105 protein-coding genes and 1 tRNA gene (1 of these 106 only partly in view) are annotated in these 111,850 nt (G+C 62.2%); 48 read left to right on the top strand and 58 right to left on the bottom strand.

Annotated elements, in window-relative coordinates; translation table 11 throughout:
* Window positions 1-632 precede the first annotated feature (632 nt).
* Entirely contained in the window at window positions 633-1,547 is a 915-nt protein-coding gene (locus BR71_RS08010) for a LysR family transcriptional regulator (protein ID WP_043635285.1), read from the bottom strand.
* Window positions 1,548-1,675: 128 nt separating this feature from the next.
* Between BR71_RS08010 and BR71_RS08005 the strand changes: the two genes are divergently transcribed.
* The 3 genes from BR71_RS08005 (at window position 1,676) to BR71_RS07995 (ending at window position 3,906) form a co-directional block, all read left to right on the top strand.
* Complete coding sequence (locus BR71_RS08005) at window positions 1,676-2,557, top strand: MBL fold metallo-hydrolase (RefSeq protein WP_043635428.1); 882 nt, start codon at window positions 1,676-1,678, stop codon at window positions 2,555-2,557.
* Between the two features lie 182 nt (window positions 2,558-2,739).
* Window positions 2,740-3,444 (top strand): DsbA family protein, encoded by a 705-nt coding sequence (locus tag BR71_RS08000; RefSeq protein ID WP_043635281.1) that lies wholly within the window; start codon window positions 2,740-2,742, stop codon window positions 3,442-3,444.
* A 39-nt stretch (window positions 3,445-3,483) separates the two neighbouring features.
* Window positions 3,484-3,906, top strand: a complete 423-nt coding sequence (locus BR71_RS07995; protein ID WP_052370434.1) for a nuclear transport factor 2 family protein — start codon at window positions 3,484-3,486, stop codon at window positions 3,904-3,906.
* A 213-nt stretch (window positions 3,907-4,119) separates the two neighbouring features.
* Here BR71_RS07995 and BR71_RS07990 read toward each other — a convergent pair whose 3' ends face one another.
* Both BR71_RS07990 and BR71_RS07985 read right to left on the bottom strand, forming a co-directional pair.
* Window positions 4,120-5,199 (bottom strand): calcium:cation antiporter, encoded by a 1,080-nt coding sequence (locus tag BR71_RS07990; RefSeq protein ID WP_043635276.1) that lies wholly within the window; start codon window positions 5,197-5,199, stop codon window positions 4,120-4,122.
* A 263-nt stretch (window positions 5,200-5,462) separates the two neighbouring features.
* Window positions 5,463-6,839 (bottom strand): MATE family efflux transporter, encoded by a 1,377-nt coding sequence (locus BR71_RS07985; protein WP_162179204.1) that lies wholly within the window; start codon window positions 6,837-6,839, stop codon window positions 5,463-5,465.
* 151 nt (window positions 6,840-6,990) lie between these two features.
* Here BR71_RS07985 and BR71_RS07980 point away from each other — a divergent pair, with 151 nt between their 5' ends.
* The 3 genes from BR71_RS07980 to BR71_RS07970 all read left to right on the top strand — a co-directional run bounded on the left by BR71_RS07980 (window position 6,991) and on the right by BR71_RS07970 (window position 9,995).
* Window positions 6,991-7,629 (top strand): TetR family transcriptional regulator, encoded by a 639-nt coding sequence (locus tag BR71_RS07980; protein ID WP_052370428.1) that lies wholly within the window; start codon window positions 6,991-6,993, stop codon window positions 7,627-7,629.
* A gap of 88 nt (window positions 7,630-7,717) precedes the next feature.
* Window positions 7,718-9,115, top strand: a complete 1,398-nt coding sequence (locus tag BR71_RS07975) for a purine-cytosine permease family protein (RefSeq protein WP_052370427.1) — start codon at window positions 7,718-7,720, stop codon at window positions 9,113-9,115.
* A 1-nt stretch (window position 9,116) separates the two neighbouring features.
* Window positions 9,117-9,995, top strand: a complete 879-nt coding sequence (locus BR71_RS07970; protein ID WP_052370426.1) for a nitrilase-related carbon-nitrogen hydrolase — start codon at window positions 9,117-9,119, stop codon at window positions 9,993-9,995.
* Here BR71_RS07970 and BR71_RS07965 read toward each other — a convergent pair.
* Both BR71_RS07965 and BR71_RS07960 read right to left on the bottom strand, forming a co-directional pair.
* Window positions 9,886-10,701, bottom strand: a complete 816-nt coding sequence (locus tag BR71_RS07965) for an AraC family transcriptional regulator (RefSeq protein WP_043635273.1) — start codon at window positions 10,699-10,701, stop codon at window positions 9,886-9,888. The two genes, BR71_RS07970 and BR71_RS07965, sit on opposite strands and share 110 nt — an antisense overlap.
* Before the next feature lie 210 nt (window positions 10,702-10,911).
* Window positions 10,912-13,161: a M9 family metallopeptidase gene (locus BR71_RS07960; protein WP_043635270.1), complete on the bottom strand. Its 2,250-nt coding sequence runs from the start codon at window positions 13,159-13,161 to the stop codon at window positions 10,912-10,914.
* 343 nt (window positions 13,162-13,504) lie between these two features.
* Between BR71_RS07960 and BR71_RS07950 the strand changes: the two genes are divergently transcribed.
* Window positions 13,505-13,589 (top strand) — tRNA-Tyr (locus BR71_RS07950).
* A 50-nt stretch (window positions 13,590-13,639) separates the two neighbouring features.
* On the opposite strand, the gene fghA is transcribed toward BR71_RS07950, so the two are convergent.
* Both fghA and BR71_RS07940 read right to left on the bottom strand, forming a co-directional pair.
* Window positions 13,640-14,473, bottom strand: coding sequence for an S-formylglutathione hydrolase (gene fghA / locus BR71_RS07945; protein ID WP_179140705.1), 834 nt, complete (start codon window positions 14,471-14,473; stop codon window positions 13,640-13,642).
* Window positions 14,474-14,492: 19 nt separating this feature from the next.
* Complete coding sequence (locus tag BR71_RS07940; RefSeq protein ID WP_043635262.1) at window positions 14,493-15,617, bottom strand: S-(hydroxymethyl)glutathione dehydrogenase/class III alcohol dehydrogenase; 1,125 nt, start codon at window positions 15,615-15,617, stop codon at window positions 14,493-14,495.
* A 130-nt stretch (window positions 15,618-15,747) separates the two neighbouring features.
* On the opposite strand from BR71_RS07940, the gene BR71_RS07935 reads away from it, so the two are divergent.
* Complete coding sequence (locus tag BR71_RS07935) at window positions 15,748-16,641, top strand: LysR substrate-binding domain-containing protein (RefSeq protein WP_043635260.1); 894 nt, start codon at window positions 15,748-15,750, stop codon at window positions 16,639-16,641.
* Between the two features lie 76 nt (window positions 16,642-16,717).
* Window positions 16,718-17,728, top strand: a complete 1,011-nt coding sequence (locus tag BR71_RS07930; RefSeq protein ID WP_244269600.1) for a nucleoid-associated protein — start codon at window positions 16,718-16,720, stop codon at window positions 17,726-17,728.
* Between the two features lie 245 nt (window positions 17,729-17,973).
* On the opposite strand, the gene BR71_RS07925 is transcribed toward BR71_RS07930, so the two are convergent.
* The 8 genes from BR71_RS07925 to hemF form a co-directional block, all read right to left on the bottom strand.
* Window positions 17,974-18,873: a 4-deoxy-4-formamido-L-arabinose-phosphoundecaprenol deformylase gene (locus tag BR71_RS07925; RefSeq protein ID WP_043635256.1), complete on the bottom strand. Its 900-nt coding sequence runs from the start codon at window positions 18,871-18,873 to the stop codon at window positions 17,974-17,976.
* Between the two features lie 56 nt (window positions 18,874-18,929).
* Window positions 18,930-19,973 carry a bifunctional UDP-4-keto-pentose/UDP-xylose synthase gene (locus tag BR71_RS07920; RefSeq protein WP_052370425.1) on the bottom strand — a complete coding sequence of 348 codons (1,044 nt, stop codon included), beginning with the start codon at window positions 19,971-19,973 and terminating at the stop codon, window positions 18,930-18,932.
* A gap of 68 nt (window positions 19,974-20,041) precedes the next feature.
* Entirely contained in the window at window positions 20,042-20,944 is a 903-nt protein-coding gene (locus tag BR71_RS07915) for a formyltransferase (protein WP_043635253.1), read from the bottom strand.
* Entirely contained in the window at window positions 20,941-21,888 is a 948-nt protein-coding gene (locus BR71_RS07910; RefSeq protein ID WP_019102860.1) for a glycosyltransferase, read from the bottom strand. Before BR71_RS07910 ends, BR71_RS07915 begins: the two co-directional genes overlap by 4 nt.
* A gap of 7 nt (window positions 21,889-21,895) precedes the next feature.
* The gene (locus BR71_RS07905) at window positions 21,896-23,023 is read right to left on the bottom strand and encodes a DegT/DnrJ/EryC1/StrS family aminotransferase (RefSeq protein WP_043635251.1); all 1,128 of its coding nucleotides are present in this window, start codon (window positions 23,021-23,023) and stop codon (window positions 21,896-21,898) included.
* 14 nt (window positions 23,024-23,037) lie between these two features.
* The gene (locus BR71_RS07900; RefSeq protein ID WP_019102862.1) at window positions 23,038-23,409 is read right to left on the bottom strand and encodes an SMR family transporter; all 372 of its coding nucleotides are present in this window, start codon (window positions 23,407-23,409) and stop codon (window positions 23,038-23,040) included.
* A gap of 28 nt (window positions 23,410-23,437) precedes the next feature.
* Window positions 23,438-25,108: a glycosyltransferase family 39 protein gene (locus BR71_RS07895; RefSeq protein WP_081862598.1), complete on the bottom strand. Its 1,671-nt coding sequence runs from the start codon at window positions 25,106-25,108 to the stop codon at window positions 23,438-23,440.
* A 127-nt stretch (window positions 25,109-25,235) separates the two neighbouring features.
* Entirely contained in the window at window positions 25,236-26,147 is a 912-nt protein-coding gene (hemF, locus tag BR71_RS07890; RefSeq protein WP_043635248.1) for an oxygen-dependent coproporphyrinogen oxidase, read from the bottom strand.
* A 99-nt stretch (window positions 26,148-26,246) separates the two neighbouring features.
* Between hemF and BR71_RS07885 the strand changes: the two genes are divergently transcribed.
* Window positions 26,247-26,867 carry a glutathione S-transferase family protein gene (locus BR71_RS07885; protein WP_043635245.1) on the top strand — a complete coding sequence of 207 codons (621 nt, stop codon included), beginning with the start codon at window positions 26,247-26,249 and terminating at the stop codon, window positions 26,865-26,867.
* Window positions 26,868-26,927: 60 nt separating this feature from the next.
* Here BR71_RS07885 and BR71_RS07880 read toward each other — a convergent pair whose 3' ends face one another.
* The 4 genes from BR71_RS07880 to BR71_RS07865 all read right to left on the bottom strand — a co-directional run bounded on the left by BR71_RS07880 (window position 26,928) and on the right by BR71_RS07865 (window position 31,214).
* Window positions 26,928-27,539, bottom strand: a complete 612-nt coding sequence (locus BR71_RS07880; protein WP_043635242.1) for an outer membrane beta-barrel protein — start codon at window positions 27,537-27,539, stop codon at window positions 26,928-26,930.
* Between the two features lie 459 nt (window positions 27,540-27,998).
* Complete coding sequence (locus BR71_RS07875) at window positions 27,999-28,820, bottom strand: alpha/beta hydrolase (RefSeq protein ID WP_019100922.1); 822 nt, start codon at window positions 28,818-28,820, stop codon at window positions 27,999-28,001.
* A gap of 324 nt (window positions 28,821-29,144) precedes the next feature.
* The gene (locus tag BR71_RS07870; protein ID WP_043635239.1) at window positions 29,145-30,491 is read right to left on the bottom strand and encodes an ATP-binding protein; all 1,347 of its coding nucleotides are present in this window, start codon (window positions 30,489-30,491) and stop codon (window positions 29,145-29,147) included.
* Between the two features lie 3 nt (window positions 30,492-30,494).
* On the bottom strand, window positions 30,495-31,214 hold the full coding sequence (locus tag BR71_RS07865; protein WP_043635236.1) for a response regulator: 720 nt from the start codon (window positions 31,212-31,214) through the stop codon (window positions 30,495-30,497).
* A gap of 244 nt (window positions 31,215-31,458) precedes the next feature.
* On the opposite strand from BR71_RS07865, the gene BR71_RS07860 reads away from it, so the two are divergent.
* From BR71_RS07860 to BR71_RS07850, 3 genes are all read left to right on the top strand, one after another.
* Window positions 31,459-33,519 (top strand): carbon starvation CstA family protein, encoded by a 2,061-nt coding sequence (locus BR71_RS07860; protein WP_043635231.1) that lies wholly within the window; start codon window positions 31,459-31,461, stop codon window positions 33,517-33,519.
* Window positions 33,519-33,707 carry a YbdD/YjiX family protein gene (locus BR71_RS07855; protein ID WP_043589723.1) on the top strand — a complete coding sequence of 63 codons (189 nt, stop codon included), beginning with the start codon at window positions 33,519-33,521 and terminating at the stop codon, window positions 33,705-33,707. The genes BR71_RS07860 and BR71_RS07855 overlap by 1 nt, the downstream gene beginning before the upstream one ends.
* A 237-nt stretch (window positions 33,708-33,944) precedes the next feature.
* Entirely contained in the window at window positions 33,945-35,075 is a 1,131-nt protein-coding gene (locus BR71_RS07850; RefSeq protein WP_162179203.1) for a hypothetical protein, read from the top strand.
* Between the two features lie 106 nt (window positions 35,076-35,181).
* On the opposite strand, the gene BR71_RS07845 is transcribed toward BR71_RS07850, so the two are convergent.
* Window positions 35,182-36,207 (bottom strand): YeiH family putative sulfate export transporter, encoded by a 1,026-nt coding sequence (locus BR71_RS07845; RefSeq protein ID WP_043635223.1) that lies wholly within the window; start codon window positions 36,205-36,207, stop codon window positions 35,182-35,184.
* 117 nt (window positions 36,208-36,324) lie between these two features.
* On the opposite strand from BR71_RS07845, the gene BR71_RS07840 reads away from it, so the two are divergent.
* On the top strand, window positions 36,325-37,209 hold the full coding sequence (locus tag BR71_RS07840; protein WP_081554539.1) for a LysR family transcriptional regulator: 885 nt from the start codon (window positions 36,325-36,327) through the stop codon (window positions 37,207-37,209).
* Between the two features lie 51 nt (window positions 37,210-37,260).
* On the opposite strand, the gene BR71_RS07835 is transcribed toward BR71_RS07840, so the two are convergent.
* The 5 genes from BR71_RS07835 to arsC all read right to left on the bottom strand — a co-directional run bounded on the left by BR71_RS07835 (window position 37,261) and on the right by arsC (window position 42,619).
* Window positions 37,261-38,793, bottom strand: coding sequence for a DHA2 family efflux MFS transporter permease subunit (locus BR71_RS07835; RefSeq protein ID WP_043635220.1), 1,533 nt, complete (start codon window positions 38,791-38,793; stop codon window positions 37,261-37,263).
* A 12-nt stretch (window positions 38,794-38,805) separates the two neighbouring features.
* Window positions 38,806-39,966, bottom strand: coding sequence for an EmrA/EmrK family multidrug efflux transporter periplasmic adaptor subunit (locus BR71_RS07830; RefSeq protein WP_043635217.1), 1,161 nt, complete (start codon window positions 39,964-39,966; stop codon window positions 38,806-38,808).
* A 10-nt stretch (window positions 39,967-39,976) separates the two neighbouring features.
* Window positions 39,977-41,383 carry an efflux transporter outer membrane subunit gene (locus tag BR71_RS07825; RefSeq protein ID WP_052370424.1) on the bottom strand — a complete coding sequence of 469 codons (1,407 nt, stop codon included), beginning with the start codon at window positions 41,381-41,383 and terminating at the stop codon, window positions 39,977-39,979.
* A gap of 109 nt (window positions 41,384-41,492) precedes the next feature.
* Window positions 41,493-41,993 carry a MarR family transcriptional regulator gene (locus BR71_RS07820; protein ID WP_043635397.1) on the bottom strand — a complete coding sequence of 167 codons (501 nt, stop codon included), beginning with the start codon at window positions 41,991-41,993 and terminating at the stop codon, window positions 41,493-41,495.
* Window positions 41,994-42,271: 278 nt separating this feature from the next.
* Complete coding sequence (gene arsC, locus BR71_RS07815) at window positions 42,272-42,619, bottom strand: arsenate reductase (glutaredoxin) (protein ID WP_043635213.1); 348 nt, start codon at window positions 42,617-42,619, stop codon at window positions 42,272-42,274.
* Window positions 42,620-42,805: 186 nt separating this feature from the next.
* On the opposite strand from arsC, the gene BR71_RS07810 reads away from it, so the two are divergent.
* Window positions 42,806-44,008 carry a multidrug effflux MFS transporter gene (locus BR71_RS07810; RefSeq protein WP_043635210.1) on the top strand — a complete coding sequence of 401 codons (1,203 nt, stop codon included), beginning with the start codon at window positions 42,806-42,808 and terminating at the stop codon, window positions 44,006-44,008.
* Between the two features lie 76 nt (window positions 44,009-44,084).
* On the opposite strand, the gene BR71_RS07805 is transcribed toward BR71_RS07810, so the two are convergent.
* The 7 genes from BR71_RS07805 to BR71_RS07775 all read right to left on the bottom strand — a co-directional run bounded on the left by BR71_RS07805 (window position 44,085) and on the right by BR71_RS07775 (window position 52,740).
* Window positions 44,085-45,272 (bottom strand): GumC family protein, encoded by a 1,188-nt coding sequence (locus tag BR71_RS07805; protein ID WP_081862597.1) that lies wholly within the window; start codon window positions 45,270-45,272, stop codon window positions 44,085-44,087.
* A 32-nt stretch (window positions 45,273-45,304) separates the two neighbouring features.
* Window positions 45,305-47,224, bottom strand: a complete 1,920-nt coding sequence (locus BR71_RS07800; RefSeq protein ID WP_052370423.1) for an SLBB domain-containing protein — start codon at window positions 47,222-47,224, stop codon at window positions 45,305-45,307.
* A 28-nt stretch (window positions 47,225-47,252) separates the two neighbouring features.
* The gene (locus BR71_RS07795; RefSeq protein WP_244269599.1) at window positions 47,253-50,108 is read right to left on the bottom strand and encodes a YjbH domain-containing protein; all 2,856 of its coding nucleotides are present in this window, start codon (window positions 50,106-50,108) and stop codon (window positions 47,253-47,255) included.
* A 195-nt stretch (window positions 50,109-50,303) separates the two neighbouring features.
* A complete protein-coding gene (locus BR71_RS07790; protein ID WP_052370432.1) occupies window positions 50,304-50,573 on the bottom strand; it encodes a hypothetical protein in 270 nt (89 codons plus the stop codon).
* Window positions 50,574-50,709: 136 nt separating this feature from the next.
* Window positions 50,710-51,648, bottom strand: coding sequence for a homoserine kinase (thrB, locus tag BR71_RS07785; RefSeq protein ID WP_043635204.1), 939 nt, complete (start codon window positions 51,646-51,648; stop codon window positions 50,710-50,712).
* A 10-nt stretch (window positions 51,649-51,658) separates the two neighbouring features.
* Window positions 51,659-51,985, bottom strand: coding sequence for a DUF2782 domain-containing protein (locus tag BR71_RS07780; RefSeq protein WP_039755176.1), 327 nt, complete (start codon window positions 51,983-51,985; stop codon window positions 51,659-51,661).
* 26 nt (window positions 51,986-52,011) lie between these two features.
* Window positions 52,012-52,740, bottom strand: coding sequence for an LOG family protein (locus BR71_RS07775; protein ID WP_019101898.1), 729 nt, complete (start codon window positions 52,738-52,740; stop codon window positions 52,012-52,014).
* 15 nt (window positions 52,741-52,755) lie between these two features.
* Between BR71_RS07775 and polA the strand changes: the two genes are divergently transcribed.
* The 6 genes from polA to BR71_RS22835 all read left to right on the top strand — a co-directional run bounded on the left by polA (window position 52,756) and on the right by BR71_RS22835 (window position 58,628).
* The gene (gene polA, locus BR71_RS07770; RefSeq protein WP_043635201.1) at window positions 52,756-55,524 is read left to right on the top strand and encodes a DNA polymerase I; all 2,769 of its coding nucleotides are present in this window, start codon (window positions 52,756-52,758) and stop codon (window positions 55,522-55,524) included.
* 181 nt (window positions 55,525-55,705) lie between these two features.
* Entirely contained in the window at window positions 55,706-56,242 is a 537-nt protein-coding gene (locus BR71_RS07765; protein ID WP_052370422.1) for a GspH/FimT family pseudopilin, read from the top strand.
* On the top strand, window positions 56,226-56,672 hold the full coding sequence (locus BR71_RS24465; protein WP_043635197.1) for a hypothetical protein: 447 nt from the start codon (window positions 56,226-56,228) through the stop codon (window positions 56,670-56,672). The genes BR71_RS07765 and BR71_RS24465 overlap by 17 nt, the downstream gene beginning before the upstream one ends.
* 2 nt (window positions 56,673-56,674) lie before the next feature.
* Complete coding sequence (locus tag BR71_RS07755; RefSeq protein ID WP_043635193.1) at window positions 56,675-57,526, top strand: PilW family protein; 852 nt, start codon at window positions 56,675-56,677, stop codon at window positions 57,524-57,526.
* A complete protein-coding gene (locus tag BR71_RS07750; protein WP_043635190.1) occupies window positions 57,523-58,206 on the top strand; it encodes a hypothetical protein in 684 nt (227 codons plus the stop codon). Before BR71_RS07755 ends, BR71_RS07750 begins: the two co-directional genes overlap by 4 nt.
* Window positions 58,203-58,628 carry a type IV pilin protein gene (locus tag BR71_RS22835; RefSeq protein WP_081862596.1) on the top strand — a complete coding sequence of 142 codons (426 nt, stop codon included), beginning with the start codon at window positions 58,203-58,205 and terminating at the stop codon, window positions 58,626-58,628. Before BR71_RS07750 ends, BR71_RS22835 begins: the two co-directional genes overlap by 4 nt.
* A gap of 17 nt (window positions 58,629-58,645) precedes the next feature.
* Here BR71_RS22835 and BR71_RS07740 read toward each other — a convergent pair whose 3' ends face one another.
* Genes BR71_RS07740 through metX form a run of 4 tightly spaced genes read right to left on the bottom strand, consistent with a single transcriptional unit; the run spans window position 58,646 to window position 62,043 of the window.
* Window positions 58,646-58,981 carry an MliC family protein gene (locus BR71_RS07740; protein ID WP_162179202.1) on the bottom strand — a complete coding sequence of 112 codons (336 nt, stop codon included), beginning with the start codon at window positions 58,979-58,981 and terminating at the stop codon, window positions 58,646-58,648.
* A complete protein-coding gene (locus BR71_RS07735; protein WP_043635182.1) occupies window positions 58,978-60,246 on the bottom strand; it encodes an AmpG family muropeptide MFS transporter in 1,269 nt (422 codons plus the stop codon). Before BR71_RS07735 ends, BR71_RS07740 begins: the two co-directional genes overlap by 4 nt.
* A 52-nt stretch (window positions 60,247-60,298) precedes the next feature.
* The gene (gene metW, locus BR71_RS07730) at window positions 60,299-60,904 is read right to left on the bottom strand and encodes a methionine biosynthesis protein MetW (protein WP_043635179.1); all 606 of its coding nucleotides are present in this window, start codon (window positions 60,902-60,904) and stop codon (window positions 60,299-60,301) included.
* Window positions 60,901-62,043: a homoserine O-succinyltransferase MetX gene (metX, locus tag BR71_RS07725; RefSeq protein WP_043635372.1), complete on the bottom strand. Its 1,143-nt coding sequence runs from the start codon at window positions 62,041-62,043 to the stop codon at window positions 60,901-60,903. Before metX ends, metW begins: the two co-directional genes overlap by 4 nt.
* Before the next feature lie 220 nt (window positions 62,044-62,263).
* Here metX and BR71_RS07720 point away from each other — a divergent pair, with 220 nt between their 5' ends.
* The 5 genes from BR71_RS07720 (at window position 62,264) to ybaK (ending at window position 65,836) form a co-directional block, all read left to right on the top strand.
* Window positions 62,264-62,446 (top strand): protein MIGRI, encoded by a 183-nt coding sequence (locus BR71_RS07720; protein WP_043635174.1) that lies wholly within the window; start codon window positions 62,264-62,266, stop codon window positions 62,444-62,446.
* A gap of 232 nt (window positions 62,447-62,678) precedes the next feature.
* On the top strand, window positions 62,679-63,614 hold the full coding sequence (gene mnmL / locus BR71_RS07715) for a tRNA modification radical SAM protein MnmL/YtqA (protein ID WP_043635171.1): 936 nt from the start codon (window positions 62,679-62,681) through the stop codon (window positions 63,612-63,614).
* A 73-nt stretch (window positions 63,615-63,687) separates the two neighbouring features.
* Entirely contained in the window at window positions 63,688-64,605 is a 918-nt protein-coding gene (msrP, locus tag BR71_RS07710; RefSeq protein WP_043635167.1) for a protein-methionine-sulfoxide reductase catalytic subunit MsrP, read from the top strand.
* 10 nt (window positions 64,606-64,615) lie between these two features.
* Window positions 64,616-65,245 carry a protein-methionine-sulfoxide reductase heme-binding subunit MsrQ gene (locus BR71_RS07705; protein WP_019100463.1) on the top strand — a complete coding sequence of 210 codons (630 nt, stop codon included), beginning with the start codon at window positions 64,616-64,618 and terminating at the stop codon, window positions 65,243-65,245.
* 108 nt (window positions 65,246-65,353) lie between these two features.
* Window positions 65,354-65,836, top strand: coding sequence for a Cys-tRNA(Pro) deacylase (gene ybaK / locus BR71_RS07700; RefSeq protein WP_043635369.1), 483 nt, complete (start codon window positions 65,354-65,356; stop codon window positions 65,834-65,836).
* On the opposite strand, the gene BR71_RS07695 is transcribed toward ybaK, so the two are convergent.
* The 8 genes from BR71_RS07695 to BR71_RS07665 all read right to left on the bottom strand — a co-directional run bounded on the left by BR71_RS07695 (window position 65,820) and on the right by BR71_RS07665 (window position 73,639).
* Window positions 65,820-66,581 carry a substrate-binding periplasmic protein gene (locus tag BR71_RS07695; protein ID WP_043635163.1) on the bottom strand — a complete coding sequence of 254 codons (762 nt, stop codon included), beginning with the start codon at window positions 66,579-66,581 and terminating at the stop codon, window positions 65,820-65,822. The two genes, ybaK and BR71_RS07695, sit on opposite strands and share 17 nt — an antisense overlap.
* 73 nt (window positions 66,582-66,654) lie before the next feature.
* Window positions 66,655-68,103 carry a 4Fe-4S binding protein gene (locus BR71_RS07690; protein ID WP_081862594.1) on the bottom strand — a complete coding sequence of 483 codons (1,449 nt, stop codon included), beginning with the start codon at window positions 68,101-68,103 and terminating at the stop codon, window positions 66,655-66,657.
* A complete protein-coding gene (locus BR71_RS07685; protein ID WP_043635160.1) occupies window positions 68,100-68,924 on the bottom strand; it encodes an FTR1 family iron permease in 825 nt (274 codons plus the stop codon). The genes BR71_RS07690 and BR71_RS07685 overlap by 4 nt, the downstream gene beginning before the upstream one ends.
* 44 nt (window positions 68,925-68,968) lie before the next feature.
* Complete coding sequence (locus BR71_RS07680; RefSeq protein WP_019100458.1) at window positions 68,969-69,304, bottom strand: cupredoxin domain-containing protein; 336 nt, start codon at window positions 69,302-69,304, stop codon at window positions 68,969-68,971.
* 125 nt (window positions 69,305-69,429) lie between these two features.
* On the bottom strand, window positions 69,430-69,972 hold the full coding sequence (locus tag BR71_RS07675) for an iron transporter (RefSeq protein ID WP_043635157.1): 543 nt from the start codon (window positions 69,970-69,972) through the stop codon (window positions 69,430-69,432).
* 147 nt (window positions 69,973-70,119) lie between these two features.
* Window positions 70,120-70,260 (bottom strand): hypothetical protein, encoded by a 141-nt coding sequence (locus BR71_RS24125; protein ID WP_156038908.1) that lies wholly within the window; start codon window positions 70,258-70,260, stop codon window positions 70,120-70,122.
* Window positions 70,261-70,318: 58 nt separating this feature from the next.
* On the bottom strand, window positions 70,319-72,178 hold the full coding sequence (asnB, locus tag BR71_RS07670) for an asparagine synthase (glutamine-hydrolyzing) (RefSeq protein ID WP_043635154.1): 1,860 nt from the start codon (window positions 72,176-72,178) through the stop codon (window positions 70,319-70,321).
* 264 nt (window positions 72,179-72,442) lie between these two features.
* On the bottom strand, window positions 72,443-73,639 hold the full coding sequence (locus BR71_RS07665) for an MFS transporter (protein ID WP_043635364.1): 1,197 nt from the start codon (window positions 73,637-73,639) through the stop codon (window positions 72,443-72,445).
* Window positions 73,640-73,740: 101 nt separating this feature from the next.
* Between BR71_RS07665 and BR71_RS07660 the strand changes: the two genes are divergently transcribed.
* Entirely contained in the window at window positions 73,741-74,520 is a 780-nt protein-coding gene (locus tag BR71_RS07660) for an AraC family transcriptional regulator (RefSeq protein WP_043635151.1), read from the top strand.
* On the opposite strand, the gene wrbA is transcribed toward BR71_RS07660, so the two are convergent.
* A complete protein-coding gene (gene wrbA / locus BR71_RS07655; RefSeq protein ID WP_043635149.1) occupies window positions 74,517-75,116 on the bottom strand; it encodes an NAD(P)H:quinone oxidoreductase in 600 nt (199 codons plus the stop codon). The genes BR71_RS07660 and wrbA overlap by 4 nt on opposite strands.
* 128 nt (window positions 75,117-75,244) lie before the next feature.
* Between wrbA and BR71_RS07650 the strand changes: the two genes are divergently transcribed.
* A complete protein-coding gene (locus tag BR71_RS07650) occupies window positions 75,245-76,447 on the top strand; it encodes a YihY family inner membrane protein (RefSeq protein ID WP_081862593.1) in 1,203 nt (400 codons plus the stop codon).
* On the opposite strand, the gene BR71_RS07645 is transcribed toward BR71_RS07650, so the two are convergent.
* Together BR71_RS07645 and BR71_RS07640 are read right to left on the bottom strand one after the other, a co-directional pair.
* Window positions 76,399-77,220, bottom strand: coding sequence for a DUF3025 domain-containing protein (locus tag BR71_RS07645; RefSeq protein ID WP_425265928.1), 822 nt, complete (start codon window positions 77,218-77,220; stop codon window positions 76,399-76,401). The two genes, BR71_RS07650 and BR71_RS07645, sit on opposite strands and share 49 nt — an antisense overlap.
* Window positions 77,221-77,246: 26 nt before the next feature.
* On the bottom strand, window positions 77,247-79,511 hold the full coding sequence (locus BR71_RS07640; protein ID WP_162179201.1) for a sensor domain-containing diguanylate cyclase: 2,265 nt from the start codon (window positions 79,509-79,511) through the stop codon (window positions 77,247-77,249).
* Between the two features lie 149 nt (window positions 79,512-79,660).
* Between BR71_RS07640 and cysG the strand changes: the two genes are divergently transcribed.
* From cysG to msbA, 10 genes are all read left to right on the top strand, one after another.
* On the top strand, window positions 79,661-81,052 hold the full coding sequence (cysG, locus tag BR71_RS07635; RefSeq protein WP_043635354.1) for a siroheme synthase CysG: 1,392 nt from the start codon (window positions 79,661-79,663) through the stop codon (window positions 81,050-81,052).
* Between the two features lie 188 nt (window positions 81,053-81,240).
* Window positions 81,241-81,648, top strand: a complete 408-nt coding sequence (locus BR71_RS07630) for a PTS sugar transporter subunit IIA (RefSeq protein ID WP_043635143.1) — start codon at window positions 81,241-81,243, stop codon at window positions 81,646-81,648.
* Entirely contained in the window at window positions 81,635-81,904 is a 270-nt protein-coding gene (locus BR71_RS07625) for an HPr family phosphocarrier protein (RefSeq protein WP_019100446.1), read from the top strand. The genes BR71_RS07630 and BR71_RS07625 overlap by 14 nt, the downstream gene beginning before the upstream one ends.
* A 22-nt stretch (window positions 81,905-81,926) precedes the next feature.
* Window positions 81,927-83,666, top strand: coding sequence for a phosphoenolpyruvate--protein phosphotransferase (ptsP, locus tag BR71_RS07620; protein ID WP_043635140.1), 1,740 nt, complete (start codon window positions 81,927-81,929; stop codon window positions 83,664-83,666).
* Between the two features lie 19 nt (window positions 83,667-83,685).
* On the top strand, window positions 83,686-84,768 hold the full coding sequence (gene rfaQ / locus BR71_RS07615) for a putative lipopolysaccharide heptosyltransferase III (protein WP_043635351.1): 1,083 nt from the start codon (window positions 83,686-83,688) through the stop codon (window positions 84,766-84,768).
* The gene (locus BR71_RS07610; protein ID WP_043635136.1) at window positions 84,765-85,919 is read left to right on the top strand and encodes a glycosyltransferase family 4 protein; all 1,155 of its coding nucleotides are present in this window, start codon (window positions 84,765-84,767) and stop codon (window positions 85,917-85,919) included. Before rfaQ ends, BR71_RS07610 begins: the two co-directional genes overlap by 4 nt.
* A gap of 157 nt (window positions 85,920-86,076) precedes the next feature.
* Window positions 86,077-87,051, top strand: a complete 975-nt coding sequence (locus tag BR71_RS07605; protein ID WP_162179200.1) for a glycosyltransferase family 9 protein — start codon at window positions 86,077-86,079, stop codon at window positions 87,049-87,051.
* On the top strand, window positions 87,044-88,369 hold the full coding sequence (locus BR71_RS07600) for an O-antigen ligase family protein (protein ID WP_043635126.1): 1,326 nt from the start codon (window positions 87,044-87,046) through the stop codon (window positions 88,367-88,369). The genes BR71_RS07605 and BR71_RS07600 overlap by 8 nt, the downstream gene beginning before the upstream one ends.
* On the top strand, window positions 88,362-89,465 hold the full coding sequence (locus BR71_RS07595) for a glycosyltransferase family 4 protein (protein WP_043635123.1): 1,104 nt from the start codon (window positions 88,362-88,364) through the stop codon (window positions 89,463-89,465). The genes BR71_RS07600 and BR71_RS07595 overlap by 8 nt, the downstream gene beginning before the upstream one ends.
* Before the next feature lie 52 nt (window positions 89,466-89,517).
* Complete coding sequence (msbA, locus tag BR71_RS07590; protein ID WP_043635121.1) at window positions 89,518-91,278, top strand: lipid A export permease/ATP-binding protein MsbA; 1,761 nt, start codon at window positions 89,518-89,520, stop codon at window positions 91,276-91,278.
* Between the two features lie 69 nt (window positions 91,279-91,347).
* Here the strand turns inward: msbA and BR71_RS07585 are convergent, their stop codons facing one another.
* The 8 genes from BR71_RS07585 to BR71_RS07550 form a co-directional block, all read right to left on the bottom strand.
* Complete coding sequence (locus tag BR71_RS07585) at window positions 91,348-91,731, bottom strand: type IV pilus assembly protein FimV (protein ID WP_231138282.1); 384 nt, start codon at window positions 91,729-91,731, stop codon at window positions 91,348-91,350.
* Between the two features lie 197 nt (window positions 91,732-91,928).
* Window positions 91,929-93,008 (bottom strand): 3-dehydroquinate synthase, encoded by a 1,080-nt coding sequence (gene aroB, locus BR71_RS07580; protein WP_043635120.1) that lies wholly within the window; start codon window positions 93,006-93,008, stop codon window positions 91,929-91,931.
* A gap of 2 nt (window positions 93,009-93,010) precedes the next feature.
* On the bottom strand, window positions 93,011-93,571 hold the full coding sequence (aroK, locus tag BR71_RS07575) for a shikimate kinase AroK (RefSeq protein ID WP_043635119.1): 561 nt from the start codon (window positions 93,569-93,571) through the stop codon (window positions 93,011-93,013).
* Between the two features lie 70 nt (window positions 93,572-93,641).
* Complete coding sequence (locus BR71_RS07570; protein WP_043635118.1) at window positions 93,642-95,765, bottom strand: type IV pilus secretin PilQ; 2,124 nt, start codon at window positions 95,763-95,765, stop codon at window positions 93,642-93,644.
* Window positions 95,762-96,280 carry a pilus assembly protein PilP gene (locus BR71_RS07565; RefSeq protein WP_043635115.1) on the bottom strand — a complete coding sequence of 173 codons (519 nt, stop codon included), beginning with the start codon at window positions 96,278-96,280 and terminating at the stop codon, window positions 95,762-95,764. The genes BR71_RS07570 and BR71_RS07565 overlap by 4 nt, the downstream gene beginning before the upstream one ends.
* A gap of 12 nt (window positions 96,281-96,292) precedes the next feature.
* The gene (locus BR71_RS07560) at window positions 96,293-96,907 is read right to left on the bottom strand and encodes a type IV pilus inner membrane component PilO (protein ID WP_043635113.1); all 615 of its coding nucleotides are present in this window, start codon (window positions 96,905-96,907) and stop codon (window positions 96,293-96,295) included.
* Window positions 96,904-97,494 (bottom strand): PilN domain-containing protein, encoded by a 591-nt coding sequence (locus BR71_RS07555; protein ID WP_043635110.1) that lies wholly within the window; start codon window positions 97,492-97,494, stop codon window positions 96,904-96,906. The genes BR71_RS07560 and BR71_RS07555 overlap by 4 nt, the downstream gene beginning before the upstream one ends.
* Window positions 97,494-98,531, bottom strand: coding sequence for a pilus assembly protein PilM (locus BR71_RS07550; protein WP_244269598.1), 1,038 nt, complete (start codon window positions 98,529-98,531; stop codon window positions 97,494-97,496). Before BR71_RS07550 ends, BR71_RS07555 begins: the two co-directional genes overlap by 1 nt.
* Window positions 98,532-98,823: 292 nt before the next feature.
* Between BR71_RS07550 and BR71_RS07545 the strand changes: the two genes are divergently transcribed.
* On the top strand, window positions 98,824-101,085 hold the full coding sequence (locus tag BR71_RS07545) for a penicillin-binding protein 1A (RefSeq protein ID WP_240314999.1): 2,262 nt from the start codon (window positions 98,824-98,826) through the stop codon (window positions 101,083-101,085).
* Window positions 101,086-101,149: 64 nt separating this feature from the next.
* Here the strand turns inward: BR71_RS07545 and gdhA are convergent, their stop codons facing one another.
* Window positions 101,150-102,490 carry an NADP-specific glutamate dehydrogenase gene (gdhA, locus tag BR71_RS07540; RefSeq protein WP_043635094.1) on the bottom strand — a complete coding sequence of 447 codons (1,341 nt, stop codon included), beginning with the start codon at window positions 102,488-102,490 and terminating at the stop codon, window positions 101,150-101,152.
* 397 nt (window positions 102,491-102,887) lie between these two features.
* Between gdhA and BR71_RS07535 the strand changes: the two genes are divergently transcribed.
* The 9 genes from BR71_RS07535 to BR71_RS07495 all read left to right on the top strand — a co-directional run bounded on the left by BR71_RS07535 (window position 102,888) and on the right by BR71_RS07495 (window position 110,536).
* The gene (locus BR71_RS07535; RefSeq protein ID WP_019103334.1) at window positions 102,888-103,244 is read left to right on the top strand and encodes an NADH-quinone oxidoreductase subunit A; all 357 of its coding nucleotides are present in this window, start codon (window positions 102,888-102,890) and stop codon (window positions 103,242-103,244) included.
* A 570-nt stretch (window positions 103,245-103,814) separates the two neighbouring features.
* Entirely contained in the window at window positions 103,815-104,306 is a 492-nt protein-coding gene (locus tag BR71_RS07530; RefSeq protein ID WP_269473792.1) for a c-type cytochrome, read from the top strand.
* A 32-nt stretch (window positions 104,307-104,338) separates the two neighbouring features.
* Complete coding sequence (locus BR71_RS07525; RefSeq protein ID WP_043635091.1) at window positions 104,339-105,766, top strand: cbb3-type cytochrome c oxidase subunit I; 1,428 nt, start codon at window positions 104,339-104,341, stop codon at window positions 105,764-105,766.
* A gap of 40 nt (window positions 105,767-105,806) precedes the next feature.
* Window positions 105,807-106,382: a cytochrome c oxidase subunit 3 gene (locus BR71_RS07520; protein WP_043635087.1), complete on the top strand. Its 576-nt coding sequence runs from the start codon at window positions 105,807-105,809 to the stop codon at window positions 106,380-106,382.
* A 65-nt stretch (window positions 106,383-106,447) separates the two neighbouring features.
* Window positions 106,448-106,702, top strand: coding sequence for a cytochrome C oxidase subunit IV family protein (locus tag BR71_RS07515; protein WP_043635080.1), 255 nt, complete (start codon window positions 106,448-106,450; stop codon window positions 106,700-106,702).
* 10 nt (window positions 106,703-106,712) lie between these two features.
* The gene (locus BR71_RS07510) at window positions 106,713-107,516 is read left to right on the top strand and encodes a CbbQ/NirQ/NorQ/GpvN family protein (protein ID WP_043635073.1); all 804 of its coding nucleotides are present in this window, start codon (window positions 106,713-106,715) and stop codon (window positions 107,514-107,516) included.
* Window positions 107,517-107,521: 5 nt separating this feature from the next.
* Window positions 107,522-109,351 carry a nitric oxide reductase activation protein NorD gene (locus tag BR71_RS07505; RefSeq protein ID WP_043635065.1) on the top strand — a complete coding sequence of 610 codons (1,830 nt, stop codon included), beginning with the start codon at window positions 107,522-107,524 and terminating at the stop codon, window positions 109,349-109,351.
* Window positions 109,352-109,507: 156 nt separating this feature from the next.
* A complete protein-coding gene (locus BR71_RS07500; protein ID WP_043635063.1) occupies window positions 109,508-109,708 on the top strand; it encodes a DUF3079 domain-containing protein in 201 nt (66 codons plus the stop codon).
* A gap of 138 nt (window positions 109,709-109,846) precedes the next feature.
* Entirely contained in the window at window positions 109,847-110,536 is a 690-nt protein-coding gene (locus BR71_RS07495; RefSeq protein ID WP_043635054.1) for a Crp/Fnr family transcriptional regulator, read from the top strand.
* A gap of 110 nt (window positions 110,537-110,646) precedes the next feature.
* Here BR71_RS07495 and BR71_RS07490 read toward each other — a convergent pair whose 3' ends face one another.
* Together BR71_RS07490 and BR71_RS07485 are read right to left on the bottom strand one after the other, a co-directional pair.
* Window positions 110,647-111,027: a hypothetical protein gene (locus tag BR71_RS07490; RefSeq protein WP_043635050.1), complete on the bottom strand. Its 381-nt coding sequence runs from the start codon at window positions 111,025-111,027 to the stop codon at window positions 110,647-110,649.
* A 359-nt stretch (window positions 111,028-111,386) separates the two neighbouring features.
* Window positions 111,387-111,850: the end of a hypothetical protein gene (locus tag BR71_RS07485; protein WP_043635045.1), read on the bottom strand. It continues 1,066 nt past the right edge of the window; 464 of the gene's 1,530 nt are visible here — the last part of the coding sequence; its start codon lies beyond the right edge, outside the window — the gene reads right to left on this strand; the stop codon is at window positions 111,387-111,389.

The raw sequence follows: 111,850 nt of genomic DNA, 5'->3' as shown, positions 1-111,850 counted from the left end.
GCCAATCCCGTGTGCCGCTTGTTTTGGCGACAACGGGGGGATTGTTGCCGAGGGGGCGGTTGGGGTCAAGGTGGGGTGGTTGCTTTGATTGAGCGCGGCTTACTTGTTGAGTGATCTGGTTTTGAATCCGCTTCGCGGATATTGATTTAGGTGCCGCTTTCCGCGCTGACCGAGCGAGGCAAGCGCAGCGTCGCGAGGGAATAAGACGGGGAGGGGGCGGGCTGCCGCCCCCTTCCAGCCCCCCTCGTCCCCCAGGACGCGAAACCCGGAGCGCGCCCCGAGGGGACACTTGGGCGCTACACGAGGTGGTATTTTTTGAAAAGAATTGAAAAGAAAGAGTGATATTAGCTTTGTTGTTTATTTTTGTGGATAACTGTCCAGTTTGACCCCGCCTGTGGATATCTAAGGCAAATCAAGAAGAAAGAACGTCTCCGACGCGCCCCAGGTCCCTTCAAGCCTGCCGTCGGGTGGCAGGCCCGAGGTTTTAAGCGGCTGCTTGTTCGAGCAGCGCGACGTTAGCGCGGTGCGAGTTCAGCCGCGCCTCGGGCCTGACGGGCCCCGGCAATCAAATCCATCATCCGCGAAGCGGATTCAAACCCCTTACCTAGCCGAAGCAAGCACCCCACCCGACCTCAGCCCCCGGCGGTACGCGCCTGCCAAGCCGGATCGCTGGCGAACCGCTCCACCAGAAAATCCAGCATCGCCCGCAAAGTGGCCGGCATCTGCCGGCGCGAAGCGTAAATACCGTAAATGCCCAATTCCTGCGGCTGATACTCCGGCAACAAAGCCACCAACTGACCGCTGGCGATTAGTGGGGCGGCGGAATACAAGGGCTGCAAGGCGATGCCCGCGCCGGCCGCGGTGGCGGACAACAACACCATGGACTCATTGGCGCTCAGATTGCCGCTGACCGGCACCGCCAACTGCTCTCCGTGACGCTGAAAACGCCACAGGCTCTTGCCAAAGTAGGAGTAAGTCAGACAGTTGTGCAGCGACAAATCCTCCAACCGCTTGGGCGCGCCGTGGGCGGCCAGGTAGGCGGGAGAGGCGCAGATCACCGACGCGCAACTGGCCAGCGGCCGGGCGATCAGACTGGGGTCCAGCGCGTTGGTGATGCGGATGGCCAGGTCGATTCTTTCTTCCACCAGATTGACCGCGCGGTTGCTGATCTGCAAATCAATGGCGGTTTGCGGAAAGCGGCGCAGAAACTCGGTCACCGCCGCCGCCAGCGCGTCCTGCGCCAGCGACTGCGCGCAACTGATGCGCAGCAGCCCCTGCGGCTGGCCTGGGTCCGCGCTGTTGGCCGCCGGCATCTGACCGGCGATTTCCAGCATCTGCCGGCAACGCGCCAGCGTCTCCTCGCCGGCCGGGGTCAGGCTTAGCCGCCGCGTGGTGCGGTGCAGGAGGCGGGTGCCGGCCCATTCCTCCATCTCCGCCAGATAGCGGGTGATCATCGCCCGCGACATGTCCAGAGTCTCCGCCGCGGCCACCAGGCTGCCGCGTTCGGTAATGGCCACAAACACTTGCGCGGCGGTGATCCTATCCATGATTCGCTCGATTTATGCAACTAACCATTGCTTATTATCCGGTTTTTGATTCGAAAATAGCAATCTATGATTCACATCAGGCTTGCTACCAAGCCGACCGATCTCAAATTCACCAAATGGAAACCATCATGATCCAACACCGCATTTCCGGCAGCTTTGTAGCAGGCGCCCTGTTGATGTCCGCCGCCTTCGCCCAAGCCGACGCTTTGAAAGTCGATGTCTACAACCCCGGCGCCAAGAGCCTGTTCCCGGTGTCCTCGGAACTGGTCACCGGCAAGAGCGAGGCTGTGCTGATCGACGCTCAGTTCCAGCGCAACGATGCCGAGGCCCTGGTAGCCAAGGTCAAGGCCAGCGGCAAGAAGCTGACCACGGTGTTCATCTCCCATCCGGACCCGGACTTCTACTTTGGTCTGGACGTGATCAAAGCCGCCTTCCCGGACGCCAAGGTGCTGGCCACCGCGTCCACCATCGAGGCGATCAAGGCTTCCAAGGACGGCAAGATGGCTTACTGGGGCCCGATCCTGAAGGATAACGCGCCCAAGACCGTGATCGTGCCGGAGCCCATCCAGGGCGACACCCTGAAAGTGGACGGCCAGAAGTTGCAAGTGATGGGTCTGAAAGGCCCGACTCCGGACCGCACCTATATCTGGGCGCCGTCGATCAAGACCGCAATGGGCGGCGTGCTGACCTACGGCAATATGCATGTCTGGACCGCGGACACCCAAACTCCGAAAGACCGCGCGGACTGGCAGAAGTCGCTGAAGAACCTGCAGGCGTTGAAGCCCAAGGTCGTGGTGCCGGGCCATTTCCTGAACAATGCGCCGCACACCCTGGCTTCGGTGAAGTTCACCAGCGACTACCTGAAAACGCTGGAAGCGGAACTGCCCAAGGCCAAGAACTCGGCCGAACTGGTGACGGCGATGAAGCAGCGCTATCCGAAGCTGGAAGGCGTGGCGGATTTGGAGCTGAGCGCCAAGGTGCTCAAGGGCGAGATGAAGTGGCCGCAATAAGGCTCTGAGGGCCGCCAGCGAAAGTCCTGATACTGCACGGCGCCGACTTGCCGTACTTCATGTACGGTCGGCGTCGGCGCGCCTTGCCTCAGGATTGGTTTGCCGCCCTTCATGCTTTCTACGCCTGAAGATTTGAATGTATGGCCGCCCGCGTTGCGGGCGGCGCAAGAAAGGAAACCGCCATGTCCGGCATTGTTTTGCACACTATTTTTGATCCGCTCTGCGGCTGGTGCTACGGCGCCGCGCCCTTGCTGGAAGCCGCGCGCGGCGTGCCGGGCTTGACGGTGGCGCTGCACGGCGGCGGCATGATGGTGGGCGCCAATCGTCGCCGGGTCAGCCCGGAGTGGCGCCAATTCGTATTGCCGCACGACCGCCGTATAGCCGAAGTCTCGGGCCAGCCTTTCGGCGAAGCTTATTTCGACGGCTTGCTCAAGGATCATGGCGCGGTGATGGATTCCGCGCCGCCCACCACCGCTGTTCTGGCGGCGGAGGAAACGGCCGGCAGCGGCTTGGAACTATTGCATCGCATTCAGCGCGCCCACTTCGTGGAAGGCCGTCGCATCGCGGAATTTCCGGTGCTGGCCGAGCTGGCCGCCGACATCGGTCTGGACGCGGACGCTTTCGCCGCGGCTTACCATCGTTTGGAGGGCGCGGCCACCGACGCTCACTTCCAGGAAAGCCGCCGGCTGTTGGCCCAGGCGGGCGGCCAGGGCTTCCCCACGCTGGCGTTGGAGGAAAACGGCCGTTTGACGGTGCTGGACCTGGGCGCCTACCTGGGCCGGCCGGACGCCTGGCGCGCTCGTCTGAGCCAAGCCGCGTCCAGCGCGGCCCCGGCTGCGACGCAGGCGTTGGCCTGCGGCCCGGACAGCTGTGTGTTGCCGCAATGAGGGAAGGGCATGAGCAAACCGATTTTTGGATGGAACAACATGAACGCTAATCAAACCCCGGGCCAGGGCCACCTGAGCAATGTGGACATCGTCCGCGCCACTTACGAAGGCGATTCCGAGGCCAACGGCCGCAATCTCTTGGCCGCGTTGGCGCCGGACGCGGAGTGGACAGAAGCCGCCGGCTTCCCCTACGCCGGCACCTATGTGGGCGCGGAGTCCATCGTCAAGAACGTGCACGAGCGGTTGGGCCGCGAGTGGGAAGGCTACCGCGCGGCGGTGGACAGCTTCTACGACGCAGGCGAACACGTGATCGCCCAAGGCTTCTACCATGGCGTCTACCGCGCCACCGGCAAAGGCTTTGTCGCCTCTTTCGCCCACATCTACACGCTGCGGGACGGCAAGATCGTCAAGTTCGTGCAGATTGTGGACAGCGCCAAAGTGCTGGAAGCGATGCGGGCCTGAGAACCTGTTTACGATCTGCTGCGCGTCGGCGATACGGCGTTGAAACCCGCTTCGAAATGCTCATGTACCACTTGTACATTCCGCTTTCTCAGCGGTTTTCGCCTTGTCTCGCCTTAGCTCGCTAGATCATGAACCGGTTCTGAAAACCGGGTCCGCCAATAAAAAACCGCCAGCCGGCAACGGTTGGCGGTTTTTTTTGCGTAGAGCAGGCGCTCAGGGGCTGATGGCGAAGAACACGAAGGACGCGAAGATCACCAGATGGACGATGCCCTGCAAAATGGTGGTGCGGCCCACGGCCAGCGACATCGAGCTGACCAGCAGGGTCAGCACCAGGAAGATGGTTTCCTTGTTTTCCAGGCCCAGGATCAGCGGTTCGCCCATCACCACGAAGATCAGCGCCACGGTGGGGATGGTCAGGCCGATGGAGGCCAGCGCCGAACCCAGGGCCAGGTTGAGGCTGGTCTGCACCCGGTCCGCGCGCGCGGCGTTGGCGGCGGCCAGGCCTTCCGGCAGCAGCACCAGCGCGGCGATGATGATGCCCACCACGGCGGCAGGCGCGCCGGCCGCTTCCACAAAGCCTTCGATCGACGGCGACAGCAGCTTGGCCAGGCTGACCACGCCCACCAGGCAAACCAGCAGCAGCGCCAGGCTGATCAAGGTCACTTTGACGGACGGCGGCGGCGCGTGTTCGTCCTCGCTATGGCTGCCTTCCAGCAAGAAATAGTCGCGGTGGCGTATGGTTTGCACAAAGACGAAGGCGCCGTACAGCACCAGGGACACCACGCCGGTGAAAGCCAGTTGCGAGGAGGATAGCAGCGGACCGGGCTCGCTGGTGCCGTAGTTGGGCAAGACCAGCGCCAGCACCGAAATGGCGGCCAGCACCGTCAGCGCCACCTTGGCGCCGCTGAGCTGGAAGTTCTGTTCGCGATGGCGCAGGCCGCCCAGCAGCAGGCAGATGCCGACGATGCCGTTGCAGGTGATCATGATGGCGGAAAAGATGGTGTCGCGCGCCAGCGCCAGCTTGCTTTCTCCGCCGGCCAGCATGAAGGAGACAATCAGGGCGACTTCGATCACGGTGACCGCCAGCGCCAGGATCAGCGTGCCGTAAGGCTCGCCCACCTTGTGCGCCACCACTTCGGCGTGGTGGACGGCGGCGAAGACGGTGCCGGCCAACAGCACCGCCAGCAGGGCGATGAACAGCGAGGAGGCGGCAAAGGTGGGTGCGGCCACGATTGCGGCCCAGGCGACAAGCGGGGCGGCGACGGTCCAGTGGGGAATGGTTTTCAGAGACATTGTTTTCCTTGTTATTGACGGGTTGGAGTCAAGCCGCGGCGCGGGCGCCAACAGACGGGTGCTATCACTATACGAATCGGCCTGCGTTCTCGCGACCCCAACGTAACACGGGGCGCGAGGGCGGCCGGGAACCGGCCGGGGCTCGGGAGCAAAGGGGCGCGGCGCTTGCGCGCGAAGGATATAGACAATGGCAATTGGAAGCGGTTCGCCAATGCCTAAAAAAAATGGCCGGATTTCCGGCCATTGGTTGAGAACGGCGGCGATCAGGCGGCGGTTGCCAGGTTCTCTTGACGTTTCAGGCGCTGGAAGGCGCCCCACAAGGCCAGCGCGGCCGCCGTGCCCAGCAGCAGGTTGACCAGCGGCATCGCCAGCCAGACGCCGTCCAGCTTCAGCCACAGCGGCAACAGCCACAAGGCGGGCAGCAGCAGTATGGTTTTGCCTATGGTCAGCAGCAAGGCCGCCCGCGTCAGCGCCATCGCTTGCAGGGCGATGATGCCGATGATCACCAGGCCGTCGAAAGGCATGGCCAGCAAGTGCAGGCGCAACGCGTGGCTGCCGGCGGCGATCAGCGCCAGGTCTTCGCTGTTGTACATCCGCACGATCAGCGTGGGGAAGAGCTGTACCGCCGCAAACGCCGTCAGACCCAGCAGCATGGTGACGCGCAATCCGTAGCGCAGCGCTTCGCGGGTGCGTTCCGGGCGGCCGGCGCCGGTGGAGTGGCTGAGCAAGGGCTGCAGGCCCACCGCCAGCCCGTGCACCACCAGGGTGAACAGCGCTTCGCTGTAGCCGGCGGTGGCGTAGGCCGCCACGCTGAGGTCCGTGCCCCAGCGCAGCAGCTGGAAGTTGTGGGCGAACATCAGCAAGGCCAGGTTGAACTCCATCAACAGGCTGGACAGGCCCAGCGCCAGGACGGGGCCGCAACAGCGCCAATCCAGCCGCCAGTTCGCCAGCCGCAGGCGCAGCCGCGCGTGGCGGGTGAAAAAATAGCCTAGGCCGGCCAGCATTACGACGGATTCGGACAGCAAGGTGGCCTGGGCCGAGCCGGCCAGGCCCAGCTTGAGCACGCCGACGAACAGGTAGTTGAAGACCACGTTGAGCAGTGAGCCTATCACCATCAACAGCGTGGCCAGCCGCGGGCGGCCGTCGTTGCGCAGCAGATAGGTGGCCACCATTTGGCCCATGGTGAACAGCGCGCCGCCCAGCATCCATTGCAGATAGTTGCGCGCCTCCGCCATCACGATAGGCTGCTTGTCGGCTTGCAGCCATTGCAGCAGGGTGTCCAGATACGTGAGGCCCAACAACGGGATGGCCAGGCTGATCAGGGCCAGCAGCGCCAGCGCCGCCACCAGGGTGGCGCGCGCGCGCTCGTAGTCGCCGCCGCCTTGCAGGATGGCGATGCGGGTGGCCGCGCCCATGCTCAGCATGGCGCCCAGGCCCACTTGCATCATCACCAGCGGATAGGCCAGCGCGATGGCCGCCAAGCCGTGGCTGCCGACGAAGTGGCCGACGAAGATGCCGTCGATGACCACGTAAAGGCCGGTGGCCAGCATGCCGGCGAGGGAGGGAATGGTGTATTGCCAGAACAGTTTGGACACCGGCAACGTGTCCAGGTCGCGGTGGTTTGTTGTTGTGTGTGACATGGTGGTGCCTAAGGAGAGTTTCAAAAGATCGAGGGACGACAGGGCGGCGCGCCTTGCCTGGGCGGGTCGGATGTTGTCCATTCAATTAATCAATCACGGTTGATTAATTAATTCTTTGAGGTAGCATCTGGGGAAAAGTTCAGAGGCGGATATGGCCAGGAAAACCAAGGAAGAATCGCAAAAGACCCGGGATGCCATCCTGGACGGAGCGGAGCGGGTGTTTCTGCTGCAAGGCGTCGCCAATGCCACCATGGCGCAGATCGCCGACGCGGCCGGCGTGTCGCGCGGCGCGGTCTACGGTCATTACGACAACAAGATGGAAGTGTGCCGGGCAATGGTGGACCGGGTGTTCGAACTGGATGCGCTGCGTTTCCCGGCGGAGCAGGCTTCGGCGGGCGAAACCTTGGTGGCGGTGGGTATGTATTATTTGCGCCAGTTCCACGAGCCTGGCCCGGCGCAACGGGTGACCGAGTTCCTGTATCACAAGTGCGAGCGCAATGAGGAAAACCGAGGCATCCTGCGCCGCCGAGAGCTGATGGACCGCGCCACCATGCATTATGTGCGCCGCCAGTTGAGACGCGCCATCGCCCTGGAAGAGCTGCCGCAGGACATCGAGGTGGGCATCGCGGCCGAGTTCCTGGTGCGTTTGTTCGAAGGCATGTACGGAATGATGGACGGCGGCAAGGCGCCCTTCGCGGCTTGCGAGCGCATTTTGCGCGGGGCTTGGCTGAGTCTGGCAACGGTGCCGGCCTGGAGGGGCCGGGGCTCGCATTCATCCGCATCAATATGAACATTGGGCATTAGGTATGGGTTGCCGCCGCGCGGCCATCTAGACTGGCTCCTCACTCCGGCCGGACCGGGGAACACAGGAGGAGACCATGCAACAAGATCACAAGCGGGAAAGGCGCGCGCAGCGCTGGTTGGAAACGCGCTCCATCGATTATGTCCCGGCGGAGGAGCGGCGCGGCAAAGCCTGGCACCAGGCGCCGTTCTGGTTTGCCGGCAATTTCGTGCTGACCACCATGATGGTTGGCTTCGCCGGGCCACTGCTGGGCCTGGGCGTCGGTTGGTCCATTCTTGCCATTGCGCTGGGCGTGGGTTTGGGCACCTTTTTGATGGCCTGCCACGCCAACCAGGGGCCACGCCTGGGTTTGCCGCAGATGATTCAGTCGCGCGCCCAGTTTGGCCGCCGCGGCGCCGTTCTGCCGTTCATGGCGGCGGTCTTTGTTTATATCGGTTTTAATGTGTTCGACGTGATCCTGGCGGCCGATGCCATCGCCGTGGTGTTTGAAGCGCCGCGGCCGGCAAGCTATGCGGTCTTGATCGCTGCGGCGGGTATTGTGTCCATCGTAGGCCACGATCTGCTGCATGTGGTGCAGCGCTGGCTGACCTGCGTGCTGATTCTGATATTCGGTGCGCTGAGCATTGCCCTATGTGTCAGGCTGGCCGCCGCCGGTGGCGTGGAGATGGGCGTTTTCGCCTGGTCGGCCTGGTTGGCGCAGATGTCGGCGGCGGCCGGCTATCAGCTTAGCTACTCGGTGTATGTGTCGGATTATTCTCGTTATTTGCCCGAGGAGACGCCGGCCGCGCGGCTGATCGCTTGGACTTGGCTGGGCGCAGCCGGTTCGGCCTTGTGGCTGATGTCGTTGGGTGCGGTGCTGGCGGGAGAGCTGGCGCCGTCGAATGTCATAGAGGGCCTGAGACAATTGGGCGAGGCGCTGGCTCCGGGGTTTGGCGTTTTAGCCGTGCTGATTGCCGCGCCAGCCTTGGTGGGCATCATGGCGGTGAACTTCTACGGCGCCATGCTGACCGGGCTTAGCGCATTGGACGCGATGCGGCCTGTGCCGCGTGGGCTGATTTTCCGCGTGGGCGGAATAACGGTTTCCGCCGTGGTGGTGTGGTTGTCGGCGCTGGGCTTGTCGGCGGATTACCTGGCCAGCTTCAATGTCTTTGTGTCGTTGATGCTTTATCTGCTGGTACCCTGGAGCGCGGTCAATCTGGTGGATTTCTATTGGGTGCGACGCGGGTGCTATGCGATCCGCGACATCTGTCTAGCCGACGGCGTTTATGGGCAATGGTCGCGCCCTGGTCTGTTGTCCTATCTTGGCGGTCTGCTGGCCATGTTGCCCTTTGTGGTGCTGGGGGCCTATGCCGGGCCGGGGGCGAGGGCTTTGGGCGGTGTGGATTTGTCATGGGTGGTGGGGCTGCTGGTGTCCGGCGGCGCTTATTGGATGTTGAGCCGCCAAGAGGCGGCCCAAGCGGCATGGGAGCGGTGAGATGAACAAGATCAAAGTAGCCTGTTGCCAGGTGGCACCGGTATTTGGCGATGTCGATGGCAATCTGGCGCGCGCCGAGCGGGCGCTGGAGTCGGCGGCGGCGCTAGGCGCGCAAGTGGCGGTCTTGCCGGAACTGGCCAATACCGGCTATGTATTCGCCAGCCGCGAGGAGGCGCAGGGCTTGGCCGAGGCGGCCGATGGCCGCAGCGTGTCAGCCTGGGCGGCGTTAGCGCGGCGGTTGGGCATGGTGGTGGCGGCGGGTTTTTGCGAAGCCGGCGCCGATGGCGGTTTGTACAACAGTGCGGTCTTGTTGGGGCCGGATGGCGAACAGGCCTGGTATCGCAAGGCTCATCTGTGGGATGCCGAAAAGCTGATCTTCGATTTGGGCGACCAGCCTCCGCCGGTGTTGGATACGCGGTTTGGTCGGCTGGCTCTGATGATCTGCTATGACTTGGAGGTGCCGGAGTGGGTGCGTTTGCCGGCCTTGGCCGGCGCTGAATTATTGTGCGCGCCGGTGAATTGGCCCGTGTTGCCGCATCCGCCGGCGGAGCGGCAGGCCGAGCGTTTCAAGGCTCAGGCCAACGCGGCGTTCAACCGCTTGCCGATCGCGGTGTGCGACCGCCATGGCCGCGAGCGCGGCGTGGACTGGAGCGGCGCTTCGCTGATCGTTGACGCTAACGGCTATCCGCAGGCGCTGGCCGAAACGGGATTGAAGTCGGACCAGTTATTGCTGGCGGAGCTGGACCTGGCGGCCAGCCGGGACAAGTTCATCAGTCAGCGCAATCATGTGCTTGATGACCGGCGGCCCGGATTGTACCGGGCGCCGCAAGATGAGGACCGCCGGGGGGCGGTGTCCGCAGGCGCAATTGGCGCGGGCTGAGGCCGAACATCTGCCGGCACAGCCGGGTTAGCGCGCTTTGATCGGAAAAGCCGCAGCTTGCGGCGATGTCGGCCAGCGGCCGGCCGCTGTGCTGGATGGCGTGACAGGCGGCTTCCATTCGTGTGAGGCGGATGAACTCGCCTACGCTGGCCTGAAACACCCGCTTCATGCGCCGGTCCATCTGGCCGACGCTGAGACCTGACAGATCGCACAATTCCTCCAGATGCAAGGGGCGGTCGTAATGGGTCTGGATATGGTCTACGCAGGCGGCGAAGCGTTCGTCCAGCAGCTTCTCGCGGGTAAGTTCGGTCAGGTCCTTGGAAATGCAGACCAGTCCGATCAAGCGTCCGTCAGGATCGTGCAGCGATTGTTTGTTGGTCAGACACCAGCCGGGCGCACGATCATGGTAGACGGTGAGATCCAGCCGGTTGCGCACCGGCCGCTGCTCCGAGAAGACCTGCAGATCCTGGCTGCGGTAGCGGTTGGCCATGGCGTTGGGAAACAACTCGTGCGCGGTCAATCCTTCCGCCTGCCATTTGTTGCGCAGCGCGCAACGTCCCACGCAACCCTCGCTCAAGGCCAGGTAGCGGCTGTCCAGGTCTTTGACCGCGAACACCACATCGGGCAACTGATCGAACAAGACGGCCATCGCCTGCATGGCGTTCAGGTCGCTGACGATGTAGGGGCGTTGCGGCGGCATGGGCATGGCGGGCGGCCTTATAAGCGGTTTACGGTGTGTTGCGCTCCAAAGAAACAGCCAGCCGCCGACGGCGGACCGGGCTATCTAATCTTAATGTCATTCATTAATCATTTTTTGAAAACAAAGTGCATTAATTCAACCCATTTTGCAAGTCCGCCGCGGACGGGCCGCGGCGGCTTGGGTTGACGTTGCTAGCGCGAGGCTTTTAACCGCTCGCTAATCGTAGCTGGCGCTGACCGTGACGTTGGCGAAAGGTTGACGCGCCTGCAGCGTCAGGTAGTACCAGCGGCCGGCCTGCGGCGCGGCGATGGCCACGTTCTCCTCGTTGCCTGACCCGGCGGATGCGTAGTCGTAATTGCCGGGGGTGGGGTAGCGGTCCAGCGCTACGTAGAGATCGACGTCCCCGCTGCCGCCGCTGGTCCACAGTTTGAGGTTGCGCGCGCCGGCCGGCAGCATGATGGTGGCGTAGGCCGCGCCGGAAGCGGAGGCTGAGAGGCCGCTGATGGAGCAGTTCTTGCCCAGGTAGCTGGGAGAGGCTTCCTTGCACGGCGGCAGCCCCGTGTCGGGCGGCAGCGGCGGCTGGCCGGAGGTGGTGGCGCTTTGCGCCCAACTGGCGAACTCTGCGTCGTAGCGGGCGCCTATCTGCTGGATCTGGTTGCGATAGCCGTTGTAATCGCCGCTGCGGAAGCGGGCGAGGAAGCCGTCCACATCGCCGCGGTGGCGCTCCATCATGAAGCGGGTGGCCATATAGCCCCAGCGGTAGGCGCGGGTGACGTAGTCCGTCATGTCGTAGGTGTTGCCGAAGATCTGGCTCAGCGTGTAAGTGCCGCTGCGGGCGGCGTCAATGGCCGGCTGGTTGCCGTTGCCCAGCGACAGGTATTCGGCCAGCCCTTCTATCCACCATACCGTGGGCAGGCGGGTGCTGGCGCTGAAATCGCCGTACATGTCGAAGCGGCCGTCCAGGTAGTGGATGTATTCGTGTTCCAGGTTCCAGACCTTGAAGGTTGGGCGCAGCCAAGAGGCTTCGTGAGCGATGAAGCGCGCTTGGTTGCCGGCCGCGGCCGGGTCGCCTTCCAGATACATGCCGCCGTTGTCGGTGCTGATGCCGTAGATGATGGAGGCGTACTTGGCGTAGTTGTTGTAATCGTCGAACACCACTACTTCCAGCGAGGTGTTGTTGTCGTTGGCCACCGGCTGTTTGCGGGTTTGCAGCATCTGGTGGAAGTAAGACTCCTCTTTTTGCAGCAGCGCGCAGGAGGACTGCAGCTGGTCCAGGGTCATTTCCTGGGAGCGGATGCGGATACTGGCGCTGCAGGTGTAGCGATTGACCAGGATGGCGTCGGCGAGCCGGGTTTCGAAGTCGCAGGTGCCGTAATCGGCGCAGCTGGCGGCGTCGTAATACTTCACCGCCTCGGCGGCGGCCAGCCACAGCTCGTTGTCGTTGCCGGTCATGCTGCTGCCGGAGAGAATGGCCTGGACCTGGGGTTTGATCGCGGGCTTCAGCGCCGGGTATTGCATGAAGCGTAGCCCTTCGCGGGTGGCGTCGCCCAGCTGGAAGGCGCTTTCGGTGCCGAGCAGGGCGCTCTTGTTGGCCAGGGCGAAGCGGGTCAGCGCCGCCGAGTAGCTGCCGTCGTTCTGCAACAGCGGCGCGGCGTTGGCGCGGCCGTGGGCGTAGAAGAACACCGTCAGCGCGCCGGTGAAGCCTTGGCTGGCGGTGGTTTCGCGCAGGGCCTGGGCGGCGTTGGGCTGGCTGGCGCTATTGGTGTAGCGCTGCACGATGGCGCGCATGCTGGGCAGATAGTAAGCCTCGTCCGCCATATTGGTGATCAGCTTCATCACCTCGCCGGCGGTCGTGGAGGCCTGGGCGTTGGCGGAGAACAGCGTGTTGCCGTCGGCCAGTTGCTTGATGCCGGGGCGCAGCACGGAGAGCAGATTGGGGTCCAGCGCCGGCAGGGCGCCGCCGCTGGCCAGGTAATAGCCGGCGCGCAGATAGAGGGTGAGGTTGACCAGAGTCATCGAGCCGGCGTTGTACGCCGCGGCTTCTTGGGCGAAGCGTCCGGCGACGGCGTTGAGGTTGGCCGCGCTGTAGAGCGTGGCGGCCAGTTTGCTGTCCACCGAGAACAGGCCGTAGGCGCAGGTGTAGTCGGGCAGGCCGGCCAGGTAGTTGGCCAGCGCCGCGCCGTTGTAGCCGGCCATCGCTTTCACGTCCGGGCATTGCACAACTGCGGCGCGGCGGATCAGCTTGCTTTTGGGCTTGCCGATCACGGTGCGGTCGTCCGGCAAGCGGTAGCGGGATTGCGCGTCGCTTGGCGGACGCTGTTGCCATTGCCGCGGCGGCGGCGCTTGTTTCGGCCGGGCCTGAGCCTGATGAGGGGCTTTTTGCAGCTTGGGCGCGGCCAACGCCGGCTGCGCCAGCAAGGCGGCGGCCAGGCTTAGGCTCAGCGCGGCGAGAGGAATGATCTGCATGGCTTGTCTCCGTGTGTCAGGGCGTGTCCCTGATGGCGAGATCATGCCAATGGCACAGCGGGCTTTCTTGGCGCGCTTGAGCGTCCGCGCGCGCAGATTTGCCAAATCCGCTGCCGGCACGGGGCAGCAGGCTAAGAGCCTGTTCAAAGTCTGGCGAGCCAGGGCGAGACAAGGCGAAAACGAGCTAAAAAGCGGAATGGCCGAGTGGTACATGAGCATTTTGGGCTTGTGCTCACCGTGCAATGCTTCATGAAGCGCGGCAGATCGTAAACACGCTCTAAAGGGTTTTCGCTAGGCGGTGATTGACGTGGGCGGCGCGAGGCTATATCATGCGCCTCTCTCTGGAGGGGTTCCCGAGCGGTCAAAGGGATCAGACTGTAAATCTGACGGCTCTGCCTTCGAAGGTTCGAATCCTTCTCCCTCCACCAGATTCAACAAAAAAGCCAGGCGTTGCCTGGCTTTTTTGCGTTCCATCGTCTCACAGACCAAGGTGGCGCGCGTGGAAACGCAGCTGTTCCTCAATCAGGCTGGCGACGAAGTAATAGCTGTGGTCGTACTCGGCGTGGCGGTGCAGCTCCAGCGGGTAGCCGCAGTCCCGCGCCGCCCGTTCCAGCGCCTCCGGTTGCAACTGCACGTCCAGAAAGCTGTCGGCTAGGCCAATGTCCACGCGCAGCGGCAGTTGTCGCTGCGCGTGTTTGAGCAACAGGCTGGCGTCCCAAGCCTCCCAGGTGGCGCGGTCTTCGCCCAAGTAGGCGGCGAAGGCCTTCTGGCCCCAAGGCGCGTTGACCGGATGGCAGATCGGGCTGAACGCCGATGCCGAGACATAGTCCTGCGGCCGCTTCAGCGCGCAGATCAGCGCGCCGTGACCGCCCATCGAGTGACCGGCCACCGCGCGCTGCTCGGTGACGGGGAAGTTGGCTTCGATCAGCGCCGGCAGTTCCCGGCTGACGTAGTCGTACATCCGGTAGTGACGGTCCCACGGCGCCTGGGTGGCGTTCAGGTAGAAGCCGGCGCCCTGGCCCAGGTCGAAAGCCTCGTCGTCGGGCGCTTCCGCGCCGCGCGGGCTGGTGTCCGGCGCGACGATGGCCAGTCCCAGTTCCGCGGCGACGCGTTGAGCGCCGGCTTTTTGCATGAAGTTCTCATCGGTGCAGGTCAGGCCGGACAGCCAGTACAGCACCGGCACGCGCCGGTTGGCCCCGGCTTGCGGCGGCAGATAGACGGCGAAGCGCATCCGACAGCCCAGCGTCTCCGAATCGTGCAGATACTGCCGGTGCCAGCCGCCAAACGATTTGTTGGCGCTGATGTTTTCCAGGTTCACGCGTGTCTCCGGCTCAGTAGTGGATCACGGAACGAATGCTCTTGCCCTCGTGCATCAAGTCGAAGGCTTCGTTGACGCGCTCCAGCGGCATGGTGTGGGTGATGAAGTCGTCCAGACGGAATTCGCCCTTCAGATAACGCTCCACATAGTCCGGCAGTTCGCTGCGGCCACGCACGCCGCCAAAGGCGGAACCGCGCCATACTCGGCCAGTGACCAGCTGGAACGGGCGAGTGGAGATTTCCTGCCCGGCCCCGGCCACGCCTATGATCACCGATTCGCCCCAGCCCTTGTGGCAGCATTCCAGCGCCGCGCGCATCACCTTGACGTTGCCTATGCACTCGAAGGAGAAATCAACGCCGCCGTCGGTTATCTCCACGATCACGTCTTGGATGGGCTTGTCGAAATCATTGGGGTTGACGCAATCGCTGGCGCCCAGCTTCTTCGCCAGTTCGAACTTGCTCTCATTGATGTCGATGCCGATGATGCGGCCGGCGCCGGCCATGCGCGCGCCGATGATGGCGGACAGGCCGATGCCGCCCAAACCGAAGATGGCCACGCTGTCGCCTGCCTTGACCTTGGCTGTGTTGATCACGGCGCCCATGCCGGTGGTGACGCCGCAGCCCAGCAGGCACACTTCTTCCAGCGGCGCGGCCGGATTGACCTTGGCCAGAGAGATTTCCGGCAGCACTGTGTATTCGGCGAAGGTGGAGGTGCCCATATAGTGGTAGATAGGCTTGCCGTCTTTGGAGAAACGGGTGCTACCGTCCGGCATCAGGCCCTTGCCCTGGGTGGCGCGGATTTTCTGGCACAGGTTGGTTTTGCCGGACAGACAGAATTTGCACTCGCGGCATTCCGGGGTGTAGAGGGGAATCACGTGGTCGCCCACCGCCACGCTGCTGACGCCGGGGCCGACGGATTCTACGATGCCGCCGCCTTCATGGCCCAGGATGCAGGGAAACACGCCTTCCGGGTCTTCGCCGGACAGGGTGAAGGCGTCAGTGTGGCACACGCCGGTAGCCACCATTTTCACCCGCACCTCGCCAGCGCGAGGCGGCTGCACTTCCACTTCTTCAATGCTCAGCGGCTGACCAGCGGCCCAGGCCACGGCGGCCTTGCACTTGATGATGTCCTGGCTCATGAGCCCTCCTTGGTGTTGGATCGACGCCGTCGGCGGTTTTTGGCCGTCGGCGGCAAAACTTCAATTGTATTTCTCGTGTTTGAATAGATAATCGTGGCAATTGGTAAATGATTTTTTCCGAGGTGGAATAATGTTGGGTTGGGAAGGCATTTGCGAATTCGTCAGCGTGGCGGAACAGGGCAGTTTCACCAAGGCGGCGCAGGCGTTGGGGATTTCCGTCGCTCAGGTCAGCCGTCAGGTCACGCAGCTGGAGCAGCGGCTGGGCGCCAAATTGCTGTATCGAACCACCCGCCATCAGGCGCTGACCGAGATCGGCGCGTTGTATCTGCGCCACTGTCGGCAGTTATTGGATTCGCTGGCGGAGGCGGAGCAGGCGATTTCGCGTCATCAGGCGCAGCCGCAGGGCAAGCTCAAACTCACCGCGCCGCTGGCTTATGGCGAAAGCCATATCGCGCCGTTGTTGACTCGATTTCTACAACGCCACCCGCAGCTGGAGGCCAGCCTGAACTTGTCCAACCAAGTGCTGGATCTGGTGCAGGACGGTTACGATCTGGCGATCCGCATCGGCCATTTGAGCGATTCCACGTTGATAGCGCGAAGGCTGGCCTCGCGTCGCCATCATGTCTGCGCCGCGCCGGCCTATCTGGAGCGCTGTGGCACGCCCCTGGAGCCGGCGGACCTGGAGCGTCACAACTGCCTGTCTTTGGGGGGCGAGCACTGGCATCTGCTGGAAGGCGGCCGCAGGCGGCAGGTGAGGATCAAGGGCAGCTTGCGTTGCAACAGCGGCCACGCCTTGGCGCACGCGGCGCGCTTGGGCCTGGGGCTGGCGCAATTGCCGGATTACTACGTCGCCCGCTTTTTGAGCAGCGGAGAGCTGATCGAGGTGCTGGCCGATTACCGCGAGCCGGAAGAGGGCATCTGGGCCTTGACGCCGCACAACCGCCAGCTGTCGCCCAAGGTCCGGCTGCTGATGGACTTCCTGGCGGACTCCCTGACCGATGATCCGCTGGCCTTGCCGGAATAGCAGGCCGCTTTCGCGGTTGCCAAGCCCGGACGTAGTGGCAATAATCGCGCATTCGATTTTAGGTGGGAGCGTGGAAATGTTGGCGATTGGCGAATGCAGGGTGGAGCGCTTGGTGGTGCACCGGGTGGGCAACGCCGCGCGCGGCGAGGGCGCGCGCTTGTCCGAAAGGACCAGCTCCGTGGACGAGGAAGTGTCCTCCTTGTTGTTGGGCGGCTATTTGAAGAACATCGTGTCGGATAAGCGCCAGCATCAGTTTTTCCACGAGTCCGATCTTAATCTGAACGAGATTTACCACTATACCCGCCAGTTTTTCCACGGAGAGCTGGACTTCCTGGCGGTGTCCCAGCGCATCGCCAAGCATCTGTACGCGCGTTCGCAGCACCCCAACATCAATGCCGGCGACCTGTTGGTGATTTTGTTTTCCGGCCTCAACGACGGAGACCGCGAGCTGCGTGCGCTAGGGGTGTTCAAATCCGAGATCCGCGATGATTTCCTCACCGTGGTGGAGTCCGGCGACGTATTCGACATCAGCCACGCGTCCGGCATCAACCCGCGTTTGATCGACAAGGGCGCGTTGATTTTGGAGCATGGCCCCACGGTGTACGCGGTGGACCGGCTCAGCCGCGAGGCCAAGTTCTGGCTGGACGATTTTCTGAAAGCCATGCGGGTGCCGGACAAGGCATCCAGCAGCAAAATGATGGCCAGCGTGGTGGAGCAGTTGTCGGAGGAGATAGAGGACCCGCTGCAACAGGCGCGTTTCAAGGACGAGTTCCTCAACCTAGTGAGCAGCGAGGAAGACGTGTCGGCCAAGCAACTGGCCAGCGCCGCTGAAAAGTTCGTCCCGCGCGAACAGGTGGATCAAGCAATGGGCTCCGCCGCGGAGTCTTATGGTTTCGCGCTGGACGAGGAGGCTAAATTGCCGGCCAAGGGGATGGCGCGGCAGTTGGAAAAAACCTTGTCCAAGTACGGCGTCGGCCACGGCATCAGCGTGCTGCTGCCCAGCGGCATAACCTTGAAGAACATCCAGTCGCAAAATGACGGCGAAGGCGAATTGACCCTGACCCTGCGCCTCAACAAACGCGGCTGATCGCCTGCCGAGCTTGTGTCTTGCCGCGCCGGTAGCGTGACCGGCGCGAAATCTTTTGTCGTGTTTCCGCATCAAGCAGGAGGCGGGCTTATCGCCTTGCCCTGCTTAGAACCGGTTCACGATCTGCTGCGCTGCGGCGATACGGCGTTAAAAACAAGCTCAAAATGCTCATGTACCACTCGACCATTCCGCTTTTTCGCTCGTTTTCGCCTTGTTTCGCTCGTGCTCGCGAGATCGTGAACAGCTTAGGCTTGCAGCGCCAGCGTGCCGCTGCGGCCGGGAATCTCTCCCATCACCACGCGGCCGGCGGGCAGCGCGGCCGTGTCCAGGCTGCTGAACAGCTCGATGCAGCTGCACAACTGATAACCCTGGGCTTTCCAGCCCACCAGCAGGTGCTCAAAGGTATAGCCCAGGCGCAAGCCTTCCAGTTCGGCGTGCAGCGTGTAGACATGGCCGGTGGCCGGGGCTTCTTCCGTCAGCGCCAGGATGTGGTGATGAACATTGTCGGCGGTAAGTCCGTCCAGGCCAATCAGCTCGTCCAGCGTAGGCAGCGTGGTGGGCAATTGCGGCACGCCCAGCGGCTGGCCGGCGGCGTCCACCGGCTGGAACGGGTGAGTGCCGCGGCCGTCGGACGCATACAGCATGCCTAGCTCGCGCTCATAGGCCAGCGCCGCGTCGTTGATCTGCCAGCCGGCAGCGCCGTGGGTGCGCGCCGGTTCGCCGAAGATCTGTTCGAAGCGTTCGGCCGCCTTGCGCATTTCGGCGCGGGTCCAGGCGGCGTCCTTGCCGGCGACATAGTCCTGCCACTTGATGTGGTCCCAAGTGTGGATGCCGACTTCGAAGCCCTGCGAGCGCACTTCGCGCATCAGCTCGGCTTCGCGCTTGCCGATGTCAGGGCCGGGCAGCACGGTGCCGTACAGCAGGGTGCGGATGCCGTAGTGTTCCACCACCGAGGTGCGCGACACCTTGGACAGGAAGCCGGGGCGGAACACCCGTTTGATCGCGCGGCCGGTATGGTCCGGGCCCAGGCTGAACAAGAAGGTGGCCTTGGCGTGGTGCTGCTGCAGCATGTGCATCAGCCGCGGCACGCCGTCGCGGGTGCCGCGCCAGGTGTCGACGTCGATTTTAAGAGCGAGTTTTCTCATGAAGGATCTCTGGAGCCGGCGCCAGGCCGTGGATCTTGGGCCGGCGCCGGGGCCGCTTACTGGGACAGGTCGCGGCTGGCGGCCACTTGGTCGCGGTAGTAGTCGTAGATGCCGCGCAGCGCGTCGGCCATGGTCACGCTCGGTTTCCAGTCCAGGTCCGTCATGGTGTTGTCGATCTTGGGCACGCGGTTCTGCACGTCCTGATAGCCCTTGCCGTAGTAAGCGCCGGACGTGGTTTCCTCGATCTTCACCTTGTCGGCGTTCAGTTGGTATTCCGGGTAGACGCGGGCCAGGTCCAGCATCATCGAGGACAGTTCGCGGATGGAATAGTTGTTGGCCGGGTTGCCGATGTTGTAGATCTGGCCGGAGGCCTTGCCGTCTTTGTTCTCGATGATCTTCATCAGCGCGCTGATGCCGTCGTCCACATAGGTGAAGGCGCGTTTTTGATGGCCGCCGTCCACCAGTTTGATGGTCTCGCCGCGCACGATGTGGCCCAGGAACTGGGTGATCACGCGGCTGGAGCCTTCCTTCGGGGTATTGATGTTGTCCAGCCCGCCGCCGATCCAGTTGAACGGACGGAACAGCGTGTAGTTCAGGCCTTCTTGCATGCCGTAGGCGTGGATCACGCGGTCCATCAGCTGCTTGGAGCAGGAGTAGATCCAGCGCGGCTTGTTGATCGGGCCGCAGATCAACTCAGAGTTCTCCGGATCGAACTCTTCGTCATGGCACATGCCGTAGACTTCCGAGGTGGACGGGAACACCAGGTGTTTCTTGTACTGCACGCACTGGCGCACGATGGGCAGGTTGGCTTCGAAGTCCAGCTCGAACACGCGCAGCGGGTTGTTCACATAGGTGGACGGAGTGGCGATGGCCACCAGCGGCAGCACCACGTCGCATTTCTTCACGTGGTACTCGATCCACTCCTTGTTGATGGTGATATCGCCTTCGAAGAAGTGGAAGCGCGGGTGGTCTTTCCATTCGGCCACGCGGTCATCGTGCATGTCCATGCCGTAGATGTGCCAGTCGGTGGTTTCGATGATGCGCTTGGTCAGGTGGTGGCCAATAAAGCCGTTGACGCCGAGGATCAGTACTTTTTTCATTGAGATTTCCTTCATCGTCCCCTGGAGGGGGACTGTGATTTGCATGTGTATTCCGTGAGCGCGCCGCTTCAGGCCAGCGTCAGCGTCTGTGTTGTCGTCGGATCCAGCGCCGCGCCGTCCAGCGTGGCGGATAGTACCTTCAAGCGGCCGCCGTCCACGGCGTCCAGCCACAGCGCGCCGTTTTCTGAGTGTAGCCGGGCGGTTTGCAATTGCTGACCGTGGCCGCCTGCGCGCAGGGTTTTCCAGATCACCAGCCGGCCGCCGTCGATGTCGGCGAAGGCGCCCGGGAACGGATGGGTCAGCGCGCGCACGAGGTTGTGCAGATCGGCGGCGCCGGCTTGCGGGTCAATGCGGCCGTCCTTCGGTTTGCGGCCGCCGAAATAGCCGCCTTGGCTCAAATCCTGTTGGCGGAATTCGGCCTTGCCGGCAAGCAGAGCCGGCAGACTGCGGGCCAGCACCATTTCCGCGGCCACGGTGACCTTGGCGAACACTTCGTCGGCATTATCATCCGGCAAGATGGGCACCGCCATCTGATCGACGAGGGGGCCGTTGTCCGGCTTGACGTTCATCACGTGCAGGGTGGCGCCGGTTTCGGTTTCGCCGTGGATGATGGCCCAGTTGATCGGCACCCGGCCGCGGTATTTGGGCAGCAGCGAGCCATGCATATTGAAGGCGCCGCGCGCCGGGCATTCCAGCAGCGGGGCTTTGAGCATGTGACGGTAATAGAAAGAGAACAGGAAGTCCGGCCGCGCCGCTTGCACTTGGGCCAGCACTTCCGGCGTATTCGGGTCGTCCGGGGTGATCACCGGTATGCCGTAGTCGCGGGCCACCTGCTCCACGCTGGCGAACCAGATGTTTTCATTGGGGTTGTCACGGTGGGTGACCACCAGCGCCACATCCACGCCGCCGCCGATCAGCGCTCTCAGGCAGCGCACACCGACATTGTGATAAGCGAAGACCACGGCTTTCATGGTTTGTCCTTTTGCTCCAGCACCGCGCCGATCACATAGCGCGGTCTATCCCGCACTTCTTGGTAGATGCGGCCGATGTATTCGCCGAGCAGGCCGATGCCGAACAGCGCGATGCCGATCAGCAGGAAGGCGATGGCGAACAGAGTGAACAATCCGCCCACTTCCGGGCCGACGATGAAGCGCCGCAGCACCAGGTAGACCACCAGCACGCCGGAGCCGGCGGAGACCAGCATGCCCAGCAGCGAGAACAGCTGCAGCGGCACGATGGAGAAACCGGTCATCAGGTCGAAGTTCAGGCGGATCAGGCTGTACAGCGAGTACTTGGATTCGCCGGCAAAGCGCTCTTCATGGCCGACGGTGACTTCGGTCGGGTTCTGCGCAAACTGATAGGCCAGCGCCGGGATGAAGGTGTGCAGCTCGTTGCACTGATTGATGGTGTCGATGATGCGGCGGCTGTAGGCGCGCATCATGCAACCCTGATCGGTCATCTTGATGCGGGTCAGTTTCTCGCGCAGGCGGTTCATCGCGCGGCTGGCCAGGTGGCGCCACAGGCTGTCGTTGCGCTGGCGGCGGATGGAGCCGACGTAGTCGTGGCCCTTGTCCATTTCAGCCAGCAGCAGCTTGATGTCTTCCGGCGGGTTTTGCAGGTCGGCGTCCAGCGTCACCACCCGATCGCCGCGGCTGTATTCGAAGCCGGCCAGAATGGCGCGGTGCTGGCCGAAGTTGCCGTTGAACAGCACCACTCGGGTCACGTCCGGCCGCAGGTCGAACTGCGCGGCGAGCATGGCCGGGCTTTTATCGCGGCTGCCGTCGTTGACGAAGACGATTTCATAACGCACGCCCAGCGCGTCCAGCGCGGGGTAGAGGCGGTCGAACAGCGCCGGCAGCACGTCCTGCTCGTTGTATACCGGGATGACGACGGAAAGATCGATTACGCTTTTCATAGATGTTTTATACGCTCAGCACGGGCTTCAGCACGCCGCTCACGGCGGCGCACACGCGTTCCACGTCCTCGTCGGCCATGGCCGGGAACAGCGGCAGGGTGACGGTGCGGCGGCCGATGTCTTCCGCCACCGGGAAATCTCCCGGCTGGAAGCCCATCTCGCGGAACAAGGTGAACAAATGCATGGCGGGGTAGTGCACGCCCACGCCTATGCCCAGGTCTTTCATCCGGGCGATGAATTCGCCGCGGTCCATGCTCATTCGGTCCAGCGGCAACAGCGGCTGGAACATATGCCAATTGCTCTGGGCCATGTCCTCTAGCGGCAGTTCGCAGCCCAGCTGGCGGTCGAAATGGCGGAAATACAGCGCCGCCAGCTCGCGGCGGCGGGCGTTGAACCCCTCCAGCCGCGGCAACTGGCCCAGGCCGATGGCGGCGGCGATATCGGTCATATTGGCCTTGCCGCCCAGCACGTCCACGTCCATGCCGCCGTCGGCGTGGCGGGTCACGCCCTGTAGCCGAAGCTTCTCGAACAGACGGGCTTCGTCCTCGTCGTTCAGCACCAGGCAGCCGCCTTCGCCGCTGGTCATGTTCTTGTTGGCGTGGAAGCTGAAGGACACCAAATCGCCAAAGCTGCCGATGCGGCGGCCGCGCCAGTTGGCGCCCATGGACTGGGCGGCGTCCTCGATCACGCGCAGCCGATGGCGCTTGGCGATGTCGTAGAGGCGGTCGCGGTCCACCGGCAGGCCGGCCAGGTCCACCGGGATGATGGCGCGGGTGCGCGGGGTGATTGCCGCTTCCGCCTGGTTCAGGTCGATGTTGCGGCTGGCACGGTCGGCGTCGACGAATACCGGTTTGGCGCCCACTTTCAGAATCACGTTGGCGGTGGCCACCCAGCTCAGCGGGCAGGTAATCACCTCGTCGCCGGGGCCGACGCCGGCCACTTGCAAGGCCATTTCCAGCGCGGCGGTGGCGGATGCCACCACCCGTACCGGACGGCCGCCGACATGGGCGGACAGCTCGGCTTCCAGTTGACGGGATTTGGGACCGGTGGTGATCCAGCCGGAACGCAGCACCTCGCCGACGGCGGCGATGGTGGCTTCGTCGATGTCCGGGCGGGTGAAGGGCAGGAAATCCATTTGAGCCTTTCTGCTTAGCTGCGGGCGACCAGCACCACGCCGATGATGATGACGCCGATGCCGATTAGTTTCTGAGCGCTCAGCGCTTCGCCGAACAGCCAATAGGCCAGCAGCGCGTTGACCACGTAGCCGATGGACAGCATAGGGTAAGCGATGCTGACCTCCACTCGCGACAGCGCCATGATCCATACCACCACGCTGACGACATAGCAGGACAGGCCTCCGACGATGGGCAGATTGGTGGCCAGCGACCAGCCTATCGGCAGTACGTTGGAGGCGGAAAAGTCAAAGTGGCCGATCTGGCGCACGCCGGCCTTCAAGCATAGCTGGGCGGCGGCGTTGAGCAGCACGCCGAGCAGAATCAGGCCGAATTCGATCAACTTCATAGTAGAGCGGGTCCAAAGGTTGGCTGTTTCACGGCTTGGCCACCACCAGGCGGCGCGGATCTTGGTAGACCACCCGCATCGGCAGGCCCTGGGCTTGCAGTTCCTGATAGGTGGCGGGGTCGGTCATCGCCAGCGCGCGCGGGGCGGCGCTCCAGGCGGCGACGAATTGTTCCAGCCGCGGCATCCAGCGCTGCGGCTCCTGGCTCTCGCCGAATTCAAACTCATCGACAAACTGCACCAGGGTGACCGGGCGGCCCAGATAGAACGGGAAAGTCTGGTCGTAATAACGGACCGAGAACACCGGCGTGTCCGCATTGAAATAAGGCTGGATCTGGCGGACGATTTCCTTGCTGCCCTTCAGCCGGCCATAGCTATCGTGGCCGGCGGCGGCGACGCTGACGGCCAGCAAGCTGCCGAAGGCCAGCCAGCACAGCGCGGCCAGCTTGCGTTCGCGGCCCAGCAAGCGCCAGGCGACGGCGGCGCAGACCAGGAACAGCAAGGCGGCGGCGGCGACGAAATGGGCGAAGCCGTGCAGCACATCAAACGGGATGTCCTCGGACGCGAAACGATCAACAAAGGGGTAGAGCGCAAGCGCGGCCAGCCACAGCAGCAGGGTCGGCAGCAGGTGCTTCTTCAGCGCGGCGGAGGGCATGCGCTGCAGCGTGGGCGCCAGCAGCAGGGCCAACGCCGGGAACATCGGGAGGATGTAGGACGGCAGCTTGGAACTGGATTTGCTGAAGAAGGCGAAGATGAAGACCGACCAGATCAGCAGCAGGCGGCCGACGCGCAGCCGCGTGCCCGGTTCGCGCCAGCCGTCGCGGCACAGCGCCGGCAGCAGGCTGGTCCAGGGCAGCAGGCCCAGCAGCAGATAGGGAACGAAATACCACGGCGCGCCGGTGCGTTTGTGTTCGGTGGTGAGGAAGCGCTCCAGGTGCTCGCGGATGAAGAAGAAGTGAGCGAAGTCCGGGTTGCGCTGGGACACCAGGATGAACCAGGGCGCGGTCAGCAGCAGGAACAAGGCCAGGCCGCTCAGCCAGTGCATGCGTTTCCAGAAGCCCCATTGCCAATTGAGCAGGCTGTACAGCACCAGCGTGGCGCCGGGGATCAACAGGCCGATCAAGCCCTTGCTCAGCGTGGCGGCGGCCATCGCCGCCCAGGTGACCCACATCCAGTGACGGGTCGCGCGCGCGTCGGCGCTGTCGTGTTGCGCCAGCAGGAAGCCGCACAGCGCCACGGTGAGAAAGAAGCTCACCCCCATGTCCAGCGAAAGGAAATGGCTATTGGCGACAATCCAGGCGCAGCTGCCGGCGGTCAGCGCCGCGTAGCGCCCGGCGTCTACGCCCCAGAGCCGGCGCGCGGTGAAACCGCACATCGCTACGGACAGAAAGCCGGTCAGGCCCGGCCAGAAGCGGGCGGCGAACTCGTTGACGCCGAAGGCGGCGAAGCTCAGCGCGCCCATCCAGTATTGCAGCGCCGGTTTTTCGAAGTAGAGCAGGCCGTTCAGCCGCGGCGTGATCCAGTCGCCGCTGTGCAGCATGAACAGCGACAGCGTCGCGTAGCGGCCTTCGTCGGCGTGAATCAGCCCGCGGTAGCCGAGGGAGCCGAACCAGACGACGGCGAACAGCAGCCACAGCGCCGGCTCCTGCCAGGGGCGGGCGGCGCGGCTGGAGAGCCCAGCCGAAAAATGGGGTTGATTCATGCGGAACGGATGGTCATGGGATTGTTATGGGCAGCTGCGCAAGGATACCCGATTTCGTCGTTCTTGTGATTGGCTAAACTCATGTGAGGGCTGAAGAAAGCGGCGGTATCCGGTTCGGTCGCGGCTCTCAGGCCAGCCAGTCTCGCGGGGCCAGAAAGCGCTCGGTCAGCGCCGCTTCCGGGCTGCCCGGCTCCGGCTGGTAATCGTATTCCCAGCGCGCCAGCGGCGGCATCGACATCAGGATGGATTCGGTGCGGCCTCCGGACTGCAGGCCAAACAGGGTGCCGCGGTCCCAGACCAGGTTGAATTCGACATAGCGGCCGCGGCGATAAAGCTGGAACTGGCGCTCGCGGTGGCCCCAGCTATCGCCCTTGCGGCGTTCGACGATGGGCAAGTAAGCGTTGATGAAGCCGTTGCCCACCGCCTGCATGAAGCGGAAACAGGAATCGAAGCCCCAGGCGTTCAGGTCGTCGAAGAACAGGCCGCCGACGCCGCGCGCCTCTTGGCGATGTTTCAGGTAGAAGTACTCGTCGCACCAGCGCTTGTAGTCCGGGTACACCTGCTCGCCGAAGGGCTGGCATAAATCGCGGGCCACGCGGTGCCAGTGCACCACGTCGGCTTCCACCGCATAGAACGGAGTCAGATCGAAACCGCCGCCGAACCACCATACCGGCGCCTCGCCGTCCTTTTCCGCAATAAAGAAGCGGACATTGGCGTGGCTGGTGGGAATGTGCGGGTTTTCCGGGTGGATCACCAGCGACACGCCCATGGCCTGAAAGCCGCGGCCGGCCAGCTCCGGCCGGTGGGCGGTGGCGGAGGCGGGCAGCGCGTCGCCGTAGACGTGGGAGAAATTGACCCCGGCCTGCTCGAACAAGGCCCCCTTGGCCAAGACCCGGCTGCGTCCGCCGCCGCCGCCCGGCCGTTGCCAAGCGTCCTCGACGAATTGAGCGCCGCCGTCCGCCTGCTCCAGCGCCGCGCAGATGCGGTCTTGCAGGTCCAAGAGAAAGGCTTTGACATCATTGACGCGCGGCTGGCTCATCGCAGTATCCTGAAGGCTTGAAATGGGCTGCATTGTAGCAGACGGGGCGGCGCGCGCAGGCGCGAGCCGCCGGAGCCTTGAATACGGGAGACGCGTATCGTGATTGATCTGTATACCTGGGGCACGCCCAATGGGCGCAAGATTTCCATCATGCTGGAAGAGCTGGAGTTGCCGTACGCCGTGCACACGGTGGACATTGGCAAGGGCGAGCAGTTTGCCGAATCCTTTCTGGCCATCAGCCCCAACAACAAGATCCCGGCCATCGTGGACAGCGACGGGCCGGACGGGCGGCCGCTGGCGATGTTCGAGTCCGGCGCCATTCTGCAATATCTGGCGGAAAAGCATGGCCGTTTGTTGCCGGCGGCGGGCGCGGCGCGCTACGAGGCGCTGCAATGGCTGATGTTCCAGATGGGCGGCTTTGGGCCGATGCTGGGGCAGGCTCACCATTTCCTGCGCTACGCGCCGGAAAGTCTGCCTTACGCGCAGAAGCGCTACCACGACGAGGCTTTGCGTCTGTACGGGGTGCTGGACCGGCAGTTGGAAGGGCGAGCTTACGTCGCCGGCGAGTATAGCGTCGCCGACATCGCGCTTTATCCATGGGCGGCGCGTCACGAATGGCATCAGGTGGATCTGACGGCGTTTCCCCGGGTATGGGATTGGTTCCAGCGGCTGAGCGCCCGCCCGGCGGTGCGGCGCGGCATGGCGGTGCCGGCGGCCTGAAACGCAAAACCAGCCGCGAACGCAGGGGCCGCGACTGGCGAGTGTAGGCAAGACGCGCGATCAGAAGTGGTAGCTGATGCCGGCCTTCAGCACGCTGGTGCCGGAGGTCTTGATCAAGCTCTGGCCCGCCATTTGGAAGTCATTGCCGGCGATGTATTCGTATTCGCCACGCAGAGACAGGTTTTTGTGCAGCTGATACTGCGCGCCGAAACCAAGACCTAAGCGGGTGTCGTTGAAAGTCTTGTTGCCAACTTGGTCGATCTTGAGCTTGGTATGGACATTGTTCAGGCTGGCCTTGCCGAAGACTTCCAAATCCTGGGTCACCGGCAGAATGCCCAACACGGCAATGCGTTCGGCCTTGGTGGCGACCGACACATCGCCGCGGCTGCCTCCGAACACGGGCACCGACGGTGCGATGGAGCCGTTGGCCTTGGATTTGCCGAAATCGGCGTAGGACAGTTCGGTTGCCAGGTATTGGTTGAAACGGTAGCCCGCGCCCAGTTCCCATACCGTGCCGGCGGCCTTGGCGTCTTTCAGAATGATGTTGCGGTTGCCGGACTCCAGCTTGGAGAAGTTATAACCGGTGTTGCCGAAGACGTAGAAGCCGGGATCGGCTGCATGCGCGGACAGAGCTGCCAGGCTCAACACGGAAGCGGTGATTAGTTTTTTCATTTTTGAGACTATTTGCTTTGTTGATAACGGCAATATTGTGCGAATAAGAAGCAATTCAGTCTGTTGAGCTTGTAAGCGCTCTTTGTGTGCAGGGTGAAGAGCTTGTGTAACGATCTGTAACAAAACAGGGCGGGCGCCTGAAAGAAAAGATGCCCGCCGAAGCCGGCGGGCACGCAAAGTCACACAAAGGGAAGAGAACGGAACCGTTGCAAGACCGGCTGGGGGCCGATCCGGCTCGTGCAAACAGTTTGCTTCAGCTGATCCTGGCCTTCCATTGTTGCTGTGTTCTGGCTTGATGACGGTTGGTGACGAGCCGGCTTAGAAGTTTGCTCAGCTGTTAAATTCAACTTTCAGTTGTGATCGCTTGCAACTTTAATTCAGGCTGATAAAGCCGATGCGACTGCGCGGGCAAGAAAAAAGGCAAGCAGGAAGCTTGCCTTGATTGCGAGTGCGCGGCGTTCAGGCGGCGGCGAACAGGGCCCAGCCGTTTTGCTCGGCGGCGGTGGCCGGCGCTTGAGCGCGCTGGTTGAAAAACTTCAGGCTGCGTTTGAGCACTTCGCCGCGCTCATTGTCTACCATCACCATATGGTAGCTGTTGGACAAAGGCATGAAATCGACCTTGCCGCCCAGGTGGCGTTGCAGGTGATGGGCGGAGCGCGGGCTGGTGATGTCGTCCTCGTCGGCATGTACGATCAGCGTCGGGCAAGTGATCTGCTCCAGCCGCGACATCAACTGGCGACGCAGTCCATCCACTTGGCGGATGCAGGCCAACGGGATGTAGGCGTAGTGGAAGCGCTCGCCGCGTTCGAAGCGCTGCTGGATCGCTTTGCGGATGCGGGCGTTCTTGATGCCGAAAGGTTCAACCTCCGGCACGCGCATCTTCTTGGCCAGGCCGGGAATGCGGTAGACAATGTGGCGGGCCCAAGTCAGCTTGGGCAGGCTCCAGCCGTCGAGGAACAGCGGCGGCGCGTACAGCGCGAGGCCGTCCTTGTGGTTTTCCAGCCGCGCCACTTCCAGCGCCACCAGGCCGCCCAGGCAAACGCCGGCCAGGTGCACTACTTTGTGGCGCGTTTTCAGCTCCAGGTATTCCTTGCGTATGGTTTCCACCCAGTCCTGCCAGCGGACGGACAGCAGATCTTCCGGCTCGCCGCCATGTCCCGGCAGCAGCGGGGTGTGCGTGACGATGTCAGCCTCCTCCAGCGTGCGTCCAAGCGCGCCAAGGTCGTATGCGCTGCCGCCCAGACCGTGTACCAGCAGGGCGGCCGGTCGTGAAGAAACCATGGAAAATACCCGAATCCAAGTTGAGATGCTGGCATTATCCAGGGATGGTGGTCCTGGGTCTGTTGGCTTCCTGTCCCCGCTTTGTGACGGACCGTGACCCAATTCAGATTATTTAACAAACTGCGGCTTTACTTTTTGCTGGCTCTGGAGACGGCGTTCCGGCATCTTTATCGGGAGTGTTTAGGGGCTGTTCAAAGTCTCGCGAGCTAGGGCGAGACAAGGCGAAAACAGCTGAGAATCCGGAGTGTGCCAGCGGTACACGCGCATTTCGAATGCGCTACCACCGTGTCATGCCTCATGGCGCGCCGCAGATCGTAAACCGTGCTATTGCTGTGGCTGCATGATGCACAGCGTAAAGCGCGCGCCGCCTAGTTCGCTGGCGGCCACGCTGGCTTGGCCGCCGTGGTGTTCGGTGATCAGTTTGACGAAGGACAGGCCCAAACCGTAGCCGCCGGTGGCCCGGTCGCGGCTGCGGTCCAGGCGCAGGAAGGGTTCGAACACCTTGTCGCGTTCAGCCTCGGGGATGCCGCAGCCGTCGTCATCTACATGGATCAGCAACTGGCCGGCGGCGTTGTGACACACCGTCAGTCGTACTTGGGCGTTGGCGTATTTGAAGGCGTTGAGCAAGAGGTTGCGGCTGGCCACGTACATCAGTTTGCGGTCGAAGGCGCCATTGCCCAGCGCGCAGTCCAGCTCCAGCTTGATGCCGGGCGGTTTCAGCGGCGTGACCAGATCGACCAGATCGTCGAACCAGTCGTAAAGGTCAACCGTTTCCCAGTGCAAGGGCACTTCGTTGCGGTTGAGCTTGGCGAACTCCATGCTGGTATTGAACAGTTCTTCCAATTCCTGCATATCGCGCTCCATGCCTTCGCGGTAGCGCTTCCACTCCTTTTCGTCCTCTTCCTCCTCCAGCATGGTCAGGCCGAAGCGCAGCCGCGCGATCGGCGTGCGGATTTCGTGGGCGATGGCGTGCGACAGCGCCTGGCGCGTTTCCATCTGCCGCTCCAGCCGTGCCGCCATGCTGTTGAAGGCGCGCGACAAGGGCGCCAGCAGCCGGCTCTTGGAGGGTTGTGCACGGGCGCTGAAATCCCCGTCGGCGAAAATCTCCGCCTTGAGGCGCACTTCCAGCAAGTCCTTCCATAGCGGGCGCAGGCTGAAATAGATCAGTGTGCCCAGCGTAGAGCCGGTCAGCAAAATCCACAGCAGCAGGATTTCCATGTCCTCGCTGATCCAGCTGCTATTGCTGGGCGGCGCCTCCAAGGGGCCCAGCAGCAGCAGGCGCGGATCATGGGGCAGCGGTACGTAGAGCAATTGGTTGTCGAAGTCTAGATAGGGGCGGCCGCTCAGCAGCGCGGCGTGGCCTTCCGGTTCGAAATCGTCGGGAGGATGGGCGATCAGCTTGACAGGGTAGCTGAAGGCGCGGGCGATATCGGCGAGTTTGCGGTCCCAATCCTGGTGCGGCGTTTGTTCCAGCTGCTGGCGGATCAGGGTCACGGTGCCGTTCATGAATTGAAGCTTGCTGTCGCGGTCGCTGTTTTCGTACAGCTTGGTGACCATGAAGCCAAAGCCGATGATGATGATCAGCTCAGCCAGCATGGTTGCGAAGAAGTAGCGGGCAAACAGGGTGCCCAGCGACGGCTTGAGCCAGCCGCGAAGACGACGCGCGCTCATGCTTTATTCCCAGTCGCTGCGAGAGAACAGATAGCCTTTGCCGCGAACGGTCTTGATCCGGGCCGGTGCGTCCGGATTGTCGCCCAGCTTGCGACGCAGTCGCGAAATGCGTGCGTCTATCGAGCGGTCCAGCCCGTCGAAGCCTATCCCGCGCAACTCGCTCATGATGTCGTCGCGCGACAGCACCTGGCCGGCGTGGGAGGACAGCAGCCACAGCAGGTCGAATTCGGCGGTGGTCAGGTCGATCAAGTCCCCGCTCAGCGTCGCCTCGCGCGTGGCTTGGCTGATGCAGAACTGGCCGAAGGTGAAGCTGTCGTCGCCGCCGTTATCGCCATCGGCCTGAGCGCCGGGGCCGCCGCGGCGCAGCAGCGCGCGCACCCGCGCCAGCAGGCGGCGCGGTTCCACCGGCTTGGCCAGATAATCGTCGGCGCCCAGTTCCAGGCCCAGGATTTCGTCCACGTCCTCGTCGCGCGCGGTCATCATCAAAACCCTGCCGTTATAGCGCGGACGGATTTCACGGCAGACGTCGAAGCCTTCCTTGCCTGGCAGCATGATGTCCAGGATCACCAGGTCCGGCTTTTCTTCCAGGATGATGGCCGGCGCGGTGTCGCCGCGGCCGTGCTGGGAGATGCGATAGCCGTGCTTGCTCAGATAGGCGCCTATCAATTCGGCTAGTCTCACGTCGTCTTCGACAATGAGAATATAGGGGGTATCGCTGTTCATGTCCGTCGACGGGATTCTGTGGTTCAAATCAAAATATTAGCACGCGGGGTTCGCTGGCGACTTTAGCATTATCGTGACTGCTATTCGTCATAAATTATCGATAGTTTCTACAAATGACATGGCGTGCTTGATTTTCCGGAACTATCAATCCAGAATCGGTCAGGCAAAAAAAGCCGGCCGTGGCCGCTGTCGTCGCCAGGGACCGGGGAATTAAAACGGGATAAAGAGAATAGGAACTTGCCATATGCAACAGATAAGAGAATGGGCCGTGTGGCTGGCCGTCGCCCTGGCCGGCGCAGCGGCCTTCGCCGTAGTGGCCCTCAATCGCGGCGAACCGGTCAACGCTGTTTGGCTGATTGTGGCGGCGGTGTCGGTCTACTCCATCGCCTATCGCTTTTACGGCCGCTTCATCGCCCACAAAGTGCTGGAACTGGACGCCCGCCGACTGACCCCGGCGGAAAAATACAATGACGGCCTGGATTACGTGCCCACCAATAAATGGGTGCTGTTCGGCCACCACTTCGCCGCCATCGCCGGCGCGGGGCCGCTGGTGGGGCCGGTGCTGGCCGCGCAGATGGGCTATCTGCCGGGCACGCTGTGGATTTTGGTGGGGGTGATGCTGGCCGGCGCGGTGCAGGACTTCCTGATTCTGTTCTTGTCGGTGCGCCGCGACGGCAAATCGCTGGGTGAGATCATCCGCACCGAATTGGGGGCGATTCCCGGCGTTATCGCCTCCATCGGCATTCTGATGATCATGGTGATCCTGCTGGCGGTGCTGGCTTTGGTGGTGGTCAAGGCGCTGACCGGCAGCCCCTGGGGCACCTTCACCATTGCGGCCACGATACCGATCGCCCTGTTCATGGGCGTCTACACCCGCTATATCCGGCCGGGCAAAATCGGCGAGATTTCCGTCATCGGCTTTATCCTGCTGATGCTGGCCATCGTTTACGGCGGCGACATCGCCAAGAACGAAACCCTGGCGCCGCTGTTTACCCTGAGCGGCACCACGTTGGCCTGGACTCTGATCGGCTACGGCTTCATCGCCTCTGTGCTGCCGGTGTGGCTGCTGCTGGCGCCGCGAGATTATCTGTCCACCTTCCTGAAAATCGGCACCATCGTCGGCCTGGCCATCGGCATCATGATCGTGGCGCCCAATATGCACATGCCTGCGGTGACCAAGTTCATCGACGGCAGCGGTCCGGTGTTCTCCGGCAATCTGTTCCCCTTCCTGTTCATTACCATCGCCTGCGGCGCGGTGTCCGGCTTCCATGCGTTGGTGGCCTCCGGCACCACGCCCAAGATGCTGGAGAACGAAACCCACGCGCGCATGATCGGCTACGGTTCCATGTTGATGGAAAGCTTCGTCGCCATCATGGCCTTGATTGCTGCCTGCGTGTTGGACCCGGGCGTCTACTTCGCGATGAACAGCCCGGCGGCGGTGATAGGCAAGACCGCGGAGGAAGCCGCCCAGGTGATTTCCAGCTGGGGCTTCGTCATCACGCCGGATATGCTGACCCAGATGGCCAAGGACGTGGGCGAGAGCACCATTCTGTCCCGCGCCGGCGGCGCGCCGACCTTGGCGGTGGGCATGGCGCACATTCTGTCCAATGTGATTGGCGGGCCGGCGATGATGGCCTTCTGGTATCACTTCGCCATCCTGTTTGAAGCCTTGTTCATTCTGACCACCATCGACGCGGGCACTCGCGTGCTGCGCTTCATGATCCAGGACCTGTTGGGCCTGGTCGTCAAGCCCATGGCCAACACCGAATCCTGGACCGCCAACTTGATCGCCACGGGCCTCGCGGTGACCGGCTGGGGCTATTTCCTGTATCAGGGCGTGGTGGATCCGTTGGGCGGCATCAACACCTTGTGGCCGCTGTTCGGCATCGCCAACCAGATGCTGGCCGGCATCGCGCTGATCCTGGCCACCGCGGTGCTGATCAAAATGCAGAAAACCCGCTACATCTGGGTCACCGCCCTGCCTACGTTGTGGCTGCTGGTGGTGACGCTGACCGCTGGCTGGCAGAAGCTGTTCCACGCCAGCCCCAAAATCAGCTTCCTGGCGCACGCCGACAAGTTCTCCGCCGCCGCGGCCAAGGGCGAGCTTCTGGCGCCGGCCAAGAATATGGCGCAAATGCATCAGATCATCTTCAATGACTATGTGGACGCCACTTTGACGGCGCTGTTCATGGCGGTGGTGATCGCCATGCTGGTGTTCGCGTTGAACGTGATGCGCAAGTCGCTGGCGGTGAAGTGGTCCACCGCCAAAGAGGTGCCGGCGGTGTTCCGTGAGGAGGGCGCATAATGAACAAGCTATGGCAGCAATGGGCGAAAACCGCCCGGTTGATGGTGGGCGTCAAGGATTACGACGCTTACGTCGCCAGCCGCCGCCGTTTCAATCCCAACGCGGAGGTGATGAGCCGGGAGGCCTTTTTTCGCCGCTGTCAGGACGAACGCTATGGCGGCAAGAGCATGAAGAAGTGTCCGTGCTGAGTCCTGATGGTTCGGCATAGTTGAACGCCCGGCTTGGCCGGGCGTTTTTCATTGCGTGAGAGGCTGCGCGGTTTGCACGCCGTGCGTTTTATATTTGTAAATGACCATGGGATTGTTTTTCGATTTTCACATCCAAAATGGTTTGGATTTTAGGTGTTTTTCTGTCCTTGGGTTATTCTGGACGGCCTTTCCACTAGCCCGGATGCGTATGCGAAATGCGCGCCGTTGATGGACGATATGAGCGATTCCACGTTTGCAACCCCGATCCTTGACCGCCTGCTGGAGGGCGGAGTAATTGACCAGGCGCTTTACCAGACGGCGCGCGAAAAGCTGCGCGAGCAGGGCGTGGAGCCTTTCTCCACCTTGGGGGGCGGCTTGGACTGGTTGGAAGAGGAAGAGGTGCTGAGTCTGGAGCAAATGATTGAAATCGAAACCAAGGCGGATGCGGATGAAGGTTTTGCTTCCAATGCGGTGCGCAGGCAAGCGGTGGATGAGTACAACCAGGATTGGGAACTGGAGTTGGCCCTGCTCCAGCAGCAACGGACCACTTCATGGCGCGGAAAGTTGGCTTGGGGGCTGGGTGGCGCGGCGTTGCTTGGCGCGGCAGGCTGGTATTTCCTGACGCCGCCGTTGGTGCCGAGATGCGAAGCATCGGTGGTGAAGAAAAGCATACATAAGTCTTTGTGGTCGGCGCAGGCGCACCTGATGTCGCGAAAACCCAGCGCGAGCGCGCCGATAGCGGGCAATTTAGGGAGCCTCAAGCTGGAACAGGTCAAGGAGCTGGGCTACATCAAGACGGAGCGCGCACGCGGTTGCGTGGCCATGTTGGTTGTAAATGAGCAACGCGCGCCCATTGCGTACGAGGTGAAGGGGAAGGGCGAGGATATCTTCGTGATGGGGGGCGACGAGCGTTTGCTGCGCACACGCTACGCTCAGTTGAATTCGGATGGGGCGCTGGCGGAATTGGGCAAGCCTTTGGGGCGGGAGGGCGTGAGGCAGGCGCTGCAACAAGGGGTGCTGGACTTTAGCAAGCTGGGTGGTTCGGCGGCCGAGGCATTGGCCCGTATGCAAGGAGCGGCTGGCCAGCCGGAAGTAGCCCTAGGCGAAGTATTGCCTTTGAACGATTGCGTACAAGGTGCGGGCGGCGTTTGGCGCTGCAAGCTGATGGTGCAATATCGCGACCCGTTCATGGTTGCGATCGGCAAGGAGGACCGCTTGCTGCTGGAAGGGGAGTTTGGTTTTGTTCGGGACGGGAAAGACTGGCGCCCGGCTGATAACTTCAAGAAGCAGTTTGCCGCAGCCTTGGTGCAAAGCCGGCTGATGGTTATGAAGGGTTTGTCACGCGAGCAGGTATCGGGCAATGAGTGAATCTCAAGGCGGCTGAAGAGAGACGACGCCTAGGCATGTCCGCAATGCAACCCCACTGTCACCGCCCGGCGTAAACCGGGCGGTTTTGTTTTGGCTTACACAGTGTTTAGTGCAGCAGATGGCTGACGCCGAAGTTGATCAGGCCGCCGCCGACGATCAGCCAGCCAAACAGGATGGAAGCCAGCAGCATCGGTTTGGCGCCAGCCTGGCGGATGGCGGAGAAGTGGGTGGTGATGCCCAGCGCGCCCATCGCGGCGGCCAGCAGCAAGTTGTCCAGCGAGACGATGGCGCCGACCCATGCAGCAGGCAGCAGGTTGAAGGAATTGAAGGCGGCCACGGCCAGGAAGGCAACGGCGAACCAGGGGATGGCAATACCGCTCTTTTGTTGACGGCTGCCGTGCGGCTTGGCGGCCAGCCAGCTGGACAAGGCGATCAAAAACGGCGCCAACATCATTACGCGTATCATCTTGGTGATCACCGCAGTGGTCATCGCCGCCTCGCTGACCGATTTGCCGGCGGCAACGGCTTGCGCCACCTCATGGATGGTTGAGCCCGCGAACACGCCGTAGTTGAACTCGGAAATGCCCAGATGGCTAGTCCATTGATACAGCATCGGCCACAGGAACATCGCCACGGTGCCGAACACCACCACGGTAGCGACGGCTACAGCCACTTTTTCCGCATGAGCCTTGATCACCGGTTCCGTGGCCAGAATCGCGGCCGCGCCGCAGATGGAACTGCCGGCGCCGATCAGGATCACGCTTTGCTCGTCCATGCCCAAGTATTTGCGGCCGATGCGGAAAGCCAGCAGAAAGGTGGTGCATAGCACCAAGGTATCGATCAATACGCCGGCAAAGCCTACTGCGGCGATGTCCTGAAATGTGAGTTTGAAGCCGAACAAGATGATGCCTAGTCGCAGCAGCTTTTGCTTGGAGAACTGGATGCCGTGGTGGCTGGCGCCGGCAAAGTAGCGGTAGACGGTGTTGCCTATCAGCATGCCGCCCAGAATGGCGATGGTGAGCGCGGAGAAGCCCAGGTGTTTCATCGCAGGCAAATCCGCTGCGTACAGCGAAGCCACGGCGACGGCGATGGCCAACGCCAGGCCCGGCATGATTTGGCGAAGGTTTGTCATAAGTAAATGCCTGTTTGGTCTATGGCGGATGGAGCTAACGATACGCCCCTCGTTTTCAGTAGAGAAACGGATAAAATAGATATATATCAGTAGTAAAATCGATATTAAGGAGGGGGTATGGGCTTGAAGCTGACCCTGCGCGAACTGGAGGTCTTTGTCGCGGTGGCCGAATACGGCACCGTCACCCAGGCGGCTAGCCATGTCGCCCTGACGCAGTCCGCGGCCAGCCAGGCGTTGGACAAGCTGGAAACCGGCCTCGATGTGCGTTTGTTCGACCGGATCGGCAAGCGGCTGAGCCTGAACGAGCACGGCCGGCTACTGTGGCCCAAGGCGCGGGCGATGCTGGATGCGGCCCAAGACATGCAAAGCCTGTTCAACGCCGGGGCGATGTCTTTGAAGATAGGCGCCAGCAGCACGGTGGCCAACTATTTATTGCCGCAGCAACTGGCGGCCTTCCGCGCCGCCTGGCCGCTGGCGCGGTTGGAGCTGGACGTGGCCAATACCCGCGACATCGTCGATGCGGTAGCGGCGCTGCGTGTGGATTTCGGTTTCATCGAAGGGCCTTGCCACCACCCGGACTTGATTGCTCAGCCCTGGCGTCAGGACGAACTGGTGGTGTTCTCCGCCGCCGATCATCCCTTGGCGCGAGGCGAAGCGGCGCGCCAGGACCTGGCTAAGGCCGAATGGATTCTGCGCGAAACCGGCTCCGGCACGCGCGAGGAAGTGGACCGTTTGCTGTTGCCGCACCTGGCCATGCTCAACGTGAGCATGGAGTTGGGCCATTCCGAGGCGATCAAGCACGCTGTGGCGGCCGGCCTCGGCGTCAGCTGCCTGTCGCGGAGGGTGGTGGCCGATCTGTTGCAGACCGGCGCGGTGGTGGAAGTGAGAGCCGGTTTGCCGGCGCTGACGCGTACGCTGTACCAAGTGCAGCACCGCGACAAGACGCTGACCCGCGGCATGGCCGCGTTCCAGAACATGACGATGGCGGCGCTGCTGGCCTGAATGAAAACACGCCGGACAGCTTGGCTGTCCGGCGAGGATGGATGACGGGACTTAATGCGCGCCGCTGTCGCCGCCGGAGGCGGTGAACGGCGGCTTGGCGAACCACACCAGGCCGATCAGCAGTACGAACAGCACGCCGGACAGCCAGAAAATCTCGTTGGCCGCCATGATGTAACCCTGCTTGGTGATCTGCAGCGAGGTCAGCGCCGCCTGCTGCCCGGAGGACAGGCCGGCCATGTCCAGCAGCCGGAACCAGGCGTTGGAGGCCTGATCGTAGAGGCTGACATGCTCGGTCAGGCGCGCGTGGTGCATCGCCTCGCGGCGGTCCCACATCGTGGTGGTGATCGAGGTGCCGATGCTGCCGGCCAGAATCCGCAGGAAGTTGGACAGGCTGGACGCGCTGGCGATCTGGCTCGGGTGCAGGCCGGATAGCGTGATGGTGGTCAGCGGCATGAAGAAGCAGGCCACGCCTATGCCCTGCACCACCTGTGGCCACACCACGTAGGCGAAGTCCATCTGGGGGTTGAAGGTACTGCGCCAGAAGAAGCAGACGGCGTACACGCTGAAGCTCACCGTCACCACCCAGCGCATGTCCAGCCGCTGCGCGTACTTGCCGATGATGGGAGACAGCACCACCGGGATCAGCCCGATGGGCGCCGCGGCCAGGCCGGCCCAGGTGGCGGTGTAGCCCATCTGGGTCTGCAGCATCAAGGGCAGCAGCACCACGGTGCCGAAGTAGAGCATGAAGCCCAGACTGATGGCGACGGTGCCGACGGTGAAGTTGCGTTGTTTGAACAGGCCGAGGTCGACGATGGGATGCTTCTCTCCAAGCTCCCAGATCACCAGATAAACCAGCGCCAGCACCGCGATCACCGCAAGTGTGATCACCTCGGTGGAGTTGAACCAATCCAGCTCCTTGCCGCGGTCCAGCACCATTTGCAGCGCGCCCACGCCGACGACCAGCAGGGCTAGACCGATGCGGTCGATCGGCAGATCGACGGTTTCGGTTTCGCGCGGCTTGAGGATGCGCCAGGAAATGAAGGCCGCCGCCAGTCCCACCGGCACGTTGATGAAGAAGATCCAGCCCCAGTGCCAGTTGTCGCTGATCACCCCGCCCAGAATCGGGCCGAACACCGGCGCGACGATCACCGTCATCGCCCATAGCGCCAGCGCCATGCCTTTCTTCTCCGGCGGATAGCAGGACAACAGCAGGCTCTGCGACAGCGGAATCATCGGGCCGGCCACCGCGCCTTGCAGCACGCGGAAGAAAATCAGCATTTCCAGGCTGCTGGACATGCCGCACAGCCAGGAGGTGAGCACGAACAGCAGGGTGGAGGCGGTGAACAGCTTCACCTCGCCCAGGCGTTTGGCCAGCCAGCCGGTCAGCGGCACCGCGATGGCGTTGGCCACCCCGAAGGAGGTGATCACCCAGGTGCCCTGGCTGGTGGCCGCGCCCAGGTTGCCCGAGATGGTGGGCAGCGCCACGTTGGCGATGGTGGTGTCCAGCACTTGCATGAACACCGACATCGACAGCGCCAGCGTGATCCAGACCAGCTTGGAGCCGGTCAATGGTGGATGATTCATGGTCCGGCCCCCTTATTCGGCCTTGCCTTCACCCGCGTTGGCCGCCAGCAGCGTCCGCACCAGTTCGTCGGCCTGTTTCAGGTCCGGTAACTGGCCGGAGACGTCCTGGTGGGCGACGAAGGGCTGGGCTTCGGCCACGGCCTTGCCGTCGGTGCTGGAGGTGTCCACCACCACGTCCATCGACAAGCCGACGCGCAGCGGGTGCGATTGCAGGTCTTTCGGGTCCAGCTGGATGCGCACCGGTACGCGTTGCACCACCTTGATCCAGTTGCCGGTGGCGTTCTGCGCCGGCAGCAGCGAGAAAGCGCTGCCGGTGCCGGCGGATAGGCCCACCACTTTGCCGTGGTACACGATCTTGCCGCCGTAGAGGTCGGATTTCAGCTCCACCGGCTGGCCGATACGGATCTTGGCCAGTTGGCCTTCCTTAAAGTTGGCGTCCACCCACAGGTTTTGCAGCGGGATCACCGACATCAGCGGGGTGCCGGCGGCCAGGCGCTGGCCCACCTGCACATTGCGGCGGGCAACGGCGCCGTCCAATGGCGCTTTGATTTCGGTGCGCTGCAGCGCGAGCCAGGCTTCTTTCAGCCGGCTGGCGGCGGCCTTGACCGCGGGCTGCTGCGCCAGCGCGTCCTTGCCCAGCAGCGCGGCGCTGGCTTTTTGCTGTTCGCGCGCGGCGTCCAGCGCGGCCTTGGCGCCGGCGACGGCGTCGTTGGCGTGGCTCAACTCTTCCGCCGACAGCGCGTCGGTGCCGGCCAGCTGTTTGCGGCGCTTCAGATCGGCGTCGGCGCGGGCCAGTTCGGTTTCGCGCAGCGTGACTTGAGCGGCCAGTTGCTGGGTGTTGCTCATCAACTGCCGAGTCTGGCGCACGACTTGAGCGAATTCATTGCGGGCGCGGTCGAAGTTGAGCTGCGCGTCGTTCTTGTCCAGGCTGACCAGCAATTGGCCGGCCTTGACGTGCTGGGTGTCGTCCACCAGGACTTTGGCGACGGTGCCGCCCACTTCCGGGGTGACTTGCACCAGATGGCCGCTGACATAAGCGTCGTCGGTGCTTTCCTGGTGGCTGAGCACCAGCGTCCAGTACGCCCCATAGCCGATGGCGATGGCGGCGAATAGGGTGGTGGCGACGATCAGATTGCGTTTGCGGCCTTGCGCGGTTTTGGTTTTCTTGTCCATGGATGCGTTCTCAGTGGGTGGCGGGCGCAGCGTTGAAGCCGCCGCCCAATGCGGTGTTCAGGGAAACCCAGGCCAGTTTGCGGCCGGCTTCGGCGTCGATGCGCGCCGATTGTTGCGCCAGCGCGCTGTCTTGGGCGTCCAGCAGGTTCAGCTTGTTGATGATGCCGGCCTTGAAGCGGGCGGCGGCGGAGTCGGCGGCGCGACGGCTGCTGTCTTGCGCTTGGCGGGCCTGTTCCAGCTGCTTGCCGCTTTGCTGCCAGCCGCTAACTGAGTCGGCGGCGTCGCGGAGCGCGTCCAGTACGGTCTGGTTGTAGCTGTGCACGGCGATGTCGTAGCCAGCCCGCTGTTTGCCCAAATTGGCCTGGATCGCGCCGGAGTGGAAGAGGGGCAGGCTGATCGCCGGCATGAAGCCCCAGAAGGTGGAGTCGCCGTTCATCAACTTGTTGAATTCCAGCGACGTCTGGCCGGCGAAGGCGGTCAGCTTGATATTGGGATAGAACTCGGCGCGCGCGGCTTTGACCGCGCCGGCGGTGGCTTCCACTCGCGCGCGTTGGGCGGCGATGTCCGGGCGCTTGCCCAGTAGGTCGGCGTTCAGGCCGTCGGCGTCCATGGCCGGCACCGTCAGCGTCTTGCCGGGCTGCAAGTCACGCAAGGCTTCCGGGCCTTGGCCGGTCAGCGCCGCCAGCGCGTGACGGGCGCGGTCGCTGTCCTGAGTCAGCGCGCTTTGCTGCTGGCGCAGGCGATGCAGCGAGACTTCGTTGCCGCGCTGGTTATCGCCCGGCAGCAGGCCGGCGTTGATGCGGGCCTGGGTTAGCGTCTGGCGGCTTTCCGCCAGTTGGATGCGCTTGGCCAGCACCGCGCTTTGCGCCTGCAGCCGTTGCAACTGGGTGTATTGGGCGATGACGGCTTGAGCCAGCGTTAGCCGGGTTTGCGCGCCTTCGAAGGCGATGGCTTGCTGCTGGCCGACGGCTTCGTCGATCTGGCCGCGGTGCTTGCCCCAGAAGTCGAACTCCCAGCTGCCCATCAGCATCGCGGTGTAGGCGTTGACGTAGTCGCGCGAGATCGGCGCCGGGAACTCGTAATGCAGCTGCGTCATATTGGCGCTGAAATCGAGTTTGGGGCCGCTATTGCCTTCGACGATGCCGACTGCGGCGCGCGCTTGGCGCAGCCGGGCCTCGGCCAGTTTCAGCGAGGGCGCGTCCTGCAGGGCCTTGGCCACCAGCTGGCTCAGCGCGGCGTCGTTCAGTTGCGTCCACCAATCATTGGCGATCTGTTCGCCCTGGCCATCGGTCAGCCGTAATTGTTCGGCTTTGAGCTCAGATGCGGGGACGTTGTCAGGGCCGAAGCTCGCGCAGCCGCCCAACAGGGCGCTGAGCAGCAGGGCGCTGACGCCGTGCTGCCATTGAGTCTTTTTCACCTAGTGGGACTCCCGTGTTGACTTGCTGTATTAGCAATTGGTAAAGTGATTGATGATGTGATAGTCACGCAGGTTATTATAAGGACGAAAAAAAGCCGGTTTCCCAGCTTCAACCGCCCAGGCTGCAGAGCAGCTTGCGCAATAAGCGTTCGAACTCCTGTTTTTCCGCGGCGTCGAAATCCGACCACAACTCGCGGTGGCATTCGCGGGAAACGGGCAGCAGGGATTCCACGAGTTGAACGCCGCCCGGCGTCAACTCCAGCAGGATCTTGCGCCGGTCTTCCGCGCTGGGCGAACGAGCCGCCCAACCGTTTTTGACTAGTTCGTCGGCAATGCGCGTGGCGTTGGTGCGCGATGAATCCAGCGTGTCGCTGATTTCAGACGGATAGAGCGCTTGTTGCGGACAGGCGTATAGCGCCAGCAGGGCCATCCACACCGTCTCGTTGAGGCCGTGATGCTTCAGCTTGTCGCACAGGTGAGCGGACAGCCGAGGCAGGATGTGGTATAGCAAGCGCGCCAGAATGACTTCCTGGCGGGGTACGCCGGGAAAACGCGCTTCGATTCGGTTTACAGCCTGCTCAAGCGTTTGAAATGACTTGGTTGGATTCATGAGCGCCATTTTAGTAACGGATGTTACTATTCCGCAAGTGATAATTTTGAAGGGGATGGGACGAGTGCAGGTTGGCGGGACGTTGAATGCAAAAACGCCCAAGAGCGATTGCCTTGGGCGCTGGAGGGAGGAGCCAGCTAGGCTTAGGAAACTGTTCACGATCAGCTGCGCGTCACGGTGGACACACCTTCGAAATGCTCATGTACCGTATGTACATCCCGCTTTCTCAGCGGTTTTCGCCATGTCTCGCCCTAGCTCGCAAGATCGTGCACAGGCTCTTAGTCCAGAAGCTGCAGCACCCGTTCCGGTGGCCGTCCCACCACGGCGCGTTCGCCGCAGACGGCGATAGGGCGCTCGATCAGCTTGGGATTGTCTATCATGGCGGTAATTAGATGTCTGGGTTCCAGCGTGATGTCGTCCAGGTAGAGTTCGGTGTATTCCTCCTCCTTCTGGCGAATCAAGTCGCGCGGCTCCATGTTCAGCAGCGTCAGCAGGCGCTCCAGTTCTTCGTAACTGGGCGGGTGCTTCAGATACTCTACGATTTCGATTTCCGCGCCGGCGTTTTCCAGCAGGCTCAGCGCCTCCCTGGATTTGGAACAGCGCGGGTTGTGATACAGGCGAATCATGCTGGTCTCTCCTTGTTATGGCTGGCGTGGAGTGGATTGATCGTGGCACGAAATCGAAGCCGGCGCCAGCGGCGCGCGCTTGAAAAGCGCGATATGAGGCTATGACGTTTTATTTACATCAGTCCGGTTTGGCAAGTGCAGGCCTAACCGTTAACATGCATTGACTCTCATTGTTATTTATCCGCCATGCATCCCTCCACACGCAGCCACTTCGGGCTGGCAATCCTGCTGGCGGCCCTGTCCACGCTGGGGCCGTTTTCGATCGACACTTTCCTGCCGGCGATGAGCGCGATCGGGCAAAGCTTGGCTGTCTCGCCACTGCAGATGCAGCAGGCGCTGACAGTATATTTATTGTCTTACGCGGTGATGATGCTGTGGCACGGCTCGATCTCGGACGCGGTGGGACGCCGCCCGGTGGTGCTGGTCACCACCTTGTTGTTCAGCCTGGCGTCGATAGGATGCGCCTTCGCCGACAGCCTGGGCCAACTGCTGTTGTTCCGGGCGCTGCAAGGCTTCTGCGGCGGCGCTGGCTTGGTGGTGGGGCGCGCCATCATCCGCGACAAGCTGGACGGCGCCGATGCCCAGCGGCTGATGTCGCAGGTCACCATGTTGTTTTCGCTGTCGCCTGCCATCGCGCCGGTGGTGGGCGGCTGGTTGTTCGGCGCCTTTGGCTGGCACTCCATCTTCGTGTTCATGGCGTTGATTGGCCTGGCGCTCTTCCTGATGAGCTGGTTCGCCTTGCCGGAAACCCATCATGAGTCCGCGCGCCAGCCCTTGAAAATCAAATACCTGTTGGCCAATTACTGGCAGGTGGGGCGTAAGCGCGAGTTCCAGCTACTGACTGCGGCGGTATCATTCAATTTCGCTGGGTTCTTCCTGTACATCCCATCGGCGCCGGTCTTTTTGATGCAGCATTTGCATCTGGGTCCGGGGCAGTTCCTGTGGATGTTTGGCCCAGCGGTGTCCGGCATCATGTTCGGCGCTTACCTGTCCGGCAAGATGGCGGGGCGGGTATCGCAGAAGGATATTGTGTCTCGCGGCTATGTGGTGATGTTCATCGCCGCCGGCTGGAACTTGCTGTACAACCTGCTTGCGCCGGAGGCCGCGATGCCGTGGGCGGTGTTGCCTCTGGCGCTGTACACAACCGGCATGTCAATCGCCGCGCCATCCATCACCCTGAATCTGATGGATCAGTTCCCATCGCTTCGCGGCACTGCTTCGTCGTTGCAAGGTTTTTTCCAGACCATGATGTCCAGCGTGGTGGCGGGCTTGATCGCGCCATTGGTCTGGGGTAGCCCATTGAGCCTGGCGGCCTGCATGATGGTCATGCTGGTGTTGGGCTTCGTGTTCCGGATGGGCTATAGGCGGAAGGTAACAATGGCATCCTGAGAGCGTCGTGGTGTCTTCACGATTTAAAACCCTATAAAAAAACACCACAGCAGCGCTGTGGTGTTTTTTTTAGTGCTCAGCTTTCTTTGAAGGCTAAGGCAAACTCGCGTAAGCGCCCGGACTGCTTGGCGGCAATCATGCGGTCACGCAGGAAGGCTAGCAGAATGCCTATTACCAGCCCCCCAAGGACGCCCATCATGATGATCTGCGCACGTTTGGGCTTGCTCTTCAGTTCCGGGATATCGGCCTTGTCCAGCACCTGGATTTGAGACGAGTCCTTGGCTTCCTCAATACGAGCCAGTTCGTATTGTTTGGAGAGCAGCTCAAAGATGGTTTCCTGGTATTTGACATCCCGTAGCCGGCGGAAATATTCAAGGCCAGACTGAGGCACTTTGCCGGTTGGCACCATCACGTCACCAGCGGTTTCTTTGCCGGTTTCCATTTTTGCCAGTTGGGTTTTTAAGCCGGCAAGTTCTTGGCTTGTACGCTGGTACAACGGGTTCTGCTCGGTTGCATAGCTGCGCATAGCTTCCAACTGTACTTCTTTAGCCGCGATACTCGCTTTGAGTTGGGTAACCGTACTCATGATTGCGGAGACCTGTCCTTCCGGTTGAATCATGCCGGTACGTTCCTGGGTTTGGCGCAGCGCGGTTTCCGCTTCGGCAAGTTGTGCTTTGGTTTGCTTGAGTTGGTTTTCAAAGAACAGGCGCCGTTTGGCCGCGTCGGTCACCGCCAGGCTTTGATTCAGCTTGATAAGCTGCTCGATATAGGCATTAGCCAGCTTGGCTGCAAACTGAGGCCCTGAGTCATCCACGCTGACAGTGATTATGCCGTCTTTACCACTAGTAATTGAGCTGGCGTTTTGCAACTCTTTGCGGGTGGCATCCAGAGAGTCTGTTTGATAGCGCTGCTTTAGTTTGAATTGCCGAATCAAATTGTCGGCAACGGTTCTGCTTTGCAGCATACCGATATAAAGATCGTTTGGATTTTTTAGTCCAGAGACGCTGCCGGCAACTCCGGCCAAGCCGCCTAACTGTCCCAGCAGGGCACTCATACCGGCGCTCTGCTGCTGTGGGGGCAAGATTTTTGCGGTTGAGGTAAACGTGGGAGGCAGGAGTAGACTGAAAAGCAGTGCAGCTCCCCCCAGGCAGGCTGTGCTGCCGATAATCCAGTATTTTTGCTGTACTAAGACTCGAATGATTTCCAGAAGATTGATCTCTTCGGAGTCGTCGTGTGGTCTGATGGAGTTCTCATTCATGGACATAATCAATTCCAGGTGTTAAGGCGGCGGATTGCTTATTTCAGGACTTTAAGACCGGCAGCACCCAAGCCGAACTGATAGAGAATCGAGGTCCATTCTTTCAAGGACTGAGTCCAACTGCTGACGACGACTTCGTCTGGTACGACGATGGTATCGCCTGGATTGATGCGTTTCCCTCCCAAGCTGGAGAACCAGCCGGCATTATTGTTGCTGGCCACGGTGCCATCCGCCCGGAGTACATAGGTGGCGGACTTATCGCCGGTCTGGGTGATGCCGCCAGCGAGATCAAGGTAGTCTTTAACCGCGCGTTGCGGGCGATAGATGAAAGCATTGCTTTGATAGACCGCGCCTAAAACATTGACGGTACCTGGTCGGCGTGGAATGGTGATGGTATCTCCATTTTGCAAGGGCAGGTCTGGTAGGTCTTTGACTTGGGCATCGGCTCCGTTGAGTTCCAGTACCACTCTGCCCTCCGCCTTGACCGTGCGCATTTTCTCGGCTAACTTGCGCTGACGCTCCACTTCCGCGGTGATGGCTGCAACATTGTCTTTGTCGGTTTGTTTGGAGAGTCTGGCTGCTGCAGTTTGTTCCAGTTCTTTCTCGAAACGGGAGGCAACCTGATCCAGCTTGATTTGCTGCTCTTTACGTATACTTTCACGCTGCAGGGCAGTGGCAAAGATATAACCATATTCGGTTACCCCACCCAAACGCATGACTAGCTCGCGCAGTGTTTCGCCTTTTTGCAGTTGAAAAGTCCCGGTTTGTTTGACTTCGCCGCTGATCCGGACAAACTCGGTTTCTTGGCGAAGGTCCACCGGCAAAGCTCCAGGAGCGAATACTCGGAAAATATCACCCGCGGCCAGCTTGAGTTGTTTCAAAGATGGCGCGTTGATGTTGCTGGTATCCGGGGTCGCCTGCCATTGCAAGGCAAATTGGTTATCCGTATTTTTCTCCAGCCGCCATGCCTTGTTTTCCGCGGCGGACTCCAGGCCGCCAGCCCAACGCAACAAGTCCGCGGCGCTTTCTCCGGTGGAAAACTCATAAATCGCGGGGTGTTTGACGTCGCCTAGCAGAGCCGTTCTCTTACCGGCAGGGGAGATGCGAACGACATCTCCATCACGTAGGGTCAGGTCGGTGGATTTGTCGCCATCAACCAGAATCTTGTACAAGTCGAGAGTGCCGACTAGTTTGCCATCGCGCATCAATTGGATGTTGCGCATCGAGCCATTGTCGTTGGGGCCGCCGGAGGCGAACAGCGCATTCAGTAATGTGCTCATTCCGCTCAGGGTATAACTCCCTGGCGCCTGAGCATTGCCGACCACATAAACTTGTACTGCTCGCGCTTGCAGCAGACTGGCGCTGAGCTCGAAGTTGTTGAAAACGCGAGAAACGCTTTTCTTGAGAGTGTCTTGCAAGTCCTTGAACTTGATGCCGGCAACGGCTACCGAGCCGACACGGGGCAGGTAGACTGTGCCGTTGCGTTCCACGGTCAAGGTCAGGTCAATGTCGACCATTCCCCAGCCCTTGACCTGAATTTGATCTCCCGCCCCGATGATGTAATCTGGATTGACCTGAGCCGCATCGGTGGGTGCAAACGTCGATGGCGGGTTGTTGAACAGATCGCTGCCAAAAATGGGCAAGGTTTTACCTGTTGCCACCCGGACAAACTCAACAAATGGGCTTAGTTGCTGCTCTTCTTGTTTGCGCGCCTGAACGGGCCGCATTTGGTTTGCTTGTCCAAAACGCGTAGATTGATTCGGGAAGGGGGGCTGGTTGGCAATATTGGGCATGCCGAATGAGGGGTCACTGTCATAGCCCTGCATCATCGTTTCCGAAAAGCCGGCGGCGGCAGATTTGCTATTTGGAGCTGCGTGGGCTGAGGCAGCACCGAAGGCGAAGATGCCAGCAATCAGGCTGATGGAAATGCCGCTTGAAATATTTTTGAAGTTTTTCATTGCTTATAAGGCCATATTCAATAGTTATTCAGTTTAATGATTTCGAAACTTGGATACCGGCTTGATTGGGCCCAATCATCATCGTGGTGCGGTACCGGGACTCATCTCGCTGAGCCTGCCATAGCCAGGCGCCGGAGGCATAACCGATCAGGCTGCCTGCGGCGACATCCGATAACCAATGTTCTTTGCCGGCAACCCGGCCGAGCGCGCCAATTGCAGCCAAACCGTAGAGCCAAGGCTGGTCATATTCTTTGGCAAAGGGGGTGACGGCTCCAAATAGCGCGGCAGCATGGTTGGATGTGAAGCTGCTCTGGAAGCGGGCGGCATCGGCGCTTTGCTTTCGCCATGGATTATCACTGCTATCGGGGCGGGCTCTATTGACCAAGCCTTTGAATGCCATGCTGCCAGCACTTGCCAGAGCGGCGGACTCAAGGGAAATCAGGCCGGTATTGCTCAAACGCTCATCGCCGAAGGCGAAGGCGCTGCCAGCCAGGCCGATTGCCATGAGAGGAGCGGCATCACCGATATGTTTCCAGCCGCGTAGCAGGCGATGATCTTGGCGTTGGTTGATGGCCTTATTGATGGGTTTATCCAGCACCATGGCTGCCAGGGTTAGCCCCGCGGCGGTTGTCAGTGCGCTGGTCTTGTCGTCGAGGCGGGAAAATTGCCGGCCGCTATCCTCGAGACGCAGGCGTATCGCAGGCCAGGGCTGGAAGGTCGGCAATGGTGGATTGACCGCAGGAAGGTTCTGCTCATCGGAGCGCTCCGCAAAATTGCCAAGGCCGTCATACATTTCCACATCACGACGAGGATCGCTGAGAATGTCGTAAAGATCGCCAGGGGACATGACCATTTGGCCAACGTCCCGAGTCCATGGCGACAAGGAAAAATTACCAACAGCTTGAGTGTCCAAGGTCAGCATGCTGTTCAGCGGGATGGATATGAACAGGCCCTTATCTTTATAAGGTGAACTTGGCGTGCCCGGGGAGGTGATGTCGTTGCCATTGGTGCTGGTATACCAAGCGCCAATTTCTATGCCAGAGTGGAAGCGGCGTTTTACCTCGAGACGTGCCCCCATGTCTTTGGCCAGAAAACGCCCGGCGCGGACGGTGGCGGTCACATTCATCGGCAACCGGTAATGCAGGGCGGCGAGAGCGGTTACGGTTTGATAATCGCGCTTGCCGAACCAGCCTTTGACGTCGCGCTGCTGTAGCGCATCGACAGTGAGGTCTACCGCCCAGTGCCGGGTCTCCGGGAAATACAAGACTTGACCGCCTGCGCCACGGAACATTTCCTCATAAATACCAGCAGAGGCCCGCGCATAGGTATTGGCGCCAAATGTCAGGTATTGGTTGAGCATCAGGCGATCAAGCTTGGGGGTATTGGTTTTTTTGTAATCGGCTACGTCGGAGCGCACATGAGGCAATAAGCTATTCGATGCTTGTTTAACGCCAGAAACCGTATTGTATAGGTTGGTGCTCAAGGCGCTGTTCAGATATAGGCCGCTGCCCAGTCTTTTGGTATAGGTCGCCGCCGCTGCGATCTCATAACGAAACGCCCCACTGGGATCGTTAAAATAGACGCCTGTTTTTGGCACAAGACGGAAGCGGTTGGCCTCATTGTCTTCCGCATTGATCTGGACAATATCGCCGTCTTTGCCTGCCATGACTTCCAGGCTGACGCCATCTCGAATGGTAGAGGCCAATTGCTCGGCCGAACGCTCCACCAGTTCAGCATCCCTGCCCGGCTTGATCGAGACGCTTTCCAAGAAAGTCTGCCGATCGACTTTGCCCAGCAAGTAATTGTTCAGCACCGTCAAATTAAAGAAACTATAGGTGACGATAGGCTGCTCCAGCTTGGTGTATACGACGCGGATATTGCGCGTTTCTATTGGAGCAAAATAAAGGGCGGTACGCACCGCGCGACCAACAGCGCGGCCTACATTGGAAATACGGCTATTAGTGAGCTCCAGCAACAGCTCATCACCTTGAACACTGATGCGGATATTCTTGAAATCCTGACGGCTGAGCGCAGATACTAAGCGATGGCCATAGCTGGTATCGTTTTGCCACTGGCTAAGCGTAGGCCGGATCGGCACTTCCAGGCTGCCTGAGAAGTAGGCGGGTTCAGAAATCTTGGGAACAAATTCCCGCTCATTGAGAGGAATTTCAATGGAGGCATTCAGGCTGGTATGGGTATTTTGCTTGGCAAGCTGTAGTCCCAGCCAACCCCAACGGTATTCTATGCCAACTGCCGAGCCCTTTTTTCTTTGGCTGGCAAAGGTATCTTCTGCACGAAAATCTTTTGGGTAATTATTGGCGTCGTATTCGGCTACTAGTGACCAATTCGGATAGCTTTGAGGGGTCCACCGAGCCCCGCCAAAGGGGCCTTCAATACGTCCTGAAGCAAATCCAATCGAGGCCTCTAAATTAGGTAGAATATGTTTACTGGCGACAATGTAGTTGCCCCGCCATAAAGCTGTGCCAAATATGTCTGTGCGCCCATAGGATAGGGCTGGCCATGTCGAGGTTTCAGAGAATATCTTCCACTTTGTATCTATGGCCTTGTCTTTGTAGCTGCCATAACCTCCGCCATACTGCTGATTGTCGAAACCAGCAATACCAGATATAGAGACGTAGCGACCAGAAACTTCCAGGAATGGTAAAATGGTGGCGGAGGTCCAGAGAGTGTCATAGGGCTTGTCCGTGCTAAAACCAAAGCTCAGAGAACCATCGCGGCCAACATCGGCGGATGGCATATTGATGTAGCCAAGCTGACCATTGAGGCTTGGTTGAGCTAAAGCGAGTGGCACGCAATAATAATATGCGCCGCCAATTAAAACCCCTTTGATTATCCCGCTGCGCAAAGAAAGTGAAATTGACACAATATTTTTGAATTATTTGAATTTTCTATGGTGCTATGAGGGTGTGATGTTTCGGGGCGCCACATAGCTCAAAATTATAATGGAATATAGAATAAAGCATCAGGCAGTTATCTTTATTTGTTGAAGATAAGCTGCCTGATTAATACAGCTAAGTCCACCTGGCCTAAGCAATCATCAGGCCAAATGGTTGAGCTGTTAGTGATGAGTGGTCGCGGAGTGGCTGGTCGACGAGTCGCTATTGCTCGAGACAGCTACGGCAGCTGCTACAGCGGCGCCGATAGCAGCAATAGTGCCAACGCTCAAGCCAGCAATGCCAGCAGTGGTGCCGGCGGCGCCAGCGGCGGCTGCGGAGGTGGTACCGGCAGCGCTAGAGCCCGCGGCGGAGGTGGCAGCGGCTTCTTCCGCTGCGAATACCGGAGCGGAAAGTGCGCCAGCCAAAGCGATCAGCATGATTTTTTTCAACATGATGAAGTCCTTATATGTTCGAAAGTTGGACACAAGAATATTTGCAAGATACTACAGCCTGCATCATAAGACAGTATATTGTCTTTAGCAAAGTGAATGCTGTATGACGAGCGCTATTTGACGGATTAACTATGGTTTATGTCCAAAAGTGCAGACGAGTTCTATGGGTGCTGAGAACGGCCTGAAAAACCTGCGGCTCTTTAGTGTAGGTCATCTCGCCCGCTGTCGGGAAATGCAGATCTTGCAGACGTGACACCCAGAAGCGCAGCGCGGCGGCGCGCAGCATCAGCGGCCAGGCCTTTTTCTCTTCCGGTGTGAGCTTGCGCTCAGACTGGTAGCCGGAAAGCAGTGCGGCGGCGCGATCATCGTCTATGTTGTGATCATCGTTGCGTGCCCAGTCGTTGACCGCGATGGCCAGGTCGTAGAGTAGCACGTCGTTGCAAGCGTAGTAGAAGTCGATGAAGCCGGCTATGCGGTCGCCGTCCAATAGCACATTGTCGCGGAACAAGTCGGCGTGGATCACGCCCGAGGGCAGGTGATCGAAGCGGTGGCTGTCCTGGAACTGCACCTCCTCGCGAAGCAAGGCGGCGGCGTCTTCGTCCATGCGGGGGTAAACCATGCGGGCGGTTTCGCTCCACCAGCGCGGGCCGCGGGGATTGGCCATCTTGCCGGGGAAGGTGGCGCCGGCGATATGCATTTGCGCCAGCATCTCGCCGACGGCGCGACATTGCGCCGGGGTGGGCTGCGCGACGTCGGCGCCGTCCAGGCAACTGACCAGGCAGGCCGGTTTGCCGGCCAGCATCGAGGCGAACTGGTCTGTATTGTCGGCTACCGGCGCCGGGCAGGCTACGCCGTGGCGCGCCAAGTGGCTCATCAGCGTCAGGTAATAGGGCAGTTCCTGCAGTTTCAGCGCTTCGAACAGCGTCAGCACGTAGCGGCCATGCGTGGTGGTGACGAAGTAGTTGGTATTGGTGATGCCGGAGGCGATGCCCTGCAAGTCCAGCAGCTGGCCCAAGGTGTAACGCTTGAGCCATTCCTGCATCTGGTCATGGCTGACCGTGGTGTAAACAGACATGGTTGCCCTCTCAGAACCGGATCAGCACCCAGCGCGGGATGATGATGCGGTTGGCGGGATCGATCTGTTTCATGGAGCCGGAGCCGTTATCGTCCATCAGGTAGTAGGGCACGCCGTGCGACGGTGTCACCTTGACCATGTACAAATGGCCGTTGAGCCGGTATTCCTCGATCTTGTCTTCGCCCTTCTGAATGATGCGCACCTCAGGTTCCGCGGTGGCGGCGTTTTGTTCGCTGATCGCCGGCGGCGGCGGCACCGGAGTCTTGGCGGGAGGGGGCGTATCGGCCCAGGCGGCTGTCAATGGCAGCAGGGCGAGGGCGGCGAGCAGGCGGCGCATGGCGTGGTCCTTGATTGTCATCAGTTTTAAAGATGCAGCAGTTGTTCGCGCTCTTCGGGCAGCGCTTCAAAACCGCGGGTTTCGTAATGTTTGAAGATAGTTTCGACGATTTGCCGCGGATCGTCGATCAGTTGGATCAGATTCATGTCGTCGGGGTTGATCATGCCCTCGCTGATCAAGCGGTCCTTGACCCAGTCCAGCAGGCCTTCCCAGAACTCCCTGCAGCACAGAATGATCGGAATCTTGCGGCTCTTGCCGGTCTGGATCAGCGTCAGCGCCTCGAACATTTCGTCCAGCGTGCCGAAGCCGCCCGGCATCACCACGTAGGCGATGGCGTGTTTGACGAACATGACCTTGCGGCTGAAGAAGTGGTTGAACTTGATGCTCAGGTCTTGGTATTCATTGGGTTTCTGTTCATGCGGCAGCACGATATTCAGCGCCACGGACGGGCTTCTGCCGTAGAATGCTCCCTTATTGGCGGCTTCCATGATGCCGGGGCCGCCCCCGGAAACGACAGAGAAGCCCGAGTCCGACAGCAGGCGCGCGACTTCTTCGGTCAATTTGTAATACTTGTGGTCGCGCGGCGTGCGCGCGCTGCCAAAAATGCTCACCGCCGGCATGATGCCTTGCAAGGCTTCCGCCGAATCGACAAACTCCGACATTATCTTCATCACATGCCAGGCTTCGCGGGAACGGAAACGCTGCATCATTGCGTGACGATCGCTGGTTTGCGGTAATTTATCGGACAAGCTCATATTCTGCCTCTTTTTATGAAAACACTGTTATTGATCGACGGCTCTTCTTATTTGTACCGCGCCTTTCACGCGATGCCCGATTTGCGCTCTCCGGATGGCCGCCCGGTGGGGGCTGTCTACGGCATGGTGAACATGCTCAGGCGGCTGGAGAAGGAAGTGCAGTTCGATTATAGCGCCTGCGTTTTCGACGCCAAAGGCAAGACGTTTCGCGACGACCTTTACCCCGAATACAAGGCCAATCGCCCGTCGATGCCGGAGGAACTCGCCTCCCAGATTACGGCGGTCCATGAGGTGGTGCAAGCCTCGGGCTGGCCGATGCTGGTAGTGCCGGGGGTGGAAGCCGACGACGTGATCGGCACGCTGGCGAGAGCCGGCGCGGCCGCCGGCATGAGGGTAATCATCTCCACCGGCGACAAGGACATGGCGCAATTGGTGGACGGCCTGGTGTCCATCGTCAATACCATGACCAATGAAACCTTCGACCGCGACGGGGTCAAGGACAAGTTCGGCGTGCCGCCGGAATTGATCGTCGACTACCTGACCCTGATCGGCGACAAGGTGGACAATGTGCCGGGCGTCGACAAGTGTGGCCCCAAGACGGCGGTCAAGTGGCTGGAGCAGTACGGCAGTCTGGACGCCATCATCGCACAGGCGGAAGAGGTGGGCGGCAAGGTGGGCGAGAACCTGCGCGCGGCGCTGGACTGGCTGCCCAAGGGCCGCGAGCTGATCACCATCAAGTGCGATGTCGATCTGAACGCGGACATGCCTTACGGCCTGGACAGCTTGCAGCATGGGGTCAAGGACAAGCCGCGGCTGGCCGAGTTATATCAGGGATTGGGATTCCGTACTTTCTACCGCGAGGTGATCGAGGGTGAAGACATGCCCGCGGTGGCGCAAACCACCGCCGGGGCCCAGGGGGACGACCTGTTCGCCATTGAAGTCGCGCAAGACAGCCCGGCTCTGCCGGAGGCGGTGGCGGAGCGACGTTATGAAACCATTCTGGTCGCTGAGCAACTGGATGCCTGGCTGGCCAAGCTGGCGGTGGCGGACGTGGTATCGCTGGACACCGAGACCACGAGTCTGGACCAGATGCAGGCGCGTATTATCGGCATCAGTTTCTCGGTGCGTTCCGGCGAGGCCGCCTATTTGCCGTTGGGGCATCACTATGCCGGGGCGCCTGAGCAATTGGATCTGGAGCAAAGCCTGGCCAAGCTCAAACCTTGGCTGGAAGACGCCAACAGGAAAAAATGCGGCCAGAACCTGAAGTACGACCGTCATGTGTTCGCCAATCACGGTATTCGCCTGGCGGGCGTGATCGACGATTCCCTGCTGGCCTCCTATGTGGTGGAAAGCCATGAGCGCCACAATATGGACGATCTGGCGCGCCGTCACCTGGGCGAATCCACGGTCAGCTACGAGGAGATTTGCGGCAAAGGCGCCAAGCAGATCGGCTTCGGCGAGGTGGACGTGGACACTGCGTCCAACTACGCGGCCGAGGACGCCGACATCACGCTGCGCTTGAATCAATACTTCTCCGGCCTGCTGACAGGACGCTTGCGCGAGGTCTACCGCGACATCGAGCTGCCGGTGGCCGAGGTGTTGTTTACGATGGAACGAAATGGGGTGTTGATAGACCGCGACCGGCTAGCGGCGCAAAGCCACCAATTGGGTACGGAAATGCTGCGGCTTGAGAGCCAGGCTTATGAATTGGCCGGCCAGCCGTTTAATCTGAACTCGCCCAAACAGTTGCAAGAAATCCTGTTCGGCAAGTTGGCCATTCCCACCAAGGGCGTGAAGAAGACTCCGTCCGGCGGTTATTCCACTGATGAGTCGGTGTTGGAGGCCTTGGCGCTGGACCACCCCCTGCCCAAGTGCATTCTGGAATATCGCGGCCTGGCCAAGCTCAAGTCCACCTACACTGACAAATTGCCGCTGCTGATCAATGCTGCCACCGGCCGTGTGCATACTAATTACGCCCAAGCGGTAGCGATCACCGGACGCTTGGCCAGCTCGGATCCCAATCTTCAGAACATTCCAGTGCGCACACCGGAAGGGCGTCGCGTGCGGGAGGCTTTCATCGCGCCGCCGGGGCATGTGATTGTCAGCGCCGACTATTCGCAGATTGAGCTACGCATCATGGCGCATTTGTCCGACGACGCCGGCATGTTGCAAGCCTTCGCCAGCGGAGAGGACATCCACCGCGCCACTGCCGCCGAGGTGTTCGGCGTGGAATTGTCCCAAGTCAGCCCTGATCAGCGGCGTGCCGCCAAGGCGATCAATTTCGGCCTGATCTACGGCATGAGCGCGTTTGGCCTGGCCGCGCAGCTGGACATAGAGCGCAGCGCCGCCCAGCAATACATCGATCGTTACTTCATGCGCTATCCGGGCGTGGCGGAGTATATGCAGACCACGCGCGAAACCGCGCGCGAGCAAGGTTATGTTGAAACCGTGTTTGGCCGTCGCTTGTATCTGCCGGAAATCAAGCTCTCGAATCAGGCGCGCCGCGCTGGCGCCGAGCGCGCGGCGATCAATGCGCCGATGCAGGGTACGGCGGCGGATCTGATCAAACTGGCGATGATAGCGGTGCAAAACTGGCTGCAGGACGACGCCATGGGCAGCAAACTGATCATGCAGGTGCACGACGAGCTGGTGCTGGAAGTGCCGGAAGCCGAGTTGGAGCGGGTTAAGCGGCGTTTGCCTGAGATCATGGCCGGCGTGGCCAAGCTCAAGGTGCCGCTGTTGGCGGAGGTGGGCGCGGGGGAAAGTTGGGAAAGCGCGCACTGAGCGGGATTTGCATCGTAATCTGAAAGCCAGCCGGGTAGGCTGGCTTTTTTCATGCCCATGTCGTTTTGTTGGCCCTGGCCTAAATGCCTGGCTGGTCTGGCGTTTTCGGGAACAAGATCGGTTCCGTTAGCCTCGCTTTGCTCAATATATTGTCCAGACTCCCAATGAGACGGGGTCTGACATGCGAACTCAGATCGGTTTCACCCTGATTGAGGCCATGACGGTTCTGGCGATCATGTTGCTGTGTTTGGCGATCGCCGCGCCGGGACTGAGCCGTTTGTTGTTGACGCAGCAATTGCGCAGCCACGCCCAAGCCATGGCCAATCTCTTGCACTTTGCCCGCAGCGAGGCGCTGCGTAGCAACCGTCCGGTATACGTGTGCGCGGCCAACCTGAAGCGGAACCTGCAATTGCAAGGCTGTGCCAAGCAGCGGCAGGTGTGGGACCGTGGCGCCCTGGTTTACGCGGATAAGGAGGGCGGCGTCCAGGCGGGTTACGACAGTCAGGAGCGCTTGCATCTGCTGGTGTTCGCCGTGGGCAAGGTGCGAATGCGCGCGGAGCGGGACCAGTTGCAATTCATGCCGGACGGACGGCTGGCGCGCGGGCAGGGTGCTCGCCTGGTGCTGGAAAGCCCGCGCGCGGGTCTGTGTTTGATTCTGACGGTCAGCGGCTATGGACGTGCGGAAGTCGGCAAGGCGGATCATGCTTGCCCGGCCTGAGTCCGCCTTGCGCGGCGGCGCTTTGCTGGAAACCATGCTGGCCTTGTTCGTTGTCATGGTTTCAATGTTGGCGCTGTCCTCTGTGCAGCTACGTGCCCTGCTGCATGGCCGCGACGCCTTGTTGAGAGCGGAGGTGATTGCGGCAGCGCTGGAGCTGGGCGAAGCGGCGCTGTTGTGGCCGGAGACGGAAGAGGCGCAGGCGGCTGCGCAACAGCAGGCGGATTGGTCGCGCTTGCGGCAGCGGCTGGAAGGTTTGGGGGGAAACGCCATTGAGGCGCGGCAGTGCCGCGGCGCGTTGAATGCGATGACGGAGCTGTGCGAGCAGCAGGGCGATGTCGTCTATGTGCGGTTGACTTGGGACGAGAGGGCGGGCGGAGATGGCCCCGGTCGTTTTGCTCGTCGTTACGTGCTGGCATTGGAAGAGCCTTAGCCGTGGCCGCCGGTGTGCGTGACCAGGGTTTTTCCCTGGTGGAGATGATGGTGGCGATGAGCCTGGGCCTGCTGGTGTTGGCGCTGGCCTTGCAAGGCGCGTTGACGATGCAGGGTAGCCTGCGAGCGCTCGAGAGCCGTTTGCGGCGACACCAGGACGGGCAGTTTGCGCTGGCGCAACTGGCGGAGAGCTGGCGCAGGCATGGACGCTTCGCGTGCGCGCAAGCTGCGGAGTCGCCAGGGCGCGGGTTCGAGGCGCCGGAAGGCATGCGCTTTCGCTACGGCGTTAGCGCTGCGGCGGTATCGGTGACGGAGGAGGCGACGCAGACCATGTTGCGTTGGCACAGCGAGGCGGATTGGAAAGAAGCGGCATTGGCCAGTTGCTCTAGTCTGAGGCTGTTGACGCAGGGTGAACCGGGCTTGCAATGGCGGCGGGAGTCCGGCGCGCATGTGCTGGCCTGGCAGGGGGACGCTGCGGCGGGGCCGTTGCGCGGCGCGGATAGCGCCTCCTTGGAGGTATTGGCCATCGCTTCGCAGCGTTACGTCCTGCGCAGGGAGGGCGACGGCGATGCCTTATGGCTGGAGGAAAACCGGCCCGGCCGCGCGGCGGAGCCGCCGCAATTGCTGGCAACGGGCGTTACGGCGTTGCGGCAGCGCTTTGGCGTTCGCCATGCCTGTCGGCCGCTGGAGCTGACCTGGCGGGAACAAGCGGATCAACTCAGCGTTGAGGATTGGATGCGTTTGTCGCGGGTGGAGCTGTCGCTTGAGATTCAGTCGGATGGCCGCCGGCAGGGATGGACCACCGTGGTGGCGTTGACGCCGGCCCTGCCGTGCGCATTGGAGCCGAGCGGATGAGAGGCTCCCGGCCGCACGGCGCCGTGTTGTGGCTGATCCTGCCGCTGCTCAGCCTGTTGACGGTGCTGGCCATGGGAACCGCTCGCTCAGTGGCGGTGGAACAGCGCGCCACGCGCAATCTGGCGGAACAGCGGGCGCTGCGGCTGGCGGCGCTGCAGGCCTTGCGGGCGGCGGAGCGGCGAGTTTTGGACTTGAATCTCCGCTTTGAGGATGGCTTGACGGGCGAAAGCGGCATTCCCTGGCACGGCGACGCCCGCGGCTTGGGCTGGTTCATGCCGGACTGTCTGTCCACCGTTGACGGCGTCGGTTATGGTTTGTGTTCGACCGAGCCAGATTTGTGGCGGCGCAGCGTGCAGATCAACGGCGCGCGGTGGCCGCTATTGCATCCTTGCGGACCCAGTCGTCCGCTTGAGCAGACGCCGGGCCGTCCGCCGACATCGTGCTTGCCGGCGCGGGTACGAGTTGGACAGCGTTGGAGCCCGCCGCGCTATGTGCTGGAGTTGCTCAATCCTACATTTCGGTTCGTCGGCGTCGATGGTCGTCTGTTCCGGATCAGTGTGCGGGTTTGGGGTGAAAGCGAGCGTAGCGCGCTGACTGTGCAAAGTTGGTTCTGGGCCGGAGCGGGCGAGCAGGCCGGCCGCGGCGGGCGCTTGAACTGGCGGCAATTGGAGGAGGAATGAGGGCGCAAGCCGGGATGACCTTGCTGGAGTTGCTGGCGGCGATGGCGGTGACGGCCATCCTGGTCGCGATGGCCTGGCCGGCTTATCAGCAGCAGATATTGCGCGGGCAGTTGGCTGAGGCGCCCGCGGCCTTGTTGGAGAATCTCCATTTCGTCCAGCGCTGGCATTTGGAAAACCCTTCACAGTCCGGGTCGTGGCCGCCGTTGCCGCGGCCGAACACGAGCGAGTTTGAAATCAGGCTGGGCAGTGCCAGTCTGGCGGCGGACCGCGCCGGACAAGCCAGTTTCCGTTTGTTGGCCAAGCCCAGGGTGGGGCACCGTTTAGCCGGCCGTTTGCAGTTGAGCCTGGATCAGGACGGCAATCTATCGCAGTGCGGACCGGATGAGTCCGGCCCGCAGTCATGCGTGGCCTGGGGAGATTGAGCGTCGTCGGCCGCGGCTTATCGCTCTATATCGCGGCAGCCCTGAGCCAGTACACGGCCGCCACGGGTAGTCAAACGCGCTTGCTCGTCCAGCCGCGACCAGATCAATTGTTGGCTTACGTAACGCTCGCCTTGAGCGACCTTGGCCGAGGTCAGCCGATAGCGGTGGTTATTCCAGCTGAGGCGGATAGCGGCGTCGATCTGCTGGAGTGGATACTCCACCACCACCATTTTGCTGCCGTTGCAGCGGTATTTGACGGTTTGCATGGTCGTGTCGGCGGAGGCCGACGCGGCGGCGGCGCAGGATGCGCTCAGCAGCGTTGCGCCGAGCAACGCTGATTTCCATGCCTTCATGCTCCCTCCTTTTCCCTCCATGGGGCGACTTTCAGCAACAACACCATGCCGGGCAGCGCCAGCGCGGTGCACAACAGGAAAAAATGGGTCCAGCCTATGGCGTCGATGATGTAGCCGGTCGAGGCGTTGGCCAGGGTACGGGGCACCGCGGCCAGGCTGGTGAACAAGGCGAATTGGGTGGCGGTGTAGGCCGGGTGGGTGCTCTTGGCGATGAAGGCGACGAAGGCGGCGGTGCCGAGGCCGACGCCCAGCGCTTCGAAGCCGATGACCACGGCCAGCATGCTCAGTTCATGCGCGCCGATGGCGGCGAAACGTCCATAGCTGGCCAGCCAGGCGAAGCCCAGAATGGAGAGTACCTGAACCACGCCGAAGGCCCATAGCGCCCGGTTGATGCCCAGTTTGATCATCCACAGACCGCCGAGCAGGCCGCCTATCACCGCCGGCCATAGCGCGGCGTGCTTGGCCACCAGCCCGATCTGGGACTTGGCGTAACCCATGTCCAAGTAGAACGGGGTGGCCAGCGAGGTGGCCATGCTGTCCCCTAGCTTGTACAGGAAGATGAAGCCCAGAATCCAGGCGGCGCCTTGCCAGCCCTGGCGGGTGATGAACTCATGGAAGGGCTCCACCACGGCTTCTCGCAGCGTTTTGGGCGCTTGGCCCGCAAGTTTGGGCTCGCTGACTTTTAGCGTCATCAGTACGCCCGGAATCATGAACAAGGCGGTGATCAAGAAGACGCGGTCCCAGGGGATGTAATCCGCCAGGATCAAGGACAGCGAGCCGGGCACCAGGCCGGCCAGCCGGTAGGCGTTGATGTGCACGGTGTTGCCGAGCCCCAGCTCGTTGTCGCTGAGAATTTCGCGGCGATAGGCGTCCAGCACGATGTCCTGGCTGGCGGAGAAGAAGGCCACGCCCACCGCCAGCGCGGCGATGCTCCAGATGTGCTGGCCCGGGTTGAACAGGCCGAAGCCAGCCATGGTGACGATGAGCGCCAGTTGGGTCAGCAGCATCCAGCCGCGGCGGCGGCCCAGTAGCGGCGGCACGTAGCGGTCCATCAACGGGGACCACAGGAATTTCCAGGTATAGGGCAAGCCGATCAGCGCGAACAAGCCGATGGCCTTGAGGTCGACGCCTTCGCTGCGCAGCCAGGCGGGCAGCAGGTTGATCAGGGTGTACAGCGGAAGACCGGATGCGAAGCCGGTGAAGACGCAGATCAGCATCGTGCGCGAGAAGACGTCGCGCCGCCAGTCGATGGTTGTGTTGCTCATGGGCAGGCCAGTTTCTACGGATCGCGCGGCGGGACCGGCCCGCCGCTTGTTGTTATTGGCGCGCCACCCGGTAGAACGCCAGGCTGCCGCGCAAGTTGGGCATGAAAGTCACCCGTTTGACCCCATTCATCACCACGCGTTCCACCACGCGCAGCCGATTCTTGGCGCACAGCGCTTCAAAGTCGCCGAGCATGCACCAGTGAATGTTGGGCGTATCGTACCACTGGTAGGGGATGGTGTCGGAAACCGGCATGTGGCCCTGCAGGATTTGCCAGCGGTTTTCCCAGAAGCCAAAGTTGGGAAAAGTGACGATGGCTTCGCGGCCTACTCGCAGCATTTCGTTGAGAATCTGCTCGGTTTCGCGCATCGCCTGTATGGTTTGCGACAGCACTACGTGGTCGAAGGCGTCGCTGTCGAATTCGGCCAAGCCGGTTTCCAGGTTGCCTTGCAGCGCGTTGACGCCGGAGGCTACGCATTTGACGACATTGCTCACATCCAGGTCCACGCCGTAACCCACCACTTGTTTGTTGCGGCCCAGCCAGGACAGCAGCGCGCCGTCGCCGCAGCCTAGATCCAGAACCCGGCTGCCGGGCGTGATCCAGTCGGCGATCAGGCCCAGGTCGGCGCGCAGCGGCACCGTGGTTTGCGGGGCGTTCATGCTTGCACCTCCCGCGCCACGCGGTCGAGGTAGGCGCGCATCAATTGGACATAGGGTTCGTCGGTCATCAAAAAGGCGTCGTGGCCGTGTACGGACTCGATTTCGGCATAAGACACCGGCCGGTTGGCGGCCACCAGCGCCTTGACGGTTTCGCGCGATCGCTCCGGCGAAAAGCGCCAGTCGCTAGTGAAGCTGGCTACCAGGAATTGGGCGCTGGCCTTTTTCAGCGCAGCGACCAGGTCTCCGCCAAAGCTCTTGGCCGGGTCGAAGTAATCCAGCGCCTTGGTCATCAGCAGGTAGGTATTGGCGTCGAAGGCGTCGGAGAATTTGTCGCCCTGATAACGCAGATAGGATTCGATCTCGAACTCCACGTCGTAGCCGAAGCGATAGTCTCCGGAACGCAGCATGCGGCCGAATTTCGCGCCCATGCCGTCGTCGGATAGATAGGTGATGTGACCGAGCATGCGCGCCAGCCGCAGGCCGCGCCGCGGCAGCGCATTATGGGCGTAGAAGTCGCCGCCGTGGAATTCGGGGTCGGTGATGATGGCTTGGCGCGCCACGTCGTTGAAGGCGATGTTCTGAGCCGATAGCTTGGGGGCGGATGCGATCACCAGCGCGTGGGCAATGCGCTCCGGGTAGTCGATGCTCCATTGCAAGGCCTGCATGCCGCCCAGGCTGCCGCCTATCACCGCCGCCCAGCGTTCTATGCCCAATCGGTCCGCCAAGCGCGACTGGCTGTAGACCCAGTCGGACACGGTGACGACGGGAAAGGCGGAGCCCCAGGGCTGGCCGGTGGCGGGATTGACGCTGGAGGGACCGGTGCTGCCATGACACCCTCCCAGATTGTTGACGCCGACCACGAAGAAGCGGCGGGTGTCGATGGGCTTGCCGGGACCAACCATATTGTCCCACCAGCCGGCGGCCTTGTCGTCCGCCTGGTAGCAGCCGGCTACATGATGATGGCCGGACAGGGCGTGACAGATCAGGATGGCGTTGCTCTTGGCGGCATTGAGTTCGCCATAGGTCTCGAAGCGCAGCTGGTAGCCTTGCAGTATGGCGCCGCTATTGAGCGGCAAGGGGGTATCGAACACGGCGGTTTGAGCCGTAACGATGCCGACGGAGTCGTGGGAGTCGGACATGATGACTTGAGTGCCTCTTTTGCTATTTTCGGCATGCGCGGCGTTGGCCATGCTCATGCTGTCGCTCCACCGGCGGCCGGTCTGTGCCGGCCATTCTCGTCGCGGAGCCTCCTGTAGGCTACAGTCAGGACTTTAGCATGTCTTGAGCCGCCGGCGACAGCGTCTTGCCAGCCGCGGCGGCGCGCCGGATAATCGGGCGACTTTCCTTCTCTGGCCCGCCATGTTCGGTCGTCTCTTCAAGTTCTTCGTGCTGTGCGGCGTGCTGCTGATGTTGGCCCGCTGGCTGCTCAACCGTCGCCAGCGGCAGAGCCTGCACGAGCTGTTCAGCACGCTGGCCCTGGCGTTGCTAGTCAGTGCGGGGCTGTTTTCGGTGCTGTATCTATTGGGCTGGCATCGTCTTTAAGACCTGTTTACGATCTGCCTCGCGTCGTGAAACCTGGCTCGGTAAGCGCACTTTCAAAATGCTCATGTAGCGTGTGTACACTCCGCTTTTTCAGCCGTTTTCGCCTTGTTTCGTTCTTGCTCGCCAGACATTGAACTGCTTTACAGAGAGCCATTGCGCCCATCCTTGATCCCGCTCAGCGCCTCCTGCCCGCTCGCTGGCTAGACTGCCCGGCTTTGAGCGTTGTTTGGCAATGGACCTGACCCGGCATCTGCATACCTTTGGTTATTATCTGAAGCGCCGTTTTGGCGAGCCGGTGCATAAATTATCGCTGGCGGGCGACTTCACCTGTCCCAACCGCGACGGCACCTTGGGGCGCGGCGGCTGTACCTTTTGCAATGTGCGCAGCTTCGGCCGCGATCCGGCGGCCTTGTCGATCAGCGAGCAATTGGCGCGGGAGAAAATCAAGACTGACCGCGCGCGCCGTTATCTGGCTTATTTCCAGGCTTATACCAGTACCTACGCCGAAACCGAGCAACTGCGCCGCTTGTACGACGAGGCGCTGGCCGGTGCCGATGTGGTGGGTTTGTGCGTGGGTACCCGGCCGGACTGTGTGCCGGACGCCGCGCTGGCCTTGCTGGCGGAATACCAGCAGCAAGGCGGCGAGGTATGGCTGGAACTAGGACTGCAGACCGCTCACGACCGGACCCAGGCCCTGATCCGGCGTGGCCACGGCTTGGCTGAGTATCGCGATGCGGTGCGGCGAGCGCATGGCCACGGGCTCAAGGTGTGCACTCATTTGATCGCCGGCCTGCCCGGAGAGGACGAGGCCGCTGTCCATGCCTCGCTGAACGCGGTGTTGGACATCGGCGTGGAAGGGTTGAAGTTGCATCCGCTGATGGTGGTGCGCGGTTCGCGGATGGCGGCGCAATACCGGCGGGGCGAAGTGGCGCCGTGGAGCTTGGACGATTACGCGGAAGCGGCGGCCAGCCTGATCCGCCATACCCCGCCGCAAGTGGTGTACCACCGAGTGTCGGCCACCGCGCAGGCACCAACCCTGATCGCGCCGGACTGGTGCGGCCCGCGCTGGGCCGCCTTGCAGGCGATAGGCCGGCTTCTGGCGCGTGACGGCGGCCAGGGCAGCGCTTTGGGGCGGGCCTGGCGGGCGGATGAGGAGCCCCTTGCGTAAATTATCTGCGTGAACGATTGTCAGATTCAGGAGCCGCTCCCGACTCATGGGGGTAGAGACCGGAGACACCGCCATGCTGATCAAGAAACCCGCCGATATTTCCTCGTCGGACATCACGCCGGAAGGCGTATATCTGAACCGCCGCCATTTCATGCTGGGCAGCGCGGGCCTGCTGCTGTCCGCTGAGACTTTGGCGGCGCTGGCCGCCAAGAAAAGCCCGCTGTCGACCTTGGCCGGCAACGACAAGGCCAATAGCCTGAAAGAGATTACCGGCTACAACAATTTCTATGAATTCGGCACCGACAAAGCCGATCCGGCGGCAAACGCCAGCAGTCTGAAAACCCGACCCTGGAATGTGTTGGTGGACGGGGAGGTGGCCAAGCCGCGCAGCTTCGGCATCGAGCAGCTGTTGAAATTTCCGCTGGAGGAGCGGATTTACCGGCTACGTTGCGTTGAAGGCTGGAGCATGGTGATTCCCTGGGTGGGTTTTCCGCTGGCCAGCCTGCTTAAACAGATGAATCCGACCTCGCGCGCCAAATACGTGGCCTTCGAAACCCTGCAGCGACCGGCGGAAATGCCAGGCCAGCGCGGCCGGGTGCTGGACTGGCCCTATCGCGAGGGTCTGCGTATCGACGAAGCGATGCATCCGCTGACCATTCTGGCCGTCGGCCTCTATAACGATGTGTTGCCCAATCAGAACGGCGCCCCCATCCGCTTGGTGGTGCCGTGGAAATACGGCTTCAAGAGCATCAAATCCATCGTACGCATCCATTTGCAGGAAACCGTGCCGGTCACCAGCTGGAATCTGGCGAATGCGCGCGAGTATGGTTTCTATTCCAATGTGAATCCGGAAGTGGATCACCCGCGCTGGAGCCAGGCCAGCGAGCGCCGCATCGGCGAATTCTTCAAGCGCAAGACGTTGATGTTCAACGGCTACGGAGAGCAGGTGGCGGGTTTGTACCGCGGCCTGGATCTGCGCAAGAACTATTGATGGAGCGGGGATGACGACTTTGCGCCTTAAATCCGCTGCCGCCCGTCCTGCCGACCGCGTGTTGGCCGGGTTCAAATGTCTGTTGTTTGTGGCCTGTCTGTTGCCGCTGGCGCGCGCCGCCTGGATCGTGTTGTCCGGAGAAGCGGTGAACCCGGTGGAGTTCATCACTCGTTCCACTGGCACCTGGACCCTGGTTTGGTTGCTGGCGACGCTGGCGATGACGCCGTTGCGGCGCTTTGGCGTCGGCGGCTGGCCGCTTAAGTGCCGGCGCATGCTGGGCCTGTTCGCCTTTTTCTATCTGAGCCTGCATTTCCTGACCTATCTATGGCTGGATCAGTTTTTTGATTGGGCCGGCATCGTCAGGGATATCTACAAACGCCCCTTCATCACCGTCGGCTTTGCCGCGCTGTTGTTGATGACGCCGCTGGCGCTGACCTCGACCCAAGGTTGGATGCGCAGGCTCAAGCGCAATTGGGGCCGGCTGCATCGGCTGGTGTACCCGACGGCGCTGCTGGCGGTGGTGCATTACTGGTGGCTGGTGAAGAAGGACTTGAGCCAGCCCTTGATCTACGCCGCGGTGCTGGCCCTGCTGCTTGGGCTGAGACTGTGGTGGCGTTGGCGTCGGCCGAGCGGCGTTTGATCTCGGGCAAGCTCGCTGCCGACATCGGCGACGTGGCGCGGATTGGGGTTTGCCTCGCGGCGCGCAAACTTCTACAGTGGCGTTTTGTTTTTTCAGGCTGTGAAGATCATGTCCAAGGGAAAGGCCCCGGTCACTCAGGCGATCCGGGTATTGCGCGAGCATCATGTCAGCTTTAGCGAGCATGTGTACAAGTACGAGGAAAAGGGCGGCACCACGGTGTCGGCGCGAGAGTTGGGCGTGGACGAGCACTGCGTGATCAAGACCTTGATCATGGAGGACGAGAACAAGCGACCGTTGATCGTGCTGATGCACGGGGACCGCGAAGTGGGCACTGGCATGCTGGCCAAGCAGATCGGCGTCAAGAAGGTGCATCCCTGCGATCCCAAGACTGCGGACAAGCACAGCGGCTACCAAGTGGGCGGCACCAGCCCGTTCGGCACCCGCCATGAGATGCCGGTGTATATGGAAGCCAGCATCTTGGAGTTGGAGCGCATCTATATCAACGGCGGCAAGCGCGGTTTCCTGATCGGCGTCGATCCCAAGGACGCCGAGCGGGTGCTGAAACCGACTCTGGTCAACGCAGCGGCTTGAGTTCGGGGAAGTTGCGCTGGTAGATGGCGTGAAGGCTGCCGTCAGCCTGCATTGCTTGCAAGGCTTGATCGATTGCCGGTCGCAGCTTGGCGATGTTTGGGTAGCTGCGTGAATACATCAGGGACAGCGCGGTGGCTTTGTCCAGCGGCGTGGGAATGTAGGCGAAGTCGCGCTCATGGCCAGTGGCCTGGGTGCGGATCAGGAATAGGCCGCGCTCCAGCGTCAGCGGCGCCAGGTCCAGGTGGCCGGCGCGCAACAGCCTGATCGCGTTTTCCTCGTCGTTGGTGTTCAGCGTATTCAAGCGGTATTGCTTGAACAGCGGCTGGTACCAATAACCCAGCTGCACGCCGATGCGGTAGGCGCGCAAATCTGCCAGGCTGCGGAAGTCGGCGGGAGGATGGGCGAGCCGGGGCTTGTAATAGAAGAAGTAGCTGCTGCTGTGGATTAGCGGCGGGGAAAAGTCGAAACTGAGCGCGCGTTCCGGCGTCGGCCGATAGGGAAAGGCCGCCGCGGCGCGGCCGGCCTTGATTTCGGCTTCCGCGCGAGGCCAGCTCATATAGTGAAAACGTGCGATATAGCCGGCGCGCCGGCAAGCTTGGCGCACCATGTCGGCGAAGACGCCGTCGGCGGTGAAGCTGCGCGACACATAGGGCGGCCACTCGCCCGTAGCGAAGTCTATCGCCGGTGTTTCGGCGCGGGCGGGCGCGGCCAGGCAATAGAGAGCAAGCAGCAGCGGACGCCACATGGCGCGACTCCAGGATCAGGGTGGGAGCATGCTTTGTTATCGCACAGCGCCCACCCCGTCGCCAGCGGGACGGCTACCACCACCAGAACATGAAGCCCCAGGCGGCGTCCACCAGGGCCAGCGCCGCCAACAATGGCATCAAGGCGAGCGCCTGGCGCGGGCCGGAGCTCCAGCGCGCGAGAATGGCGCGCCCCAGCCATAGCGACCACAGATTGGCTCCGGCCAGCAAGGCCAGCCGCGCGTCGTTGGCCCAGAACATCGGCACCCCTTCCGCCTTCAGCAGCGTCACCGTCAGCGCGGACAGGCCAAGGAATACGCCGCAACCGGCCAGCGGGATCAGACTTTGGGCCAGGTGGTGCAGCCGTTGAGTCCGCCAAGGGCCAGCGATGCGCACGCCGGCGGCCAGGCAGAGCAACAGGCCGCTGCCCAGCGCCAGGGCGGTGGCCAGCACGTAGCTGATTAACGCCGCGCCATCCAGCCAGGAGAACACGTCGTTGTGCTGCGGATAATGAGTCAGCAGCCACCACGGCGCCTCGGTATCCAGCGGCCACAGGATGTCATGATCCACCAGCCATTCCGCTGCCGCCTGTTTCATGGCCACGAACCAAGGGCTCATGGTCCAGTGGAAGGCGCCCATCGCCACCCCCAGCAAGCCATAGACAATCAAGGCGGTTTGCCAGCCATCGGCCTCTTTGGCTGCGACCTTGACCACTTCTTCTGTGGGCGAGCGCAGGCTCAGCTCGATGGCGTCGCGATGGCCGCTGCAGCGGCCGCACATATGGCAGCCGCTGCCGCCTTGCATATGGCGCAGCGGTTGCAGCGGCGCGCAATCCACCGCCTGTATCGGGATGGTTTTGCCTTGCTGCGAGGCTTTCCAGGCGGCTTCGTCCACTCGGTAATACATTGGCGCCAGCTTGGACAGCAGGCCGAACACGCCGTTGACCGGGCACAGGTGGCGACACCAAGCGCGTTTGCCGCGGGTATAGATGAAGCCGACGATCACCGCGGCCACGGTGGAGCCGCCTAGCACCAGCAAGGCGGCCTTAGGGTATTGGTAGACGCTGACCAGTTGGCCGTAGATGGTGGTCAGAGCGAAGGCGACGAAGGGCCAGCCGCCCCAGCGCATCCAGCGCGGGATAGGGCGGCCCAGGCCTTTTTTGGCAGCCCACTCGGACAAAGCGCCTTCCGGGCAGAGAACGCCGCACCACAGCCGGCCGAACAACACCATGGACAACAGCACGAACGGCCACCAAATGCCCCAGAACACGAATTGGGCGAAGATGGTCAGATTGTTCCAGATCCGGGCGCTGTCTTCCGGCAAGTCCAGGCAGGCCGGCACGATCAGCAGCGCGGCGTAGACCAGCACCACGCCCCATTGCAGCGCGCGCAGCAGGCCGGCGTGATCCCGCAGCCACAAGCCGACGGCGGCCATGAAACCCTGGGTCGTCGGCTGGCGACAGGAACCGCCGGCGCGCGCGGCGACGTCGGCGGAATGGGGAAGCGGCGGGCGGGCGGATTTCATACGGCCAGCGTCTGCTTGCGGTTGCGCCACTGGAACAGCGCCCAGATCGTCGCCCAGAACAGCGCGTAGGCGATCAGGCTCATCAGGGCGGGGTGGGCGCGGTAGCCCGTGAGCGAGGCGATGACGCCGCCGGCCGGGCTCATGTCGTCAAGTAGCGAGGAACTGTCCCACAGCGGGTCGACCAGCGCCGGCAGAATGTCCATCGAGATCAACTTTTCCACGCCGCTGAGGAAGAGCGAAGCGCCCAACAGCAGCAGCATGATTTCGGTGATGCGGAAGAACAAGCGCCATGACAGATATTTGCCGCCCAGCTGCAATAGATAGAAGGTCAGAAAGGCCAGGCCCAGGCCTATTATGGCGGCAAAGCTCATGCTGGCCAGCGTGGAGCCGTCGGCCTCGGCCAACATGCCGTAGAGGAAGACCACGGTTTCGCTGCCTTCGCGGGCGATGGCGATGGCGGCCAGCAGGGTGACGCCCCACCAGTTGGCATTGCTGGCGTTTTCGCGCAGGCCGGCCTCCAGTTCTTTCTTCAGCGTGCGGCCATGCTCGCGCATCCACAGCACCATGTGCACGATCAGCGCCGCGGCGGTGAACACCATCACGGTCTGGAAGATGTCCTGAGCGCCGGCCATCAGGCTGCTGGCGGCGAACAGGGCCACGGCCAGGCCGACGGCGGCGAGCAGGCCCAGCGCCACGCCGGCCCACAAATAGCGTTTGCCGGCGGCGCCGGCCGGGTTCTGGTTCATCCAGGCATTGAGGATGCCCACGACCAGCAAGGCTTCGACGCTTTCGCGCCAGACGATGAATAGGACTTGTCCCATGAGGTCTACTCCTGAATACGGCTTACACAGCGGATGGGCCGCGTTTACTTGGCGACGATGACGCCTTGGCCGGTCTTCATGTGAAATTCGTCAAAAAACTTGTATTCGCCGGGGGACAGCGGCTGGAAAACCAGGAAGGACTCCGCGCCGGGGCCGAGCACCTTTTCCTTGCGCAGCGGCGTGCTTTCGAATTCGGCCGGGGTCTTGCCGGCATTGATCACTTCAACCTTGAACTTCTTGCCGGCGGGGACCACCAGGCGGGCGGGTGTGAACACGCCGTCCTTCATCACCAGTTTGAACACCGGCATGTCGTCGGCTATGGCCGACATGGACAACAGGCAGGCCGCGGCGGCGGCCAGGGTCAAGGGCGCGAACTTCATCGGAATGGGTCTCCGGATTGAAAACAGCGCAGGCGAAGGCATGCGCTGTCTTATTTTAACGCATGAGAATGGCTTGCGTTTACATTCTCATTCGCATTAATCCTGTTTTTGCAAGAACAACGGGATTAATAGCCGCCTTTTTTGCCGATGCCGGCATAAGTGAATTCGTAGTTCAGTTCAAAGGGCTTGAACCACGGACCCACGCCGGTTTCCTTGTCGATGTGGCGGCCAAAGTGAGCGTGCTGGTTGGCCGACGGCGGCAGGATGGTGTATTTCAGCTTGTATTTGCCCGGGCCTTGCAGCTTGATGTTGTCGCCATAGTGCGGACCGTCGTTGGCCACCATCGGCATCAGATCGCCCTTGAGCACTTCCTTGCCGCCCACCTTGCTCAGTTCATACTTCACCACCAGATAGGGCATCCATGCGCCTTCTTCGAAGCCGTTGGGATTGTTCTTGGTAGCGTGGATGTCGGCCTCCAGGTGGATGTCGGATGCCTCCGCCTTGCGCATCATGCCTTCCGGTTCCATCTTTGTCGGCTGCAGGTAGACCGCGCCGATCTCCATGCCGTTCTTCAGGGCCGGCTTGCCGATCGGGTATTCCTTGGCCATGGCGGCGGCGGAAGCGGTGAGTGCTGCGGTGGCGATAGCCAGTTGGACAAAGCGACGCATATTGTTTCCTTTTGGTTTCAATTGAATAGGGCACTGCTTGGCCCAAGCGGGCCGCTTGGCGGCGAAGGACGCCGGCCGGGCGGATAGGCGCTTTATTCTTGGTTTGCTTGGCCTGCCTAAAAATACTAATGCTAATCATTATCGTTTTCAAACGAAAATGTGTTGTCGAATGTAGCAGATGCGACGCCGGGCGGCGCTGGCCATAGGAATGGCATGCGCCGCGTTGGCGCGCTCGATTGAAAAGACCTTGGAAGCCAGCTTCGCAATGCTTATGCGTCGTTTGCGCATATTGCTTTCCCTGCTGGCTGCTTCTTGCCTAGCGCTTGTTCGCCCGTCTTTGGACGGATTAGTCGTTTTGGGCCGCCAGCAAGCTTAGCTGCCTCAGGCTTTCGTCCAAAATCAGCAACTGCAGCATCTGCTCGGCCAGATGCTCGGCCCCGTTTCGGTAGGCGGCGGCGAAGGCGTCCACCGCCGCGGCGTCGAGCTGGCCGCGGCTGAGCCGCGCCAGACGTTCGCCCAGACCATCCATGCGCGGAGCCAGGCTGGTTTTCAGCCAGCCGGACAGCGGCGGGTTGAAGCCGCGTTTCTTGCGCTGGAAGAAGTCCGCAGGCAGCGCTGGGTGAACGGCGCGGCGGAAGATCAGCTTGGCAGGCTGGGTGAAACGCTGTTTGCCGTCCACCGCCAGCAAAGTCTGATAGAAGCGGTGGTCCACCAGCGGGGCGCGGCCCTCCAGGCCGTGGGCCATGGTGCACAGGTCGGACTTTTGCAGGATGTAGTCCGGTAGATAATTGGCGAAGTCTATGGCCAGCAAATGATGCAGACCGGCCGGCGCATTGGCCGGCGGCGGACCAATATCGTCCGGCGCGCGCCAGTGGCAGAGTCGCGAGAGCGGCCGGTTGCCTTGCAGGAACAGGCGTTGGCCGGGGGTGAAGCCGGAAAAGCGCAGCGAATAGGCGTCTTGCCAACTCATCGCCAACTCGGTGGCGAGTTTGCCGGCGCCCTTGCCGTCCAGCGAGGGCTGGATCGTCAGCGGCAGCTTGATCAGGCTGCGCCAGCGAGTGCGCAGATGCTTGTTGACGCGCTTGTAGCCAGCCAGCAGCTCATCGCCGCCGTCGCCCAAGAGCACCACTTTGACGTGGCGGCTGACTTCGCGCGCCAGGTACCACGTGGGGAAGCTGGACGGATCGGCGAAAGGCTGGTCGAGGTCGGCGACGATGCGTTCGAAATCGGCTGCCAGATTCTCCGGCATCTGCACCGCCAGATTGGCCAGCCCCATTCTTTGCGCGGAATCGGCGGCGTCGGCGGCCTCGTCCAGCTTGGATCCAGGGAAGGCGGCGGTGAAGCTGCTGAATTGCGTCAACTGTTGCAAGGCCAGCCGGCTGGCGATTACGGTGGAGTCTATGCCGCCTGACAGCAGCACGCCCAGCGGGCGGTCGGCGACGGTGCGCATCGCCACGGCGCGGTCCAGCTCTTGAAGCCAGTCGCCGCCGTCCTTGGCTGGCTGCCAGTAGCGCAGTTTGCGCAGGGAGCGGGTGTCCAGGTCAAATTCCAGCCGGTGGCCGTTTTCCAGGCGCTGTATGTGGCTGAACAAGGTGGCGGGCGCCGGGATGTAGCGGTGCGCCAGATAGGCGTCGATGGCGTCGGCGGAAAAGTCGCGCCGTTGGGGCGGCAGGAAGGGCAGCACCGAGCGCACCAGCGAGCCGAAGGCGAAGTTTCCGTCCAGCAGCGAATAGACCAGCGGTTTCTCGCCCATCCGGTCGCGCGCCAGATGCACTTTGCGCTGTTTCAAATCCAGGATGGCGAAGGCGAACATGCCGCGCAGCCGCTGCAGCAGGGTTTCAATGCCCCAGGCCTGGTAGCCGCGCAGGATGAACTCGGTGTCGGAGTGCGTGGTGAAGCGCGCGCCGGCGGCTTCCAGTTCGGCCTTGTCGGCGGCCCAGTCATAGACTTCGCCGTTGTAGCAGATCCAGACCTGAGCATCCTCGCTGGCCATCGGCTGGTTGGCGATGGGGCGCGGGTCGATGATGGACAAGCGCGCGTGCAGCAGCGCGTTGTGGATGTCCCCGTCTGTCGCCGTTTGCCAGTCGGCGTTCAGCCATAATTGATTGGCCGCGTCCGGTCCGCGTCGGCCCAGCTCCGTCAACATGGCCTGGGCGGTGGCCGCGGCGGCGGGGCGTTGAGAGAAGAAACCGGCGATTCCACACATGATTTTCTGTCCGAATGGGCAACGCGCCGGGTAAGCCGCCGAGCGCAGAGCGCTCAGAACCTGCTTACGATCTACTGCGCGTCGGCGATACGGCGTTGAAAACACCTTCGAAATGCTCATGTACCGTGTGTACACTCCGCTTTCTCAGCCGTTTTCGCCTTGTCTCGCCTTAGCTCGCGAGATCGTAAACACGTTCTCAGACGGCACCGCAGGCGCGTTGGAAAAATTGAATGGCCGAAGTATCCGGGCAGGGCGGCGCCAGTGTCAAACCTTGTCGCCGCGCAGATCCGGCAGCAGTGCGGCCACCAAGCCCAACAGCGGCAGGAAGGCGCATAGCTGATAGACGAATTCGATGCCGTGGCTGTCGGCCAGTTGGCCCAGCACCGCGGCGCCGATGCCGCCGATGCTGAAGGCGAAGCCGTAGAACATGCCTGACACCATGCCCACCCGGCCCGGCAACAGTTCCTGCGCGTAAATGATGATGGCGGGGAAGGCCGAGGCCAGCACGAAGCCGATGCCCAGCGACAGCACGCTGGTCCAGAACAGATTGACGTAGGGCAGTAGCAAGGTCAGCGGCGCGATGCCGAGGATGGAGAACCAGATCACCCGCTTGCGGCCGATGGCGTCGCCGATCGGTCCGCCGAAGATGGTGCCCAGCGCGACCGCTAACAGAAACAAGAACAGATGGAGCTGCGCGGCCTGCACGCCCAAGCCGAAGTGCTTGATTAAATAGAAGGTAAAGTAGCTGGTGATGCTGGCGGTGTAGAAGTATTTGGAGAACAGCAGCACCAGCAGGGCGAACAGCGTCAGCTTCACTCGCGCCGGCGACAACTGGGGCGGCGTTGCGATGGCGGCGGTTTTAGCCTTGCGCTGCTGGTGGCTGTACCACTGGCCGATCTTGAACAATACCGCCATCGCCAACAAGGCGGCCAGGCCGAACCAGGCGATGCTGCCCTGCCCCAAGGGGATGACGATCAGCGCCGCCAGAAGCGGCCCGCTGGCGCTGCCGGCGTTGCCTCCCACCTGAAAAATGGATTGGGCCAGACCAGGACGGCCGCCGGAGGCCATGCGGGCCACCCGCGACGATTCCGGATGAAATACCGAGGAGCCTGTGCCCACCAGCGCCGCGGCCAACAACAGCAGGGGGAAGCTGCCGGCGCTGGACAGTAATAACAGGCCGCACAGGGTGGCTCCCATGCCCAGCACCAGCGAGTACGGCATCGGTTTCTTGTCGGTGTAGAGCCCCACCAGCGGCTGCAACAGCGAGGCGGTGCATTGGTAGGTCAAGGTCATCAGGCCGATTTCGGCGAAGCTGAGCTGGTAGTTGCCTTTAAGTAGCGGATAGATCGCCAGCAGCAGCGATTGCAGCATGTCGTTGAGAAAATGGGAGAAACTGATGGCGCCCAGCACACGGAAGCGAGTGCTGTCTTGATCTGGCGTGGCGGCGGTGGCGGTGGTCATGGGCTTGAGAATCATTCAGCTAGTGGGTGAATGTCATACTAGCGAGCAAAATGGCGTCCGTCCTGCCAAAATAAGGCAGTTATCTTTGCAAAAGAGGCATTGTGGCGGACTTCGACCATTTGCATGACTATGACGGCGGCGCGGCCCCGGTGGTGGGCAAGGCGCGTGACTACGCTGCCGGCGGAGTCTCGCCGCGCCACGCCCACCCCACGGCACAACTGCTGTACGCAGTGGAAGGCGTGATGATGGTGACCACCGATCAGGGCCGATGGATCGTGCCGCCGACGCGCGGTATCTGGCTGCCCATCGCCACTTGGCATCAGGTGAATATGCTGAGCAGGGTGCGGATGCGCACGGTGTATGTGCGCGGCGACGCCTTGACCGGCTTGCCCGAAGAGTGCTGCGTGCTGGCGGTGTCGCCCTTGTTGCGCGAGCTGATTCAGGCCGCAACCGGCATTGCGGTGCCTTACCCGCCGGATAGCCGGGCGGAACGAGTGATGCGTTTGATTCTGGACGAGATCCGCAGCCTGCCGAGCTTGGCTTTGTCCTTGCCGCAGCCGGCGTCGGCGGCGCTGGACCAATTGTGTAGGCAGTTGCTCAGCCACCCCGGCGACGCGCGCGGCGTAGCCGAGTGGGCGGCGCAGGCGGCGATGGACCCGCGCACATTGCAGCGCCGCTTCCAGCGCGAGACCGGGCTGAGTTTCGGGCAGTGGCGGCGACAAGCGCGGTTGATTGCGGCTTTGGAGCGTCTGGCGCGTGGCGCCAGCGTGTTGGAGGTGGCGCTGGATCTGGGTTATGCCAGCCCCAGCGCTTTTTCGACGATGTTCAAGCGCGAATTGGGCGCGTCGCCGAGCGCTTTCTTCGATGCGCAGCAGCTTTAGAACGGGGCGGCCAGCCTCAGCGCAATCTCAGCCAGCCGGCGCCCCTGCGCCAGCGCCAGCTGTTTCTCGTCGTCGCTGATGGCTTGTTCGTTGCGCACGCCTGAGACATGGCTGGCGCCATAAGGCGTGCCGCCGGTGCTGGTGCGGGTCAGCGCGGTTTCCGTGTAGGGCAGGCCCACCATCAGCATGCCGTGGTGCAGCAAGGGCACCATCATGGTCAACAGGGTGGATTCCTGCCCACCGTGCAGCGAGGCGCTGCTAGTGAACACGCAGGCGGGTTTACCGGCCAGCGCGCCTTGCATCCATTCCGGGCTGGTGCCGTCCAGAAAATATTTCACCGCCGCGGCCATATTGCCGAAGCGGGTGGGGCTGCCCAGCGCCAGGCCGATGCATTCGACGAGATCCGCGGCCTCGACATAGGGCGCGCCGGCCTCGGGGACGGCGGCCTCGGTGGCTTCGCAGACCGCGGACACCTTGGGCACGGTGCGCAGCCGGGCCTGGCAGCCGGGCACGCTTTCAATGCCGCGGGCGATCAGCCGGGCCAGTTCGCGGGTGGCGCCGTGCTGGCTGTAGTAGAGCACCAAGAGGTCTTGCATGGGTTTGGGGCCTTCTTTATCAGATCAAAAACGATAGGTCGCGCGCCGCTGCGCAAGCGGATGCATGATAAAGCAACTCTGTGCGGCTTGCCTGATCCGCGCTTTGCCATTATTTTGCCGAGATGCAAATGAGTCGAATCGAACCGTATCTGGGCTTTGCGCGCTTTCTTGCCCGGCGCATGGGCAGTCATCGCGTCGCGCAAGTGTCCGGCAGCCTGACCTTCACCACGCTGTTGGCGCTGGTGCCCTTGTTCACCATCGCCTTGACGGTGATTTCCGCGTTTCCGGTGTTCGCGGATCTGAGCACCCGTTTCAAGATCATGCTGTTGTCCACGCTGGTTCCGGAGTTCGCCGGCAAGGTGATTACCGTCTATATGCGCCAGTTCGCCGACAACGCGGAGAAGTTGACCGCCGCCGGCATTGTGATGCTGGGCGTGACCGCGCTGATGCTGATGTCCACCATAGACCGTACTTTCAACGCCATCTGGGGCGTGCGCCGCGGTCGGCCGTTATTGCAGCAAAGCATGGTGTACTGGACGGTGCTGACGCTGGGGCCGCTGGTGCTGGGCGGCAGCCTGCTGGCTTGGCGCAGCCTGTTCAAGGTCAGCAAGTTCGATCACGCGCTGCCGGTATTGGCCAATATGGTGGAAGCCGGCGGGTCCATCTTGCTGACTGCTTTGGTGCTGTCGCTGTTGTACCGCATCGTGCCCAATCGTTTTGTGCCGATCAAGCACGCCAGCGTGGGCGCCTTGCTGACCGCGATCTTGCTGGAGGCCACGCGCGCCTTGTTCGGCTTCTACATCGGTCAGGTCGCTAATTACCAATTGGTGTACGGGGCCTTCGCCAGCATCCCGATTTTCCTGTTGTGGGTGTATTGCTTGTGGATGGTGGTGCTCAGCGGCGCGGTGTTCACGGCATCGTTGTCTTATTGGGAGGGCGACGCATGGCGGCGTCGCTTCGAGCCTAGGCGACGTTTTCTCGATGCGGTGGAGGTGTTGCTGCTGCTGGACGAGGCGCAGAACCGCGGCGAACTGCTGAGCCCGGTGCAGTTGCGCAGCCAGGTGAAGGTGGGTTACGACGAGTTGGGCTGGGTGCTGGACATGTTGAGCTCCCGCGGTTTTGTTCAGAAAAGCCAGCGCGACGGTTGGGTGCTGGGCAAGAAGTTGTCGGCCATCTGCATGGTGGAGCTGTTCGAATTGTTCGTCTATCGCAGCGACAACTACCGCGACGACGATGTCGGCGCCGGCGTGGAAACCCTGTTGGGGCCGATGACGGCCGAGCTTCAGTCCGTGACGCTGGAAGATTTCGCCCGCCGCGTTGGCCGGAAATAATCGCGGTTGGCGTAGAAGGCCGGATCTTCATTGTCCGGCCACCAGCCGGGAATGCCTAGCAGCGGCAGCGGCCACAGCGAGCGCGGGGCCGGCATGAAGTCGTCGTCGTCCAGCCGTCGCGCCAACTCCGTGTCCAGATGGTCCCGCCGGCGAGCTTCGTCCCAGTGGAAGAAGGCTTCCGGCACCGCCAGCGGCAGCGCCTTGCCGCACCAGCCGATATGCGGCCGCAGGCCGACTTCGAACAGCGCGTGGCCGATGGCGTGAACGCCGATGCGACGGTCCCAGTCTTGGCGATGTTCCAGAAACAGACGCTGCCATTCCATATCGTCCAGCATCCGGCTGAAAGCCGGGTCGGCGACGGCGACGATGACGCCGCATTCGTCCAACAGCGTGGCCGCGTCGCGCAGCGGGCCGCGCTTGGTCTCTCCGCGGGCGATGGCGCGCAGGTGGCGGCGGTTCAGCGCTTGCTTGCTCCGCGGCCAAGCCAGCCAGGCCAAGGCGTTGAACCAATCGTGCCAGTTGCCGCTGCGGGTGGGGATCTCTCCGGTGTGGCCGATGTGCATCTCGTAATAGGCTTCCGGCTCCAGATCGCAGGCAAAGCGCAGTGCCGGGGGCAGCGCGTTCGGGCGTTGTTGCCGGTAGCGCCGCAGCAGCAGGTCGTAGTCCTCTTGCTCCGGCCAGGAGGCGGGAGCGATCAGCTCGGCGGCGTCGCGTACGGGCCGATATAGAGGGTGGGAGAGATAGTCGGTTTGCCAGGCGCTCACGGTGGACATCTTGGAAAAAGATTCAGGCCGGCATTTTAGCGCAATAGCAGCAATTCCTCGCCGCTGATGCAGTTGCGGCCATTGTGTTTGGCCTGGTACAGCTGTTTGTCCGCCCGGCCCAATACTTCGTCGATTTCAGTCTCGTCGGCGCGCAGCATGGCGACGCCTATGCTGACCGTGTATTGCAGAGTGCCGGTCTCGCCGTCCGGCAAACGGGCTTCCGCGACGACGCGGCGCAGGCGCTCCGCCGCCAGCAGCGCGTCTTCCATCCGCGTGTCCGGCAGCACCGCGGCGAACTCCTCGCCGCCCAGGCGGCCGCAAATGTCGGTGCTGCGCAGCACGTTGCGGCAGCTTTGCGCGAAGTGGACGATGACTTCGTCGCCCTTGGCGTGCCCATGACGGTCGTTGATGTTCTTGAAGTGATCCAAATCCATCATCAGCACGGTCAAGGACAATTGATAACGCCGGTTGCGTTCGATTTCGCGGCTGGACAGCGCGATGAACTGGCGGCGGTTGCACAGGCCGGTCAGTTCATCCAGTGTGGCGAGCTGATAGAGTTTCTTTTCGTGAGCGTCGCGTTGCAGCGCGATGGCGATCAGGTGGGTGCTGCGTTGCGCCAACTGCAACTCTTCCGGCTCGGGTTGGCGCGGATCCGGGTGATAGATGGCGAAAGCGCCGAGCAGTCGGCGGTCGCTGGAGAATATGGGCGTGGACCAGCAGGCGCTCAGGCCAAAGGGCGCCACTAGTTCGCGGTAGCTGGCCCAAAGCGGGCTATTGGCAATGTCGTCGACGATGACCAGGCTTTTGCGGTGGACGGCGGTGCCGCAGGAGCCGGCCTCCGGGCCCACCGGCACTTGTGCCAGCAGTTTGCGGTAGCTCGGAGGCAGGCTTTGGCCGGCCGCCAGCCCTAAGGTTTCTCCGCTGGCGTCCAGCAGCATGATGGAACAGACGCCACGGTTCAGTTGCGACTCCATCATTCGACAGATCTGGTTAAGCGTGTCTTGCAACGGCGCATTGCCGGCAATCATCTCCATCACCGCGTTTTCTTCTGCCAGCAGACGTTCGCTCTGGCGACTGTGGGTGATTTCGCGCTCCACCGCCAGAATGCTGCGCAGCTCGCCGCCCAGCCCGAATTCGGGGAACAGCCTCACCTCGAAAATAAAGCGCCGGGTGCCCATGCTCAGCTCCAGTTCGAAGCGGCGGGCCTCGCCGCCGGCGATCAGTCGCTCGCACTCCTCTGCAAAACGGGCGCGCGCGGCTTCGGGCCAGGCTTTGTCATGGACGCTGCGGCCAAGGTGCTCTTCGCGCGCCAGCGTTGAGTAGCGGCTGACGCTGCGGTTGATGAATTGGCAGCGCAGGTTCAGATCGTATCGGGCAATGACGTCTTCCGAGTTCTCCACCAGCGTGCGGAACTCCTGTTCGCGCCGCAGCATCGCGGACTCGGCCAGCTTGCGCGCGGTGACGATCTGGCACAGCGCGTGGATATGGCTGATGCGGCCCACTTCGTCTTTGTGAAACTGGGTGCGTTGCTCCAGCCATTCCCAATGACCGTGGGCGTGACGCACGCGGAACTCCATGCCGCAGGCGCTTTCTTGTCTTTGCTCCGGGTGGCTGAGCAAGGCGGTGAACAGCGAGCGGTCCTCGGGATGAAGCAGCTCCAGCCAGCGGGAAAAAGCCATTCGTTCAGCGTCCGCCGGCAGGCCTAACAGGGCGTGCAGCGTTTGAGGCGCGCCGCGCACTGCTTGGCCGGCCAGGTCGAACTCGAGCAAACCCAGCCGCGCGTCCTGGAGGGCCTGGCGCCAGCCGCTCAGATCGCCGCCGGGGCCGTGGACGAGGGATGGTGTTTGCAAGCGCAACAAAAGATGGTCGGGGAGCGGGCAGGGCAGGGGAAAGGCCAGTAAATCGGCATGGGCCGCTAGCAGGCCGTCGCGATGGCCGGGGTGGGCCGGGTCCAGCAGCAGCGCGAGGTCGTGCCGGCTGAAACCGTAACCGGTCAGCACGCCGTCTTGGCGTGAGGGCGCCGGCGCGTAGTCGGAGGCGGCGAGAAGACGGCCGGCGGCGTTGGCCAGCACGAGCGGCTGTTGGCTGTCCCGGACCTGGCGGCTGAGCGTGGCCAGCTGCCGCCGGCGTCGCCATGGCGGCAGGCCCAGTAGCGCCAACAAGGGGACGAACAACGGCCAGCCGGCGAGCCAGTCGGGCGTCGCGGCTTGCGCGTAGTCGGCCCCGAACAGGCACAGCGAGCCCGCGGCGGCGAACAGTCGACGGCGCGGACTGGCCCGGCGGCGTAAGGCTGGGTTCAAGCGGTTCTCCGAAGGCGCGGCGGCGCGCAAAGCTGCAATGATGGCACCAGGCGCCAAGCTGGGCGCTTTTCGTAATATTGATAGCATTCCCCAGCGTCGTTTTTATGCAACAAATGCAGTATGCTGCAAACATTGTTGCGGAGCTGGAAATGGATTACTTCCCGATCTTCCTTAAATTGCAAGGCGCGTCTTGTTTGCTGGTGGGCGGCGGCGAGGTGGCGCTGCGCAAGGCGCGGCTTTTGCTGTCCGCCGGCGCGGAACTGACGGTGGCGGCGCCGGAGTTGACGCCTGAGTTGGCCGAGATGGCGAGGCAGGGCCAACTGACCCATTTGCGCGCCTGTTTCGAGCCGGCCCAACTGAGCGGCCGGCGTCTGGTGGTGGCTGCCACCAACGAGCGCGAAGTCAACCGCCAAGTTTCCCTGTCCTGTCAGGCCTTGAATATTCCCGTTAATGTGGTGGACGACCCTGAACTGTCCAGCTACATCACCCCGGCCATTGTGGATCGTTCGCCCTTAGTGATAGCCGTTTCAACCGGAGGCGGGGTGCCGGTGCTGGCGAGGTTGATCCGCGGCCGGCTGGAAAGCCTTATTCCCAGCGGGTTTGGGCGATTGGCGCGTTTTGCCGCCGGTTTCCGCGATCGGGTCAAAGCCGGCATTCCCGATGTTGAGCGCCGTCGGGCTTTCTGGGAGTCGGTGCTGGAGGGGCCGTTGGCCGAAGCGGTGATCAACGGCGACGAGGCCGCCGCTGTGCAGGCGATGGAGCGAAGGCTGGAGGACGCCGGCGCGCAGACTGCGCAGGGCGCCGTCTATCTGGTGGGGGCGGGGCCGGGCAATCCGGATTTGCTGACTTTTCGGGCTCTGCGGCTGATGCAGCAGGCCGATGTGGTCTTGCACGACAATCTGGTGGCGCCGGAGCTGCTGGAGCTGGTGCGACGCGACGCCGAGCGCATTTACGTGGGGAAGGCCAGGGCCAACCATACGCTGCCGCAAGGCGACATCAACTTATTGATGGTGGAGCTGGCGCAACAAGGCAAGCGGGTATTACGGCTCAAGGGCGGAGATCCGTTCACCTTCGGTCGCGGCGGCGAGGAGATCGAGACGCTGGCGGCGCATGGCATCGCTTTCGAGGTCGTGCCCGGCATCACTTCCGCCAGCGGCGCGGCGGCGTATGCGGGCATACCGCTGACCCATCGAGATTACGCGCAGTCGGTGACCTTCGTTACCGGCCACAAGCAGGACGGCAGCATTCACCTTGACTGGCCCGCGTTGACGCGGCCGGCTCAGACCGTAGTAGTCTACATGGGGGTGTCCACTGCTCAGGAGCTGTGCCTCGCTTTCATCAAGCATGGCAAGCCGGCTACGACGCCGGCCGCAGCGGTGGAGTGGGCAACCACAGAGCGGCAGAGAACGGTGGCGGGCACGCTGGGGGATCTGCCGGAACTGATGTCCAAGCACCATATCGCATCGCCCGCCTTGATCATTGTCGGCGAGGTGGTGGGGTTGGCGGACAAACTGGGCTGGTACCGGACCCGAGTCTGTTGACGTATGTTTTACCGTTGCGCAGGCCGAGAAAAGCGCGCTATACAAGGCGGAAGGCCCCGGGGAAATAAGATGTCGGCAGGCCCTTGGCGAATACTGCTGATACAATGGCGGACTGACGTGTTGATCAACCTTTTTGCTTCAGTGTCCCGGCTCCGCGCCGCCGACGCTGCCAACATGAAGAATCAGGCATGGTAGGTGTATTGATAATCGCGCATGGCGACTTGGGGCGCAGTCTGGCGGATTGCGCCAGGCATATCCTGGGCCGAGAGCCGGAAAATCTGGCATTGATGGCGGTCGACAAGACCGATGACCCGGAAAGCAAGCAAGCCGAGGCCCAGTTGTTGGTGGACAGGCTGGACGCGGGCGACGGGGTGGTGATCCTGACCGATATGTATGGCGGCACGCCGTCCAATATCGCCAGCCGGCTGATCCGCCCGGGGCGGGTGGAGGCGGTGGCCGGGGCGAGTCTGCCCATGGTGGTCCGAGCCTTGTGCTATAGCAGCCAGCCGTTGGAAATCGTCGTGAGCAAGGCGATCACCGGCGGCCTGGAGGGTGTGCTGTATATTATTCCGGGGGAAGGCAATGCTGCGAATTGAAGTAGAAATCATCAACAAGCTCGGCCTGCATGCCCGCGCCTCCAGCAAGTTCACTCAGCTGGCCAGCCGCTACAAAAGCGATATCTTCATCGCGCGCAACAATCGCCGGGTCAACGGCAAGAGCATCATGGGCGTGATGATGCTGGCGGCGGCCAAGGGGGCGACCGTGGAGTTGGAGGTGAGCGGGGAGGATGAGCAAGTGGCGTTGGACGCCCTGGTGGCCCTGATCAACAACCGATTCGACGAAGCCGAATAAGCCGGAGCCTAAGGACGGGACGATGAGCATCATCCTGCACGGGGTGGCCATAGGCGGCGGCATTGCCATTGGCCGCGCCCATTTGATTTCGCGCAGCATGGACGATGTCGCGCACTATCTGCTGGAAGACGAGGAAGTCCCGGCGGAGTTGGCGCGCTTTGACGAAGCCATCCGCGACACCCGCAAAGAGCTGGAAATGCTGTGGGGCAGCATTCCGGAGAACGCGCCCGCGGAGCTGGGCGCTTTCCTGTCTTTGCACATCATGCTGTTGGGCGACGTCACCATCTCGCGCGAGCCGCGAGAAATCATCGAAAAACAGCGCTGCAACGCCGAGTGGGCGTTGAAGCTGCAATGCGAGTCCTTGGTCGAGCAGTTCGACGCGATCGAGGAAGATTATCTGCGCGAACGCAAGAACGATGTGCTGCAAGTGGTGGAGCGCATCTTCAAGAACCTGGACGGCGACGTGCCGCAACTGCCGGCGCCGGAAGACCTGGTCGACGACCACATTCTGGTGGCGCATGATCTGTCGCCGGCCGATATGGTCTATTTCAAGGACTCCAACTTCGCCGCCTTCGTCACCGATGTCGGCGGGGCCACTTCGCATACCGCGATTTTGGGACGCAGCCTGGATCTGCCGTCGGTGATCGCCTTGCATCACTCGCGCGAACTGATCCGTGAAGACGAGTTGATCATCGTCGACGGCCTGCAAGGCGTGGTGATCATCAATCCTGACGATTTGGTGCTGGCTGAGTACCGCCGCCGGCTGCGCGCCTGGCGCGACGCCCGGCGCAAGCTGTCGTCTATCCGCAAGTCCAACGCCAAGACCCAGGACGGCACCGCGATCGAACTGCTGGCCAATATCGAGCTGCCGCAGGACGTGGAAGACGTGCGCAAGTCCGGCGCGGTGGGCGTGGGCCTGTTCCGCAGCGAATTCCTGTTTCTGGGCCGCGACACTTTGCCGGACGAGGACGAGCAGTACGAGGCTTACCGGCATGTGGCGGAAACCATGAAGGGTTTGCCGGTGACCATCCGCACCATGGATTTAGGCGCGGACAAGAACCCGAAATGGCTGAACCACGCGGTGGCGGACAATCCGGCGCTGGGCCTGACCGGCATTCGACTGTGCCTGGCCGAGCCGCTGATGTTCCGCGCGCAATTGCGGGCGCTACTGCGCGCCTCGGTGCACGGCAAGATCAAGGTCTTGTTTCCGATGGTGAATTCGCTGCCGGAGCTGAAGCAGGCGTTGGCGCAGTTTGAATACGCCAAGCAGGAGCTGCGCGAGGAGAAGATCGCCTATTCGGAAGAGATCGAAGTGGGCGCGATGATTGAAATTCCGTCGGCGGCGCTGGTGGTGGGCAGTTTTCTCAAACATATCGACTTCCTGTCGGTGGGCACCAACGATTTGATCCAGTACACGCTGGCGATCGACCGCAACGACGATTCGGTCAGTCATCTGTACGATCCTATCCATCCGGCGGTGTTGAAACTGATCCTGCACACCATCAAGGCCGGCATCAAGGGAGGCGTCCCGGTGTCGGTGTGCGGAGAGATGGCCGGCGACGCCAGGCTGACGCGTTTGCTGCTGGGCATGGGCCTGCGTAAGTTCTCCATGCATCCGGCCAACCTGCTGGCGGTCAAGCAACAGGTGCTCAATACTCATCTGGATCAGATCGCGCCGATTGCGGCGCGCATGCTTAGAACCGAAGACCCTGATAAAATCGCCGATCTTTTGCAACAACTGAATGCCGAGCCGGGCGCCTGATCCTGCTTTTTCCTTTCTTATGCTGAACGATCCCATCGACCTGAACGCCGTGCGGCGGGTGCTGGTCATCAAGCTGCGTCACCATGGCGACGTGCTGCTGACTTCGCCGCTGTTTTCCGCGCTGCAGCAGCAGGCGCCGCATCTGGAGATCGACGCGCTGGTCTACCATGACACCCGGGAAATGCTGAGCCTTCACCCGGCGATTGCGCAACTGCACACCATAGACCGCCACTGGAAAAAACTGGGGCTGCTGGGCCAGTGCCGCGCCGAGTTGGGCTTGCTGAGCCGTTTGCGAGCCCGTGGCTATGATCTGGTAATCACGCTGACCGAGCATAATCGCGGGGCCTGGCTGGCGCGCTTGCTCGCGCCGCGCTGGTCGGTGGGGCCGCAGGGCCCTTATGGGCGCTTTTTCAAGAAGAGCTTTACTCACCGCTATCTGCAGGTGCCGGGCAACCGCCGCCACACCATTGAGATCCATTTGGATGCTTTGAGGCGGATCGGCGTTTATCCGAATGAAAGCCAGCGTGAGCTGGTGCTGGTGCCGGGGCACAACGCAGAGGCCACGCTGGCGGCCAAGCTGGCCGAGCGCGGTTTGCGGCCGGGCGCGTACATTCTGGTCCACCCGACCTCCCGCTGGTCGTTCAAGAGCTGGCCGGTGGAAAAAATGAGCGCGCTGATCGACGCCTTGAGCGCGCGCGGCGAGCAACTGGTGCTGTCGGCCGCGCCGGGCGAGGAAGAAATGGCGATGATCGCCGACATCGAGGCACGGCTGAAGCGACCGGTGGCGAGCCTGGCCGGCGCGTTGAGCCTGAAGGAACTGGCGGCGGCGATAGATCAGGCGCGCTTGTATATCGGCGTGGATTCGGTGCCCATGCATATCGCCTCGGCAATGAAGACGCCTTGCGTCGCCTTGTTCGGTCCGTCGGGGGATGTTGAATGGGGCCCGTGGCAGGTGCCGCACCGGGTGGTGTCGGAGCCTGTGCCCTGTCGCCCCTGCGGCAACGCCGGCTGCGGCGGAGGCTGGCAGAGCGAATGTCTGCAGCGCATCAAAGTGGACGCAGTGCTGGCGGCGGTGGACGCGGTCTTGAAGGAGAGCGCATGAAGCGGCTGGCGATTATCCGGCAGAAATACAACCCGGCGGGCGGCGCGGAACGCATTGTCAGCGCCATCGTCAAGCAATTGCAGGCCGATGGCGAATTCAGCCCGTTGTTAATCAGCCGCAATTGGGAAAGCCTGCCGGGCGTGGACACGGTGAGGGTCAAACCATTCTATCTGGGCAGTGTTTGGCGAGACTGGAGTTTCGCCCGCGCCGCCCGCGCGGCGTGGCGGCAAGCCGGCGCCGACCTGGTGCAATCGCACGAGCGCATTCCCGGCTGCCATGTGTTTCGCGCGGGCGACGGCGTACACGCCGCCTGGCTGGACGCGCGGCTGGAAGGGGCGCCCTGGTGGCGACGGCTGAGCACCTTTTGTAATCCTTACCACCATTTCATGCTGTGCACCGAGCGGGCGATGTTCCAGCATCCGGCGTTGCGGGCGGTGATTTGCAATTCGGAATTGGTGCGCGACGACGTGGTGGGCCGTTTCGGCGTGGACCCGCGGCGCTGCACAGTGATCCGCAATGGCGTGGATAGCGACTTTTTCAATCCGGCGGCGGCGCGCGAGCAGCGGGAAGCGCTGCGCGAGCGATACGGCATTCCACAGACGGCGCCGGTGTTGGTCTATGTGGGCTCCGGCTTCGAGCGCAAGGGCGTGGCGCAGGCGTTGCGCGCCATCGCGCCCCATGCCGCCGTGCATTTGGTAGTGGTGGGCGGCGACAAGAAGTTGGCGCGCTATCAACGGCTGGCTACGCAATTGGGCGTGTCCGAGCGGACGCACTTTACCGGTCCGCAGCGCGATGTACGCAGCCATTACGGACTGGCGGACGGTTTCATTCTGCCAACGCTGTACGAGCCGTTTGGTTCGGTGGTGATTGAAGCGATGGCCTGCGGCTTGCCGGTGTTGACCAGCACGCGTTGCGGCGGTGCCGAGTTGCTGGAGCCGGGTGTTACCGGCTGGCTGGCCGAGGCGGGGGATGCAGCCGCCTGGCAAGACAATGTGGCGGCTTGGCTGGCCGCGCGCGCGGACTGGCCGCGTAGCGGGGAGCTTGCGCGCACACGGGTGGCGGACTTGAGCGAGAGCAATATGGTGGCGCAGATGTTGGTCTTGTACCGGAATCTGTCGTCCGGCGACGGCGAGCGCGGGGCTTGCGCATGAAGGGCTGGCGATGAGGCCGGGACGTTTCCCAGGGCGTTTGCTGATTTTTGCGGCGCTGTTGTTGCGGCTGCCTTGGCAATGGCTGCGCCGTAAACCGGACCCTGAGCGAACGCGCCGGGTATTGATCCTGCATCAGTTTCTGCTGGGCGACGCCTTGATGGCGACCAGCCTGCTGGCCAAAGCGCGCGAGCGCTTCCCCAAGGCGGAGATTGTGCTGGCCTGCCCGCCGGGACAAGCGCCGCTGTATGAAACGCGACCCTATGGGATTCGACCGTTGCCGTGGCAGCCGCGTGATTTTACCTCGATCCGGCGTTTGTTCGCTGAAGAGCGTTTCGACATGGTCTACCTGATGGGTGAAAACCGGCTGAGTTTTCTGGCGCGCGCGATTGGAGCCCGCTGGATAGTGGGCTTTGCAGGGGAGGCGCCGCTTTACAAGAATTGGCTGCTGGACGAGGCGGTGCCGTACGCCGGGGAGCCTGAAGCCTGGACCGATACCGCCGCGCGCTTGATCGACGGACCCGAACCCAGGCCGTTTCGTTTACAGGATTGGCCGACATCGGCAGAGAGCCTGCCATCGTTGCCGGCCCGTTTCGTCGTGCTGCATGTTGGCGCGAGTTCGGCAACCCGCTTCTGGCCGGCATCCAGTTGGAACCGGGTCGCCGCGGCTGTCCGGGCTTGCCGGTGCGTGGTAGTGTGGTCATGCGGGCCAGGGGAGCAGCATTTGCTGTCGGCCATAGAAGTGGGGCCGGATGACCTTGTTATGGCAGGCACGCTGAGCCTGGCGCAATTGCGTGATGTTTTGAGTCGTGCCAAAGCCTGCGTATGCCCGGACACTGGCATTGCGCATCTGGCCAAAGTGGCGGGCACGCCCTTGCTGATGCTGTTTGGACCGGGCAGCGAAACCTTGTTTGGCGCGAGCCGGTTTTTCGCCGGCTTTACCTGTGTTGGCGTCGGCCCTGCATGGTTTCCTTGCCGCAATCAGCGCAGCGTGCATTATCGCGACGTGGATTGGGCTCTGCGTTGTTTTAGAAAATTTGGAAATCAGGCCGGCGAATGCCGCCAGGCGCAGTGTATGGCTGCGATACCTGTCGGGCAAGTGGCCAAGACTTTGGAAAAACTTCTGCATGAATAATCATCTGGGTTGTGAGCCGCGCTGGCATGGCCGCTTGGCCATCGGTCTGTCCTTGGCGTTTTTGACCTTGGCGAATGTGTCCCACACGATTGCGTTGCGCTATGTGATTTTGCTGGTGATGCTGATCCTGGTGGCGAAAAACCATGCCGAACTCAAAAGCTGTTGGCGCGACCAGCGTGGGCCACTGATGGCCATGGGCGCGTTCTTGCTATACGCGTTGTTTCACACCCTATTGCTTTCAATGTGGCCGGAAGCTTCCGCCGGCGAGTTCCGCAGTCAGTTATTGATGGGGGGGGTGTGGTTTGCCACGGGTCTAGCCTTGTTCCATGCGCCTCGGCGCTGGACGATTTCCGACTTGGTCATCGTCGCCGGCTGTGTATTGGCCTTGGCCGAGTTTATCCGTGGTGCGTATGTCTATCTGACTACGGGCCTGTGGCCGTTCAATAATGATGTGTTCACCACCGCCACCAAGCTGGAGTTCACCTTCTTCATGAATTTTGTGCTGGCCTTCATTGTGGCCGCGTTTTGTTTCGGGCAACGTGGGCCCCAGCCGCTCACATTCTTTCCTCGCTGGGCGCTGTGCTTGGCCGCGGCTTTGATTCTGTTTGTCAGCCTCAAAGCGGGCGCGCGCAACGGCATGATTGGTATCATTTATCTGATGCTGTCCATGCTGCTGGTTTATTCAGTGTTTGAAGGCGTGAAAATTGGGTGGGGCAAAACCCTGCTTATTGCCAGCCTGGTCTTGGCTGCCTTGGGAAGCCTTGCCGCATATGCGATCAAGCAAGACAGTCGAAATCAAATATTTTTTGAGTCGGCGACCGCGGGTTGGCATTATGCAGACACCAAAGCTTGGCTGCGTGTAGCGCCGCTACCCAAGTTGTCTAATGGTGTGATTGTGGATGGCTCTGCTTATGAGCGAGTAGCCTGGATTCATAGCGGTCTTGACCTCATCGCGGCCAAACCCATCGGCTATGGCTATAGCCGCAACGCCTTCACCAATGCTTTGACTGCGACGGGTCATCCCAATCAGGTTGGTCACAGTCACAGCGGTTTCATCGATCTGGGTGTGGGCTTGGGCGTGATTGGCATCGCGCTATGGCTGGCGTTTTGCGGCGTGCTGATCTGGACCGGGTATCGGGCCTTCTGTCTTCGGCGCGATACGCTGGGGCTGGTGTTGATGTTGGTCACTTGCGGTTTTCTTGGGCGCATGTTGCTGGAAAGCGTGAACAAGGATCATATGCTGCATATCTTCCTGTTCACCGCCGCCGCCTTGTTGGCGGAGCTGAGACAGCGTGAGAAAGACGCCGCGCATGCGTGATTGGGTGCTGTTCACCGAGTCCTCCCCCAATGTGGGTGGGCAGGAACTGCAACTGATGCAGCAGATGCGCCTGCTGGGGGAGCGCGGCTTTCGCCCGGTGCTGGCCTGCCGACCGCAGACGCGGGTGATGGAGGTCGCGCGTCAACGTGGGTTGGAGGTGTTGCCGCTGCGTTTTCGCAACAGTCTACATATGCCTTCGATCTTGGCCTTGAGCGCCTGGATGCGCCGTCATCGTCCGCGGCTGGCCATCTGCCATAGCGGCCACGACAGTAATAATCTGGCCATTGCAGCGCGGCTGATGGGCCGTGACCGGCCTTTCCTGCTTCGCTCGCGCACTTATCAACCCGGCCAGGCTTCGGCTTGGAGCTATAACCAGCTGATGGACGCAACCATGTTGCCCAGCGCTTATCTCAAGCGTTGTTTGCTGGAGAATCCGGCGATCCTTCCCGAAAAGCTGCACGTGGTCTATCCCGGCATCGATTTCAACGTTTTGGATCAAGCGGCCTCGTTGCCTTTGCCGGCAGAGCTGGAGCAGTGGCTGTCCCGTTCTTCCGGTCCTTTGCTGGTGCAAGCGGCGATGCTGCGCGGGGAAAAAGGGCATAGGACGGTGTTGGCCGCCTTGGATTTGCTGCGTGACAAGTGGCCGGACGCGCGTTATTTGATTGCGGGAGAAGGGCCGGAGCAGCAGGCGATCACGGAGCTGGCGCGCAGCTTGGGTTTGCAGGATAGGGTGTTGCTGGCCGGCGTGGTAAGTCCGGTGGCCGCCCTGCTGGCACGCGCCGATCTGGTGTTGATGCCGTCGAGCTACGAGCCCTTGGGCATGTCTCAGATCGAGGCGCTGGGCCTGGGCGTGCCGGTGATCGCCAGCGACACCGGAGGCATTCCCGAGACCATGAGCCATGGCGAGACCGGCATGTTGGCGCCGCCGGGAGACGCCCCCGCCTGGGCCTCTGCGATTGATCTGGCGCTGAGCCAGCCGGCAATGATGAAAATTTGGGCCCAAGCCGGACGCGCCGATGTGCGTTCGCGCTTTGCGCCGGAACAAAACCTGCGGCGCATCCTGGAACTCAGCGGCATGAGCGCGCCGGGGATGTGATGCTTTGACTGATCACCGCCCCGTGGGTGCGGGTGTTGAACGATAGGAACGAATGAAGAATTCTTTGCAAAGCAATTGGGCGATTTATCGCCGTTTGCTGGGGTATTTGAGCTGCTACTGGAAGGTCTTTCTGATCTCGCTGGTGTCGATGATGGTGGCGGCCTTGACCGAGCCGGCGTTTGCCCACTTGATGAAGCCCTTGATCGACAACGGTTTCGTCAACCGTGATCCGCATGCGATCACCTGGGTGCCCTTGGCCATCATCGGGGTGTTCGCGGTGCGCGGTGTTACCAGCTTCATCAATGAATACACTTCCAGCTGGTTGACCGGGCACCTGGTGCAGACGCTGCGCGAACAGATGTTCGCCAAGATGCTGCGTCTGCCGGTGCAGTACTATGCCGACAATCAGTCGGGCAGACTGGTGTCGAGGATCTCCTACGACGTCAATCAGGTGACCGAGGCCGGCTTCAGCGTGATTACGGTTACGGTCAAGGACGGGGTCACCGCGATCAGCCTGCTGGCTGGGTTGTTGTATATCGATTGGCAGCTGACTCTGATCTGTCTGCTAGTGTTGCCGGTGGTGTCTTTCTGCATGCGGATAGTAGGCAAACGGCTGCGCAATCTATCGCGCGAGAATCAGCAAAATATGGCTTTATTGACCCAGGTATTGGGCGAGGGCATCAACTGTCAGCGCGTGATCAAGGTCTATGGCGGCGAAGCGCGCGAGAGTGAACGTTTTCACCTAGCGGCGGCGGCGATTCGCCGCAACGCGGTCAAGCAGAGCGCGGCAACGTCCGCCAACACCGGCGTTACTCAGCTGATGATCGCTTGCGCCTTGGCCGCCATCCTGTATTTCGCCACGCTGCGCGCTCAGGACGGCGCTTTCACCGCCGGCGATTTCATGTCCTTTTTGACTGCGATGATGTTGCTGTTCGCGCCGGTCAAGCGCATCACCGGCATTGCCCAGGCCATGCAGCGCGGCTTGGCTGCGGCGGAGTCGGTCTTCGATTTTCTCGACTTGCCGGAAGAGCCCGATCACGGCCGCACCGCATTGCCGCGCACCCGCGGCAAGTTGCAGCTGTCGGGAGTGAGCTTCGGCTATCCGGCGGCGGAGCGGCAGGTGCTGAGGAACATTAATCTGCAGGCTCAGCCCGGCGAGACCATCGCCTTGGTGGGGTCGTCCGGCAGCGGAAAAACCACTTTGGTCAGCCTGATACCGCGATTTTACGATCCGGACGGCGGCGAGATTCGTTTGGACGATGTGCGCTTGCAGGACATGCCCTTGAGCGATCTGCGCCGGCACATCGCCATGGTGAGCCAGGATGTGGTGCTGTTCAACGACAGCGTGGCGGCCAATATCGCCTACGGCGAAGCGTCGCACAGTCGCGAAGCAGTGGTAGAGGCGGCGCGCGCGGCTAATGCACTGGAGTTCATCGAGGCGATGCCGGACGGTTTCGACACCCTGATCGGTGAAAACGGCGTACGTCTGTCCGGCGGGCAGCGCCAGCGCTTGGCGATTGCCCGCGCCTTGTTGAAGAACGCGCCGCTGTTGATTCTGGATGAGGCGACCTCGGCCCTGGACACCCAGTCCGAGAGGTTGGTGCAGAGCGCGCTGGAAAATCTGATGAAGAATCGCACTACCATCGTGATCGCCCATCGTTTGTCCACGATAGAAAACGCCGATCGCATTGTGGTGATGCATCACGGGGAGATTGTCGAAGAAGGCTCGCACGCGCAGTTGCTCGCGCGAGGGGGGCTCTACGCCAAGCTGCATAGCCTGCAGTTCAAGGATGAGGATGCTGCCGCTGGCTGAGCGTTTACGGTGGTGAAAGCAAATCGGCCAAGGCGGATGCCTTGGCCGATTTGTTATGTGGACTGTGATTCAGAGCTTGGCTTCAAACAGCGGGTCTTGCGGCGCTAAGCGGCGGCCGTTCTCCTGAATGGTGTGCCAAACCGGCTGGCCTTGCACTTGCGACTGAACATCGCGCGCCAACAGGCAATAGGCTTCGCGATTGCATTCGCTGGAATAGGCCCGCAACAATGTGACTTTGGCCGGCAGATCGTCCGGATTGTCGCGCAGCGAATCTTTCAGCACCCGAACCGCATCGCGGGTACGGCCGTAGGCGAGGAAAACTTCCGCCTCGCCCACCGGATCGATGCCGCGCTGGCACGGCTTGGTGTAACGTATTTTCTTCCAAAAGAATTGCAGGGCGTAATATCCCGCCATCAGTCCAAAACTGGCGGCAAACGCGCTCAACGCTACCATGTGGCTTCTCCCCTTCCGCTTTGCAACGACTTGGCCTCGCCGGCGGCTCCCCGATATTGTGCGCTCTGGCTTCAAGCTTTGCGCGGGGCTGTCCTGCCGGCCTTCTCCATCTCCGGTAGATTCATTATTCTGATGAAGCGGCGCAAGCGGCAATCCGTAGAAATCCTTACCGGATCTGTACCGATGCCGTTTGAGCATTAACTATTTCTGTCCAGTATTTTCTCGAGTATTGCAGAAGGCAGGCCGGCCTGAATAGTGGCGCGTCCCAGTTGTTGCAATAGCACAAATCGGATGGTGCCCGCTTCCACCTTCTTGTCGTGGCTCATCAACTCCAGCCAGCGCGCCAGCGGCATTCGCGGGCTTTTGACCGGGAGGCCGGCGGCGGCCACCAGGCCGCGCACGCGTTCGACGTCCGAGGAGGATAGCCAGCCCAGTTCGGCAGAGGCGGCGGCAGCCAGCACCATGCCGGCGCCGATGGCTTCGCCATGCAGCCAGGCGCCGTAGCCCAGGCCGGCTTCGATGGCGTGGCCAAAGGTGTGGCCCAGGTTGAGCAGGGCGCGCACGCCTTGCTCCTTTTCATCCTGGCCGACGATGTCAGCTTTCATCTCACAGCTGCGCTTGACCGCATGCTGCAGCGCATCGGGGTCGCGCGCGCGCAGGCGCGGCATGTTTTCCTCCAGCCAGCCTAGGAAGACTGCGTCGCCAAGCAGGCCGTACTTGATCACCTCGGCGAGGCCGGCGGACAACTCGCGTTCCGGCAGCGTGTCCAGCAGCGACATGTCGGCGATCACCGCTTTGGGCTGGTAGAACGCGCCTATCATGTTCTTGCCCTGCGGATGATTGATCGCGGTCTTGCCGCCGACAGAGGAGTCGACTTGCGCCAGCAGAGTGGTGGGAATCTGGATGAAGGGCGCGCCGCGTTGATAGCAGGCGGCGGCGAAGCCGGTCATGTCGCCGACGACGCCGCCGCCCAGCGCGATCAAGGTGGTCTTGCGTTCGGCGTTGCGGGACAGCAACGCGTCGAAGATCAGGTTCAGCGTGCTCCAGTCCTTGTGCTGCTCGCCATCCGGAAGCACAACGCTGAAGGAATCGATCCGGTGCCGGGCCAGCGCTTGTTGCAGCCGGGCGAGATACAGCGGCGCCACGGTCTCGTTGCTGACGATGGCGACCTTGGGCAAGGGCAGGTGGGGAAGCAGCAACTCGACCTGTTCCAGCAAGTCCCGGCCAATGTGAATCGGGTAACGGGTGTCGGGCAGGATCAGGTCGAGGGTAATCACAATCAGCTTCCTTGTTCGGGGCGGTGTTTGGGGGGGAGGCCGGATAGCTGCTCCATCAGGCGGGCAACCAACAGGCTGACATTCTGCTGCGTGGTGTCGACGACGATGTCGGCAACTTCGCGGTATAAGGGGTCGCGTTCCTGAAACAGGCTTTCCAGCTTGCCCCTGGGGTCGGCGATCTGCAGCAATGGACGGTTTTTGTCGTGCAGGGTGCGGGCCAGCAAATCGTCTATGGTGGCGCGCAGATAGATCACGGTGCCGTGAGCGGCCAGGCAAGCGCGGTTTTGCGGACGGATGATGGCGCCGCCGCCCGTGGCCAGAACGATGTTGTCCAGGCGGGCGAGGTCGGCGATGACCGAGGTTTCCCGGTCTCGGAAGCGCAGCTCGCCTTCGATGTCGAAGATGGTCGCGACGCGCACGCCGGTCCTGGCCTCGATCTCGTGGTCAGAGTCGTAAAAGGTTTTGTCGGTGCGCCGCGCCAAAGCTCGGCCAACCGTGGTCTTGCCCGCGCCCATCAAGCCGACCAGAAAAAAATTGCCTGCCGGTTTCTCCATGGCAGGCATTGTAGCCGAGCTTGGCCGCTCTGTCTTTCGGCGTTGCAGCAGCGCCTGGGGCGCTGCCGCGACCGGGATTTTACTGATTATTGCCGCTTAGGTCCTCTACCACGCGCGGTGTGATGAAGACCAGCAATTCAGTGCGGTTGTCGTACTTCTGCGAACTGCGGAACAGGGCGCCCAGGAAGGGAATATCGCCGAGCAGCGGCACTTTGTTGACGACGTCGTTGATCTGCTGCTGGTAAATGCCGCCGATGACCACCGTGCCGCCGTTCTCCACCAGCACCTGAGTGTTGACCTTCTTGGTGTCCAGCGCCGGTGTGCCGCCCACGGTCAGCGTTGGGCTGACGCTATCCTTGTTGACCTTGATGTCCAGCATCACGTGGTTGTCCGGCGTGATTTGCGGCTTGACGTTCAGGCTGAGCACCGCTTTTTTGAACGAGGTGGAGGTCGCGCCGCTGGACGAGGCCTCCTGATAGGGGATCTCCGTGCCTTGCTCAATGGTGGCTTCTTGCCGGTCCGCGGTCATGATGCGCGGACTGGAAATCACCCGTCCCTTGTTCTCGGTTTGCAGCGCCTGTAATTCCAGGCCGATGATGGCGGACTTGCCCACGCTATAGAGCGCAGTCAGCGAGCCCGCAGGATTGGTGATTGGCAAATTGACGCCGGGAGCAATGACATAGGGTGTTTGCGCGGCGCCGCCCACGATGCCCAGGCGGCCATTGGCGTTGGTGATGGCGTTGCCGAGCCCGCCGCCGGAAATAATGCCGGTGCTGCCTACGCGGTCGAAGGACAGTTTGACGCCCAGATTGCGGCTCCAGTTGTCGGTGGCCTCGACGATGCGCGCCTCAATCAGTACCTGTTTCACCGGCACATCGGTCTTGCCTATGATGTCGCGGATTTTGTCTATGGTGCTGCCGGTGTCGTTGATGATCAGCGTATTGGTTTTGGGATCGATCAGCGCGCTGCCGCGCTCGGTTAGGATGCTTTCCTTCTTGCCGGTGGTGTTCGTGCCGTCTAGCACCTTTTTGAAATCCTCCGCCGAGCGGTAGCGCAGCACGAAGGTTTCCGAGCGCACCGGTTCCAGCGTGGCCAGTTGCTGCCTGGCTTCCTGTACCTGTTTGTCGCGCGCCAGCAACTCTTCGCGCGGCGCGATCTGAATGATGTTGCCGGCGCGGCGCTGGTCCAGGCCCTTGGTTTGCAGGATCAGGTCCAGCGCCTGATCCCAGGGCACGTCTTTCAGCCGCAGCGTGATATTGCCGCTGACCGAGTCGCTGGTGACGATGTTGAGGCCGGTGAATTCAGCGATCACCTGCAAGACGGTACGCACTTCGATGTTCTGGAAGTTCAGGGACAGCTTGTCGCCCTTGTACTGCGGCTTCTGGTTGCTGTCGGCGTTGGCCGCGGACTCCAGCGCCGGCCGGCGGATTTCGACGACCAACTGGCCGTCGGTCTGGTAGGAGGAGAAGTCCCAGTCGCCTTGCGGTTGAATCTGGATGCGGCTGTTGCCGCCCTGATTGCGGGCGTCGATCTTGGACACCGGGGTGCCGAAGTCGGACACATCCAGGCGTCGCTGGTTCTGCCTGTCCAGTTGAGTGCCCAGCACGTCCACCAGCAATTGTTTGCCTTCGCGGCGGATATCGACCGGGGTATTGGCGGACGGCAGCTTGATCTCCACCCTGCCTTCGCCGTTCTTGCCGCGACGGAAGTCCAGCGCCAGCGGCTGAGCGCTGGCGATCTGGGCCTGATTTGGGCGTGCGGCGGTTTGCGGGTTTGCCGCGGGGCGCTCCACCGGCGTGGCGGCTTGCGCGGCGTTGCCCAGATTGGGATTCAGCGTGACCCGCAGCGTGTTGCCGGCCACGCTGCTGCTGTACAGCGCGTTGCGGCTCAGGCTCAGCACCAGCCGGGAGCGGCCGTTGGCTTCCACCGCCACCGCTGATTTAACCAGCGGGCCGCCGAAGTCTTGCTGCGGCTTGGCCATCTTGACGCTGGCGCCCGCGAAGTCGAAGGCGATGCGCGGAGGGTTGGCGATGGCGAAGCTGTTGGGCTGGACGGCGGGGCCGTCAAAGCTGACTTGCAGCACCTGTTGGTCGCCGTCGCCGTTGGCCAGCTGGATCGCGGTGATCGCCGGGCCGGCGTCGGCGAAACTGAACAGCAGGGACAGGCCCAGCCCGGACAACAGTTTGATGGAGTGCTTGCTCATTTGTTTTGCCCTTGTTCGTCCAGGTACATGCTGGTGTTGCGCTGCACCCATTCTCCGTTCAAATCTTCCACGGTTTCAGTCAACTGGATGTCCGTGTCGCCGACTTTCTTGATCTGGCCGAAATTGGGCCCGACGAAATTACCGGCCTGAACGCGGTAAATCGCGCCTTCCGGCGTGCGTACCAGGCCGTAGTTGGCGCCGCCGCGACGGATGACGCCAACAATCTTCAACTTGTCCAGATCGTAGTTTTCCAGCGCTTCGCGCGGCCGCTTCATGTCCGGCGCGTTTGCCAGGTTCTGGTTCTTGGCCGCGGCGAGTTTCTGCGAGTTGAAGGGGTCTAGCAGGTCAAAGGCCTGATAGGCGAACGGCCGGTAGGGCTGAGCCTGAGGCAAAGGCTCGATCTGGCCGCGCAGGCCCTGGGTGTTGGTTTGCATCCACTGGCGCAGATCGTCGGTATCGCTGCTGCCGCAGGCGGCGAGCAGCAAGGGCAGTAAGCAAGCGAGAGTTCTTGTCATGGGTTTTGCGGCTCACTTGTTGGCGGGGGCCGGCTGTATGGCCCGCTCCTCGGGCTCCAGCGCCCGGAAGGTCTTGGCGGTGGCGTCCATGGTCAGGCGCGCGCCCTTGGCGTCCGGCGTCAGGCTGATATCGGCGATGGTGACGATGCGGGACAGCTGTGCCACATCGCTGACGAAGGCGGCCAAGTCGTTATAACTGCCGGTCAGGCGAATGGTGATCGGTACTTCCGCCATCTCGGCCGTCTTGATTTCCGGATTGGGCCGGAACAGCTCGAACTGTAGCCCGCGGCCGATGCCGGCTTGGTTGATCTCAGTCAACAGCGTGTCCATGTTGGATTTGGTCGGCAGTTGCTTGAGCAGGGCGCCGAAGGAAGCGTCGATCTCCTTCAATTGCTGTTGCAGCGCATCCAGGTTGACTGCTTGGCGTTTCTTGTCGACGTATGTCTGTTTGAGCTGTTCCTCCTGCTGCTTGGCGCCGTTGAGGCGGTCCAGCTCATCGCTGAGCACAAAGAAATAACCAAGGCCCACGAAGCAGGCGACCAGCAGCGCCAGCGCGATGACCTGGCCCTGCAGTGGCCAATTGGTGATGTCCTTGGGGTCTAGCGTGCGCAATTCGTCCAGCGTCATGGTTTGGCTCCGTGGGCGGCGGCGGGCTGGCCGGTTTTGGGCGGGGCGGCTTCGCGCAGGCTGCAGTTCAGGGTGAATTCGTTGGCGCGTTGGCCATTGACGCTAGAGGCTTTGACTTCCACCAGTACCGGCGCGTCAAAAACACTGGATTGCGCCAGGCTGCGCATATAGTTGGAAACGCGAGCGCCAGACAGCGCGTAGCCGGACAGCGTGAACTGGTTGCCGGTCTGCTTGAAGCTTTTCAGGTAGACGCCATCCGGGGTTTGGCGGACGAGTTGGTCAAAAACATGCACGCCCTCGTTGCGGCCCTGTTCCAGCCGCTCCACCAACTGCTTGCGCGACAGCAGATCGTCGCGTTGTTTTTTCAAGGTGCCGATATTCTTGATCTGGCTGTCCAGCTTGGAGATTTCGCCTTGCAGGAAATCGTTGCGCTGTTGTTGATGGGACAGGCGGCCGCCGATGATCAGATAGCTGAGCACCACCAAGGCCAGCGAGGCCACCAGCGTAAGTCCCAGCATTACTTGGAAGCGCAGCCGGTGCGCTGCTTTTTTCTGTTCGCGGTGCGGGAGGAGGTTGATGCGTATCATCAGTCGAACCTCCGCATGGCCAAGCCACAGGCCACCAGCAGCGCCGGCGCGTCCATCAGCAGTTCCTTCAGACGGATATGGCTGGATTGCACCATGGTGCTGAACGGGTTGGCGATCATGGTGCTGATCTGGGTACGGCCGGCCACCGCGTCGTCCAGGCCCGGCAGCATGCTGCAGCCGCCGGCCAACAGGATGTAGTCGACGCGCAGGTATTGCGACACGCTGACCGTGGTGTAGAAGAACTGCAGCGCGCGCTGTATCTCCTGCGCCAGCGAGTCGACGAAAGGATGCATCAGTTCGGACTCATAGCCGTCCGGCAGGCTCATCCCGCGTTTGCCGCTTTCCGCTTCTTCGTAGCTGATGCCGTAGCGGCGCTGGATGTCGCGCGTCAATTGCTGGCCGCCGAACACCTGCTCGCGGTAATAAACTTGCTGGTTGTTGCGGATGACGTTGCAGTGGATGCGGGTGGCGCCGATGTCGAACAGGGCGAAGGTCTGGTTCATGCCCTGTTCCGGCAACTGCTGCTCGACTTGTTCAAAGGCCGTCATCATGGCGAAGGACTCGACGTCCACCACCTGAGCGCGCAGGCCAGCCATCTCCACCACCGCCACGCGCTCTTCCACTTTTTCCTTGCGGGCGGCGCAAAGCAGCACTTCCAGATCGTCTATGCTGGACGGCGCCGGCCCCAGCACCTGATGGTCCAGGTTCACCTCTTCCAGCGGGAAGGGAATGCTCTGATTGGCTTCGGATTCGATCAATTCCGCCAAGTTGTCGGTCTGGCTGACCGGCACCAGCAGCTTCTTATAAATCGCCATCGCCGTGGGAATGGCGATGGCGACATGGCGGGTGGGGCTGCCCAGCCGCTTCCAGGCGCGGCGCAGGGTTTCCGCTATGCCTTCGATGTCCACCAGATTGCCGTCGCTGATGGCGTCTTTGGGCAAGGTTTCAATCACATAGCGCTCAACCTGGCAATTTTTACCCGAGCGGGATAGCTCCACCAATTTGATGGCGGTGCTGCTGATATCCAGTCCCAACATTGGAACATTTTTAGCCTTCCCCAATCCAAGTTGTTCTAGCCAGGGAGGGGCGGATTTGAGTTTGTCGATAAGCATCAGGTGCCTCGATTGGTCCTATGCGACAGTTTTTTGGCCTGTCGCTGCCATTGTTTGTCTTGCCTGCTTTCACAAGACGTTATAATCCGGTTTCCAGTGAAAGCCCATTGTAAATATGCTAAGACGAATCCTCGCAATACTTGCAGGTCTGTTTCTAGGTGGAGCCGTATTGGTTGCTGGCGCAGGCGCCATTGCAATCATCATAACCTACCCGCGCTTGCCGAGTCTTGATGTACTGACGGACTATCGTCCGAAAATTCCCCTTCGCGTATATTCCGCCGACAATCAACTGATAGGCGAATTCGGCGAAGAGCGTCGTTCCTTCTCCCGAATCCACGAAGTGCCGCAGTTAATGAAGCAGGCGGTGATGGCGGCAGAGGACGAGCGTTTCTACCAGCACAGCGGCGTTGATTACGTTGGCGTGGTACGCGCGGCAGTTGGCAATCTGGTGTCCGGACACGCCCGTTCCGGCGCCAGCACCATCACCATGCAGGTGGCAAAGAACTTCTTTCTGTCCAGCGAGAAAACCTTTACCCGCAAGTTCAACGAAGCGCTGCTGGCCTTCAAGATCGAACACACGCTGACCAAGGATCAGATCCTGGAGCTGTACTTCAACCAGATCTATCTGGGGCAGCGCGCCTACGGTTTCTCCGCCGCGGCGCAGGCCTATTACGGCAAGCCGCTGGCGGACTTGTCCGTGGCGGAAATGGCGATGCTGGCCGGCCTGCCCAAGGCGCCGTCCGCCTACAACCCCATCGTCAACCCGGACCGTGCCCGTCTGCGCCAGCAATACGTGCTGCGCCGGATGCGCGAGCTCAACTTCATCACTCAGGAGCAATACGACGCCGCCTTGGCGGAGCCGATGAAGCTGGCCAGCCAGAGCGCGGACAGCAGCAGCCAGCCGGCGCAGTATGTGGCGGAAATGGTGCGCCAGGCGATGTATGAGCGCTATCGCGAATCGGCGTACACCGAAGGCTTCAAGGTTTACACCACGCTGGACAGCCGTCACCAGAAATGGGCGTACGACGCCTTGCGCGCCGGCCTGGTGGATTACGACCGCAAAATGGGCTACCGCGGTCCAGAGAGCACAGTGGAACTGTCCGGCGCCGAAGGCGAGCAGCAGACCGAGGCGCTGGATGACGCCATTAGCGAACTGCGCGACAGCGGCGACATGCTGCCGGCCATCGTCTTGTCCGCCAGCCCTGCGGAAGTGCGTGCCTATATGCGCGGCGGCAAGGTGGCGGTAATCAAGGGCAACGGTCTGGACTTCGCCCGCCGCGCCCTGGGCGGCAAGGTCAGCGCCGCGCAGCAGATCCGCCGCGGTTCGGTCATCCGCATCCGTGCGCATGAAAAAGGCTATTGGGAAATCGTGCAGATGCCGGAAGTGGAGGGCGCCTTCGTGTCCATGGACACCCGCACCGGCGCGATCCGCTCGCTGGTGGGCGGTTTCGACTTCAACCGCCGCAGCTTCAACCATGTGACCCAGGCCTGGCGCCAGCCCGGCTCCACCTTCAAGCCCTTTATCTACTCCGCCGGCATCGAACGCGGCCTGACGCCGTCTACGATGATCAACGACGCGCCGCTGTCGGTGGTGGGCGCGGACGGTCAGCGCTGGGAACCCAAGAACGACAACGGCAAATTCGCCGGCATGATTACCATGCGCAGCGGTTTGACCCAGTCCAAAAACCTGGTGTCCGTGCGGGTGCTGATGGCCACCGGCACCGATTACGCCCAGCAATACATCCAGCGTTTCGGCTTCGCCGCCAAGCAGCATCCGGCTTACCTGACCATGGCGCTGGGCGCCGGCGCGGTGACGCCGCTGCAAATGGTGGAGGGCTACTCGGTGTTCGCCAATGGCGGCTACCGCAGCAAGGGCTATTTCATCGACCGCATCGAAGACCAGTCCGGCCGCGTGCTGGCCAAGACCGTGCCCACTGTCGCAGGCCAGAACGCGCCGCAGGCCATAGACCCGCGCAACGCCTTCATCATGAGCTCCATGCTCAAGGACGTGGTGCGCTACGGCACCGGCTACCGCGCGATGAGCCTGGGCCGCACCGATCTGGCCGGCAAAACCGGCACCACCTCGGATTGGAAGGACGCCTGGTTCGTTGGCTACAACCCCAATCTGGTGGCCGCCGCCTGGGTGGGCTTTGATCAGCCGCGCTCGTTGGGCCGCTACGGTTACGGCGGCACCGCGGCGCTGCCGGTGTGGATCAATTACATGGCCAATGCGCTCAAGGGGCAGCCGGAAGTGGACATGCCGGTACCGGCAGGCATTGTGGTCAAGGCGGGCGCCGGCCAGCGCGGCGGTGACGAGTACTACTATGAAGAGTTCCAGAAGACCAATCCGGAACTGAAGGTGGACAACCACGGCGCAGTGCCGGGCGCGGGCGGCGACGCCAGCGGCGGTGCCAGCGAGACGCAGGACAAGCCTGCCGCGCAGGATGCGGTGGAGAACGTCAAGGACCAGTTGTTCTAGAAACGTGCTCCATTCAATGTGCACAGCCCCGCCTCCCGGCGGGGCTTTTGCATGGGCGGCTAGCTCAGATCACGCCTTGCGCCAGCATCGCCGCCGCCACCTTGCCGAAGGCCGCCACATTGGCGCCGCGTGCGTAGTCTACAGCGCCGTCCGGCTGGCCGCCGTGCCGCACGCAGGCCTCGTGAATCTCCTCCATGATACGGCGTAGCCTGGCGTCCACCTCCTGCGCGCTCCAGGGCAAATGGGTGGCGTTCTGGCTCATTTCCAGGCCGGACACCGCCACGCCGCCGGCGTTGGAGGCCTTGCCGGGGGCGTACAGCGCGCCGGCCCGCTGAAAGCGCTGCGCCGCTTGGGCGGGGCAGGGCATATTGGCCCCTTCCGCCACGCAGAAGCAGCCATTGGCCAACAAGGCTTCCGCATCGTCGGCGTCCAGCTCGTTTTGCGTGGCGCAGGGCAGCGCGATATCGCAGCGCAAGCGCCATGGGCGCTGTCCAAGGAGAAAGTCCAGGCCGTGGTTGGCGGCGAAAGCGGCCAGCCGGCCGCGGCGTTGGTGCTTGTGTTCGACCAATGCCGCCAGCAAGTCCGGGCTGAGGCCATCCGGCAGGCTGAGCGTGCCTTCCGAATCCGACAGGCTGATTACCCGGACGCCCAGCGCCAGCAGCTTTTCCGCCGCGTACAGCGCGACGTTGCCTGAACCGGACAAGGCGGCACGCTGGCCGGCCAGCGTCTGTCCGCGCGTGGCCAGCATGCGTTCGACGAAATACGCCAGGCCGTAGCCGGTGGCCTCCGGCCGCATCAGGCTGCCGCCGTAGCTGGGTCCTTTGCCGGTGAATACGCCTGAAAACTGATTGCTCAAGCGCTTGTGCTGGCCGAACAGATAGCCGATCTCGCGCGCGCCGACGCCAATGTCGCCGGCCGGCACATCGGTTTCCGCGCCGATATGGCGGAACAGCTCGCTGGCGAAGGCTTGGCAGAAGCGCATCACCTCGCCCTCGCTCTTGCCCTTGGGGTCGAAGTCCGCTCCGCCTTTGGCGCCGCCCAGAGGCAGGCCGGTCAAGGCGTTCTTGAAGGTTTGTTCGAAAGCCAGGAATTTCAGCGTGCCCAGCGTCACCGAGGGATGAAAGCGCAGGCCGCCCTTGTACGGCCCCAGCGCGCTGTTCATCTGCACCCGGTAGCCGCGATTGACCTGGACGTGGCCGTGATCGTCCACCCAGGACACGCGGAACAGGATGACGCGCTCCGGCTCCAGCAGCCGCTCCAGCAAGCCGTGGTCGAAGAAGTGCGGATGGCTACCCAGGAAGTCGTCCAGGCCGTGCAGCACTTCCGCTGCGGCCTGGTGGAATTCGATTTGTTCCGGGTCGCGCAGGCGAACCCGGTCCAATAAAGTTTGCAGAGCATGATGCATGGACGAGACCTTTGGTGTGGCGGGCCGAGCGGGTGAGCCGGCCCTGTGTTGTCATGGGTCGTGTAAAGAGCGGTCCGCAGCGCCGGAGCTTGATATGAGTTGTGAGCGAGGAGTCCGGCGAAGCGGCGGTATGTCTGCCTGGCCGCGGGTGGCGGGCAAGCTTGCCGCGGAGCGGCGGGGGCGAGCGGGTCCGATCGGACGCGGGGCCGTGAGCCGCGTTGCTCGGGGTGGCCGGATGACGCGGGAATCCCCAGTGTAACCGATATCCCCGCTGCTCTCCCCCCGGCCTGGTCGTCATGACGGGCCGCTTCCCATCGGTATATTTTCCTTGGGGTGCAAACTTGGCGCTTGGGGGCGGTCTATCTCTCTTTGCAAACTATCCGGAGGAGTCGGCCCCATGCTGCAGAATTACTTTCCCATCCTGTTATTCATCGTTGTCGGACTGCTGGTGGGAGTGGTGCCGCTGCTGATGGGCAAGTTGTTGGGGCCCAACCGGCCGGATCCGGAAAAACTATCGCCGTATGAATGCGGCTTCGAGGCCTTCGAAGACGCGCGCATGCGCTTCGATGTCCGCTACTACCTGGTGGCCATCTTGTTCATTCTGTTCGATCTGGAAGTCGCCTTCATGATCCCCTGGGCCGTGACGCTGAAGGAGCTGGGCGGTTTTGGCTTGGGCGCGATGGCGGTGTTCCTGGGCGTGCTGGTCGTCGGCTTCATCTATGAATGGAAAAAGGGCGCCCTGCAGTGGGACTGAGGATAGGCTGAGCCAGCGCTCTCGCACCCGCGCCCGCATTGCCGGCGCGGGTTTGTTTTTGGGGACGCGCCTCAGGATAAGACGCGCCGGCCGGCGCGATGTAGTTCAGGCGGGCGTTAAAAACGCTTTCAGAATGCTCATGCACCACCTGTACGTTCCGTTTCTTCAACCGTTTTCGTCTTGTTTCACCTTGGCTCGCGAGATCGTAAACACGTTCTTAGCGCCAAGGCCCAGTCCTGCGCGCGGATCGCCGTTTCACAGGAGGCGAACGCGTGCCGCAAGCGCGGTGTTGCTCAACAAGGATGTCGATGGCGCTCATGACCTGTACTCGTGGGATGGGGGCGCAGTATGGCCGCGGCGGCGGCTGAATGACCCGGATCAAGAAATTCCAAACCATGACTCAGTCCCGGCGCAGCGCTCGCCGGGTGGAAAGAGCGGGGCGGCGGCGTCCAGATCGGAGAAGGGAAATGGGGCGGATCATGGCGCCCTCCTTGCGGTTGGCGGTGGCGGATGGCGCCGTGTAGGCCGCCGGACTGCTGGAAATCGTTGATTCGAATCAATGCTCCCGGAATGCCCGAATCCGTACAGTTCGGCCCGAGTACCGCGCCGGCGGTGCAAGCATTCGAGGAGGACATGATGAGCGCGAGCTTCACCAAATCGACCGCCCGCAATATTTTTTACGGCGGCTCGGTTTTCTTTTTTCTGTTGTTTCTGGGGCTGACCCTGGACACCACCCTGGCCTTGCCCAGCCATAACGCCAAGGCTCAACTCACCGAGCAGGCGGTGCGCGGCAAGAAAATCTGGGAGACGCGCAGTTGCGGCGGCTGCCACACCCTGCTGGGCGAAGGCGCCTACTTTGGGCCGGAGCTGGGCAACGTCTACGTGCGCCGCGGCCCGGAATTCATCAAGGGCTGGATGCAGGCGATGCCAACCAACGCGCCGGGCCGCCGCCAGATGCCGCAGTTCCATCTGAACCCGGCCGAGCTGGACGACCTGGTGGCCTTCCTGAAATACGCGTCGCAGATCAACACCAATAACTGGCCGCCCAATATCGAGGGCTGATCCCGTCCCATCCCTTTCCCTTGGAGAACACAATGAGCAACGCTACCGTGGCCACGCCGCCGCGCGGCGCGGCCGCCGCCGTCGCGCAGGTGCGCTACCGCTCGCAGGCCGTGGCCAAACCCTATTTCATCGCCGCCATCGGCCTGTTTATCGGCCAGATCGTGTTTGGCCTGATCATCGGCCTGCAATACGTGATCGGCGATTTTCTGTTTCCCGCCGTGCCCTTCGGCACCGCCCGCATGGTGCATACCAACCTGCTGATCGTCTGGCTGCTGTTTGGCTTCATGGGTGCCGGCTACTACCTGATCCCGGAGGAGAGCGAGCGCGAACTGCACAGCCCGCGGCTGGCCATCATCACCTTCTGGGTGTTCCTGGTGGCCGGCGCGTTGACCATACTCGGCTACCTGGGTCTGCCTTACCATGAGCTGGCCCGGCTCACCGGCAACGACCTGCTGCCCACCATGGGCCGCGGTTATCTGGAACAGCCGCTGATCACTAAAGTGGGCATCGTGTTGGTGGCGCTGTCCTTCCTCTACAACCTGTCCATGACCCTGCTGGCCGGCCGCAAGACCAGCATCAGCATGGTGATGATGCTGGGCCTGTGGGGCCTGGCCGTGTTCTTCCTGTTCTCCTTTGTTAACCCCGACAACCTGGTGCTGGACAAGTACTACTGGTGGTGGGTGGTGCACCTGTGGGTGGAAGGCGTGTGGGAGCTGATCATGGGCGCGATGCTGGCCTTCGTCCTGGTCAAGGTGACCGGGGTGGACCGCGAGGTGATCGAAAAATGGCTGTACCTGATCATCGCCATGACGCTGATCACCGGCATCATCGGCACCGGCCACCATTACTTCTGGATTGGCGTGCCGGCTTACTGGCAACTGTGGGGTTCCATCTTCTCCGCGCTGGAGCCGGTGCCCTTCTTCATGATGACCCTGTTCGCCTTCAATATGGTCAAACGCCGCCGCCGCGAACACCCCAACCAGGCCGCCACGCTGTGGGCATTGGGCACCGGGGTGATGTTCTTCCTCGGCGCCGGGGTGTGGGGCTTCATCGGCACGCTGTCGGTGGTCAATTACTACACCCACGGCACCCAGGTGACCGCCTCCCACGGCCATATGGCCTTCTATGGCGCTTACGTGATGGTGGTGCTGACCATGATCTCCTACACCATGCCGCTGCTGCGCGGCCGCGAGGCCAATTGCGCGCAGGCGCAGAAAGTGGAAAAAACCGCGTTCTGGGTGATGACCCTGTCCATCGTGGCCATCACTTTGTGCCTTACCGCCGCCGGCGCAGTCCAGGTGTGGTTGCAGCGGATGTCCGTCGCGCCGCTGTCCTTCATGGAGACGCAAGAAAGGATCATGCCCATCTACTGGGGGCGCTGGGTGTTTGGCATCAGCTTCTTCTGCGGGCTGGTGTTGTACGTGATCAGCTTCTTTGTGACCGGCAAGCGCGAGGATTGATGATGGCGCAAGCAAGGATGGCGACGCGGAAGGCCCCGGCATGGAACTGAGCGCGCCGCCGGAGCGCCGCGTGCCGGGTGATCTGGCGATGTGGTGTTTCATCCTGGCCGAGCTGGCGGTGTTCGGCGTGTTCTTCCTGGCTTATGCCTGGGCACGCCGGCAACAGCCGGCCTTGTTCGCAGCGGGGCAGGGCAAGCTGGAGCTGGGCCTGCCCACGCTCAATACCCTGCTGTTGCTGGCCGGCAGCGCCGCCATGCTGGCCGCGCTCAGCGCCTTTTCCGCTGGGAGGCAATGCGCCGGGCGGCGCTGGCTGGCGCTGACCTTGCTGGCCGGCGGTGGCTTTCTCGGCTTGAAAGGCTATGAGCTGGTGGGTAAAGCCTTGCAGGGCATCACCTTGTCCAGCAACGATTTCTGGATGTTCTACCTGTCGTTGACGGTGTTTCATTTCCTGCATGTGGTATTGGGCATGGTGATTGTGGCGGCGGTGTGGCGGCTGGCACGCAACGGCCGTTACACGCCGGAGTCCATGAACGAGGTGGAAACCGCCGCCGCCTATTGGCATATGGTGGATCTGGTGTGGTTGTTGCTGTTTGCTCTGGTCTACGTGGCGAGATAAAGCGGCCGCGCAAAGCCTTATTTCGCATCAAGGCGGCTGCCGCGCCGCATCGGCATCATGCCCTCATGACTTATCCCACCCCTTTTACGCAAACCGGCCTGTGGCTGCTCTTGTCCGGGCTGACCCTGCTGGCGGCCTGGCTGGCAGAAGGCGGCCGGTTGCCGCATCTGGCGCTGATCGCTCTGGGCTTGGCCTGGCTCAAGGGCGTATTGCTGGTGGAGCGCTATATGGGCTTGCGCGAGGCGCCGCGCTGGCTGCGTGCGCTGGTGCAGGGCTGGCTGGCGCTGGTGTCGGCCGCGCTGCTGCTCAGCTTTATCTGAAGGAACGCCGATGAACGCGCCTGAACTCCTGACTATTCCTGTCCCCTTCTATCAGCCGCAAGGCGCGGAGTGCGAGCTGTTCGAAGCCGCCTGGCGTCAGCAATTGCCGGTGCTGATCAAAGGCCCCACCGGCTGCGGAAAGACCCGCTTCGTCGCCCATATGGCGGCCCGGCTCGGCCTGCCGCTGATCACCGTTTCCTGTCACGACGACCTGAGCGCCGCCGACCTGGTGGGCCGCCACTTGATCGCCGACGGCGCCACCGTGTGGTGCGACGGCCCGCTGACCCGCGCGGTGCGCATAGGCGGCATCTGCTACCTGGACGAAGTGGTGGAAGCGCGCAAGGACACCACCGTGGTGTTGCACCCGCTGACCGACGACCGCCGCATCCTGCCGGTGGAGCGCACCGGCGAAGTGCTGCAAGCGCCGCCGGGCTTCATGCTGGTGGTGTCCTACAACCCCGGCTACCAGCATGTGCTGAAAACGCTGAAACCCAGTACCCGCCAACGCTTCGTCGCCATGGCTTTCGATTTTCCGCCGCCGGAAGTGGAAATCGGCGTGCTGATGCTGGAAAGCGGAATCGGCGAAGCGCTGGCGCGCCAGCTGGTGACGCTGGCCGGCCAGCTGCGGCGTTTGTCCGGCTACGACCTGGAAGAAGCCGCCAGCACGCGGTTGCTGGTGTACGCCGCCAAGCTGATCCAGGCCGGCCTGCCGCCTTTGCAAGCCTGCCGCACCGCGCTGGCGGAACCGCTGAGCGACGACGCCGACACCGTGGCGGCGCTGCTGGCGGTCATCCAGACCCAATTCCCGGACTGAGCGGCATGGAAGACATTGTCGGCGGCTGGTGGGACACACTGGCGCGGCGCGCGGCGCGGCGCGGTTTCCCGGAATGCGCGGTAGAGCTGGCCCAGGTGACGGCGCAAGCGCCGCTGTTCTTCCGCGCCATGGGCGGCGACCCGGCGTTGACGCTGCGCTCCACCGTGGGCACCGAGCACGGTGCGCGGCGCGGCTGGCTGCAGCGGTTGGCCGGCACCGGGTCCAGGGTGGAGCTGGCCTGGCGAGACAGCCAGGTGCTCTATCTGCCGGAACGCATCGACAGCTTTCCCAGCGCGGGCCTCAACCGAGACTGTTACTTCTGGCTGCTGGCCCAAGCCGCTTACGCCGCCGGCAGCGATGGCGACTGGCTGAGCCGCAACCGCCTGGCCGCGTCACGCGCCTTGGCGGACATGCCGGGCCTGGCTGCCGTTTACCACCGGTTGGCGGCGGCCGCCTTGGAACTGCGGCCGAATCCCGCCAGCCTGCCGCCGGCGGAGGCCGCAGTGGAGCGCGCGATACAGGCGGCGCTGAGCCGGCCGGAACACGCCGTGACGCTGCCGCCGTTGAGCAGACCGCCGCAACCGGTGCCGCTGTGGCTGCACCCGGAACCGCCGCTGACGGACGCCGACGGGCAGGCCAGCCCCCACGCCGACGGCGAACGCGGCGGCGGCAAGGACGCCCAGCGCCAGCGTCGCCGCTATCGCGCCCGGCGCATGGAACAGGACCCGCGCAAGAACGGCATGCTGATGGTGTTCCGCGCGGAAAGCCTGTTCACCTGGGACGAATACGTCAAAGTCAACCGCCACAATGACGACGACGATGACGGCAACGGCGAAATCGCCGCCGAAGACATGAACCGGCTGACCCTGGACCAGGACGCCCACACTCGCGGCAGCCGGCTGCGTTTCGATCTCGACCTGCCGGCCGCCGCCTACGACGACACTCCGCTGGGGCCGGGCATCAAGCTGCCGGAATGGCACTGGAAGCGGCAATGCCTGGTGGAGGACCACTGTCTGCTGCGGCCGATGCTGCCGCGCGACGCCGCGCCGTCCCCGCTGCCGGAGCGTTTACAGCCGCTGGCGCGTCGGCTGCGGCGGCAATTCCAGTCGTTGGCGCCGGAGCGCTGCCGACGCAGCGGCGAAACCGCCGGGCCGGACATCGACCTGGACCGGCTGATCCGCTTCCTTGCGGAACGGCGCGGCGGCGCGGCGCTTAGCGAGCCGGCGCTGTATCAGGACTGGCCGCCCGGCGAGCGCAGCCTGGCCTGCCTGACCCTGGCCGACCTGTCCCTGTCCACCGAAAGCTGGCTGGGCGAAACCGGCCGGGTGATCGACGTGATCCGCGACAGCCTGCTGCTGTTTGCCGAGGCTTTGAGCGCCAGCGGCGACGATTTCGGCCTGTACGGCTTCTCCTCGCTGCGGCGGCAGGAAGTGCGGCTGCAAATCCTGAAAGACTTTGCCGAGCGTTACGACGACGCCGCCCGCGGCCGCATCCTCGCCATCCGCCCCGGCTACTACACCCGCATGGGCGCGGCCATCCGCCAGTGCGCCCGCATTCTGAGCGAGCGGCCGGCGCGGCGGCGTTTGTTGTTGCTGATCTCGGACGGCAAGCCCAACGATCTGGACCATTACGAAGGCCGCTACGGCATAGAAGACACGCGCCAGGCGGTGCTGGAAGCCCGCCGCGCCGGCCTGACACCGTTCTGCGTCACCATAGACCGCGAGGCGGGCGACTACCTGCCGCATCTGTTCGGCCGCAACGGTTATGCACTCGTGCGGCAGGCGGAGCGCTTGCCGCAGGCGTTGACCAGGCTGTATGCCAGCCTTACCGCATGAACGCGGCCAACAAAACCCCTGATGCTGCGTCGGCGCGCCTTGCCTCAGGGATTGTGTTAGCCGCTCTAGCGGGCGGAATGGCCGTTGTTTGATCAGGCTCCAAGTCCGCTTGAGTCATGACTGGCAAGCTGAAAGTCACCCACAACGAAGACCCTCATGGCCAAAAAATTCCCGCTTCACCCCGCCCACCCCGAACGCATCTGCTGGGGTTGTGATCTGTATTGCCCGGCCCACTCCCTGCAATGCGGCAACGGCTCCAGCCGCACCCAGCACCCGGCGGAAGTGCTGGGCGATGATTGGTATCTGCACGGCGACTGGGGCCTGGACGATTCGCCTGTCGTGCTCAAAGACGGCTGACAAGACAATCCCCCGTTTCTCCCGCCACGCGGCCGGCTCTAATCACATCGAACTAGGCCGCTGCTGCCAATGGCGCATGGCCGTTGGCGGAGCGCGATTTTATAGTGTAAGCCTCCACCCTTATCGAGCCACACCGTCATGAGCCATCTGGACATCCCATCCTTCCTGCGCCACCAGCCGCTGTTCCAGCAACTCTCCCCGGAACAGATACAAGCGCTGGTGCCGCACACCCAAGAACTGCGCGGCCTCAAGGGCCAGGTAATCTTCCAGAAGGGCGACCCCTGCGACGGCATGTTTCTGGTGGTGTACGGCCGGGTGAAGCTGGCGCTGTCCTCGGCGCAGGGCAGTGAAAAAGTGATGGAAATCGTCCACCCCGGCCAGAGTTTTGCCGAGGCGGTGATGTTCCTGGGCCGGCCCTGCCCGGTAATGGCCCAGTTTCTGGAAGACGGCATGCTGCTCAAAGTGGAAGCGGCCGGCATCCTGCAAGCGATAGACCACGACCCGGCCTTTGCCCGGCGCTTGCTGGCTGGCCTGTCGCTGCGCCTGCACGGCCTGGTGCGGGACGTGGAGCGCTACTCCATAGAAAGCTCTTTGCAGCGGGTGATTGGCTATCTGCTGCAACACATCCCGGAGGAGGGCGATAGCCTCACGCCGCAGGTATCGCTGCCGGTGAACAAAAGCCTGATCGCCTCCCGGCTCAACCTGACCCCGGAAACCTTCTCGCGCATGCTGCACCAGTTGATCGAAGCGGAGCTGATCCAGGTGGACGGCCGCGACATCACGCTGGTGGATGTGGAGCGGCTGAAGGCCTTCGGCAGCTGCGCTTAGAACGCCCCGGAGCGTAGCGATACCCACCTGCAACAGGTCTGCCCAATAAGCGGCCGGATAGCCGCCTATTGGCGGTTATCGTCTAAGGCCCCGCCCATATGCCCCCTGAGTCACAGCAAAGGGTTGAAGTGCTCCAAGCCCTGTTTCAAGCGCTGCTCTATCGGTTCCAGCAAGGCCAAGGCCTCTTCGCTGCTGAACAGCAGCGGCTCGTCGCGTCGTTCCAGCAAAGTCAGCAAGGCCAACAGCCCAGTGTGGGCGGCGCGCATATCCATCATCCCGCGCAGCAAGGCGGAGTCCAGTTCGACATAGCACTGGTTGATTTGCTGGCCCAACTCGTTCAGCAGCGCCGCATCGCCGGCAGCAGCAGGCAAGCGCTGGGAACATGAATACAACTGCTCTATCACCGGCACAGCGGCGGGTGCGACAGTTTGGCCTGCGCAGTGGGGACAGGCGGGCGGCGGCATGGCGGGGGGAAAGGTAGAGAAGGTCATCACGGTCTCCATGTCATCTTTGGAAACCTGCCCAGGCGAGGCTGGGGCAGGCACATGACAAGGTTGCAGGACCGGCTAACTCTACCAAAAACCGGTAGCCCGAAGGCTCCCTGCCACGGCCCGCCCCGAATGGGTACGGCGTGGCAGCAGACGTAACGGTGCCAAAGCGGACCGTTGTATCTGCGGGAGAGTTAAATGATGGGCCTGCAAACCCTGCGCGGTGTGATTGAGCACGGCGCGGGACCAAGCCTAAACAGGCTGCAGAGGGCGTCAAGAACGCTGGACGGGGTTGCCCCCGCCCGCGGCACGAAAAAGCCACGGCGGGGAGGCCGCGGCCTTTCGGTGGCAGAAGTCGCCGCTCAGGCACGCCACTGCTCGATCTGCGCCGGCGTACCGTGGAACTCCACATCATGCGCGCGCGGGCTCAGATCCAAGTCGGGATGCTGGCTCAGCAGCGGCGCCAGCGTATCCGCATGCGCGCTCAGGAAACGCGCCATCTGCTCGCTGCCCTCGGGGCAAGGCGTTTCCGCCGTCGCCTGCATTCGCTGATACAGTTCAGGCTGATTCACCGCGGCTAGATTGGTCGGCACATAGGGGCGGTTGGCGGCGGCGGCCTCGGCGATGGGGAAGGTTTCAGCAAAGGTGTGATAGCCACCAAAATTCATGAAGGCGGCGATCCCCAGGCCAGCCGCCAACGCCAGCTCAGGCTTGCCGTAAATCCGTTCCTCGCCCAGGGTATTGAGCGCCAGCAAAATATCGCAGGTACCCCCGGATTGAGCGCCTGCGGAAGGCAGGCCTTGCGTATTGCTCTCCATCGCAAACG

Origin of the sequence: Chromobacterium haemolyticum DSM 19808 (genome assembly GCF_000711885.1) — a bacterium.
In the GTDB taxonomy this organism is placed as follows: Bacteria; Pseudomonadota; Gammaproteobacteria; order Burkholderiales; family Chromobacteriaceae; genus Chromobacterium; species Chromobacterium haemolyticum.
This window is presented reverse-complemented; position numbering and strand designations above follow the sequence as displayed.

Excerpts from the sequence above, each read along its gene's own strand:
- polA (WP_043635201.1), top strand. The coding sequence starts at position 52,756 with ATGAAAACACTGTTATTGATCGACGGCTCTTCTTATTTGTACCGCGCC.
- BR71_RS07875 (WP_019100922.1), bottom strand. The coding sequence starts at position 28,820 with ATGGTTTCTTCACGACCGGCCGCCCTGCTGGTACACGGTCTGGGCGGC.
- BR71_RS07990 (WP_043635276.1), bottom strand. The coding sequence starts at position 5,199 with ATGTCTCTGAAAACCATTCCCCACTGGACCGTCGCCGCCCCGCTTGTC.
- BR71_RS07535 (WP_019103334.1), top strand. The coding sequence starts at position 102,888 with ATGCTGCAGAATTACTTTCCCATCCTGTTATTCATCGTTGTCGGACTG.
- BR71_RS07680 (WP_019100458.1), bottom strand. The coding sequence starts at position 69,304 with ATGAAGTTCGCGCCCTTGACCCTGGCCGCCGCCGCGGCCTGCCTGTTG.
- asnB (WP_043635154.1), bottom strand. The coding sequence starts at position 72,178 with ATGTGTGGAATCGCCGGTTTCTTCTCTCAACGCCCCGCCGCCGCGGCC.
- BR71_RS07810 (WP_043635210.1), top strand. The coding sequence starts at position 42,806 with ATGCATCCCTCCACACGCAGCCACTTCGGGCTGGCAATCCTGCTGGCG.
- BR71_RS07690 (WP_081862594.1), bottom strand. The coding sequence starts at position 68,103 with ATGAAATCCGCCCGCCCGCCGCTTCCCCATTCCGCCGACGTCGCCGCG.
- arsC (WP_043635213.1), bottom strand. The coding sequence starts at position 42,619 with ATGATTCGCCTGTATCACAACCCGCGCTGTTCCAAATCCAGGGAGGCG.
- BR71_RS07805 (WP_081862597.1), bottom strand. The coding sequence starts at position 45,272 with ATGTCCATGAATGAGAACTCCATCAGACCACACGACGACTCCGAAGAG.
- BR71_RS07555 (WP_043635110.1), bottom strand. The coding sequence starts at position 97,494 with ATGATACGCATCAACCTCCTCCCGCACCGCGAACAGAAAAAAGCAGCG.
- BR71_RS07625 (WP_019100446.1), top strand. The coding sequence starts at position 81,635 with ATGCTGCGAATTGAAGTAGAAATCATCAACAAGCTCGGCCTGCATGCC.
- BR71_RS07510 (WP_043635073.1), top strand. The coding sequence starts at position 106,713 with ATGAACGCGCCTGAACTCCTGACTATTCCTGTCCCCTTCTATCAGCCG.
- BR71_RS07830 (WP_043635217.1), bottom strand. The coding sequence starts at position 39,966 with ATGGACAAGAAAACCAAAACCGCGCAAGGCCGCAAACGCAATCTGATC.
- BR71_RS07515 (WP_043635080.1), top strand. The coding sequence starts at position 106,448 with ATGACTTATCCCACCCCTTTTACGCAAACCGGCCTGTGGCTGCTCTTG.
- ptsP (WP_043635140.1), top strand. The coding sequence starts at position 81,927 with ATGAGCATCATCCTGCACGGGGTGGCCATAGGCGGCGGCATTGCCATT.
- BR71_RS07495 (WP_043635054.1), top strand. The coding sequence starts at position 109,847 with ATGAGCCATCTGGACATCCCATCCTTCCTGCGCCACCAGCCGCTGTTC.
- BR71_RS07675 (WP_043635157.1), bottom strand. The coding sequence starts at position 69,972 with ATGCGTCGCTTTGTCCAACTGGCTATCGCCACCGCAGCACTCACCGCT.
- BR71_RS07905 (WP_043635251.1), bottom strand. The coding sequence starts at position 23,023 with ATGGATTTCCTGCCCTTCACCCGCCCGGACATCGACGAAGCCACCATC.
- BR71_RS07565 (WP_043635115.1), bottom strand. The coding sequence starts at position 96,280 with ATGACAAGAACTCTCGCTTGCTTACTGCCCTTGCTGCTCGCCGCCTGC.
- mnmL (WP_043635171.1), top strand. The coding sequence starts at position 62,679 with ATGGACCTGACCCGGCATCTGCATACCTTTGGTTATTATCTGAAGCGC.
- BR71_RS07775 (WP_019101898.1), bottom strand. The coding sequence starts at position 52,740 with ATGAGCTTGTCCGATAAATTACCGCAAACCAGCGATCGTCACGCAATG.
- BR71_RS07695 (WP_043635163.1), bottom strand. The coding sequence starts at position 66,581 with ATGTGGCGTCCGCTGCTGCTTGCTCTCTATTGCCTGGCCGCGCCCGCC.
- BR71_RS07975 (WP_052370427.1), top strand. The coding sequence starts at position 7,718 with ATGCAACAAGATCACAAGCGGGAAAGGCGCGCGCAGCGCTGGTTGGAA.
- BR71_RS07835 (WP_043635220.1), bottom strand. The coding sequence starts at position 38,793 with ATGAATCATCCACCATTGACCGGCTCCAAGCTGGTCTGGATCACGCTG.
- BR71_RS07855 (WP_043589723.1), top strand. The coding sequence starts at position 33,519 with ATGAACAAGCTATGGCAGCAATGGGCGAAAACCGCCCGGTTGATGGTG.
- rfaQ (WP_043635351.1), top strand. The coding sequence starts at position 83,686 with ATGCTGAACGATCCCATCGACCTGAACGCCGTGCGGCGGGTGCTGGTC.
- BR71_RS07980 (WP_052370428.1), top strand. The coding sequence starts at position 6,991 with ATGGCCAGGAAAACCAAGGAAGAATCGCAAAAGACCCGGGATGCCATC.
- msbA (WP_043635121.1), top strand. The coding sequence starts at position 89,518 with ATGAAGAATTCTTTGCAAAGCAATTGGGCGATTTATCGCCGTTTGCTG.
- BR71_RS07500 (WP_043635063.1), top strand. The coding sequence starts at position 109,508 with ATGGCCAAAAAATTCCCGCTTCACCCCGCCCACCCCGAACGCATCTGC.
- BR71_RS07790 (WP_052370432.1), bottom strand. The coding sequence starts at position 50,573 with ATGTTGAAAAAAATCATGCTGATCGCTTTGGCTGGCGCACTTTCCGCT.
- BR71_RS07560 (WP_043635113.1), bottom strand. The coding sequence starts at position 96,907 with ATGACGCTGGACGAATTGCGCACGCTAGACCCCAAGGACATCACCAAT.
- BR71_RS07740 (WP_162179202.1), bottom strand. The coding sequence starts at position 58,981 with ATGAAGGCATGGAAATCAGCGTTGCTCGGCGCAACGCTGCTGAGCGCA.
- BR71_RS07665 (WP_043635364.1), bottom strand. The coding sequence starts at position 73,639 with ATGACCACCGCCACCGCCGCCACGCCAGATCAAGACAGCACTCGCTTC.
- BR71_RS07720 (WP_043635174.1), top strand. The coding sequence starts at position 62,264 with ATGTTCGGTCGTCTCTTCAAGTTCTTCGTGCTGTGCGGCGTGCTGCTG.
- BR71_RS22835 (WP_081862596.1), top strand. The coding sequence starts at position 58,203 with ATGAGGGCGCAAGCCGGGATGACCTTGCTGGAGTTGCTGGCGGCGATG.
- BR71_RS07930 (WP_244269600.1), top strand. The coding sequence starts at position 16,718 with ATGTTGGCGATTGGCGAATGCAGGGTGGAGCGCTTGGTGGTGCACCGG.
- BR71_RS07935 (WP_043635260.1), top strand. The coding sequence starts at position 15,748 with ATGTTGGGTTGGGAAGGCATTTGCGAATTCGTCAGCGTGGCGGAACAG.
- thrB (WP_043635204.1), bottom strand. The coding sequence starts at position 51,648 with ATGTCTGTTTACACCACGGTCAGCCATGACCAGATGCAGGAATGGCTC.
- BR71_RS07895 (WP_081862598.1), bottom strand. The coding sequence starts at position 25,108 with ATGAATCAACCCCATTTTTCGGCTGGGCTCTCCAGCCGCGCCGCCCGC.
- BR71_RS07610 (WP_043635136.1), top strand. The coding sequence starts at position 84,765 with ATGAAGCGGCTGGCGATTATCCGGCAGAAATACAACCCGGCGGGCGGC.
- BR71_RS07940 (WP_043635262.1), bottom strand. The coding sequence starts at position 15,617 with ATGAGCCAGGACATCATCAAGTGCAAGGCCGCCGTGGCCTGGGCCGCT.
- BR71_RS08005 (WP_043635428.1), top strand. The coding sequence starts at position 1,676 with ATGATCCAACACCGCATTTCCGGCAGCTTTGTAGCAGGCGCCCTGTTG.
- BR71_RS07750 (WP_043635190.1), top strand. The coding sequence starts at position 57,523 with ATGAGAGGCTCCCGGCCGCACGGCGCCGTGTTGTGGCTGATCCTGCCG.
- BR71_RS07850 (WP_162179203.1), top strand. The coding sequence starts at position 33,945 with ATGAGCGATTCCACGTTTGCAACCCCGATCCTTGACCGCCTGCTGGAG.
- BR71_RS07630 (WP_043635143.1), top strand. The coding sequence starts at position 81,241 with ATGGTAGGTGTATTGATAATCGCGCATGGCGACTTGGGGCGCAGTCTG.
- BR71_RS07780 (WP_039755176.1), bottom strand. The coding sequence starts at position 51,985 with ATGCGCCGCCTGCTCGCCGCCCTCGCCCTGCTGCCATTGACAGCCGCC.
- BR71_RS24465 (WP_043635197.1), top strand. The coding sequence starts at position 56,226 with ATGCTTGCCCGGCCTGAGTCCGCCTTGCGCGGCGGCGCTTTGCTGGAA.
- wrbA (WP_043635149.1), bottom strand. The coding sequence starts at position 75,116 with ATGCAAGACCTCTTGGTGCTCTACTACAGCCAGCACGGCGCCACCCGC.
- BR71_RS07985 (WP_162179204.1), bottom strand. The coding sequence starts at position 6,839 with ATGTCACACACAACAACAAACCACCGCGACCTGGACACGTTGCCGGTG.
- BR71_RS07820 (WP_043635397.1), bottom strand. The coding sequence starts at position 41,993 with ATGAATCCAACCAAGTCATTTCAAACGCTTGAGCAGGCTGTAAACCGA.
- BR71_RS07865 (WP_043635236.1), bottom strand. The coding sequence starts at position 31,214 with ATGAACAGCGATACCCCCTATATTCTCATTGTCGAAGACGACGTGAGA.
- BR71_RS07960 (WP_043635270.1), bottom strand. The coding sequence starts at position 13,161 with ATGCAGATCATTCCTCTCGCCGCGCTGAGCCTAAGCCTGGCCGCCGCC.
- BR71_RS07650 (WP_081862593.1), top strand. The coding sequence starts at position 75,245 with ATGAGTCGAATCGAACCGTATCTGGGCTTTGCGCGCTTTCTTGCCCGG.
- BR71_RS07965 (WP_043635273.1), bottom strand. The coding sequence starts at position 10,701 with ATGCCCATGCCGCCGCAACGCCCCTACATCGTCAGCGACCTGAACGCC.
- BR71_RS07685 (WP_043635160.1), bottom strand. The coding sequence starts at position 68,924 with ATGGGACAAGTCCTATTCATCGTCTGGCGCGAAAGCGTCGAAGCCTTG.
- BR71_RS07870 (WP_043635239.1), bottom strand. The coding sequence starts at position 30,491 with ATGAGCGCGCGTCGTCTTCGCGGCTGGCTCAAGCCGTCGCTGGGCACC.
- BR71_RS07765 (WP_052370422.1), top strand. The coding sequence starts at position 55,706 with ATGCGAACTCAGATCGGTTTCACCCTGATTGAGGCCATGACGGTTCTG.
- BR71_RS07525 (WP_043635091.1), top strand. The coding sequence starts at position 104,339 with ATGAGCAACGCTACCGTGGCCACGCCGCCGCGCGGCGCGGCCGCCGCC.
- BR71_RS07915 (WP_043635253.1), bottom strand. The coding sequence starts at position 20,944 with ATGAAAGCCGTGGTCTTCGCTTATCACAATGTCGGTGTGCGCTGCCTG.
- BR71_RS07900 (WP_019102862.1), bottom strand. The coding sequence starts at position 23,409 with ATGAAGTTGATCGAATTCGGCCTGATTCTGCTCGGCGTGCTGCTCAAC.
- hemF (WP_043635248.1), bottom strand. The coding sequence starts at position 26,147 with ATGAGCCAGCCGCGCGTCAATGATGTCAAAGCCTTTCTCTTGGACCTG.
- gdhA (WP_043635094.1), bottom strand. The coding sequence starts at position 102,490 with ATGCATCATGCTCTGCAAACTTTATTGGACCGGGTTCGCCTGCGCGAC.
- BR71_RS07595 (WP_043635123.1), top strand. The coding sequence starts at position 88,362 with ATGCGTGATTGGGTGCTGTTCACCGAGTCCTCCCCCAATGTGGGTGGG.
- BR71_RS07995 (WP_052370434.1), top strand. The coding sequence starts at position 3,484 with ATGAACGCTAATCAAACCCCGGGCCAGGGCCACCTGAGCAATGTGGAC.
- BR71_RS07800 (WP_052370423.1), bottom strand. The coding sequence starts at position 47,224 with ATGAAAAACTTCAAAAATATTTCAAGCGGCATTTCCATCAGCCTGATT.
- BR71_RS07910 (WP_019102860.1), bottom strand. The coding sequence starts at position 21,888 with ATGAAAAGCGTAATCGATCTTTCCGTCGTCATCCCGGTATACAACGAG.
- BR71_RS08010 (WP_043635285.1), bottom strand. The coding sequence starts at position 1,547 with ATGGATAGGATCACCGCCGCGCAAGTGTTTGTGGCCATTACCGAACGC.
- BR71_RS07880 (WP_043635242.1), bottom strand. The coding sequence starts at position 27,539 with ATGAAAAAACTAATCACCGCTTCCGTGTTGAGCCTGGCAGCTCTGTCC.
- BR71_RS07860 (WP_043635231.1), top strand. The coding sequence starts at position 31,459 with ATGCAACAGATAAGAGAATGGGCCGTGTGGCTGGCCGTCGCCCTGGCC.
- metX (WP_043635372.1), bottom strand. The coding sequence starts at position 62,043 with ATGTCCGACTCCCACGACTCCGTCGGCATCGTTACGGCTCAAACCGCC.
- BR71_RS07925 (WP_043635256.1), bottom strand. The coding sequence starts at position 18,873 with ATGAGAAAACTCGCTCTTAAAATCGACGTCGACACCTGGCGCGGCACC.
- BR71_RS07505 (WP_043635065.1), top strand. The coding sequence starts at position 107,522 with ATGGAAGACATTGTCGGCGGCTGGTGGGACACACTGGCGCGGCGCGCG.
- metW (WP_043635179.1), bottom strand. The coding sequence starts at position 60,904 with ATGAACGCCCCGCAAACCACGGTGCCGCTGCGCGCCGACCTGGGCCTG.
- BR71_RS07845 (WP_043635223.1), bottom strand. The coding sequence starts at position 36,207 with ATGACAAACCTTCGCCAAATCATGCCGGGCCTGGCGTTGGCCATCGCC.
- BR71_RS07490 (WP_043635050.1), bottom strand. The coding sequence starts at position 111,027 with ATGACCTTCTCTACCTTTCCCCCCGCCATGCCGCCGCCCGCCTGTCCC.
- BR71_RS07920 (WP_052370425.1), bottom strand. The coding sequence starts at position 19,973 with ATGAAAAAAGTACTGATCCTCGGCGTCAACGGCTTTATTGGCCACCAC.
- BR71_RS08000 (WP_043635281.1), top strand. The coding sequence starts at position 2,740 with ATGTCCGGCATTGTTTTGCACACTATTTTTGATCCGCTCTGCGGCTGG.
- BR71_RS07570 (WP_043635118.1), bottom strand. The coding sequence starts at position 95,765 with ATGAGCAAGCACTCCATCAAACTGTTGTCCGGGCTGGGCCTGTCCCTG.
- cysG (WP_043635354.1), top strand. The coding sequence starts at position 79,661 with ATGGATTACTTCCCGATCTTCCTTAAATTGCAAGGCGCGTCTTGTTTG.
- aroK (WP_043635119.1), bottom strand. The coding sequence starts at position 93,571 with ATGCCTGCCATGGAGAAACCGGCAGGCAATTTTTTTCTGGTCGGCTTG.
- BR71_RS07550 (WP_244269598.1), bottom strand. The coding sequence starts at position 98,531 with ATGTTGGGACTGGATATCAGCAGCACCGCCATCAAATTGGTGGAGCTA.
- BR71_RS07705 (WP_019100463.1), top strand. The coding sequence starts at position 64,616 with ATGACGACTTTGCGCCTTAAATCCGCTGCCGCCCGTCCTGCCGACCGC.
- BR71_RS07530 (WP_269473792.1), top strand. The coding sequence starts at position 103,815 with ATGCCCGAATCCGTACAGTTCGGCCCGAGTACCGCGCCGGCGGTGCAA.
- ybaK (WP_043635369.1), top strand. The coding sequence starts at position 65,354 with ATGTCCAAGGGAAAGGCCCCGGTCACTCAGGCGATCCGGGTATTGCGC.
- BR71_RS24125 (WP_156038908.1), bottom strand. The coding sequence starts at position 70,260 with ATGCGCAAACGACGCATAAGCATTGCGAAGCTGGCTTCCAAGGTCTTT.
- BR71_RS07520 (WP_043635087.1), top strand. The coding sequence starts at position 105,807 with ATGGAACTGAGCGCGCCGCCGGAGCGCCGCGTGCCGGGTGATCTGGCG.
- BR71_RS07840 (WP_081554539.1), top strand. The coding sequence starts at position 36,325 with ATGGGCTTGAAGCTGACCCTGCGCGAACTGGAGGTCTTTGTCGCGGTG.
- BR71_RS07600 (WP_043635126.1), top strand. The coding sequence starts at position 87,044 with ATGAATAATCATCTGGGTTGTGAGCCGCGCTGGCATGGCCGCTTGGCC.
- BR71_RS07735 (WP_043635182.1), bottom strand. The coding sequence starts at position 60,246 with ATGAGCAACACAACCATCGACTGGCGGCGCGACGTCTTCTCGCGCACG.
- BR71_RS07645 (WP_425265928.1), bottom strand. The coding sequence starts at position 77,220 with ATGTCCACCGTGAGCGCCTGGCAAACCGACTATCTCTCCCACCCTCTA.
- BR71_RS07605 (WP_162179200.1), top strand. The coding sequence starts at position 86,077 with ATGGCGACCAGCCTGCTGGCCAAAGCGCGCGAGCGCTTCCCCAAGGCG.
- msrP (WP_043635167.1), top strand. The coding sequence starts at position 63,688 with ATGCTGATCAAGAAACCCGCCGATATTTCCTCGTCGGACATCACGCCG.
- BR71_RS07585 (WP_231138282.1), bottom strand. The coding sequence starts at position 91,731 with ATGGTAGCGTTGAGCGCGTTTGCCGCCAGTTTTGGACTGATGGCGGGA.
- BR71_RS07970 (WP_052370426.1), top strand. The coding sequence starts at position 9,117 with ATGAACAAGATCAAAGTAGCCTGTTGCCAGGTGGCACCGGTATTTGGC.